The 115,343-nt window shown below is 71.0% G+C and carries 87 protein-coding genes, 1 tRNA gene, 1 rRNA gene, 1 other RNA gene and 1 pseudogene (1 of these 91 running past the window's edge); 57 read left to right on the top strand and 34 right to left on the bottom strand.

Annotated elements, in window-relative coordinates:
• Positions 1–93 (top strand): 5S ribosomal RNA (rrf, locus tag ABZ848_RS32590); the annotation flags it as partial.
• A 90-nt stretch (positions 94–183) separates the two neighbouring features.
• Here rrf and ABZ848_RS32595 read toward each other — a convergent pair.
• The 5 genes from ABZ848_RS32595 to ABZ848_RS32615 all read right to left on the bottom strand — a co-directional run bounded on the left by ABZ848_RS32595 (position 184) and on the right by ABZ848_RS32615 (position 5,809).
• Positions 184–1,494, bottom strand: coding sequence for a DUF58 domain-containing protein (locus ABZ848_RS32595; RefSeq protein WP_360837734.1), 1,311 nt, complete (start codon positions 1,492–1,494; stop codon positions 184–186).
• Positions 1,494–2,486 carry a MoxR family ATPase gene (locus tag ABZ848_RS32600; RefSeq protein WP_360837736.1) on the bottom strand — a complete coding sequence of 331 codons (993 nt, stop codon included), beginning with the start codon at positions 2,484–2,486 and terminating at the stop codon, positions 1,494–1,496. Before ABZ848_RS32600 ends, ABZ848_RS32595 begins: the two co-directional genes overlap by 1 nt.
• Positions 2,483–3,679, bottom strand: a complete 1,197-nt coding sequence (locus ABZ848_RS32605; protein ID WP_360837737.1) for a DUF4350 domain-containing protein — start codon at positions 3,677–3,679, stop codon at positions 2,483–2,485. Before ABZ848_RS32605 ends, ABZ848_RS32600 begins: the two co-directional genes overlap by 4 nt.
• The gene (locus tag ABZ848_RS32610) at positions 3,676–4,386 is read right to left on the bottom strand and encodes a DUF4129 domain-containing protein (RefSeq protein WP_360837969.1); all 711 of its coding nucleotides are present in this window, start codon (positions 4,384–4,386) and stop codon (positions 3,676–3,678) included. Before ABZ848_RS32610 ends, ABZ848_RS32605 begins: the two co-directional genes overlap by 4 nt.
• 70 nt (positions 4,387–4,456) lie before the next feature.
• Positions 4,457–5,809: a hypothetical protein gene (locus ABZ848_RS32615; protein WP_360837739.1), complete on the bottom strand. Its 1,353-nt coding sequence runs from the start codon at positions 5,807–5,809 to the stop codon at positions 4,457–4,459.
• Between the two features lie 140 nt (positions 5,810–5,949).
• Here ABZ848_RS32615 and mtnA point away from each other — a divergent pair, with 140 nt between their 5' ends.
• From mtnA to ABZ848_RS32650, 7 genes are all read left to right on the top strand, one after another.
• Positions 5,950–7,098 (top strand): S-methyl-5-thioribose-1-phosphate isomerase, encoded by a 1,149-nt coding sequence (gene mtnA / locus ABZ848_RS32620; protein ID WP_360837741.1) that lies wholly within the window; start codon positions 5,950–5,952, stop codon positions 7,096–7,098.
• Positions 7,099–7,275: 177 nt separating this feature from the next.
• Positions 7,276–7,965, top strand: a complete 690-nt coding sequence (mtrA, locus tag ABZ848_RS32625; RefSeq protein ID WP_187284748.1) for a two-component system response regulator MtrA — start codon at positions 7,276–7,278, stop codon at positions 7,963–7,965.
• A 1-nt stretch (position 7,966) separates the two neighbouring features.
• A complete protein-coding gene (mtrB, locus tag ABZ848_RS32630; protein WP_360837744.1) occupies positions 7,967–10,030 on the top strand; it encodes an MtrAB system histidine kinase MtrB in 2,064 nt (687 codons plus the stop codon).
• Positions 10,020–11,849, top strand: coding sequence for an LpqB family beta-propeller domain-containing protein (locus ABZ848_RS32635; protein ID WP_360837745.1), 1,830 nt, complete (start codon positions 10,020–10,022; stop codon positions 11,847–11,849). Before mtrB ends, ABZ848_RS32635 begins: the two co-directional genes overlap by 11 nt.
• A gap of 172 nt (positions 11,850–12,021) precedes the next feature.
• Positions 12,022–13,194, top strand: coding sequence for a ComF family protein (locus tag ABZ848_RS32640; protein ID WP_360837747.1), 1,173 nt, complete (start codon positions 12,022–12,024; stop codon positions 13,192–13,194).
• Between the two features lie 281 nt (positions 13,195–13,475).
• Entirely contained in the window at positions 13,476–14,201 is a 726-nt protein-coding gene (gene raiA / locus ABZ848_RS32645) for a ribosome-associated translation inhibitor RaiA (protein ID WP_308290057.1), read from the top strand.
• Positions 14,202–14,406: 205 nt separating this feature from the next.
• Complete coding sequence (locus ABZ848_RS32650; RefSeq protein ID WP_242772821.1) at positions 14,407–15,153, top strand: response regulator transcription factor; 747 nt, start codon at positions 14,407–14,409, stop codon at positions 15,151–15,153.
• 20 nt (positions 15,154–15,173) lie between these two features.
• Here the strand turns inward: ABZ848_RS32650 and ABZ848_RS32655 are convergent, their stop codons facing one another.
• The gene (locus ABZ848_RS32655) at positions 15,174–16,373 is read right to left on the bottom strand and encodes a crosslink repair DNA glycosylase YcaQ family protein (RefSeq protein ID WP_360837749.1); all 1,200 of its coding nucleotides are present in this window, start codon (positions 16,371–16,373) and stop codon (positions 15,174–15,176) included.
• A 55-nt stretch (positions 16,374–16,428) separates the two neighbouring features.
• The gene (locus tag ABZ848_RS32660) at positions 16,429–17,010 is read right to left on the bottom strand and encodes a GNAT family N-acetyltransferase (RefSeq protein WP_360837751.1); all 582 of its coding nucleotides are present in this window, start codon (positions 17,008–17,010) and stop codon (positions 16,429–16,431) included.
• Positions 17,011–17,291: 281 nt separating this feature from the next.
• Between ABZ848_RS32660 and secA the strand changes: the two genes are divergently transcribed.
• The gene (gene secA / locus ABZ848_RS32665; RefSeq protein ID WP_360837753.1) at positions 17,292–20,135 is read left to right on the top strand and encodes a preprotein translocase subunit SecA; all 2,844 of its coding nucleotides are present in this window, start codon (positions 17,292–17,294) and stop codon (positions 20,133–20,135) included.
• A gap of 113 nt (positions 20,136–20,248) precedes the next feature.
• Here the strand turns inward: secA and ABZ848_RS32670 are convergent, their stop codons facing one another.
• Positions 20,249–21,046, bottom strand: coding sequence for an Rv3235 family protein (locus ABZ848_RS32670; RefSeq protein WP_360837755.1), 798 nt, complete (start codon positions 21,044–21,046; stop codon positions 20,249–20,251).
• A gap of 329 nt (positions 21,047–21,375) precedes the next feature.
• Between ABZ848_RS32670 and ABZ848_RS32675 the strand changes: the two genes are divergently transcribed.
• Positions 21,376–21,891, top strand: coding sequence for a hypothetical protein (locus tag ABZ848_RS32675; protein ID WP_360837757.1), 516 nt, complete (start codon positions 21,376–21,378; stop codon positions 21,889–21,891).
• Positions 21,892–21,966: 75 nt separating this feature from the next.
• Positions 21,967–22,632 (top strand): HAD family hydrolase, encoded by a 666-nt coding sequence (locus tag ABZ848_RS32680; RefSeq protein ID WP_360837759.1) that lies wholly within the window; start codon positions 21,967–21,969, stop codon positions 22,630–22,632.
• A gap of 49 nt (positions 22,633–22,681) precedes the next feature.
• On the opposite strand, the gene ABZ848_RS32685 is transcribed toward ABZ848_RS32680, so the two are convergent.
• The gene (locus tag ABZ848_RS32685) at positions 22,682–23,248 is read right to left on the bottom strand and encodes a DJ-1/PfpI family protein (protein WP_360837760.1); all 567 of its coding nucleotides are present in this window, start codon (positions 23,246–23,248) and stop codon (positions 22,682–22,684) included.
• Positions 23,249–23,773: 525 nt separating this feature from the next.
• Here ABZ848_RS32685 and ABZ848_RS32690 point away from each other — a divergent pair.
• Positions 23,774–28,714, top strand: coding sequence for an NAD-glutamate dehydrogenase (locus ABZ848_RS32690; RefSeq protein WP_360837762.1), 4,941 nt, complete (start codon positions 23,774–23,776; stop codon positions 28,712–28,714).
• Between the two features lie 78 nt (positions 28,715–28,792).
• On the opposite strand, the gene ABZ848_RS32695 is transcribed toward ABZ848_RS32690, so the two are convergent.
• A complete protein-coding gene (locus tag ABZ848_RS32695; RefSeq protein ID WP_360837763.1) occupies positions 28,793–29,680 on the bottom strand; it encodes an ABC transporter ATP-binding protein in 888 nt (295 codons plus the stop codon).
• Positions 29,673–30,590: an ABC transporter permease gene (locus ABZ848_RS32700; RefSeq protein ID WP_360837765.1), complete on the bottom strand. Its 918-nt coding sequence runs from the start codon at positions 30,588–30,590 to the stop codon at positions 29,673–29,675. The genes ABZ848_RS32695 and ABZ848_RS32700 overlap by 8 nt, the downstream gene beginning before the upstream one ends.
• A gap of 309 nt (positions 30,591–30,899) precedes the next feature.
• On the opposite strand from ABZ848_RS32700, the gene ABZ848_RS32705 reads away from it, so the two are divergent.
• Both ABZ848_RS32705 and ABZ848_RS32710 read left to right on the top strand, forming a co-directional pair.
• Positions 30,900–31,538 carry a TetR/AcrR family transcriptional regulator gene (locus ABZ848_RS32705; RefSeq protein WP_360837766.1) on the top strand — a complete coding sequence of 213 codons (639 nt, stop codon included), beginning with the start codon at positions 30,900–30,902 and terminating at the stop codon, positions 31,536–31,538.
• A gap of 75 nt (positions 31,539–31,613) precedes the next feature.
• On the top strand, positions 31,614–32,258 hold the full coding sequence (locus ABZ848_RS32710) for a response regulator transcription factor (RefSeq protein ID WP_360837768.1): 645 nt from the start codon (positions 31,614–31,616) through the stop codon (positions 32,256–32,258).
• A 21-nt stretch (positions 32,259–32,279) separates the two neighbouring features.
• Here the strand turns inward: ABZ848_RS32710 and ABZ848_RS32715 are convergent, their stop codons facing one another.
• The 3 genes from ABZ848_RS32715 to ABZ848_RS32725 form a co-directional block, all read right to left on the bottom strand.
• Positions 32,280–33,269: an ADP-ribosylglycohydrolase family protein gene (locus ABZ848_RS32715; RefSeq protein WP_360837770.1), complete on the bottom strand. Its 990-nt coding sequence runs from the start codon at positions 33,267–33,269 to the stop codon at positions 32,280–32,282.
• 64 nt (positions 33,270–33,333) lie between these two features.
• Entirely contained in the window at positions 33,334–34,314 is a 981-nt protein-coding gene (gene galE / locus ABZ848_RS32720) for a UDP-glucose 4-epimerase GalE (protein ID WP_360837772.1), read from the bottom strand.
• 85 nt (positions 34,315–34,399) lie between these two features.
• Positions 34,400–35,653, bottom strand: coding sequence for a glycosyltransferase family 87 protein (locus tag ABZ848_RS32725; RefSeq protein WP_360837774.1), 1,254 nt, complete (start codon positions 35,651–35,653; stop codon positions 34,400–34,402).
• Positions 35,654–35,745: 92 nt separating this feature from the next.
• Here ABZ848_RS32725 and ABZ848_RS32730 point away from each other — a divergent pair, with 92 nt between their 5' ends.
• Entirely contained in the window at positions 35,746–37,326 is a 1,581-nt protein-coding gene (locus ABZ848_RS32730) for a glycosyltransferase family 39 protein (RefSeq protein ID WP_360837776.1), read from the top strand.
• 84 nt (positions 37,327–37,410) lie between these two features.
• Here the strand turns inward: ABZ848_RS32730 and ABZ848_RS32735 are convergent, their stop codons facing one another.
• Positions 37,411–37,890, bottom strand: a complete 480-nt coding sequence (locus tag ABZ848_RS32735) for a MarR family transcriptional regulator (protein ID WP_360837778.1) — start codon at positions 37,888–37,890, stop codon at positions 37,411–37,413.
• A 126-nt stretch (positions 37,891–38,016) separates the two neighbouring features.
• Here ABZ848_RS32735 and ABZ848_RS32740 point away from each other — a divergent pair, with 126 nt between their 5' ends.
• Complete coding sequence (locus tag ABZ848_RS32740; RefSeq protein WP_360837779.1) at positions 38,017–38,430, top strand: organic hydroperoxide resistance protein; 414 nt, start codon at positions 38,017–38,019, stop codon at positions 38,428–38,430.
• A gap of 16 nt (positions 38,431–38,446) precedes the next feature.
• Here ABZ848_RS32740 and ABZ848_RS32745 read toward each other — a convergent pair whose 3' ends face one another.
• The gene (locus tag ABZ848_RS32745; protein ID WP_360837780.1) at positions 38,447–40,006 is read right to left on the bottom strand and encodes a hypothetical protein; all 1,560 of its coding nucleotides are present in this window, start codon (positions 40,004–40,006) and stop codon (positions 38,447–38,449) included.
• A gap of 118 nt (positions 40,007–40,124) precedes the next feature.
• On the opposite strand from ABZ848_RS32745, the gene ABZ848_RS32750 reads away from it, so the two are divergent.
• On the top strand, positions 40,125–41,333 hold the full coding sequence (locus ABZ848_RS32750) for a hypothetical protein (RefSeq protein ID WP_360837782.1): 1,209 nt from the start codon (positions 40,125–40,127) through the stop codon (positions 41,331–41,333).
• Here the strand turns inward: ABZ848_RS32750 and ABZ848_RS32755 are convergent.
• From ABZ848_RS32755 to ABZ848_RS32785, 7 genes are all read right to left on the bottom strand, one after another.
• Positions 41,321–43,558, bottom strand: coding sequence for a bifunctional glycosyltransferase family 2 protein/CDP-glycerol:glycerophosphate glycerophosphotransferase (locus ABZ848_RS32755; RefSeq protein WP_360837784.1), 2,238 nt, complete (start codon positions 43,556–43,558; stop codon positions 41,321–41,323). The genes ABZ848_RS32750 and ABZ848_RS32755 overlap by 13 nt on opposite strands.
• A 1-nt stretch (position 43,559) precedes the next feature.
• Positions 43,560–45,761, bottom strand: a complete 2,202-nt coding sequence (locus ABZ848_RS32760; RefSeq protein WP_360837786.1) for a CDP-glycerol glycerophosphotransferase family protein — start codon at positions 45,759–45,761, stop codon at positions 43,560–43,562.
• A gap of 148 nt (positions 45,762–45,909) precedes the next feature.
• A complete protein-coding gene (locus ABZ848_RS32765) occupies positions 45,910–48,117 on the bottom strand; it encodes a bifunctional glycosyltransferase family 2 protein/CDP-glycerol:glycerophosphate glycerophosphotransferase (RefSeq protein WP_360837788.1) in 2,208 nt (735 codons plus the stop codon).
• A gap of 133 nt (positions 48,118–48,250) precedes the next feature.
• Positions 48,251–49,132: a carbohydrate ABC transporter permease gene (locus ABZ848_RS32770; RefSeq protein ID WP_360837790.1), complete on the bottom strand. Its 882-nt coding sequence runs from the start codon at positions 49,130–49,132 to the stop codon at positions 48,251–48,253.
• A complete protein-coding gene (locus tag ABZ848_RS32775) occupies positions 49,129–50,481 on the bottom strand; it encodes a sugar ABC transporter permease (protein ID WP_360837792.1) in 1,353 nt (450 codons plus the stop codon). Before ABZ848_RS32775 ends, ABZ848_RS32770 begins: the two co-directional genes overlap by 4 nt.
• 8 nt (positions 50,482–50,489) lie before the next feature.
• The gene (locus ABZ848_RS32780; RefSeq protein WP_360837794.1) at positions 50,490–51,863 is read right to left on the bottom strand and encodes an ABC transporter substrate-binding protein; all 1,374 of its coding nucleotides are present in this window, start codon (positions 51,861–51,863) and stop codon (positions 50,490–50,492) included.
• Between the two features lie 150 nt (positions 51,864–52,013).
• A complete protein-coding gene (locus ABZ848_RS32785; RefSeq protein WP_360837796.1) occupies positions 52,014–55,934 on the bottom strand; it encodes an FHA domain-containing protein in 3,921 nt (1,306 codons plus the stop codon).
• 366 nt (positions 55,935–56,300) lie between these two features.
• On the opposite strand from ABZ848_RS32785, the gene ABZ848_RS32790 reads away from it, so the two are divergent.
• The 4 genes from ABZ848_RS32790 (at position 56,301) to ABZ848_RS32805 (ending at position 61,829) form a co-directional block, all read left to right on the top strand.
• A complete protein-coding gene (locus tag ABZ848_RS32790) occupies positions 56,301–57,962 on the top strand; it encodes a serine/threonine-protein kinase (protein ID WP_360837797.1) in 1,662 nt (553 codons plus the stop codon).
• Positions 57,963–58,159: 197 nt separating this feature from the next.
• A complete protein-coding gene (locus tag ABZ848_RS32795; RefSeq protein ID WP_360837798.1) occupies positions 58,160–59,398 on the top strand; it encodes a serine/threonine-protein kinase in 1,239 nt (412 codons plus the stop codon).
• Between the two features lie 234 nt (positions 59,399–59,632).
• The gene (gene prfB / locus ABZ848_RS32800) at positions 59,633–60,739 is read left to right on the top strand and encodes a peptide chain release factor 2 (protein ID WP_360837800.1); all 1,107 of its coding nucleotides are present in this window, start codon (positions 59,633–59,635) and stop codon (positions 60,737–60,739) included.
• A 295-nt stretch (positions 60,740–61,034) separates the two neighbouring features.
• Entirely contained in the window at positions 61,035–61,829 is a 795-nt protein-coding gene (locus ABZ848_RS32805; RefSeq protein ID WP_360837801.1) for a hypothetical protein, read from the top strand.
• 104 nt (positions 61,830–61,933) lie between these two features.
• Here ABZ848_RS32805 and ABZ848_RS32810 read toward each other — a convergent pair whose 3' ends face one another.
• Positions 61,934–62,125 carry a hypothetical protein gene (locus ABZ848_RS32810; RefSeq protein ID WP_242772886.1) on the bottom strand — a complete coding sequence of 64 codons (192 nt, stop codon included), beginning with the start codon at positions 62,123–62,125 and terminating at the stop codon, positions 61,934–61,936.
• Positions 62,126–62,379: 254 nt separating this feature from the next.
• Between ABZ848_RS32810 and ftsE the strand changes: the two genes are divergently transcribed.
• The 5 genes from ftsE to ssrA all read left to right on the top strand — a co-directional run bounded on the left by ftsE (position 62,380) and on the right by ssrA (position 66,463).
• The gene (gene ftsE / locus ABZ848_RS32815; protein ID WP_133046264.1) at positions 62,380–63,069 is read left to right on the top strand and encodes a cell division ATP-binding protein FtsE; all 690 of its coding nucleotides are present in this window, start codon (positions 62,380–62,382) and stop codon (positions 63,067–63,069) included.
• A gap of 54 nt (positions 63,070–63,123) precedes the next feature.
• On the top strand, positions 63,124–64,041 hold the full coding sequence (ftsX, locus tag ABZ848_RS32820) for a permease-like cell division protein FtsX (RefSeq protein ID WP_360837803.1): 918 nt from the start codon (positions 63,124–63,126) through the stop codon (positions 64,039–64,041).
• A 67-nt stretch (positions 64,042–64,108) separates the two neighbouring features.
• On the top strand, positions 64,109–65,290 hold the full coding sequence (locus ABZ848_RS32825) for a S41 family peptidase (RefSeq protein ID WP_360837805.1): 1,182 nt from the start codon (positions 64,109–64,111) through the stop codon (positions 65,288–65,290).
• A gap of 142 nt (positions 65,291–65,432) precedes the next feature.
• Positions 65,433–65,975: an SsrA-binding protein SmpB gene (smpB, locus tag ABZ848_RS32830; RefSeq protein WP_360837971.1), complete on the top strand. Its 543-nt coding sequence runs from the start codon at positions 65,433–65,435 to the stop codon at positions 65,973–65,975.
• 93 nt (positions 65,976–66,068) lie between these two features.
• Positions 66,069–66,463, top strand: a transfer-messenger RNA (tmRNA) gene (ssrA, locus tag ABZ848_RS32835).
• 49 nt (positions 66,464–66,512) lie between these two features.
• On the opposite strand, the gene ABZ848_RS32840 is transcribed toward ssrA, so the two are convergent.
• The 7 genes from ABZ848_RS32840 to ABZ848_RS32870 form a co-directional block, all read right to left on the bottom strand.
• Positions 66,513–69,416 carry a glycoside hydrolase family 3 C-terminal domain-containing protein gene (locus tag ABZ848_RS32840; protein WP_360837807.1) on the bottom strand — a complete coding sequence of 968 codons (2,904 nt, stop codon included), beginning with the start codon at positions 69,414–69,416 and terminating at the stop codon, positions 66,513–66,515.
• A 41-nt stretch (positions 69,417–69,457) separates the two neighbouring features.
• A complete protein-coding gene (locus ABZ848_RS32845) occupies positions 69,458–70,465 on the bottom strand; it encodes a LacI family DNA-binding transcriptional regulator (RefSeq protein ID WP_360837809.1) in 1,008 nt (335 codons plus the stop codon).
• On the bottom strand, positions 70,465–72,717 hold the full coding sequence (gene yicI / locus ABZ848_RS32850) for an alpha-xylosidase (protein WP_360837811.1): 2,253 nt from the start codon (positions 72,715–72,717) through the stop codon (positions 70,465–70,467). The genes ABZ848_RS32845 and yicI overlap by 1 nt, the downstream gene beginning before the upstream one ends.
• 11 nt (positions 72,718–72,728) lie before the next feature.
• Positions 72,729–73,553 carry a carbohydrate ABC transporter permease gene (locus tag ABZ848_RS32855; RefSeq protein ID WP_360837813.1) on the bottom strand — a complete coding sequence of 275 codons (825 nt, stop codon included), beginning with the start codon at positions 73,551–73,553 and terminating at the stop codon, positions 72,729–72,731.
• On the bottom strand, positions 73,550–74,509 hold the full coding sequence (locus ABZ848_RS32860) for a sugar ABC transporter permease (protein ID WP_360837814.1): 960 nt from the start codon (positions 74,507–74,509) through the stop codon (positions 73,550–73,552). The genes ABZ848_RS32855 and ABZ848_RS32860 overlap by 4 nt, the downstream gene beginning before the upstream one ends.
• Positions 74,506–75,801 (bottom strand): extracellular solute-binding protein, encoded by a 1,296-nt coding sequence (locus tag ABZ848_RS32865; protein WP_360837816.1) that lies wholly within the window; start codon positions 75,799–75,801, stop codon positions 74,506–74,508. Before ABZ848_RS32865 ends, ABZ848_RS32860 begins: the two co-directional genes overlap by 4 nt.
• Before the next feature lie 126 nt (positions 75,802–75,927).
• Positions 75,928–77,229 (bottom strand): MFS transporter, encoded by a 1,302-nt coding sequence (locus ABZ848_RS32870; protein ID WP_360837818.1) that lies wholly within the window; start codon positions 77,227–77,229, stop codon positions 75,928–75,930.
• A gap of 97 nt (positions 77,230–77,326) precedes the next feature.
• Here ABZ848_RS32870 and ABZ848_RS32875 point away from each other — a divergent pair, with 97 nt between their 5' ends.
• From ABZ848_RS32875 to ABZ848_RS32900, 6 genes are all read left to right on the top strand, one after another.
• Positions 77,327–78,298 carry a LysR family transcriptional regulator gene (locus ABZ848_RS32875; RefSeq protein ID WP_360837820.1) on the top strand — a complete coding sequence of 324 codons (972 nt, stop codon included), beginning with the start codon at positions 77,327–77,329 and terminating at the stop codon, positions 78,296–78,298.
• A gap of 226 nt (positions 78,299–78,524) precedes the next feature.
• Complete coding sequence (locus ABZ848_RS32880; RefSeq protein ID WP_360837821.1) at positions 78,525–79,376, top strand: hypothetical protein; 852 nt, start codon at positions 78,525–78,527, stop codon at positions 79,374–79,376.
• Positions 79,376–81,577 carry a glycosyltransferase gene (locus tag ABZ848_RS32885; RefSeq protein ID WP_360837822.1) on the top strand — a complete coding sequence of 734 codons (2,202 nt, stop codon included), beginning with the start codon at positions 79,376–79,378 and terminating at the stop codon, positions 81,575–81,577. The genes ABZ848_RS32880 and ABZ848_RS32885 overlap by 1 nt, the downstream gene beginning before the upstream one ends.
• Positions 81,574–82,812: an acyltransferase gene (locus ABZ848_RS32890; protein ID WP_360837824.1), complete on the top strand. Its 1,239-nt coding sequence runs from the start codon at positions 81,574–81,576 to the stop codon at positions 82,810–82,812. The genes ABZ848_RS32885 and ABZ848_RS32890 overlap by 4 nt, the downstream gene beginning before the upstream one ends.
• A gap of 213 nt (positions 82,813–83,025) precedes the next feature.
• Positions 83,026–84,378, top strand: a complete 1,353-nt coding sequence (locus ABZ848_RS32895) for a nitrate/nitrite transporter (protein WP_360837826.1) — start codon at positions 83,026–83,028, stop codon at positions 84,376–84,378.
• A gap of 124 nt (positions 84,379–84,502) precedes the next feature.
• Positions 84,503–85,666: a uroporphyrinogen-III synthase gene (locus ABZ848_RS32900; protein ID WP_360837828.1), complete on the top strand. Its 1,164-nt coding sequence runs from the start codon at positions 84,503–84,505 to the stop codon at positions 85,664–85,666.
• A 55-nt stretch (positions 85,667–85,721) separates the two neighbouring features.
• On the opposite strand, the gene ABZ848_RS32905 is transcribed toward ABZ848_RS32900, so the two are convergent.
• Positions 85,722–86,276: an anthrone oxygenase family protein gene (locus ABZ848_RS32905; RefSeq protein WP_360837830.1), complete on the bottom strand. Its 555-nt coding sequence runs from the start codon at positions 86,274–86,276 to the stop codon at positions 85,722–85,724.
• 179 nt (positions 86,277–86,455) lie between these two features.
• Between ABZ848_RS32905 and ABZ848_RS32910 the strand changes: the two genes are divergently transcribed.
• The 6 genes from ABZ848_RS32910 (at position 86,456) to ABZ848_RS32935 (ending at position 93,464) form a co-directional block, all read left to right on the top strand.
• Positions 86,456–87,055, top strand: a complete 600-nt coding sequence (locus ABZ848_RS32910) for an ABATE domain-containing protein (protein WP_360837831.1) — start codon at positions 86,456–86,458, stop codon at positions 87,053–87,055.
• Positions 87,056–87,384: 329 nt separating this feature from the next.
• Positions 87,385–87,906, top strand: coding sequence for a sigma-70 family RNA polymerase sigma factor (locus ABZ848_RS32915; protein ID WP_010039908.1), 522 nt, complete (start codon positions 87,385–87,387; stop codon positions 87,904–87,906).
• A gap of 47 nt (positions 87,907–87,953) precedes the next feature.
• A complete protein-coding gene (locus ABZ848_RS32920; protein WP_360837833.1) occupies positions 87,954–88,724 on the top strand; it encodes a zf-HC2 domain-containing protein in 771 nt (256 codons plus the stop codon).
• Positions 88,725–88,793: 69 nt separating this feature from the next.
• Entirely contained in the window at positions 88,794–91,187 is a 2,394-nt protein-coding gene (locus tag ABZ848_RS32925; protein ID WP_360837834.1) for a UvrD-helicase domain-containing protein, read from the top strand.
• A 297-nt stretch (positions 91,188–91,484) separates the two neighbouring features.
• Entirely contained in the window at positions 91,485–92,897 is a 1,413-nt protein-coding gene (locus ABZ848_RS32930) for an NAD-dependent malic enzyme (RefSeq protein WP_360837835.1), read from the top strand.
• Between the two features lie 285 nt (positions 92,898–93,182).
• The gene (locus ABZ848_RS32935) at positions 93,183–93,464 is read left to right on the top strand and encodes an HU family DNA-binding protein (protein ID WP_007382399.1); all 282 of its coding nucleotides are present in this window, start codon (positions 93,183–93,185) and stop codon (positions 93,462–93,464) included.
• Positions 93,465–93,617: 153 nt separating this feature from the next.
• Here the strand turns inward: ABZ848_RS32935 and murA are convergent, their stop codons facing one another.
• Positions 93,618–94,964 carry a UDP-N-acetylglucosamine 1-carboxyvinyltransferase gene (murA, locus tag ABZ848_RS32940; RefSeq protein ID WP_360837837.1) on the bottom strand — a complete coding sequence of 449 codons (1,347 nt, stop codon included), beginning with the start codon at positions 94,962–94,964 and terminating at the stop codon, positions 93,618–93,620.
• Positions 94,965–95,217: 253 nt separating this feature from the next.
• On the opposite strand from murA, the gene ABZ848_RS32945 reads away from it, so the two are divergent.
• From ABZ848_RS32945 to ABZ848_RS33000, 12 genes are all read left to right on the top strand, one after another.
• The gene (locus tag ABZ848_RS32945) at positions 95,218–95,790 is read left to right on the top strand and encodes a YqgE/AlgH family protein (RefSeq protein ID WP_360837839.1); all 573 of its coding nucleotides are present in this window, start codon (positions 95,218–95,220) and stop codon (positions 95,788–95,790) included.
• Between the two features lie 29 nt (positions 95,791–95,819).
• Positions 95,820–96,104, top strand: a complete 285-nt coding sequence (locus ABZ848_RS32950; protein ID WP_360837840.1) for a DUF3039 domain-containing protein — start codon at positions 95,820–95,822, stop codon at positions 96,102–96,104.
• Positions 96,105–96,329: 225 nt separating this feature from the next.
• Positions 96,330–97,625 (top strand): extracellular solute-binding protein, encoded by a 1,296-nt coding sequence (locus ABZ848_RS32955; protein WP_360837842.1) that lies wholly within the window; start codon positions 96,330–96,332, stop codon positions 97,623–97,625.
• Positions 97,626–97,629: 4 nt separating this feature from the next.
• The gene (locus ABZ848_RS32960; protein WP_360837844.1) at positions 97,630–98,517 is read left to right on the top strand and encodes a sugar ABC transporter permease; all 888 of its coding nucleotides are present in this window, start codon (positions 97,630–97,632) and stop codon (positions 98,515–98,517) included.
• A complete protein-coding gene (locus ABZ848_RS32965; RefSeq protein WP_360837846.1) occupies positions 98,514–99,335 on the top strand; it encodes a carbohydrate ABC transporter permease in 822 nt (273 codons plus the stop codon). The genes ABZ848_RS32960 and ABZ848_RS32965 overlap by 4 nt, the downstream gene beginning before the upstream one ends.
• Positions 99,336–99,345: 10 nt before the next feature.
• On the top strand, positions 99,346–100,962 hold the full coding sequence (locus ABZ848_RS32970; protein ID WP_360837973.1) for a beta-N-acetylhexosaminidase: 1,617 nt from the start codon (positions 99,346–99,348) through the stop codon (positions 100,960–100,962).
• 260 nt (positions 100,963–101,222) lie between these two features.
• A complete protein-coding gene (locus ABZ848_RS32975; protein WP_360837848.1) occupies positions 101,223–102,116 on the top strand; it encodes an FAD binding domain-containing protein in 894 nt (297 codons plus the stop codon).
• Entirely contained in the window at positions 102,113–104,419 is a 2,307-nt protein-coding gene (locus ABZ848_RS32980) for a 2Fe-2S iron-sulfur cluster-binding protein (RefSeq protein WP_360837849.1), read from the top strand. Before ABZ848_RS32975 ends, ABZ848_RS32980 begins: the two co-directional genes overlap by 4 nt.
• Positions 104,416–106,725 (top strand): molybdopterin cofactor-binding domain-containing protein, encoded by a 2,310-nt coding sequence (locus tag ABZ848_RS32985; protein WP_360837851.1) that lies wholly within the window; start codon positions 104,416–104,418, stop codon positions 106,723–106,725. The genes ABZ848_RS32980 and ABZ848_RS32985 overlap by 4 nt, the downstream gene beginning before the upstream one ends.
• Positions 106,726–106,732: 7 nt before the next feature.
• Positions 106,733–107,260 carry an AAA family ATPase gene (locus ABZ848_RS32990; protein WP_360837853.1) on the top strand — a complete coding sequence of 176 codons (528 nt, stop codon included), beginning with the start codon at positions 106,733–106,735 and terminating at the stop codon, positions 107,258–107,260.
• A gap of 163 nt (positions 107,261–107,423) precedes the next feature.
• Entirely contained in the window at positions 107,424–108,584 is a 1,161-nt protein-coding gene (locus tag ABZ848_RS32995; protein ID WP_360837855.1) for an SUKH-4 family immunity protein, read from the top strand.
• Positions 108,581–109,078, top strand: coding sequence for a GNAT family N-acetyltransferase (locus tag ABZ848_RS33000; protein WP_360837857.1), 498 nt, complete (start codon positions 108,581–108,583; stop codon positions 109,076–109,078). The genes ABZ848_RS32995 and ABZ848_RS33000 overlap by 4 nt, the downstream gene beginning before the upstream one ends.
• A 21-nt stretch (positions 109,079–109,099) precedes the next feature.
• On the opposite strand, the gene ABZ848_RS33005 is transcribed toward ABZ848_RS33000, so the two are convergent.
• Positions 109,100–109,171 (bottom strand) — tRNA-Cys (locus ABZ848_RS33005).
• A gap of 294 nt (positions 109,172–109,465) precedes the next feature.
• On the opposite strand from ABZ848_RS33005, the pseudogene ABZ848_RS33010 reads away from it, so the two are divergent.
• The 7 genes and pseudogenes from ABZ848_RS33010 to dapE form a co-directional block, all read left to right on the top strand.
• A pseudogene (locus ABZ848_RS33010) lies at positions 109,466–110,096 on the top strand (MFS transporter); the annotation flags it as partial.
• Positions 110,087–110,287 (top strand): ribbon-helix-helix protein, CopG family, encoded by a 201-nt coding sequence (locus ABZ848_RS33015; protein WP_016826066.1) that lies wholly within the window; start codon positions 110,087–110,089, stop codon positions 110,285–110,287. The pseudogene ABZ848_RS33010 and the gene ABZ848_RS33015, both read left to right, overlap by 10 nt.
• On the top strand, positions 110,284–110,664 hold the full coding sequence (locus ABZ848_RS33020; protein WP_360837858.1) for a type II toxin-antitoxin system death-on-curing family toxin: 381 nt from the start codon (positions 110,284–110,286) through the stop codon (positions 110,662–110,664). Before ABZ848_RS33015 ends, ABZ848_RS33020 begins: the two co-directional genes overlap by 4 nt.
• A gap of 221 nt (positions 110,665–110,885) precedes the next feature.
• Complete coding sequence (locus tag ABZ848_RS33025; protein WP_360837859.1) at positions 110,886–112,688, top strand: DEAD/DEAH box helicase; 1,803 nt, start codon at positions 110,886–110,888, stop codon at positions 112,686–112,688.
• 325 nt (positions 112,689–113,013) lie between these two features.
• On the top strand, positions 113,014–113,655 hold the full coding sequence (locus ABZ848_RS33030) for a helix-turn-helix domain-containing protein (RefSeq protein WP_360837861.1): 642 nt from the start codon (positions 113,014–113,016) through the stop codon (positions 113,653–113,655).
• A gap of 142 nt (positions 113,656–113,797) precedes the next feature.
• Entirely contained in the window at positions 113,798–115,264 is a 1,467-nt protein-coding gene (locus tag ABZ848_RS33035) for an amino acid permease (protein WP_360837863.1), read from the top strand.
• Positions 115,261–115,343, top strand: the 5' portion of a protein-coding gene (gene dapE, locus ABZ848_RS33040; RefSeq protein WP_360837864.1) for a succinyl-diaminopimelate desuccinylase. It continues 970 nt past the right edge of the window; 83 of the gene's 1,053 nt are visible here — the first part of the coding sequence; it begins with the start codon at positions 115,261–115,263; its stop codon lies off the right edge, out of view. Before ABZ848_RS33035 ends, dapE begins: the two co-directional genes overlap by 4 nt.

A 115,343-nucleotide genomic window follows, 5' to 3' on the forward strand; every position in this document is an offset into this window, starting at 1 on the left:
ACGCCCGGTTACATTCCGAACCCGGAAGCTAAGCCTTACAGCGCCGATGGTACTGCAGGGGGGACCCTGTGGGAGAGTAGGACGCCGCCGAACAAATTGTGAGAAAACCCCCGGCCGGGGATACCGGTTCGGGGGTTTTCTGCGTTTCCAGGGCTATAAGGGGCGCCCCAATTGGCCGCCCGATTACAGGCGGCCCGCCGTCTTCAGCGCGAGATACGCGTCCGCCAGCGCCGGCGCCAGTTCATCGGGCGTCTCGTCGACGACCGTAACCCCATGGCGGCGGAGTTGTTCCGCGGTGCGGTGGCGTTCGCTCTGGGCCTGGGCTGCTGCCGCGGCTTCGTACACCGCGTCGGTGTTTCCGCGAGCCTTTGCCATGCGTGCGATGTACGGGTCTGCCACCGAGGCCACCAGGACCGTGTGGCGCTGGGTGAGTTGGGAGAGGACGGGGAGGAGGCCTTCCTCCACGGGGGCCGCGTCGAGGCTCGTGAGCAGGACGATCAGGGAGCGGCGTGGGGCCGTACGGAGGGCAGTGGCTGTGAGGCCTCGGGCGTCCAGTTCGACCAGTTCGGGTTCGATGGTTGCCATCGCGTTGACCAGGGACGGCAGTACGTCGCGTGCCGTGCGGCCCTGGACGAGGGCGCGTACGCGGCGGTCGTAGGCGAGGAGGTCGACCCGGTCGCCGGCGCGGGAGGCGAGGGCGGCCAGGAGCAGGGCCGCGTCCATGGAGGCGTCGAGGCGTGGGGCGTCGCCCACGCGGCCTGCGGCGGTGCGGCCGGTGTCGAGGACGACGAGGATGTGGCGGTCGCGTTCGGGGCGCCAGGTGCGTACGGCGACCGTGGACTGGCGGGCCGTTGCGCGCCAGTCGATGGAGCGGGTGTCGTCGCCGGGGACGTACTCGCGAAGGCTGTCGAATTCCGTTCCCTCGCCGCGGATGAGGACGCTGGTGCGGCCGTCGAGTTCGCGCAGACGGGCGAGTTTCGAGGGGAGGTGCTTGCGGCCGGTGAAGGGCGGTAGGACGCGGACCGTCCAGGGGACCTTGTGGGTGCCCTGGCGGGAGAAGAGGCCGAGGGGGCCGTACGAGCGGATCGTCACGCGGTCTGCTTGGCGGTCACCGCGGCGGGTCGGGCGTAGGCGGGTCGTGATGCGGCGGCGTTCGCCTGCGGGGACCGTGAGGCGGTGGCGGGATGCCTCGATCTCGGTGCCTGGTTGCCAGCTGCTCGGTGGCCAGGCGTCACGCACGCGCGCGCGTAGCGGGCGGTTGGACGGGTTGGTGATGGTCAGGGTCACGTCGGCGGATTCGCCCAGGCGTGCGGAGGTGTCGCCGGAGCGGGTCAGGCCGAGGCGTCGTACCGGAGCCGCGAGGGCGAAGTCGCAGGCGCAGGCCAGGGCGATCGGGGCGTTGACGGCCAGGATGCCCGTCCAGCCGGGGCCCCAGATGCCGACGGGGAGGGAGCCGAGGGCCGCGAGGAGCGCGGTGCGTCCGGTGAGGGCCATCAGCGGGGGACGGGGACGTGGGCGAGGATCGCGTTGATGACGGAGTCGGCCGTCACGCCCTCCATTTCGGCCTCCGGGCGCAGCTGCACGCGGTGTCGGAGGGTGGGGAGGGCCAGGGCTTTCACGTCGTCCGGGATGACGTAGTCGCGGCCGGTGAGCCACGCCCACGCGCGCGAGGTGGCCAGGAGGGCTGTCGCGCCGCGGGGGGAGACGCCCAGGGTGAGGGACGGGGACTCGCGGGTGGCGCGGCAGATGTCGACCACGTAGGCGGTGATCTCGGGGGAGACCGTCGTCTTGGCGACCGCGGCGCGGGCGGCCTCGAGGTCGGCGGGGCCGGCGACCGGGCGTACGCCGGCGGCGCGCAGGTCGCGCGGGTTGAAGCCCTCGGCGTGGCGGGTGAGGACGTCGATCTCGTCCTGGCGGGAGGGGAGGGGGATGGTGAGCTTGAGGAGGAAACGGTCCAGCTGCGCTTCGGGCAGGGGGTAGGTGCCCTCGTACTCGACCGGGTTCTGGGTCGCGGCGACCAGGAAGGGGTCGGGGAGCGGGCGGGACGTGCCGTCGACCGTGACCTGGCGCTCCTCCATGGCTTCCAGGAGGGAGGACTGGGTCTTGGGCGGGGTGCGGTTGATCTCGTCCGAGAGGAGGAGGTTGGTGAAGACCGGGCCGGGCTGGAAGGAGAACTCGGCGGTGCGGGCGTCGTAGACCAGCGAGCCCGTGATGTCGCTCGGCATCAGGTCCGGGGTGAACTGCACGCGCTTCGTGTCGAGTTCGAGTGCGGATGCGAGGGCGCGGACGAGCAACGTTTTGGCGACCCCAGGGACTCCTTCCAGGAGAACGTGTCCGCGGCAGAGGAGGGCGACGACGAGGCCGGTCACGGCGGGGTCCTGGCCGACCACGGCTTTGGCGATCTCGGCGCGCAGGGCCTCCAGGGAGGCTCGGGCGTGGCCCGGGTCCCCGGTGTTCCCGGCGTTGTCAGTGGTCGGGGCCATCATGGACGGCGTACCTCTCTTTCGAGGGCGTCGAGTTGGTCGGCGAGGGCGATCAGGGCCGCGTCGTCGCCGGGCGGCGGGCCGAAGAGGAGGGAGTGCTGGGCCTGGCCGTCGCCGTGGAGGTGGGCGGACAGGGCGGGGAGCAGGGTCTCGGGCGCGTGCGCCTGGGAGACGGGGACGCCTACGAGGGGGGCGAGGCGGGTGCGGGTGGTGGAGCGAAGAGCGGCGGCCGCGCGGTCGCGGGCGTTCGCCTTGCGGTAGAGGCGGGCGCGGCCTTCGACGGTCTCGGAGGCGCGGATCGCGACCGGGAGTTTTTCGGGCACGAGGGGGCCGAGTCGGCGTGCCCGCCAGAGGGCGGCGAGGGCTGCCGCGACGAAGAGCTGCACCGTGCCCCAGATCCAGGCGTCGGGGAGCAGGTCGAAGAAGCTCTTCTCGTCGCCGGAGCCGGCGGCCGAGGTGTCGGAGAGCGAGGGGAGGTACCAGACCAGATGGGGGCGGGAGCCGAGGAGTTGGAGAGCGAGCGAGGCGTTGCCCTGCTCGTCGAGGCGGTCGTTGAAGAGGATGTCCGGCGCGCCGAGGACGATGGTGTCGCCGTCCCCGGAGGTCTGGGGGATGCGCAGCAGGGTGGCCAGGCGCTCGCTCGGGTAGCACTTGTCGGCGTCGAGGTGGGTGGTGGTGTAGCGGATGCCGCCCGTGTTGGCGCTGCCCGCGCGCTGGGCGGCGGGGAGCCGGCAGTCGGGGGCGAGGGTCGAGTCGAAGCTGGTGGCGGGGTCGGCGGTGACGCCGGGTACGAGTTTCTCGACGGACGAGCTGCCGGGGGCGACGAGGACGGTGCGGCCGCCGGAGTCGGTGATCGCGGAGTGCAGGACGGACTGTTGACGGCTCGTCAACAGGTCGGGGACTGCCACGAGGAGGGTGGTGTCCTGGGCGGCCGCGGCGCGGGCCTCGTCCAGGGTGGTGACCACGCGCGTGGACACGCCGCGGTCGGCGAGGAGTTCGGCGACGGCGCGGCTGCCGTAGGGGTCGACGGAGCGCGGGTCGAGGTCGCCGTGCCGGGTGTCGGAGCGGACCACGGCGATGACGACGGCCCCGGCCAGCAGGAGGACGGCGGCGAGGACGATGCCTCGCGCGCGGGTCCACACCTGGCGGGCGGTGGGCGAGGCCGAGGTGACGGGGAGCGTGGCCTCCGCGGTCATTCGGGGGCTCCCTGGCGGGCGTTGTGGGCCGTGCTGGGAGTGCTGCTCGCGAGCTGGGGCTTGGTGCGTTCGAGGTCGCGGTCGAGTTCGGCGATGCCGTGGTACGACGTCTCGCTCGCCCTGCGGCCGCCGTACGTCACGTCGTCGAAGTCCCGGGCGGCGGCGCGCAGTCGGTCCAGCTGGGAGGGCAGCGCGCGGCCCGCTTCCGCTGCGGCCTCGTCGGCGGTGCGGCCGGGGCGGGCGTCCAGGAGGGCGCGCTCCTCCAGGGAGCGGACTATGGCACGCATGCGTTCCTGGACGGCCTGGTTCCAGTGGCCCTGGGCGGCGTGTGCCTCGGCGGCCGCGCGGTGTTCGGCGGCGCTGCGGGGACGGTCGTCGAACAGGGCGGCGGAGGAGGCGGGTTCGCGGCGCGGGGTGCCCAGGCGCCACCACAGTGCTCCGAGGACGGCGAGGACGGCCACGATGACGACGACCAGCCCGAGTGCTCCTCCGGGTGTCGCGGACGCGGCCGTGCCGAAGAGCTTGTCGACCCAGTCCCAGAAGGCGTTCAGGGCGCGCTGGAACAGGCTGGGGTCGTTCTCGTGGTACATCCGCTTGGACAGCTCGCGCCGGGCCGCCTCCCGCGCGGGATCGCGCGGGATCGTGACCGGCGGTTCGTCGCCGGAGCGGGCGAGCGACGCTGCGGCGGTGTCGCCGGCGCGCAGCAGGGCCCGTACGGTCGACTCGGCGGCGCGTGGAAAGGCCGCCGCGACAACTCCCCCCGTCGGACTCACCGCATCAGCCCCCCGAGCCGGTGTCGGTGCCGTAGCCCTGGAGACCGGCGGCGCGGGCCAGGTCGAGGTCGAGGGCCTCGCGGCGGATGCGCTGGTCGATGTAGAGGAGCACGGTGACTCCGGCCGTGATCGGGAACGTGACCATGGAGCCGATCACCGAGCCGATGCCGCTGATGACGAGGAAGGTCCAGCCGAGGCCGCTGCTCGCGCCGTTGAAGAGGCCGACGATGCCGTCCCCGCTGAAGGCGGCGGCGATGAGTGTGAACGGGATGACCACGATCGACGCGACGATGTTCGCGATGACCGCGGCGAGCAGCTGGATGCCGAAGACCCGCCACCAGGAGCCGCGGACGAGCTTCACGGAGCGGCTCATCGACTTCGTGATGCCCTGCTTCTCCAGCATCAGTGCGGGCGAGGCGAGGGAGAAGCGGATCATCAGCCACAGGGCGACGAGAGCGGCGCCGAGGCCGCCCAGGACGGCGAGCGCGCCGCCGAGGCCGCCGGAGCCGGAGAGGGCCACGAGGATGCCCGGCAGCGCGCCGCCGAGGATGATGCCGACGGCGATGAGCAGCAGCAGGAAGATCAGGCCGAACAGCCTGAGCACCTGCGGCCGGGCGTCGCGCCAGGCCTCGCCGGCGGTCACGGACTTGCCGAGGACGGCGCGGCTGGTGACGGTCGTGAGCATGGCGGTCGCCACGACCTGGCCGATGAGGGTGATGAGGGAGACGACGCCGAGTCCGACCATGGCGTCGGTGAGGGCGCGGGTGACTTCGCTGAGGCTGGCGCTCGGGTCGTTCAAAGTCTCGCTGCTGGCGCTGTCGTTGAGGACCAGGCCCTGCAGGAGGATGACGACGATCTCCGTGACGACCGCGACGGTCAGCGAGATGCCGAGGACCGTGCGCCAGTAGGTGCGCATGGTGGAGACCGCGCCGTCAAGGATCTCCCCGACACCGAGCGGACGGAGCGGGATCACGCCGGGCTTGGCCGCGGGCGGCGGACCGCCCCAGGCGCCGCTCCAACCGCCGCCCCAGCCGCCCTGGGGGCCGTAACCGCCGTAACCGCCGTAGCCCCCCGGGCCGTTGGGGCCGCCGGGAGGCCTGCCTCCCCAGCCGGGGCCGGGCGGTGGGGGTGGCGGGGTCTGGCCGGGGCTACCGGGGCCGGTGGGGGCGGACCACTGGCCGGGTGGCGGCTGCTCCTTGGACCAGTTCGGGCCTGGGTTCTGCGGGTCCGGGCCCGGCTGGTCGGCGGGTTCCGTGGTGCCGGGACGGTCGGCGGGCTCGGCGGGGCCGGACGCACCGGGCTCCTGTCCGTCGGACGGGGCGGATCCGGGCGAGGCCCAGCCCGGAGTGTCTTTCATCGTCGCTCCTTCACGGTGCCCGTCCGCGGTCGCGGCGGCAGGTTGGCAGCCATCGTGCCATGGGGTGATGGCGGAGGTACCAGGCGCGGTATGGGCTGCACACCTTCAATAGTCCGCCGTACAAGGGGCAGACTGACCGCATGGCTGATCAGTACGCGCAAAACGGCGAGGACAGCAGGCCGACCGAGATACCGGCGATCCGCTGGGAGGAGCCACCCGAAGGTCCCGTACTGGTCCTGCTGGACCAGACGAGGCTGCCGGCCGAGGAGGTCGAACTGGTCTGTACGGACGCGTCCGCGCTGGTGGAGGCGATCCGGTCGCTCGCCGTGCGCGGGGCGCCGTTGCTCGGCATCGCGGGGGCGTACGGGGTCGCGCTCGCCGCCGCGCGCGGGTTCGACGTGGACGAGGCGTCGACCGTGCTGGCGGGTGCCCGGCCCACCGCGGTGAATCTCGCCGTGGGGGTGCGCAGGGCGCAGGCAGCGCACCGGGCCGAGTTCGCCAAGAGCGGCGATACCGGGCGGGCCGCGGCGGCGGCGCTGGCGGCGGCGCGGCAGTTGCACCGGGAGGACGCCGAGGCGAGCGCGCGAATGGCCGAGCGAGGGCTGGCGCTGCTGGAGGAGCTGCTGCCGGGCGGCGGGCACCGGATTCTGACGCACTGCAACACCGGGTCGCTGGTGTCGGGCGGTGAGGGGACGGCGTTCGCGGTGGCGCTGGCGGCGCACCGGGCGGGGCAGTTGCGGCGGCTGTGGGTGGACGAGACGCGGCCGTTGCTGCAGGGCGCCCGGCTGACGGCGTACGAGGCGGCGCGCAGCGGGATGGCGTACACCCTGCTGACGGACAACGCGGCGGGTTCGCTGTTCGCGGCCGGTGAGGTGGACGCGGTGCTGATCGGGGCGGACCGGATCGCGGCCGACGGGTCGGTGGCGAACAAGGTGGGGAGTTATCCGCTGGCGGTGCTGGCGCGGTACCACCATGTGCCGTTCATCGTGGTGGCGCCGGTGACGACGATCGACCCGGACACCCCGGACGGGGCGTCCATCGAGGTCGAGCAGCGGGCCGGGCACGAGGTGACCGAGATCGCCGCGCCGCAGGTGCCGACGGCCGGTGCGGAGGCCGGGGGCGGGATACCGGTGGCGCCGCTGGGGACGCAGGCCTACAACCCCGCGTTCGACGTGACGCCGCCCGAGCTGGTGACCGCGATCGTCACCGAGGAGGGTGCTGTTTCGCCGGTGACGGCAGAGGCGCTCGCGGAGCTGTGTGCGAGGTCGCGGCAGGTGTCGATCGGCTGATCGGCCGGAAGCCGGTGACCGGGTCGCATGGTCACGGTGCGCCTACCCTGGGTAGCTGACATCAGTTGCCGGCACCGACGTCGCGGGACAGGGGCAGACAGTGACGGTCGAGTACGACTATCGTCACGGGCCAGTGACGCTGCTCACCTGCACCTTCGCCAATGTTACGAGAATGGGATGATGTCGTTTATGAAGGGACGAGTCCTTGTCGTCGACGACGACACGGCACTGGCCGAGATGCTCGGCATCGTGCTGCGTGGTGAAGGTTTTGAGCCGTCTTTCGTAGCCGACGGTGACAAGGCGCTGGCCGCATTCCGGGAGAGCAAGCCCGATCTGGTGCTGCTCGACCTGATGCTGCCCGGGCGGGACGGCATCGAGGTGTGCCGCCTGATCAGGGCCGAGTCGGGTGTGCCGATCGTGATGCTGACGGCCAAGAGCGACACCGTCGATGTGGTGGTGGGGCTGGAGAGCGGCGCCGACGACTACATCGTCAAGCCGTTCAAGCCGAAGGAGCTCGTGGCCCGGATCCGGGCGCGCCTGAGGCGCTCGGAGGAGCCGGCGCCGGAGCAGCTGGCCATAGGCGATCTGGTGATCGACGTGGCCGGGCACTCCGTGAAGCGGGACGGGCAGTCGATCGCGCTGACGCCGCTGGAGTTCGACCTGCTGGTGGCGCTCGCGCGCAAGCCGTGGCAGGTGTTCACCCGCGAGGTGCTGCTCGAACAGGTGTGGGGCTACCGGCACGCGGCCGACACCCGGCTTGTGAATGTTCACGTTCAGCGGCTGCGCTCCAAGGTGGAGAAGGACCCGGAGCGCCCGGAGATCGTGGTGACCGTCCGGGGCGTCGGATACAAGGCAGGACCGAGCTGACATGACCGGTGACAGTGCCGCTTCGGCGTCCGGGCCGGCAGGGGCCCGCGCGGGGCGGCCTGTCGGCCACAAGACGGCGGGCTCGCGTTGGCAGCGTCTGCTGGAGGGCGGACTGCTGCAGGGCGGGGTCCAGGGCAGCCCGGTGCTGCGGCTGTTCATGCGCTGGGTACGGCGGCCGCTGCTGCCCGTCATGCGGCTGTGGCGGCGCAACATCCAGCTCAAGGTCGTCGTGACGACCCTGCTGATGTCCCTCGGCGTGGTGCTGCTGCTCGGCTTCGTCGTCATCGGGCAGGTGCGCAACGGTCTGCTGGACGCCAAGGTCAAGGCCTCGCAGAGCCAGGCCACCGGCGGTTTCGCGGTGGCCAAGCAGAAGGCCGACGAGGCCGGGACCGGCAGCGCCGACACCGCCGATTCGACGGACGGGCGGCAGGCGCAGAACCTCACCCCGTGGATGAGCGACCTCGTCGAGTCCCTCTCCAGCGGCGGCCAGGGCGCCTTCGACGTGGTGACGCTGCCCGCGGGCGACAACAGCGGCGGCGGGCGCGGTCCGCGCGCGTCCGGCCAGGTCGACCCGACGTCCAGCGTCCCCGACGACCTGCGCACGCGCATCAACGAGAACACGACGGCCGCCCAGAGCTACACGCGGATCATCTACAAGGACAGCGACAAGGAGTCGCAGCCGGCGCTGGTCATCGGCAAGCAGGTCAACGACCCGAACGGCGACCCGTACCAGCTGTACTACCTCTTCCCGCTCACACAGGAGGAGAAGTCGCTGAGCCTGGTCAAGGGCACGTTGGCGACCGCCGGGCTCTTCGTCGTCGTACTGCTCGGGGCCATCGCCTGGCTCGTCGTGCGGCAGGTCGTGACGCCGGTACGGATGGCGGCCGGGATCGCCGAGCGGCTGTCCGCGGGCAAGCTCCAGGAGCGGATGAAGGTCACCGGTGAGGACGACATCGCGCGTCTGGGTGAGGCCTTCAACAAGATGGCGCAGAACCTGCAGCTGAAGATCCAGCAGCTGGAGGACCTGTCGCGGATGCAGCGGCGGTTCGTGTCGGACGTGTCGCACGAGCTGCGGACGCCGCTGACGACCGTACGGATGGCCGCCGACGTCATCCACGAGGCGCGCGAGGACTTCGATCCGGTGACCGCGCGGTCCGCGGAGCTGCTGGCCGACCAGCTGGACCGGTTCGAGTCGCTGCTCGCGGACCTGCTGGAGATCAGCCGGTTCGACGCGGGCGCGGCCGCGCTGGAGGCGGAGCCGATAGACCTGCGTGAGGTCGTACGGCGGGTCGTCAGCGGGGCCGAGCCGCTCGCCGAGCGCAAGGGCACGCGCATACGCGTGCTGGGCGACCAGCAGCCCGTCGTCGCCGAGGCGGACGCACGCCGCGTGGAGCGGGTGCTGCGCAACCTCGTCGTCAACGCCGTGGAGCACGGCGAGGGCAAGGACGTCGTCGTCAAGCTCGCCGCGGCGGGCGGGGCGGTCGCGGTCGCGGTGCGCGACTACGGCGTAGGGCTCAAGCCCGGCGAGGCCACGCGCGTGTTCAGCCGTTTCTGGCGGGCCGACCCGGCACGCGCGCGTACCACGGGCGGTACGGGCCTCGGGCTGTCGATCGCCCTGGAGGACGCGCGGCTGCACGGCGGCTGGCTGCAGGCGTGGGGCGAACCGGGCGGCGGCTCGCAGTTCCGGCTGACGCTGCCCAGGACGGCCGACGAGCCGCTGCGGGGCTCGCCGATACCGCTGGAACCCAAGGACTCGCGGCGCAACCGCGGCCTGAACGACGCCGGGCTGCCGCGTGGAGGCGCCGACAAGCCCGCCACGGTGCCCGCACAGCCCCTGGGAGACCAGATACCGCCCATTGCCCCGAGGCTGGCCGGAATGGCCCCCACGGCCGATCCCACGGCCTTGCCTGGCAACGGCGCGCGCGTGGTGCCCCGCCCCGCTTCGAGCGGGCGGCGACAGGACGAGACGCCCCCGGCGGAGGGCGCACGGAGTGAGACCGCGAGCCGTCCGGACGCCGGTGCGGGGGACTCGACGAAGCAAGGGGAGGCATTCCGTGGGCGCTGACCGCGAGGGGGGTGCCCGGCGCAGACGGGCGCGCGCGGTGGCATACGGCGCCTGTGGCGTCGTACTGCTGGCGGGGTGTGCCTCGATGCCCGACAGCGGGGATCTCAGGGGCGTCGACTCCACGCCGCAGCAGGACACACAGGTGCGGGTGTTCGCGATGCCGCCGCAGGAGAACGCGCAGCCCGTGGAGATCGTGTCGGGCTTCCTGGAGGCGCTGACCAGCGACGATCCGAACTACTCGACGGCACGGCAGTACCTGACCGCAGCGGCGTCCAAGGACTGGAAGCCGGGGCTGTCGACCATGGTCCTCACGGACGGGCCGGGTGCCGACGTCCAGCACACGAACGGTCGCGAGGAGACCGACGAGGTCTCCTACACGCTGACCGGCACCAAGGTCGCGAGGGTGGACTCGCAGCAGTCGTACGTGCCCGCGGGCGGGCACTACAGTGCGCCGCTGCATCTCGCGCTGGACAAGAAGACCAAGCAGTGGCGCATTGACTCGCTGCCCCAGGGCGTCGTCATGGGACAGTCGGACTTCCAGCGCAACTACATGTCCGTCAACAAGTACTACTTCGCCTCGAACACCGTCGCGCGCACGATCCCGCAGCCGGCCGCGGTCGCCGATCCCGTGTACGTGCGGCGGCGGGTCGATCCCATGACGCAGATGGTGCGTTCGCTGCTCAACGGGCCGACGAACTGGCTGAACCCGGTGGTGCGGACGAGTTTCCCGACCGGTACGGCGCTCAAGAAGGGCGTCAGCTCGCTGACCCCGGACGACCAGAACAAGCTGACCGTGCCGCTGAACGCGAACGCCGCCCGGGTCGGGACCACCAAGTGCAGAGAGATGGCGGCGCAGCTGCTGTTCACGCTGCAGGACCTCAGCCCCGCGGTGGACGAGGTCGAGCTGAGCTCCGGCAGCAAGCGGCTGTGTTCGCTCGCCGAGAACCGGGAGGACGCCGTCGCCGCGCGGGGTTCGGCGGACGAACCCGCCTACCTGTACTTCATCGACAGCAAGAACCGGCTGGTGCGGATCGCGGCCGGCAGCCCCAGCAACAAAGCGGATCCGGTGCCCGGGGCGCTGGGCGAGGGCGCCAAGGTGCTGCGGTCGGTGGCCGTCTCCCGGGACGAGCGCACCGCTGCCGGGGTCGCCACGGCCGGCAAGGAGCTGTACGTCGCCTCGCTGGTGTCCGGCGGTTCGCTGGGTGAGCCGGTGCTGGTCAGCGGCGGCAAGTCGGAGGCCGACCGGCTGACGGCGCCCAGCTGGGACGCGAACGGCGACCTGTGGGTGGCCGACCGCAACCCCGCCGACCCGCGGCTGCTCCTGCTGGAGCAGGGCAAGGGCGAGCCGCTGGTGGTCCGGACGCCGGATCTGGACGGGCGGATCGAGGATGTCCGGGTGGCGGCCGACGGGGTGCGGATCGCGCTCGTGGTGGCGAAGGGCGACAAGAAGTCGCTGCTCATCGGGCGGATCGAGCGCGGTGCGGACGGTGACCCGAAGTCCGTCTCGGTGCTCGAACTGCGCTCCGCGACGCCGGAGTTGGAGGACGTCACGGCCATGTCGTGGGCCGGTGAGAGCCAGCTCGTGGTGGTCGGGCGCGAGCATGACGGCGTACAGACCATGCGTTACGTCCAGGTCGACGGCTCCACACCGGAGGGGCCGGCGCCCGCGGCACTCACCGGCGTCAAGGAGATCACCGCGACCGAGTCCGACCAGATGCCGCTGGTGGCGTACTCGGAGGACGGCATCGTCCGGCTGGGGTCGGGCGGACAGTGGCAGAAGCTGGTCGCGTCGGGGATGGCGCCGGTCTATCCGGGGTGAGCCGGTAAGGGCTTCGAGGAGAGCGGTCGTTCCTGGTCGGGGGCGGCCGCTTTCGGCTGTCCGAGGCGGGGGCGGCCGCTTCGGGTTCGGGTTTTCGGGGCCGCGCGAGTTGTCCACAGGGAGTTATCCACAGGGGTGGTCGGGTGGCTCGGGCGTTGGCACAGTGGTGGGCATGCGGGGGTGGTGGCAGGACCTCACGGATCTGGTGCTGCCGGCCGAGTGCGGAGGCTGCGGGAGGCCTCGCACGGTGCTCTGCCCGGAGTGCCGTGCCGCCCTGAGCGGGGCCGCACCGAGCCGGGTGCGACCGGTGCCGGAGCCGCCCGGGCTGCCCGTGGTGCACGCGGCCGCCCGGTACGCCGACGAGGTGCGGGCAGCACTCTTGGCCCACAAGGAGCGCGGCGCGCTGGCCTTGGCGACACCGCTGGGAGCGGCGCTGGCGGGGGCTGTGCGGGCGGGGCTGGGGGAGATCGGGGGGTGTGGATGGGGTGAGGGCGACGGGGGTGTGAGGGCGGGGATCGGTGGCGTGGGCCCGGCTGCGGAGCTCGGCATGGCGGGTACGTCGGCAGAACCCCGTGGTTCGGGTGCGTCCGCAGGGTTCGGCGGCCCGGGTGGGGCGGCCGGGCCAGGCGTCCCCACCATGTCTGTGGGGCTCACGGGCGGGTCTGTCGGGTGCGGCTGCGGGCCAGGTGGCGTTGTCCCGGATGCTCGGCGGCCCGTGCTGCTCGTTCCCGTGCCGTCGGCTCGGGGTGCTGTGCGGGCTCGGGGGCATGATCCGGCGCGGCGGATCGCGCTTGCGGCTGCGGGGGAGCTGCGGAGGGGCGGGGTTCCGGCGCGGGTGCTTGCCGTGTTGCGGCAGCGGCGTGCCGTGGCCGACCAGTCGGGGCTCAACTCCCGGCAGCGGCTGGAGAATCTCGCGGGCGCGCTGGCCGTGGCGCCCGGTGGGGAACGGCTGCTGCGCGGCGGCCGGATCGTGCTGGTCGACGACCTGATGACGACCGGGGCGTCTCTGACGGAGGCGGCGCGGGCCGTGCGGGCGGCGATGGCGGACGCGAGCGAGGGGGAGGTGGAGCGAGAAGTGGGGGACGGGGGGCGCGGGATGTCGGGGGAGCGGGGGTCTGCGGGGTCGTGGGGTGTGGGGCCGGTTTCGTGCGGCGGGGGGACAACTGCTGTGTATCCGGCGGTTGCTCGGGAAGGCATGGGAGAACCGGTGGCCGGGCCGCCGGCGCAAGGGGCCGGCTGTCGGCGAGCCGGGTCGGGAAAGGCAGGGGCAGGAGGCGCCCGTGACGTGATCTGCGCGGCCGTGGTCGCGGCCTCGCCTGATTCCTTCGAAATAAACCGGAACTGACTGCAAACTTGCATCGTTGCAGGTAATGAGAGGGTCAATTCACCTGAACGGAGGTACGCCGCGGTAGAGGGTGACGACATCCGTCCGGGCGAGATATGTTCGGTTGTGAGAGAAAGGCGCAGGCCACACCTCTCATACGCGAATGCCGTGCTGCGGGTTTTCCTCAATCACCCGCGTCGGTGGAGTGGAGATCTTGCCCGCGGGGGAGGAGGTGGAAGTCACCGAGTCCGTAGGTTCCGGAGTTCGCCGGAGCCTGGTGCAAAAGGGAGATGCTCCGCCTACTGGAGCGGAGCGATCCGGGAACGGAGTTCTGCGTGGACATCGTCGTCAAGGGCCGCAAGACCGAGGTGCCCGAGCGGTTCCGCAAGCACGTGGCCGAGAAGCTGAAGCTGGAGAAGATCCAGAAGCTCGATGGCAAGGTGATCAGCCTCGACGTCGAGGTGTCCAAGGAGCCCAACCCCCGACAGGCCGACCGTTGCGACCGAGTGGAGATCACGCTCCGCTCCCGCGGTCCGGTGATCCGGGCGGAGGCAGCGGCCAGCGATCCGTACGCGGCACTCGACCTGGCGGCGGAGAAGCTGGACGCCCGGCTGCGCAAGCAGCACGACAAGCGGTTCTCGCGCCGTGGCGCGCGCCGGATCTCGGCCGCCGAGGTCCCCGACCACGTCCCTGGCGCGGCGACGCTGAACGGGAACGGCCACCCCGTCCACGAGGAAGAGACGGACGGCGTCCCCACGAAGAAGATCGGCTCGCTCGAGGTCAAGGGTGAAGGCCCCCTCATCGTCCGCGAGAAGACCCACGTCGCCTCCCCGATGACTCTCGACCAGGCCCTCTACGAGATGGAACTGGTCGGCCACGACTTCTACCTGTTCGTCGACTCCGAGACCAAGGAACCGAGTGTCGTCTACCGGCGGCACGCCTACGACTACGGCGTCATCCACCTCAGCACCGACCCGATGGTCGCCCAGGCGCAGTCTCCCGCGCCCGGCGGCACGCTGGGTGGCTGATCCGCACGGCCGGCAGTTGAGCCAGTGCCCCTGGAGCGCCTGTGCGCCCCCAGGGGCACCGGTGTGCGACCACTTCGCGCCCCGCTCTGTCACCGCGTTGTCGCCCGGGCATGGAATCATGGCCGCAATGGCCCAACCGGTGGGCCGTTGCCTTGGGTTGGCGTTGGCGCAGCACCACAGGCCACAGCCTTCAGGGGGAGGAACGATGGCGGACAGCTTCGGACCGATGCAGGACGGAGATGCCGACGGCGGCGTCGTCGGCATGGGCCCGGACGCGGGCTCTCCACGCAAGGAACCGATCAGAGTCCTTGTCGTGGACGACCACGCCCTCTTCCGCCGTGGCCTGGAGATCGTGCTCGCGGCCGAGGAGGACATCCAGGTCGTCGGTGAGGCCGGGGACGGCGCGGAGGCCGTCGACAAGGCCGCCGACCTGCTGCCCGACATCGTCCTGATGGACGTACGGATGCCCAAGCGCGGCGGGATCGAGGCGTGCACCTCCATCAAGGAGGTCGCCCCCAGCGCGAAGATCATCATGCTGACGATCAGCGACGAAGAGGCCGATCTCTACGACGCGATCAAGGCGGGCGCGACCGGTTATCTCCTCAAGGAGATCTCCACGGACGAGGTGGCCACCGCTATTCGCGCGGTGGCCGACGGGCAGTCGCAGATCAGCCCTTCGATGGCGTCGAAACTGCTCACCGAGTTCAAATCGATGATCCAGCGCACCGACGAGCGCCGACTGGTGCCGGCGCCGCGGCTCACCGACCGCGAACTCGAGGTCCTCAAGCTGGTCGCCACGGGAATGAACAACCGGGACATCGCCAAGGAGTTGTTCATCTCCGAGAACACCGTGAAGAACCACGTGCGCAACATCCTGGAGAAGCTGCAGCTGCACTCCAGGATGGAGGCCGTGGTGTACGCGATGCGGGAGAAGATCCTCGAAATCCGCTGACGCACATCCGCCGACGCCGCTCAGCGCAGCGCTGCGATCAGCGCCCGGGTCACCTCCTTGGTGAGCGGCTCGTGCAGCTCGGGGGCGTCCACACGCTCCACTCGTACGGAGGTGCAGTTCACCCAGCTCGCCGCCTCGACCAGCGCCTCGGCCACCGCCGGGACTGCCTTCGGGCCGTCCAGGGTGACCTGCTTGGCGACCAGCGTCTCGCCCGCGCGTGCCGGGTCCACGCGCCCCACCAGACGCCCGCCCGCCAGGACCGGCATCGCGAAGTAGCCGTGCACCCGCTTCGGCTTGGGGACGTACGCCTCCAGGCGGTGGGTGAAGCCGAAGATCCGCTCCGTGCGCGCCCGTTCCCAGATCAGGGAGTCGAACGGGGACAGCAGCGTGGTGCGGTGGCGGCCGCGCGGGGGCGTGGCGAGCGCCTCCGGGTCGGCCCAGGCCGGCTTGGACCAGCCCTCGACCGTGACCGGGACCAGGCCCGAGTCGGCGATCACCGCGTCGACCTGCTCGCCCTTGAGGCGGTGGTAGTCGGCGATGTCCGCACGCGTGCCGACGCCCAGGGACTGGCCCGCAAGTCGGACCAGGCGGCGCAGGCACTCCGTGTCGTCCAGCTCGTCGTGCAGCAGTGCCTCCGGAATGGCGCGCTCGGCGAGGTCGTACACCCGCTTCCAGCCGCGGCGCTGCACGCACACCACCTCGCCGTACATCAGCGCGCGCTCCACGGCGACCTTGGCGCCGGACCAGTCCCACCACTCGCTGGTGCGCTTGGCGCCGCCCAACTCCGTGGCGGTGAGCGGGCCTTCGGCGCGCAGCTGCTTGACGACCTGGTCGTAGGCGCCGTCGGGGAGATCGTGGTTCCAGTGCGGGCGGGCGCGGTAGGCGCGGCGGCGGAAGGCGAAGTGGGGCCATTCCTCGACGGGGAGGATGCACGCGGCGTGGGACCAGTACTCGAAGGCGTGGGGCTCGCCGGTCGCGGCCGTGTTCCAGTACGCGTCCTCCACCGTCTTGCGGCCCACTCTGCCGAGGCGGGCGTACGGGATGAGTTCGTGCGAGCGGGCGAGGACGGAGATGGTGTCCAGCTGGACCGCGCCGAGATGGCGGAGGACGCCGCGGACTCCGGCCTTGCGGTCGGGGGAGCCGAGGAAACCCTGGGCGCGCAGGGCGATTCGGCGGGCGTCGTCTGCCGAGAGCTCGGTGGTGGGGCGCGGGGTCGTCATGGTCCGCACGATAGAAGGTGGGTCTGACAATGCGGGGTGACCTGCGCGTTCGCGGTCAGTGGTGCGAGGGCGGCGCCGGCAGGTACGGGGCCGTCGACGGCAGGCCCAGGTCCGAGGGCAGGAGGGCGCCGACCCAGGCGTCTCGGCGGACGCCCTGGTGGATCATCGCGGAGCGCAGGGTGCCCTCGACGACGAAACCGGCGCGCTCGGCCACCGCGCGCGAGGGGGTGTTGCCGACTTCCGCGCGCCATTCCACGCGGTCGACGGACAGTTCGGCGAAGGCCCAGCGTGAAATTGTGGCCACGGCCTCGGTGACGTAACCCTTGCCGCGGTGTTCCTTGGTGCCCCAGAAACCGATCTCGGCCGTGCTCAGTGAACGCATGTAGAGGCCGATCATGCCGACCAGTTCCTCCCCTTCGGGGAGGAACAGTCCCCAGTCGAGCATCGTGCCGTTGGCCCAGCCGTCGGGCACCATCTGCTGCGTGAAAGCCTGGGCGTGCTCGGGCAGATAGGGCGAGGGAATCGTCGTCCAGCGCTGGATGTCGGGATCCTGTGCGGCCTTGTAGACGGCGTCGGTGTCCTGCGGGCCGGGCGGGCGCAGGAGAAGGCGGGCGGTCGTGAGCGTGACGGGGTCCATCGGCCGATTCTGCTCGGGGCCCGGACGGGCGCGCCAACTTTTTGCCGTGCGTGAGCGGGTGATCACAATTCGCGCAATTCGTCGGAGGGAGACGGCACCATCCGCGGGGCCCGTCCGTTGTCCCCTTTGAAGAAGATTTGAAGCGGTGTGCCGACCAGTCCACGGCCGTCGTCACAGCAGGCCTCCCGACCGGGCCGGGTCCTCGCATACGATGGCCGTTGCTCAGTAAGTCAAATGGAAACCGACCGTCCCAGGCCCGACCGGCAAGGAGACCAACCCCCGTGTCCGTCCTCTCGAAGATCATGCGTGCAGGCGAAGGCAAGATCCTGCGCAAGCTGCACCGCATCGCGGACCAGGTCAACTCCATCGAAGAGGACTTCGAAGGCCTCTCCGACGCCGAGCTGCGCGCCCTCACCGACGAGTACAAGCAACGTTACGAAGAGGGCGAGAGCCTGGACGACCTGCTCCCCGAGGCCTTCGCCACCGTGCGCGAGGCCGCCAAGCGCGTCCTCGGCCAGCGCCACTACGACGTGCAGATCATGGGCGGCGCGGCCCTCCACCTCGGCTACGTGGCCGAGATGAAGACCGGTGAGGGCAAGACCCTCGTCGGCACCCTGCCCGCGTATCTGAACGCGCTGTCGGGCAAGGGCGTCCACCTCATCACGGTCAACGACTACCTGGCCGAGCGCGACTCCGAGATGATGGGCCGCGTCCACCGCTTCCTCGGCCTCGAAGTCGGCTGCATCCTCGCCAACATGACGCCGGCGCAGCGCCGCGAGCAGTACGCGTGCGACATCACGTACGGCACGAACAACGAGTTCGGCTTCGACTACCTCCGCGACAACATGGCGTGGTCGAAGGACGAGCTGGTCCAGCGCGGGCACAACTTCGCGATCGTCGACGAGGTCGACTCCATCCTGGTCGACGAGGCCCGTACGCCGCTGATCATCTCCGGCCCCGCCGACCAGGCCACCAAGTGGTACGGCGACTTCGCCAAGCTGGTCCTGCGCCTGAAGAAGGGCGAGGCGGGCAACCCGCTCAAGGGCGTCGAGGAGACCGGCGACTACGACGTCGACGAGAAGAAGCGCACGGTCGCCATCCACGAGGCCGGCGTCTCCAAGGTCGAGGACTGGCTGGGCATCGACAACCTCTACGAGTCGGTGAACACGCCTCTGGTGGGCTACCTGAACAACGCCATCAAGGCGAAGGAGCTCTTCAAGAAGGACAAGGACTACGTCGTCCTCGACGGCGAGGTCATGATCGTCGACGAGCACACCGGCCGTATCCTCGCCGGCCGCCGCTACAACGAGGGCATGCACCAGGCGATCGAGGCGAAGGAAGGGGTGGACATCAAGGACGAGAACCAGACCCTCGCCACGATCACCCTCCAGAACTTCTTCCGCCTCTACAAGCGCCACGATCAGGACGGCAAGGAACAGCCCGGCCTGTCCGGCATGACGGGTACGGCGATGACCGAGGCCGCCGAGTTCCACCAGATCTACAAGCTCGGCGTCGTCCCGATCCCGACCAACCGGCCGATGATCCGCAAGGACCAGTCGGACCTGATCTACCGCACCGAGGTCGCGAAGTTCGAGGCGGTCGTCGACGACATCGTCGAGAAGCACGAGAAGGGCCAGCCGATCCTCGTCGGTACGACGTCGGTCGAGAAGTCCGAGTACCTCTCGCAGCAGCTGTCCAAGCGAGGCGTTCAGCACGAAGTGCTGAACGCGAAGCAGCACGACCGTGAGGCGATCATCGTCGCCCAGGCCGGCCGCAAGGGCGCCGTCACCGTGGCCACCAACATGGCCGGCCGTGGTACGGACATCAAGCTCGGCGGCAACCCCGACGACCTCGCCGAGGCGGAGCTGCGCCAGCGCGGCCTCGACCCCGAGGAGCACATCGAGGAGTGGGCGCAGGCGCTGCCGGCCGCCCTGGAGCGGGCCGAGAAGGCAGTGAAGGCGGAGTTCGAGGAGGTCAAGGAGCTCGGCGGGCTCTACGTCCTCGGCACCGAGCGGCACGAGTCGCGCCGTATCGACAACCAGCTGCGCGGCCGCTCCGGCCGTCAGGGCGACCCCGGCGAGTCCCGCTTCTACCTCTCCCTCGGCGACGACCTGATGCGCCTGTTCAAGGCCCAGATGGTCGAGCGCGTGATGTCGATGGCGAACGTCCCGGACGACGTGCCGATCGAGAACAAGATGGTCACGCGCGCGATCGCGTCCGCGCAGTCGCAGGTCGAGCAGCAGAACTTCGAGACCCGTAAGAACGTCCTGAAGTACGACGAGGTCCTCAACCGCCAGCGTGAGGTCATCTACGGCGAGCGCCGCCGCGTCCTGGAGGGCGAGGACCTGCAGGAGCAGGTCGGCCACTTCATGGACGACACGATCGACGCGTACGTCAACGCCGAGACCGCCGAGGGCTTCGCCGAGGACTGGGACCTCGACCGCCTCTGGGGCGCCTTCAAGCAGCTCTACCCGGTGAAGATCACCGTCGAGGAGCTGGAGGAGGCCGCGGGTGACCGGGCCGGTCTGACCGCCGAGTTCATCTCCGAGTCCATCAAGGACGACATCCACGAGCAGTACGAGGCGCGCGAGGCGCAGCTCGGCTCCGAGATCATGCGTGAGCTGGAGCGGCGGGTCGTGCTGTCGGTCCTGGACCGCAAGTGGCGCGAGCACCTCTACGAGATGGACTACCTCCAGGAGGGCATCGGCCTGCGCGCGATGGCGCAGAAGGACCCGCTGGTCGAGTACCAGCGCGAGGGCTTCGACATGTTCACCGCCATGATGGAGGGCATCAAGGAGGAGTCCGTCGGCTACCTGTTCAACCTGGAGGTCCAGGTCGAGCAGCAGGTCGAGGAGGTCCCGGTCGAGGACGCGGCGCCGGTCGACATGGAGAAGCAGGACGCGGTGCCGGCTCAGGCGGGTTCCCGGCCGGAGATCCGCGCCAAGGGGCTGGACGCCCCGCAGCGCCGCAACCTCCACTTCTCCGCGCCGACCGTGGACGGCGAAGGCGGCACCATCGAGGGTGACTTCGTCGGCGACGACGAGCCGGTCCGCTCGGAGGCGGACGGCCTCACGCGCGCGGAGCGGCGCAAGCAGTCGCGTGGCGGGCGTCGCCGTAAGAAGTAGGCAGACGGAGACAGTCGCGGGCCGGTACGTCCCGGTGTTCGCGGCGCCGTAGCGGTTTGAAGGGCCGGGTCACCCGAGGGTGCCCGGCCCTTCGGCGTGCGTGGTGGCGGAGGCTAGTCGTCGGCAGGGAGTGGCGGGCGGGCTCCGCCCAGCTCCACCGCCGTGCAGCGCCAGCGCAGGTCGGCGCCCTGTTCCAGGCGGAAGGCCATGGCGCGCAGCTGGTCGCCGGCGCCGATGCGGGCGAAGGCCTCGATGGCGCCGGGGCGCGGGACGCAGTAGCCGATGTCACGGACGACGGGGCGTGGGCCACGGGTGCGCAGGGGGCCGCGTTCGGCCAGCCAGGCGAGCTCGTCGTAGGCCCGGCCGATCGTGTGCCGGAGCATCCAGTGGACGGGCCGCTGGCCGCTCAGGACGGCGAGGAGGCGGTCGGCGAAGAGATCGGTGGGGCTGGGCTGCGGGACGGGGGCGCGGAGGGGCTGGGCGGGGCGGGTGGTGGTGGGGGAAGCGACAGCGAGGGCTGTCGACGCGGCGCTTCGAGGTGCCGGGTGAGAGGCCGGGCGGTCGGCGTTACGAGACGTCGATCGGGCGGCGCCGTGAGACGCGGGGCGGACGGAATTGTGCGGCGTCGCGCTGTGAGGCGCTCGGCTGGTGGCCGAGCCCGGGGGCGAGGCGTGGGCGAGGGACGTGGTGGTGGAGCTCCCTGGAGCCGACCCGGGGCGGCCGTCCGTGGGCCTGGTGTTGCCGTAAGGGCCCGTGCCGCGGGCTCCCGGCGGGCGGCCGCCTCCCGGGGCGGGGCGGGTCGTGGGTGCTCCCGGGTTGCGTGGTGGGGTGCCGCCCGGGCGGCGGGAGTCGCGGCGGCCCGGCGGGCGGGTGCCGGGCTGGAGCTGGGCCCTGGTCATGACCTTGTGCATCGGGGTCCCCGTTCAGTCGGCCCGGGTTGTACCGGGCGGTAACTTGGTGTTGGGGATCTTGTACGGGGCGATGAGGCGCCGCTGCAAGGAAGGGCGGGGCCGTGCCGGGGCGGCCGGGATCTTCACCTATCAGGGTGATCCGAGGGATCCGAAGCCCGTGTTCGCAAGGGGGTTCAGGGTGAATTCCGGGAGCGATGTCGACGGCTCCCAGGCCCTCCGCGGGGACTCGAAAGGGGACACCGCACGTATCCTGAAGGCCCTCCGGGAGACGCGGGACCGCCGCACTTGCCCGGGGCCCAGCGGAGCCTCCGACCACGAAAGCGGCCACCATGCGCGTCTACGTCCCCCTGACCCTCCCCGGGCTCGCCGAGGCGTACAAGACGGGAGAGCTGGGGGTCGGGCCGTTCGTCGCCTACGCCGTCACACCCGCACTGCGCGAGTGGTACCTCTCCGACGACATCGAGGAGCTGGAGTACGCCGCCCTCAACCGCGCCGCGCTCGCCTCGCTGAGGTTGCTCGCCGCCGACCCCGAGGCGGTACGGCGCCGGGTCGTCGTCGCCGTCGACGTGCCCGACGGCGCGGCTCTCGCCGACCCCGACCGGGGGCTCGACCCGGCGGCGCTGGGCGAGGTGCGGGTGACCGGGACCGTGTCGCTGGCCAAGGCGGCCGCCGTGCACGTCGACCTCGACGACGCGGAGTCGGACGTCGCCGCCGCGGCCGAGGCGCTGCCCGCGGCGGACGCCGGGGACGACGACGCGCAGTTCGTGGTCGACGGCGCCGAGGACCACGAACTGCTGTGGTACGCCACGCAGGAGATCCCCAACCTGGTGGGGCTCGGGGACTGAGCCGGCCAAACCCCTCCACACCCTCGTTGACCTGCCGTTCTCTTGATTGTCAGTGGCGGCGGGTACGTTTTTGGCATGGGGATGCACACTGGGGCGCACATCGTGTGGGACTGGAACGGGACGCTGTTCCACGACAACGACGCGATCATCGGCGCGACGAACGCGGCTTTCGGGGAGCTGGGCCTGGAGCCGATCACGATGGAGCGGTACCGGGCGCTGTACTGCGTGCCGGTGCCGAAGTTCTACGAGCGGTTGCTGGGGCGGCTGCCGACGGACGCCGAGTGGGAGGTCATGGACGAGACCTTCCACCGGTACTACGCCGAGCACCGGGGCAGGTGCGCGCTGACCGAGGGTGCGGCGGAGCTGCTCGCCGGGTGGCGGTCGGCGGGGCGCAGCCAGTCGATCCTGAGCATGTACGGGCATGACGAACTCGTGCCGCTGGTACGGGGGTTCGGGATAGCGGACCACTTCATACGCGTCGACGGGCGCACCGGCCCGTCCGGCGGGAGCAAGGCGGAGCACATGGTGCGGCACCTCGCCTCGCTCGCCATGGTCGAACCGGCTCGTACGGTGGTGATAGGCGACGCCGCCGACGACGCGGTGGCCGCGTTGCACGTGGGGGCGCGGGCCGTGCTCTACACCGGCGGGTCGCACAGTCGGGCCAGTCTGGAAGAGGTCGGGGTGCCTGTCGTGGACACGTTGGCGGAGGCCGTCGTGGAAGCGGAGCGACTGGCGGCCTGAGCGGGCACTGCGACCGCCCCCGGTCCGCGTCGGCCGGCCAGGTGACCGCCTAGGTGACCGGCGCCTTCGCCCGCAGCACCGTCAGGAACTCCCGCATCCACGCCGAATGGTCCGGCCACGCCCGTGACGAGACCAGCGTGCCGTCGACCACCGCCTCCGCGTCCTGGAAGGTGGCGCCGGCGGACTGCATGTCGGGTTCGAGGGCCGGGTACGCCGTGACCCGGCGGCCGCGCAGGCCGTCGACCGCGGCGGTGAGGAGGGGGCCGTGGCAGATCTGGGCGACCGGCTTGTCGGCGTCGAAGAAGGACTTGAGGATCTTGCGGAGTTCGGGGTCGTTGCGCAGGTACTCGGGGGCCCGGCCGCCGGGGATGACGATCGCGGCGTACTCGCCGGGATCGACCTCCGCGAAGGCCAGGACGGCGGGCCAGGTGTAGCCGGGCTTCTCGGTGTACGTGTCGAAGCCGGGTTCGAAGTCGTGGACGACGAACCGCAGCTTCTTGCGGGCGGGGGCCGCGATGTGGACCTCGTAGCCCTCCTCGCGCAGGCGCTGGTAGGGGTACAGGACCTCCAGCGACTCCGCCGCGTCTCCGGTGACGATCAGGATTTTGGCTGCCATGTCGGCAACGTGCCTCCGGCGGACGGTCTTGCCAAGAGGGCGCGCGACGCCGGATGCGTACCGCTCACGCCCTCGGCGTACCGCTCACACCCTCGCCCCTGTGCAGAACGTCAAAGTTCCACCCCCGGTTTTGTACACATACGGCTCATGACGGGCCCCCTGTAGGTGGCTATAGCCTTAGTGGCGTGATCAGCGCGATAGTTCGCGGGGGCACTGTTGCCCCTGCCCTGCGCCCGGTGAGCACGGATCATCTCCGTGACCGGGCGGCGGTCGCTGGTCCTCGCGGGCGAGAGGGGGCCCGCACGGCCCCCGGGATGCCGGACAGCAGCTGGGCGAAGGCGCCGCAGAGATCAGCGTCACACTCCCCGGCGGGCTCAAAAATGGCTCATATCTTCCCGCTCATCTCACCTTGCGGCATAGCGTCTGAGCAGACCGGAGAACCCGGGCCGTGGCGACGAGCCGCAGGGGAAGAGACCGTACTTCCTTCTACGTCACGCAACGGCGCGCGACAGGAGCCAGAGGACAATGCAGACCAAGCTGGACGAAGCCAAGGCCGAGCTGCTGGAGAGGGCCGCTCGGGTAGCTGAGAACAGCCCGGTCGGGGGGCACCTACCGACCGGGACGACGGACGAGGGCACGCCGGACACCCCGGACCGTGAGACCGTGCTCGCGTTCCTCCAGCGCTACTACCTGCACACCGCCCCGGAGGACCTCGGCGACCGGGACCCGGTCGACATCTTCGGAGCCGCCTTCTCCCACTACCGGCTGGCCGAGAACCGCCCGCAGGGTACGGCCAACGTGCGGGTGCACACGCCCACCGTGGAGGAGAACGGGTGGACGTGCAGCCACTCGGTCGTCGAGGTCGTCACCGACGACATGCCCTTCCTCGTCGACTCGGTCACCAATGAGCTGACCCGGCAGGGACGCGGCATCCACGTCGTCATCCACCCGCAGATCGTCGTGCGCCGGGACGTCACCGGCAAGCTGATCGAGGTGCTCACCGCGCAGCCGGGCGGCAAGCTGCCGCACGACGCGCACACCGAGTCCTGGATCCACGTCGAGATCGACCGCGAGACCGACCGCGGCGACCTCAAGCAGATCACCGCCGAGCTGCTGCGGGTCCTGTCCGACGTCCGTGAGGCCGTCGAGGACTGGGACAAGATGCGCGACGCGGCGCTGCGCATGGCCGACGAGCTGCCCACCGAGCCCGTCGCCTCCGACCTGCGCGAGCAGGAGATCGAGGAGGCCCGCGAGCTGCTGCGCTGGCTGGCCGCCGACCACTTCACCTTCCTCGGCTACCGCGAGTACCAGCTGCGCGAGGACGACTCGCTGGCCGCCGTCCCCGGCACCGGCCTCGGCATCCTGCGCTCCGACCCGCAGCACTCCGAGGAGGAGGGCCACCCGGTCAGCCCGTCCTTCGAGCGGCTGCCCGCCGACGCCCGCGCCAAGGCCCGCGAGCACAAGCTCCTGGTCCTGACCAAGGCCAACAGCCGGGCCACCGTGCACCGGCCGTCGTATCTGGACTACATCGGCGTCAAGAAGTTCGACGCGGACGGCAATGTCGTCGGCGAGCGCCGCTTCCTCGGTCTGTTCTCCTCCGCCGCCTACACCGAGTCGGTGCGCCGGGTTCCCGTCATCCGCCGCAAGGTCGACGAGGTCCTGGAGCGCGCCGGTTTCTCGCCCAACAGCCACGACGGGCGCGACCTGCTGCAGATCCTGGAGACGTACCCGCGCGACGAGCTCTTCCAGACGCCGGCCGCGGAGCTGGAGTCCATCGCCACCTCGGTCCTGTACCTGCAGGAGCGGCGGAGGCTCAGGCTCTACCTGCGCCAGGACGAGTACGGCCGCTACTACTCCGCCCTCGTCTACCTCCCGCGCGACCGCTACACCACCGGCGTCCGCCTCAGGATCATCGACATCCTCAAGGAGGAACTCGACGGCATCAGCGTCGACTTCACGGCCTGGAACACCGAGTCGATCCTCTCCCGGCTGCACTTCGTGGTCCGGGTCCCGCAGGGCACCGAGCTGCCGCAGCTGTCCGACGCCGACAAGGACCGCATCGAGGCCCGACTGGTCGAGGCCGCCCGCTCCTGGGCCGACGGCTTCGCGGAGGCGCTGAACGCCGAGTGCGGCGAGGAGCACGCCGCCGAGCTGCTGCGCCGCTACAACAACAGCTTCCCCGAGGGCTACAAGGCCGACCACACCCCGCGCGCCGCGGTCGCCGACCTCGTCCACCTGGAGGCGCTCACCGAGGAGCGGAACTTCGCCCTCAGCCTGTACGAGCCGGTGGGCGCCGCCCCCGAGGAGCGCCGCTTCAAGATCTACCGCAAGGGCGAGGCCGTCTCCCTGTCGGCCGTGCTGCCGGCCCTGAGCCGGCTCGGCGTCGAGGTGACGGACGAGCGGCCGTACGAACTGCGCTGCTCGGACCGTACGACGGCCTGGATCTACGACTTCGGCCTGCGCCTGCCCAAGTCGCAGAACGGCAGCGGGGACTACCTCGGCGACGACGCCCGCGAGCGCTTCCAGGAGGCCTTCGCCGCGACCTGGACCGGCAAGGCGGAGAACGACGGCTTCAACGCCCTCGTGCTCAGCGCCGGGCTGACCTGGCGCCAGGCGATGATGCTGCGGGCGTACGCGAAGTACCTGCGGCAGGCGGGCTCCACCTTCTCGCAGGACTACATGGAGGACACCCTCCGCAACAACGTCCACACCACCCGGCTGCTCGTCTCCCTGTTCGAGGCGCGGCAGTCGCCGGACCGCCAGCGCGCCGGGCGCGAGATCGTCGACGCCCTCCTCGAAGAGGTCGACGCGGCACTCGACCAGGTGGCGAGCCTCGACGAGGACCGGATCCTGCGGTCCTTCCTGACCGTCATCAAGGCGACGCTCCGTACGAACTTCTTCCAGGAGGCGGCGGGCGGCAAGCCGCACGAGTACGTCTCCATGAAGTTCGACCCGCAGGCCATCCCGGACCTGCCGGCGCCGCGTCCGGCGTACGAGATCTGGGTGTACTCGCCGCGCGTCGAGGGCGTGCACCTGCGCTTCGGCAAGGTCGCGCGCGGAGGCCTGCGCTGGTCCGACCGGCGTGAGGACTTCCGGACCGAGATCCTCGGCCTGGTCAAGGCGCAGATGGTGAAGAACACCGTCATCGTGCCGGTCGGCGCGAAGGGCGGCTTCGTCGCCAAGCAGCTGCCCGATCCGAGCGTGGACCGGGACGCGTGGCTGGCCGAGGGCATCGCCTGCTACAAGACCTTCATCTCGGCGCTGCTCGACATCACCGACAACATGGTGGCCGGCGAGGTCGTGCCCCCGGCCGACGTCGTACGGCACGACGAGGACGACACCTACCTCGTGGTCGCCGCCGACAAGGGCACCGCGACCTTCTCCGACATCGCCAACGGAGTGGCGGAGACGTACAACTTCTGGCTCGGCGACGCCTTCGCCTCCGGCGGCTCCGCGGGCTACGACCACAAGGGCATGGGCATCACCGCCCGCGGCGCCTGGGAGTCCGTCAAGCGGCACTTCCGCGAGCTCGGCGTCGACACGCAGTCCGAGGACTTCACGGTCGTCGGCATCGGCGACATGTCCGGTGACGTGTTCGGCAACGGCATGCTGCTGAGCGAGCACATCCGCCTGGTCGCCGCCTTCGACCACCGGCACATCTTCATCGACCCGAACCCGGACGCGGCCACCTCCTACGCCGAGCGCCGCCGCGTCTTCGACCTCCCGCGCTCCAGCTGGGCCGACTACGACACCCAGCTGATCTCGGCCGGCGGCGGCGTGTTCCCCCGTACCGCCAAGGCCATCCAGCTCACCGCGCAGATCCGCGAGGCCCTCGGGATCGAGGGCAAGGTCGCCAAGATGACCCCGGCCGACCTGATGAAGGCGATCCTGCAGGCGCCGGTGGACCTGCTGTGGAACGGCGGCATCGGTACGTACGTCAAGGCCTCCACCGAGTCCCACGCGGACGTCGGCGACAAGGCCAACGACCCGATCCGCGTCGACGGCGCCGACCTGCGCGTGCGGGTCGTCGGCGAGGGCGGCAACCTCGGCCTGACCCAGCTCGGCCGGATCGAGTTCGCGCTGCACGGTGGCAAGATCAACACGGATGCCATCGACAACAGCGCGGGCGTGGACACCTCCGACCACGAGGTGAACATCAAGATCCTGCTCAACGGCCTGGTCGCGGACGGCGATCTGACCGTCAAGCAGCGCAACAAGGTCCTCGCCGAGATGACCGACGAGGTCGGCCACCTGGTGCTGCGCAACAACTACGCGCAGAACACGGCCATCGCCAACGCGCTCACCCAGTCCAAGGACATGCTCCACGCCCAGCAGCGCTTCATGCGTCACCTGGTGCGCGAGGGCCACCTCGACCGGGCGCTCGAGTTCCTGCCGACCGACCGCCAGATCCGCGAGCGCCTCGCGCAGGGCCAGGGCCTGACCGGCCCGGAGACGGCCGTGCTGATGGCGTACACGAAGATCACGGTCGCCGACGAGCTGCTGCACACCTCGCTCCCGGACGACCCCTACCTGCGCGGACTGCTGCACGCCTACTTCCCGACGGCGCTGCGCGAGCAGTTCCCGCAGTACATGGACAACCACCCGCTGCGTCGCGAGATCGTGACGACCGTGCTGGTCAACGACACGGTCAACACGGGCGGTACGACGTATCTGCACCGCCTCCGCGAGGAGACGGGCGCGTCGCTGGAGGAGATCGTGCGGGCGCAGACCGCGGCCCGCGCGATCTTCAGCTCGGCGCCGGTGTGGGACGCGGTGGAGGCCCTCGACAACCAGGTCGAGGCCGCCGTACAGACCCGGATCCGGCTGCACTCGCGCCGGCTCGTCGAGCGCGGCACGCGCTGGCTGCTCAACAACCGGCCGCAGCCGCTCCAGCTCGCCGAGACCGTCGACTTCTTCGCCGAGCGCGTCGAGCAGGTCTGGTCGCAGCTGACCAAGCTGCTGCGCGGCGCGGACCTGGAGTGGTGGCAGCGGATCTACGACGAGCTGACCGGTGCCGGCGTGCCGGACGAACTCGCCACGCGCGTGGCCGGGTTCTCCTCCGCCTTCCCGGCGCTCGACATCGTCTCGGTGGCCGACCGCATGGGCAAGGAGCCGCTGGACGTCGCCGAGGTCTACTACGACCTCGCCGACCGGCTGCACATCACCCAGCTCATGGACCGCATCATCGAACTGCCCCGCGCGGACCGCTGGCAGTCCATGGCCCGCGCCTCCATCCGCGAGGACCTCTACGCCGCCCACGCGGCGCTGACCTCGGACGTCCTGGCCGTCGGCAACGGCACCTCGACGCCCGAGCAGCGCTTCAAGGCGTGGAACGAGAAGAACGCGGCGATCCTGGGCCGGGCGCGCACGACCCTGGACGAGATCCAGGGCTCGGAGACCTTCGACCTCGCCAACCTGTCGGTGGCGATGCGCACGATGCGCACGCTGCTGCGCCAGCACTCGTAGGCGGTACGAGCGTCTCGTAGGCGATACGACGAAGAGGGCGCCCCCCGAGCAGGGGGCGCCCTCTTCGTGTGCGGGAGCTCAGGCCGGCACAGTCGTCGTCGGCTTGGGCTTCGGCTTTGCCTTGGGCTTCGGCTTGTTGCCCTTGTCCCCGGTGAAGGCCTCGTACTGCTCCATGACCTCCTCGGTCGGCCCGTCCATGCGCAGCTCGCCGCGCTCCAGCCACAGCACGCGGTCGCAGGTGTCGCGGATGGACTTGGCGCTGTGGCTGACCAGGAAGACCGTGCCCGCCTGCTCGCGCAGCGCACGGATCCGCTCCTCGGACCGGATGCGGAAGGCCGCGTCACCGGTGGCCAGCGCCTCGTCGATGAGCAGGACGTCGTGGTCCTTGGCGGCGGCGATGGAGAAGCGCAGCCGGGCGGACATGCCGGAGGAGTACGTCCGCATCGGGAGGGTGATGAAGTCGCCCTTCTCGTTGATGCCGGAGAAGTCGACGATGTCCTGGTAGCGGTCCTTGATCTGCTCCCGGGACATGCCCATGGCGAGACCGCCGAGGTAGACGTTGCGCTCGCCGGTCAGGTCGCTCATCAGGGCCGCGTTGACGCCCAGCAGGGAGGGCTGGCCGTCGGTGAAGATACGGCCGTTCTCCACCGGGAGCAGGCCGGCGATCGCCTTGAGCAGCGTCGACTTGCCGGAACCGTTGGTGCCGATCAGGCCGACCGCCTCGCCCTTGTACGCGACGAAGGAGACGTTCTTGACAGCGTGCACCGTGCGCACGCCGGCCGCCTTCTCGGTCTGCTTCCGCCGCAGCATGCGGTTGAGCGCGGCGGTCGCGGAGCCCTTGCCGGCGCCGGTGCCGTTGACCCGGTAGACGATGTCGACGCCGTCGACGACGACGGTGGGGATCCGCTCGTCGGGCGTGCGGCCGGCGGGGACTCGGTCGTTGATCTCGAAGGTGTTCTCAGCCACGGCCGTACGTCTCCTCAGCCTTCCAGAAGTAGATGAAGCCGACGACTCCGGCGAGCAGCGCCCAGCCCGACGCGAGCGCCCACACGTGGGGCGGCAGCTGGCTGGCGTGGAAGCTGTCGATCAGGGAGTAGCGCATCAGGTCGATGTAGACGGCCGGCGGGTTGGCCTTGAGGACGGGGGCCACCCAGCTCGGCAGGCCCTTGTGCTGGCCGGTCAGCCGCTCGATGCTCCACATGACGCCGGAGATGTACATCCAGGTGCGCAGCACGAACGGCATCAGCTGCGCGATGTCCGGGGTCTTGGCGCCGAGCCGGGCCATGATCATCGCCACGCCGGCGTTGAAGGTGAACTGCAGGATCAGCGCCGGGACCGCCAGCACCCAGGAGGCCGCGACCGGCACACCGAAGCAGAGCAGGATGACGACCAGCGCGCACATCGAGAACAGCAGCTGCTGGAGCTGCTGCAGGGCGAACGAGATCGGCAGCGCGGCCCGCGGGAAGTGCAGGGCGCGGACCAGGCCGAGGTTGCCGGAGATGGCGCGGGTGCCCGACATGATGGAGCTCTGGGTGAACGTCCAGATGAAAACGCCCGTAACAAGGAACGGGATGTAGTCCGGCACGTTCCGCTTGGTGTCCAGCAGGACGCCGAAGATGAAGTAGTACACCGCGGCGTTCAGCAGCGGCGTCATGACCTGCCAGACCTGGCCGAGCTTCGCCTGGCTGTACTGGGAGGTGAGCTTGGCGGTGGCGAAGGCGCTGATGAAGTGGCGGCGGGCCCACAGCTGACGGACGTACTCCGGCAGGGAGGGGCGGGCGCCGCTGACCGAGAGGCCGTGCCGGGCGGCCAGCGCCGCGAGATCGTCGTCGGCCTGGGCCGGCGTCGGGGGCGGTGTGTGGAGGACCTGGCTCACATCCGCTGCTTTCGCTCGGGGGGAGGGGGGTGCGGGCGTCCGGCCCGTCGGCCGGCCGGTCCGTTGCCCCACGTTTCCTTACGCTTCTCTTCACGTTCTCTTACGTCGGGACGGGACCGTATCGTCGCAACGTGAGCGTAGGCCCAGTCGGCGTCGGAACGCAACCGTTTCGTCGTAACGTGTTTGTCCCCGGAGGGTCCCCGGAGGGTCCCCGGTGGATCCACGGCGAGTCCGTAGCGGCGTGAGGACGACACCGTTTCGTCGCAACGCCTGCCGCGTCAGGACGCAACCGTTTCGTCGCAACGCCCTATGCTGGACCGCATGACGACGAACGCCGAGGAGTCCCAGACGCGTCCGCGCCGCCGTGCTCCCGCCGGAGCGGCCGTTCTCCGCGAGGATGTGACCGAAGCCATTCGCGCGGCCGTCTTCGAGGAACTCGCGGCCGTCGGCTACGCGCGGATGTCCATCGAGGGGATCGCGCGCCGGGCGGGCGTCGGCAAGACCGCGGTCTACCGGCGCTGGAAGTCCAAGCTGCACCTCGTCCTCGACGTCGTCTCGGCGATCGCGGTGATGGGCCTGCCGACGCCCGACACGGGCTCCCTGGAGGGCGACCTGCGACTGCTGTACGAGGTGACCTCCCGGGCGCTGCGGCACCCGGTGGCCTCGCAGATCATCCCGGACCTGCAGGCCGAGGCGGCCCGCAATCCCGAGATCGCCGAGGCCATGCAGAAGACGCTGCGGGAGGGGCAGGAGGGGGTGGCCCTGAAGATCCTCGTGGCGGCCGAGCAGCGGCGCGAGATCCGTGTGGGGTTCGACGAGGAGCTGGCCCTCGACCTGATCTCGGGCCCGCTGTACTGGCGTTCCGTGGTGATCCGCGGTCCGAAGCTGCCCAAGGGGTACCTGGACGCGCTGACCCGGGCCACCGCGGAGGCCCTGAAGGCGCTTTGAGTATGCTGCGGTCCCCGGCCGCCGGTGGCCGTAGGAAAGTCGCCGTTCGGTGACCGGAGTTGAGGCGGAACAGCCGTGAGAGTCGTGATCGCCGAGGACAACGCCCTGCTGCGGGAGGGGCTGGTCCTGTTGCTGACGTCCGCCGGGCACGAGGTCGTGGCCGTCGCCGGGACCGGGCCCGAGACCCTGCCCGCGCTGCTGGAACACCGGCCCGACGCCGCCGTGCTCGATGTGCGCATGCCGCCCGGGTTCCGCGACGAGGGGCTGCGGGCGGCGCTGGAGGCGCGCAAGGAGATCCCCGGGCTGCCGGTGCTGGTGCTCTCGCAGTACGTCGAGGAGTCGTACGCCGCGGAGCTGCTGACCGGCGGGGCGAACGGGCTGGGCTACCTCCTCAAGGACCGTGTGGGCCGTGTGGACGAGTTCCTGGACGCCCTGGAGCGGGTCGCCTCCGGCGGTACGGCGCTCGACCCCGAGGTCGTCACGGAGCTCCTCACCCGCCGCAAGAACTCCCCGCTCGACTCCCTCACGCCGCGCGAGCGCGAGGTGCTGAAGCTGATGGCCGAGGGCCACGACAACGCGACGATCGCGAAGACGCTGGTCGTCACGGAACGCGCGGTGCACAAGCACATCGGCAACGTGTTCCTGAAGCTGGGCCTGCCGCCAAGCGACAGCGGACACCGCCGGGTGCTGGCGGTGCTGACGTATCTGAACAACCAGTAGCCCGGCCCAGGGGCTGGGGCTTCAGGCCCCCTGAGCGTCCAGCCGCCCGGCGAGCTCCGCCAACTCGCCCACGCGCAGCACCCGTTCACCGAACCCCGGCAGAGGCACGTGCAGCACGGTGCTCCAGCGCTCGGGAACGGCCCCGACCCCGTACACGGCACCCGCGAGCCCGCCGGTCACGGCCGCGACCGTGTCGGTGTCCCCGCCGAGGTCGACGGCGGCGCGCACGGCGGTCTCGTACGAGGAGGTCGTGCGCAGCGCCCAGACGGCGGAGGCGAGGCACGGCCACACCGCTCCGTTGAACTCCGTGGCCAGGTCGGGATGCCAGTCCGGCGCGAGCACGCGCGCGTACCGCTCACGGTGATCGGGGTGCACCGCCGCGAGCGTGTCCGTTACGGCGGTGAGTGGATCGCCGCCGTTCAGGGCGACGCGTATCAACTCGTGGAAGACCGCGGTCCCTTCCCAGGCCGCCCGGTCCCCGTGGGTGAGGGCGGCGATACGGCGGGCCGCGTCCATCGTGGCCTCCCGGCCCGCGCGCGCGAAGTACACGGCGGAGGTGGCCGCCCGCATCAACGCGCCGTTCCCGGCGGCCCGTTGGCTCGTCTGGAAGTGCACGGCCGCCGCCAGGTCCCAGGGATCGCCGCTCGTCAGTACCGCCTCGGTCTGCAGGCCGATGTCCTTCGGGTCGGCCGCGGCCCAGCGCCGGAACCGGGCGAAGACGTCGGCGGGTTCGAGGCCGCCGTGCTCCAGCAGGGACTCGCCGACCAGCACCGCCATCTGCGTGTCGTCGGTCGCCTCACCGGGATCCCACCCACCGCCACCGCACATCTCGCCGCCCGCACCAGGCACCGGAAACCGCGCGGAGAACGCCCCCTCGGGCCCGAACTCGAAGGGCGCGCCGAGAGCGTCCCCGACGGCCGACCCGATGACCGTGCCGAGGGCGCGGTCGGTGCGGGACGGGGTCGGGGAAGGGGCCGTAGAAGGGCCTGAGGAGGCGGTCCGGTCGTTCATCCGCGCAGGTTACGCCAGGCCGGTCGGCACTCACTCCGCGCAGGCTACGCCAGCCCGGTCCGCACTAACTCCGCGCCGCCTCCGGATGCGACCGCACCCACCCCTCCCAAGCCGACGCGATCATGTCCTGGACGTCGTGCTTGGCCTTCCACGCCAGTTCCGTGGCCGCCCGGTCCGCGGAGGCGACGACCCGGGCCGGGTCGCCGGGGCGGCGCGGGGTGACCGTCGGGGGACGGTCGTAACCGGTGATCGCGTTGATGCGGTCGATCATCTCGCGGACCGAGACGCCCTCGCCGCGGCCGATGTTGAGGGTCAGATCACGGCCGGGGGCGGACCGCAGGGCGCGGGCCGCGGCCACATGGGCCTCGGCCAGGTCGACCACGTGGATGTAGTCGCGCACGCACGTGCCGTCCGGGGTCGCGTAGTCGTCGCCGAAGATGCGCGGCGGGGCGTTCTCCGTGAGCTTCTCGAAGACCATGGGGATGAGGTTGAAGACGCCGACGTCGGCCAGTTCGGGGCTCGCGGCGCCCGCCACGTTGAAGTAGCGCAGGGAGGCCGTCGACAGGCCCGTGGCCCGGCCGGTCGCGCGGACCAGCCACTCGCCGGCCAGCTTCGTCTCGCCGTACGGCGACATGGGGACGCACGGGGTCTCCTCCGTCACCAGGTCCACGTCCGGCATGCCGTACACCGCCGCGGAGGAGGAGAAGACGAAGGAGGGCACGGAGGCGGCCGTCACCGCCTCCAGGAGGACCCGCAGGCCCTCCACGTTCTCGCGGTAGTAGTGCAGGGGGAGGTCCACCGACTCGCCGACCTGCTTCTTCGCCGCCAGATGGACGACCCCGGTGACCTCGTGCTCGGCCAGCGCGCGTGCGACCCGCTCGCCGTCCAGCGTCGAGCCCGTCACCAGCGGCACACCGTCCGGCACGCGCGCGGCGATGCCCGTCGACAGGTCGTCGTAGACCACGGTCCGCTCGCCCGCCTCGGTCATCGCCCGCACCACGTGCGCACCGATGTAGCCGGCGCCGCCGGTGATCAGCCAGGTCATGTGCGACCGTCCCCTCGTCAGTGGGCCCGTCTCCCGTGCCATGGTCGGGGCCGTCTTCCGGGTAACAGTGAAGCAGGCGGGACTGTCAGACGGGGACGGCCGGGGTGACTCCCTGTGCGTCCGGGGACACACGGGGTGTCCGGACGGCGGGCGCGGTCGCGGTCGAGCGCCACAGCCGGGTGAAGGACAGTACGGCGGCCGTGGCCAGGAGCCCGTTGCGTACGAGCATCAGGGCGCAGCCCGTCCACGTGCAGGCCATGACCTGGCCGTACAGGACCGGATACGCGACCGCGCTGACCGCGGTCGCCGCCAGGACGAGGACCGCGACCGGGCGCTGCGCGGTGTGCCGCGAGGTCAGGCACACGGCCGCCAGGCCCAGCAGCCAGATCATGTACTGGGGGCTGATCACGCGGCTGGTGACGGTGAACAGCAGCACCGCGCCGAGCGCCGCGTCGTACGGGGTCGCCGGCGTCCAGTGCCGGGCCCGAAGCCGCCACGCGAGCAGCAGCGCGAAGGCGAGCGCGGTGAGCGCGAGGGACGCGTGCGCGACGGTACGCACGTGTGGTCCCGTGAACTCGAAGGCGCCGTACTGGTAGTGGACCCGCCCCGGCCAGCCCGCGTGCGTCGCGAAGGCGAGCACCGTGCCGCCCAGGGACTCGATCTGCACGCCTCGCCCGCCCTGTTGGCGCAGGAAGTCGAAGGGGTGGGTGAACAGGGCCGCCAGGACGGCGAGCGTGCCGGTGCCCATGACGGCGGCCCGGCCCCACGCCGAGCGCGTCGCGCGCCCCCTCGGGATGCCGAGGAGCACCAGTACCGGCCAGACCTTCACCAGGGCGCCGAGCGCCGCGAACACCCCGCACGCGCGCGTGGAGCGCGACAACGTCAACAGGGAGATGACGGCCAGGGCCGTGACCTGGACGTCGTAGCGGGCGAGCGGGACGTTCAGGAGGAGGGGAAGGCCGCCGACCCAGAGGGCGGCGCCGAGGCGGGAGCGGCCGGGATGCCGGCCCGCGCGGGTCAGCGCGACGGTGATCGCCGCGTCGCAGACGAGGGTGAGGGCGACGAACGCCCGGAAGTACGTCAGGCCCGGCAGCAGCGCGGGCGACAGCAGGACCGCGCCGGCGCCCGGCGGGTACTGCCACAGGGGGTCGTGCGCCGGGAAGCTCCCGTGGGCGAGGACGACGTACCAGTGGTCGTACAGCCGCCACACCTCCCGGGCGACCGCGCCGTCGCCGAGCCGGGGCAGCGCGTCCTGCGCGAGCAGCCAGAGCATCAGGGCGCGGGTGGCGAGCCAGGCGGCGGTGAGGGCGAGGCGCGGATGGTTGCGGAGGGCGTTCATCGCGGTGGATCGTAAGCCGGGCGAATGGCGTGTGCGTGCTAATACACCGTCAATCGTCGGTAAGAGCTTGCTAACAGCACAAAATCGGCCGTGTGGAGACCGAGGACGCGGGGCGGCCTGGCCGCAGGTGGGTACGTGCCGAGGCGGTGGCCGTGGCGGTGCCGGCGGCCGTCATGTTCGCGCTCGGGCTGTGGGGGCTCGACCGGGGCGGCATGTGGGGCGACGAGAGCGTCACGTATCTGGTCGGGCGGCGTACGGTGCCGCAGATCTGGCGGCTGCTGCACACCGTGGACGCGGTGCACGGCCTGTACTACCTGCTCATGCACGCCGTCCTGGCCGCACACCCCGGCGAGGTGGTCCTGCGCCTGCCGTCCGTGTTCGGTGCCGCGGCGGCCACGGCCCTGGTGGCGGCCCTCGGCACCCGCCTGTCCCGCCCGCGCGTCGGACTGTGGGCCGGTCTGCTGTACGCGATCACACCGATGACCGGCCACTACGCCCAGGAGGGCCGGTCGTACGCGCTCGTCGCGGCGGGCGTGGCGGGGGCGACCCTGCTGCTGCTCCGGGCCGTCGACGGCCGCCCGGCGCCCCGCCGTTGGTGGCTGTACGGCGGTGTCCTCGCGGCGACCTGTCTGCTGCACGAGCTGGCCGTCCTGGTGCTGTGCGCACACGCGGCGACGCTGGCGTCGGCGCGGGTGCCGCGGGCGGTGTGGGCCGGGTGGGCGCGGGCGTCCGGGGCGGCGGCGCTGGTCCTGCTCCCGCTGGCGTGGGTCTCCCAGGCCCAATCAGGCCAGGTGGCGTGGCTGCGGACACCGGGCTGGGCGAACGTCGAGGGCCTGGCCCGGTGCTTCGCGGTCGGCCGGACGGGGGTGGTGTTCTGGGGGTACGTCGCCCTCGTGGTCGTCGGCATCGGGGCCGGCCGCCTGGCGTCGGTGGCCCTGCCGCTGCTGGTGCTGCCCCCGGCCATCCTGATGCTCGCGTCCCAGGTGCAGCCGCTGTACGACGACCGGTACGTGCTGTACGCCCTCGCGGGGGCGCCGTTGCTGGCGGCGGCGGGGGCGGATCGGGTGGTGACGGTGGCGGGGCGCTTGTGGCGGAGGGCGCCGAGGCGTCCGTATCCCCGTCGGCCCTACCCCCACCCCGTCACCCTCACCGGCGTCCTGGTCATCGCGGTCGTCTTCGTCGCCTGCCTCCCCCTGCAGCTCAAGAACCGTTCCGCCGACCATCGGCCCGAGAACCTCGCCGCCGTCTCCGCCGTGGTGGCCCGGCAGGCACGGCCCGGTGACGCCGTGCTGTACCTGCCGTCGGTCTGGAGGGTGGGGGCGTTGGCGTATCCGCGGGGTTTTCGGGGGGCCCGTGATGTGGCGCTCGCGGAGTCCGGGGCGCGTTCCGGGACGCTGAGCGGGCTGGAGGCGCCGCCGGGGGAGGTACGGCGCAGGCTCGCGTCCGTGCGCAGGGTCTGGGTCGTCGCCCCGGCTTATGTCCTGAACTCCCGCCGCTCTCCGGCCAACCCCACCGAACGCCTCAAACTCGCGCTCGTGGAACGGCACTTCAAGCCGGTCGAGGACTTCGAGACCGGCCGCATCACCCTCGGGCTCTACGTCCGCCGCGAGGCGCCGAGCACCGGCGCCCCCAACCACCTCCCACCACCCTCGACCACACCACGCCACCGCTAGGCGCGCCGCGCTCCGGGCTCCTGGGCCTCACCGCGCCGCCGCTGGGCGCCGCGCTCCGCGCCCCCGGCCACCTCCGTCGCCCCCCTAGGCCCCGGCCTCCGCCTCCGCCGCCGCGTCCAGCGCCACCGTCAGCTCGTCCAAGCGTTCCCGCAGTGCGCGGATCTCGTCCACGTCGAAGCTCGTCGCCGTCACGATGCGTCGTGGTACCTCCAGGGCGCGGTCCCGCAGGGCCGTGCCCTCGGCCGTGAGGTGGACCTCCACCGAGCGTTCGTCGCGGGTGCTGCGCTCGCGGCGGACCAGGCCGGCCGCCTCCAGCCGCTTCAGCAGCGGCGAGAGCGTGCCGGAGTCCAGGCGCAGGTGTTCGCCCAGTTTCTTGACCGGCAGCCCGCCGTGCTCCCACAGCACGAGCATCACCAGGTACTGCGGATACGTGAGCCCCAGGTCCTTGAGGATCACCCGGTAGAGGCCGCCGAAGGCGCGCGAGGCGGCGTTCAGGGAGAAGCAGATCTGCTGGTCCAGGCGGAGCCAGTCGGTCGCGGGCGTCGGGGTCGGCGTCGTACTCATGCCCCCAGGATAGCTCTTGCGAGCCATTTAGTTGTGTGCAATTGAGTTGTGTGCTCTACTTGTCGTCGTGAGGCGGCCGCAAGAAGAGCCGCCGGAGCATGACTGACTCGAGAGGGATGGATTTCCATGGACGCGCTCTACACCGCAGTCGCCACCGCCACCCACGGCCGCGACGGTCGCGCCTTCACCAGCGACGGCAAGGTCGACGTCAAGCTGGCCCCGCCGGTGGAGCTGGGCGGCAACGGCGAGGGCACGAACCCGGAGCAGCTCTTCGCCGCCGGTTACGCCGCCTGCTTCGGCGGCGCCCTCGGCCTCGTCGGCCGCCAGGCCAAGGTCGACGTCAGTGACGCCGCCGTCACCGCCGAGGTCGGCATAGGCAAGCAGGGCGAGGGCTTCGGCCTCAAGGTGACGCTGCGCGTCGAGCTGCCCGACACCGTGGACCAGGAGACCGGCCGCAAGCTGGTCGAGACCGCCCACCAGGTCTGCCCCTACTCCAACGCCACCCGCGGCAACATCGAGGTCGACCTCGTCATCGAGTAATACCGGGTACCGATAGTCACCCGACCCGCGCCAGCACCTCCCCCGTCCGTCGGCTCCACGCCACCACCACCGCCTCCTCGGGCACCTGGTGCCACCGCGTCAGCAGCAGCCAGCGGACGTGGTACCGGCGGACGACGGCATCCCGCTCGGCGCGGGTCGCGTCCGGGGCGAGGTAGGCGCGGACGTCGGCGGACATCCGGTGGCGCCGGGCCTCGTCCAGGGCCGGGTCGGGCCAGATCGGCGCGGCGAGGTTCGGCCCGTACCCGGGGAACGTGTGGGCGGCGCTGTAGCCGTCGGTGAGCACGACCTCGCCGGGCCGGACGTACCGCGCCGCCCAGTCGTACGTCGGCCAGCGCGGCGGCTGTTCGAGCCCCACCGGGTCCAGCGCCCGCGGCACCACGGCCCCGCCCTGCACCGTGCAGAACCCGACGCACGCCCACACCGCCGCCACCGCGCCCACCGCCTTGCGGAAGGCCCCCCAGGGCCGCGGCGCCGCCAGCTCCACCGCGAGCGCGAACTGCAGCGGCACCAGCACCGCCCACAGCACGCGCGCGTACGTGTAGTGCCCGCTCACCCAGCCGTACGCCAGCACCAGGCCCTCCAGCGCGAACATCAGCAGCAGCGGATCGCGTCCGGCCGAGCCCCGGGCCCGCCACCACAGCGCGGGCAGCCCGACGAGCGCCAGCCAGGAGTTCCCGGCCAGGTGCTCGTACAGCCGCCGGTGCATCCAGTCCATGGCGGTGTCGCCGCCGAGCGAGAAGACGTCGTAGTACGGCCATACCGCCGCCGTCAGCAGCGCGGCCGCCCCCGTCACCGTCCACCGGACCACGACCGGCCGGCGCCACCCCCGTTGCCGTGCGGCCACGATCGCCACCGCGCCGACCGCCGCCGACACGGCCGTCACCGGATGGACCAGCAGGATCAGGCCGTACAGGGCGCCGATCCCGGCGTACCCCCACCAGCCCTCCAGCCCGCTCGGGCCGACGAACCGCACGGCCCGTTCGCGCTCGCACGCGCGCGTGACCGTCAGCGCCCATGCCCAGAAGGTCAGCCCGATCGCGAACGACGACGGATAGCTGATGTTCGTCGTCATCGACATCAGCCCGAGGTAGCCGCTCCACAGGATCCGCTCGTCGCCCCACAGCAGCGTCATGAAGGGCAGTGCCAGCACCGGCGCCCACGGGCGGTCCGTCAGCGTCCTCACGAACCGGCCGACCCCCGTCAGCAGCACCATCAGGTGCAGCGGGCCCGCGAGCCGCAGCACCGCCCACCCCGACAGCCCGGTCAGCCGCGCGAAGACGCCCTGCGCGACGGCGTACGGGCCGTAGTAGGGGCTGCCCGCGCCCGGCAGATCGGCCATCGAGTGGGCGGGGTGGAGGAGATTCGCCTTGAGGCGTTCGATCACCGCCGCGTGCTGGCCGGCGTCGCAGCACAGCGGGATCCGCCAGAAGGCCAGCGTCATCACCAGCCAGAACAGAAAGCCGAAGAACTGATACGGCGTCGGCCGCCAGGTGCCGCCGCCGCGCAACGCCGTAGCACCGTGCACGATACGGCGGACGAGGACGTCGGCGCTCACATTCTCTCCCTTTGTCGTGATATGTCATTTCACCATGTGGAGGCTCCCTTTCTGGTTCTCTGTCATCGCCCTGGTGTTCGTCGGCGCTCAATCGGCGGAAATCCAGGGGCGCGCCCGTATGGACACCCGCCAATACATCGCGCACGCCTACATGTTGCAGGGCGTCGGCCGCGAAGAGGCCTCCCGGCGGGCGCTCGACTATTACTGCGACAGCGCGCGTGTCGCGACCGCGCGACGGGAGAGCGCGGACCTCGGTACCTATCGCAGCGGCGACGGCGGAAAGCCCGCGTACCGAAACTGCGTTGCGGCGATGGAACACACCGTCGAGGTCAATTCCCAACGCGCCGATGTCACCGGCTACATGGCCCTGTTCAGCGATCCGCGCATCGCCGAGATCTTCGCGACCAGACCCGCCTATCCCGCCTTCACGGTCCCGTTCATCCGCGCGTTCGGCCTGGTCCGGGGCCTGTGGGCGGCGGGGATCGCGGTGACCGTCATGGCCAGTGGGTTCGTGGTGCTGATCCTGCGCAGGCTCGGCGTGTCCGTCCCGCTCGCACTGCTCGGACAGGTCCTCTACTACGCGCTGCCGACCGGAACGGACTCGATGCAGCCGATGTGCGAGGGGCTGCTGTTGTGCGTTCTGCTCGGCGGTGTCCTCGGATGCGTCGGGATCCTTCAGGGGCGAATTCGGTCCGGGGCGGCGATTTCCCTGACCGCATTCACGGCCGCCGCCTGCGTGAAATACGCCCAGACCCTGCTGGCCGTAGCCGGAATCGCGGGCATGACCGCGCTGTTCGTCGGCCTTCGGTGGCTACGGCGACGGGAATTCCCCCGGCCCGAACGGGCGCTCCTCGCCACGACCGCGGCCTTCGTCCTGGCCCTGCAGCTCACCATCGTCGCCCTCGGACTGCCGAGTACCCGGGCCAGCGTCCAGGAGTTGATGTCCGTCCATTACAACAAGCCGGTGCCCCCGCATCTCCTGCACGAATTCCTGCGCCTGAACCTCGCGTTCTGGCGGGAATGGCTGCGCGACGCGGTCGTCCACCCGATGGAACTGCTCCTGCTCGCCGCCGGCGCCTGGGGAGCCCTGCGGTATCACCGCTCGTTCGGGTTCCTGATCGTCGGGATCGCGGTGGCGGGGTTCGTGAACCAGGCCGGGCACCCCGAAGTGGCCATGGGACCACGGCTGTTGGTGATGGCGAGTCTGCTCCCGGTGTGCGGTGTCCCGCTGCTGGTCGAGAGCCTGCGGGAGAGGGGGCGGGACCCGATGGTCCGGCCCCCTCGTGTCGGACGCCAGTTGTCGGCGCCCGAGGGTCAGTTGTACTGAGGCAGCCGCGCCGAGCCGTCGGCGGCCCGCGGGATGCTCACCACCGCCCCCTCGCCGCCCGGCGCCTCGCCGAGCAGCAGCTGCCGTACGACCCGTTCGGCGGCGTGCCCGTCGTCGAACTCGCAGAAGCGCTCGCGGAACGCCGTCCGCAGCCCCGCCGCCTCCTCGTCCCGCCAGGTCCCGGAGGCGAACAGCCACGCCAACTCCCGGTAGGAGCGCGACACATGGCCCGGCGCCTCGGCCGTGATGTCGAAGTAGGCGCCCCGGCTCGCCGCGTACGCGCCCCAGTCGTCGGCGTGGACCACCATCGGCCGGTCGAGGTTGGCGTAGTCGAACATCAGGGACGAGTAGTCGGTGACCAGCACGTCCGAGGCGAGCATCAGGTCCTCGACGTGCGGTTCGTCCGTGGCATCGACCAGGACGCCCCGCGCGTGCAGGTCGGCGAGGCCGAGGCCGCGCGCTGGGCCGGTGGCGAGCGTCGGGTGCAGGCGTACGACGAGGGTGTGGCCCGCGCCGAGGTCGGCGGCGAACCGGGCCAGGTCGATCCGGTCGACGTGTCCGCCGCGCCGGTACTCGCGGCGGGTCGGCGCGTACAGCACCACCGTGTGGTCGGCGGGGATGCCGAGCCGCTCACGGACCGAAGTGCCGTGCCCGGCGGGTGCGTTGACGAGGACGTCGTTGCGCGGGCTGCCCGTGCGCACCGACTCGAAGTGGCAGGGGTACGCCCGCTCCCACACCAGCTCCGAGTGCCGGTTGGCGACCAGGCTCAGGTCCCAGCGGTCGGCGCGGTGCAGCAGCTTCGGCACGCTGTAGCCGTGCCGCGCACCGGGCTTACCCAGCAGGTCGGCGCCCATGTACTTGAGCGGCGTGCCCTCGTGGGTGTGCACCTGGATCTGACCGGGGCGTTTGACCGCCGTGCCGGGCCAGTTGACGTTGTTCACCCAGTACGTGGCCCGCGCCATGACCGAGTGGTAGCGCCGCGAGCCGGGTGTCACGTACTCGACGCCGGGCGGCAGCGCGTCCACCGCGTCCTCCCGCACCACCCACACCCCACGCAACTGCGGCGCGATCTCCCGGGCCTTGGCGTGGATCGCGGCCGGGTCACCGGACACGCCGGAGTGGTGGGAGGCGGAGTAGACGACGAGATGCGGGTCGAGGGGCAGCTTCAACTGGGCCGCGTACCAGGCGCTTTGGGCCGTCTTCGACACCTTGGCGGTCGTACGGCGCTTGCCCGCACCCGCGATCCGGCGCAGGCCGCGCACCCCGCGCAGGGCCGCGTACGCGGGGTACGGCGCCGAGGCCAGCAGCCGCATCTCGGTGCCGCGGGCGTCGTCCGGCGGGGTGAAGCCCTCGGGGCAGTGGCGGCGGTGGAAGGCGCGGATCTCGCGGTGGAAGTCGGCGCGGTCGGCCGGGGTGACCCGGTCCTCGCGGGCGATCACGTACAGCATGTGGTCCATGGCCCGCTCGAACAGCAGCGGCCGCGCCCACGCGAGGTCGTCCCGCTCCGCCAGGAACGCGAACAGGCCCTCGTACTGCTGAAAGATGTCGAAGTGCCTGCGCCCGGGCGTCTTGGTGATCGCCCCCTGCCGCCGCTGCCGGTACTCGACGCCGATGCGGTTCAGACAGGCGATGCGGTCGGCGAGGACCATCGAGCGGTAGGTGACGGGCGCGTCCTCGTAGAGGCCGGGCGCGTACTGGAGGCCGTGCTCCTGGAAGAAGTCCCTGCGGTACGCCTTGTTCCAGGCGACCAGGAACAGGTGGATGTACTCGGGGTGCTCGCGGAGGCTGAAGACGTCCTGGCCGGCGCGGGCCAGCAGGGCTGAGGCGTCACTCGGGCCGCCGCGGCCCCACCAGTGGGTGCGGATGTGGTCGAAGACCAGGATGTCCGGGTCCTCGGCCGACTTCAGCCGGTCGGCGACGGCGGCCAGCAGGCCCGGCGTGTAGAAGTCGTCGCTGTCGAGGAAGAGGACGTAGTCGCCGCGCGCCTGCTCCAGACCGGCGTTGCGGGCGCGGCCGAGGCCGACGTTCTCGGGCAGGTGCAGCACCCGCACCCGCTCGTCGCGCGCCGCGTACTCGTCGAGGATCGCGCCGCAGCCGTCGGGCGAGCGGTCGTCGACGGCGATGACTTCGAGATCCGGGTACGACTGTCCGAGCACCGAGTCGAGGCATTCGTGCAGATAGCCCTGCACCTTGAAGACGGGGACGACGATGCTGAAGCGGGGCACGTCAGCGGCTCCTTACGAGAGTGGCGGCGGGGGCCGGGACGCGCTCGGCGAGGGGGATCACGGGCGGGATCGACTCGGGCGGCTCACCGAGCAGCACCCGGCGTACGACGCGCTCGGCGGCGCGACCGTCGTCGAACCCGCAGAAGCGCTCACGGAACGCGGCCCGCGCGGCGGTGGACTCCGGCCCCGCCCAGGAGCCGTCGCGGAAGATCCGGGCCAGCTCACCGGGGGTGCGGGCGACGGGCCCCGGCGGGTGCTCCATCAGGTCGAAGTAGACGCCCCGGGTCTCCCGGTAGACGTCCCAGTCGTCGGCGTACACGACAACGGGCCGGTCCAGGTTGGCGTAGTCGAACATGATGGACGAGTAGTCGGTGATCAGCGCGTCGGCGGCCAGGCACACGTCCTCGGAGGAGCGGTGCGCGGTGACGTCGATGATCCGGCCGGTGGTCCGGGCGGCACCCTTGTCGTAGAAGTAGTGGGCGCGCAGCAGGACCACCACGTCCTCGCCGGCCTCCTCGCAGAAGGCCTCCAGGTCGAGGCCGGTCTCGAAGCCGGTGTGGTAGTCGCGGTGGGTGGGGGCGTACAGGACGGCGGTCTTGCCCTCCGGGATCCCCAACTCCTGCCGGATACGGGCCACATCGTGCGCGGTCGCCGTGTAGTAGACGTCGTTGCGCGGATAGCCGTACTCGAGGGTCTCGTGCGCGGCCGGGAAGGCGCGCTCCCACATCTGGGTCGAGTGCGCGTTGGAGGTGAGGTTGTAGTCCCAGCGGTCGACGCGGGCCAGCAGCTTGGTGAAGCTGCCGGTCGCGGCGGCGACCACGGGGTACGTCGCCTGGTCGACGCCCATCTTCTTCAGCGGGGTGCCGTGCTGCGTCGACAGGTGCACGCTGCCCTCGCGCTTGACGACGGCGTCCGCGAAGTTGGCGTTGTTGATCAGGTACTTGGCGCGGGCGAGGACGTCCCAGTACTTCGCGGTGCCGATGACCGCGTACTCGATGTCCTTCGGCACGGTGTGCGCCTGGTCGGGCTCGACGAGGAACACCGAGCGGATGTGCGGGGCGAGTTCGCGCGCCTTCGCGTGGATCGCGGCCGGGTTGCAGGCGTAGCCGCGGCCCCAATAGGCGCAGTACACGGCGAGGTTGGGGTCGAGCGGACGGCGCAGCGCACGCCGGTACTGGAGGCGGGTGCGCAGACCCCGCGGGCGCGGCAGGAGTTCGAGGGCCCGCACCGCCGACTGGTTGGCGCCGCGCAGGGCCCGGAAGGCCGCGTACGAACCGCTCGCGAGCAGCCGGTGCTGTACGCCGAGGCTGCCGGCCGGGGTGCGGAAGCCGGCCGGGCGGTGGCCACGGTAGAGCGCGCTCGCCCGGCGGAAGAAGGCGCGGCGGCCGGTGCGCAGGCGGCGGGGATGGGCGGCCGTTTTGAGGACGGTCGCGAAGAGGTGGTCGAAGAGCGGGACCAACCGCTCCTCGTGCAGGCCCAGTTCGGCGGCCCGGGTCAGCACCAGCTCGGTCTGGTCGAGGAGTTCGAGGTGGTGTGCGCCCGGCAGGCTCAGCCGGTTGCCCTGCCGGCGCGCGAGATGCCGTACGACGACCTGGCGCAGCACCGCCGCCTTCTCGGCCCGCAGCACGACCAGGCCGCCGAAGCCGACGTCCGTGAAGTGGCCGTCGGGGAAGGTGAGTTGGTGGCCGACGAGGAAGGCCCGGCGGTAGACCGCGCTCCACGCCGGGAGCTGGACGCCGGTCAGCTGCGGGACCTGGTCGAGGGCGAAGGGGCCGGCCGGGGTCTTCGGCAGGAGCAGCTCGGCCGGGTTGGTGGGCTCGCCGTCCCACCAGGGGACGCGCTCGTGCTCGGCGTACAGGACGTCCACGTCGCCGGTCTCCGTGAGCCGGGTGTCCAGGGCGGTCAGCGCGCCCGGGGCCAGGGTGTCGTCGCCGTCGAGGAACAGCAGATACGCGCCGGTCGCCGCCCGCATCCCGGCGTTGCGCGCCCCGGCCAGACCGGCCGACGGCGGCGAGTGCACCGGGCTCACCCGGGAGTCCCGCTCGGCGTACCCGGCGGTGACGTCCGCCGCGGGCGCGTCCGGGGCGTCGCAGACCGGGATCAGCTCGAAGTCGCCGAAGGACTGCGCGAGGACCGAGTCCAGCGCCTGGGACAGCCGGCCGGCCACCCCATGGGACGGGACGATGATGCTGAAGCGGGGCATTCTGCTCTTTCTCTCAGGGTCGTTCGGGCGGGAGGTACGGGTGCCGTCAGCGCCCCGGCCGCCCCGCGGGACGCCAGGTGGACGGCCGGCTCGGTGTGGGTCGCGAGGGGCTGGAGGACATGTGAACTCCCCGGAGTGGGAACGGCGTTCAGAGGCTGTCGGTGACGGTCAGCGGACCGCCGGGTTGGGGCACTGTGGCTTGCGGGGAGCGCGCGAGGCCCGCAGCCGCGGAGGGCACGGGATGCCGCTCGGCGAGCGGGACGACCGGCGGCCGGCCGGTCTCCCCGAGGACGACATGCCGTACGACCCGCTCGGCGGCGCGGCCGTCGTCGTACGGGCAGAAGCGCTCGCGGAAGGCCGAGCGCAGCTGGACGGAGCGGGAGCCGCGCCAGTGGCCGGTGGCGAAGATGTCGATCAGCTCGTCCTCGCTGCGGGCGACCGCGCCCGGCGGGAAGGCGCGCAGGTCGAAGTAGGTGCCGCGGGCCGCACGGTACGCCGCCCAGTCGTCGTCGGGGGCGTGGATCACGATCGGCCGGTCCAGGCCCGCGTAGTCGAACATCAGGGGCGCGTAGTCGGTGACCAACACGTCCGAGGCGAGGGCGAGTTGCTCGACGCTCGGGTGACCGGTGACGTCGATGATCCGGGTGCTGTGCGGGACGGGGCCGGGGGTGCGGGCCAGGACGACGTAGCGGGGGCCGAGGCGGCTCAGGACGCGTTCCAGGTCGAGGGGGCAGCGCTGGGTGCGGCGGTGGTCGCGGTGGACGGGGGCGTAGAGGATCGCGACGGTGTCGGCCGCGATGCCGAGGGAGTCGCGGATGCGGGTGACGTCGGCCGAAGTGGCCTTCTGGAACACGTCGTTGCGGGGGAGGCCGTATTCGAGGGTGGTGTACGTGCCCGGGTGGACCCGCTCCCAGACGAGGGTCGAGTGGCGGTTGGCGGACAGGACGTAGTCCCACTTGTCGACGCCGTCGAGCAGCCGCTCGAAGTCCAGGTCCCGTGCTGCCGCCGGGCGTTCCTGGAGGTCGAGGCCCATGTGGCCGAGCGGGGTGCCCTGGTGGGTCTGGACCAGGACCTGGCCGGGTCGCTTGACCAGGCGGGGCTCGAACTCGCCGTTGGAGACCAGGTACTTGGAGCGGGCCAGGGCGGTCCAGTGGGCGGCCGTGTCGGGGCGGGGGAGCCAGGACGTGCGGATGCGCGGTGCGTGGGTGCGGAAGGCCTCCTCCAGGGCGCCGGGGTTGCAGGTGTGGGCGCGGCCGTCGTGCGTGGTGAAGACGGCGCGGTCGGCGCGCAGGGGGAGGCGGAGCTGGACGCGGTAGTGGACGCGGAGGGCCAGCCCCCTTGTCGCACGCAGGAGTTTGACCGTGAGCTTGGCCGTGCGGCGGCGGCCGGCGGCGGCCGACTGGAGGGTGCGGTAGGTGCGGTGCAGGCCCCAGCGGATCAGAGTGTGGTGGAGACGCGAGCTCAACGGGACGGGGGCTCCGGGGACGCGGTGACGGCGGTAGTGGGCGCGGGCCCTGCGCAGGAACTCGGCGCGCGAGCCGCGCGGGAGACGGTCGCGGCGGGCCAGGACCTTCGCCAGGTGGTCGACCATGCGGCGGAACAACACCGGCCGCCAGCGCGCGAGTTCGGGGCGCGCGTCGAGGAACGCGAAGACACGGTCGTACTGCTCGAAGATGTCGAAGTGGCTGCGGCTGGTGGTGGAGAGGATGTTGCCCCGGCGGCGCTGGCGGTAGTACACGCAGACCCGGTCGAGGGTCGCGATCGACTCCGCCGACAGCAGGACCGGGAAGGTCCACGGGGTGTCCTCGTAGTAGCCGGGCGGGAAGGCGAAGCCCTCGCGCTCGACGAACTCCCGCCGGTACGCCTTGTTCCAGGCCACCATCAGCAGATGCAGCAGGCCCGGGCGGTCCTCCAGGCGGAAGGGGGCCGGGCCCTGTTCGGTGAGCTGGACGGAGACGATGTTGCGGACCGTCTCGCCGGTCCAGAAGGTGCGCGCGTAGTCGTAGACCAGGACGTCCGGCTCGCCGGTCTCCTTCAGCCGGTCGGCGATCGAGCGCAGCGCGTGCGGGGTGAGGGTGTCGTCGCCGTCGAGGAAGACCAGGTAGTCGCCGGTGGCCTTCTCCAGACCGGCGTTGCGGGCGCCGCCCAGGCCCCGGTTCTCGGCCAGGTGCAGGGGGCGCACGCGCGGGTCGCGCGCCGCGAACTCGTCGATGACCGCGCCGGATCCGTCCGGCGAGCAGTCGTCGACCGCGATCAGCTCCAGATCGGGATACGACTGCGACAGCACCGATTCCAGGCATTCGTGGAGATACGCCTGAACCTTGTACGCGGGGACGATGACACTGAACCTGGGCAAGGCACATCCATGGGGTCGGCGCGGACGACGGGGCCTTGCCCGGGAACGGCCGATGGAGTGACTTGGTTACGGTTTCGTACGGCATAAGGGGGACACCAGGTGAACGGCGTCCCCCTTTCGCCTTGCTTTCCGGCTACTTGACCGCGCCCGCCATGACGCCGGACACGAACTGCCGCTGGAACGCGAAGAACACGACCAGCGGGACCACCATCGAGATGAACGCGCCGGGCGCCAGCACGTCGATGTTGTTGCCGAACTGCCGTACCTGCTGCTGGAGTGCGACCGTCAGCGGCTGCGACTCGGCGTTGGAGAACACCAGCGCGACCAGCATGTCGTTCCACACCCACAGGAACTGGAAGATCCCCAGCGAGGCGATCGCCGGAGCACCCAGCGGCAGTACGACGGTGAGGAACAGCCGGGTCTCGCCGGCGCCGTCCAGCCGCGCCGCCTCCAGGAGTTCCCGCGGGATCTCCGCGAAGAAGTTGCGCAACAGGAAGATGGCGAACGGCAGTCCGAAGCCGACGTGGAACAGCACCACGCCGATGATGTCGCCGAAGATCCCGATCTTGCCGAAGAGATCGGCCAGCGGGATCAGCGCCACCTGCACCGGTACGACCAGCAGCGCCACCACGACCAGGAACCACCAGTCGCGGCCCTTGAAGTCCATCCAGGCGAAGGCGTATCCGGCCATCGCGCCCAGCAGCACCACCAGCAGGGTGGCCGGGACCGTGATCCAGATGGTGTTGAAGAACGCGTGCGTGATCGCGTCCTTCTCCAGCAGCGACTGGTAGCTCTTGGCGGTGAGCTGGCTGGGTGCCGTGAACACCTTCCACCAGCCCGAGGTGGCGATGTCCGTCGGGTCGCGGAACGAGGAGACCAGCAGCCCGAAGGTGGGCACCAGCCAGAACACGGCGACCAGGATCAGGAAGATCCGCATCACCCCGCCCGCCGTACCGCTCGCCACCCGGGAGGCGAAGGAACGCTTGCCGCGCACGGCCGTGTCGAGAGTGGTCATCGTTGACGCTCCCTCCTCAGCCGGCGGATGTTCACGAACATCACCGGCAGCACGAGCAGCAGCAGGATCACGCCGATCGCGCTGCCGACGCCCTCGTTGCCGCCGCCCCCGAAGGACGACAGGAACAGCTGCAGGGCAAGGACGTTGGCGTCGTCCTGACTGGGCTGCGGCGCGATGATGTAGACCAGGTCGAAGATCTTCATCACGTTGATCATCAGCGTGATGAGGACGACGACCAGGACGGGCGAGAGCAGGGGGACCGTGACCCTTCTGAAGACCTGCCACTCGTTGGCACCGTCCACCCGGGCCGCTTCGAGGAGATTTCGGTCCACTCCGGCCAGCCCGGCCGCGATCAGCACCATCGCGAAGCCCGCCCACATCCACACGTACGCCCCGATGATCGCGGGCGTCACCAGCGTCGGGCCGAGCCAGTCGATCCCGTTGTACGGCGCCGAGAAGTTCGAGGCCGGCAACCGCAGTTGGGCCCCGTCGGCGGAGGCGGGCAGCGTGAAGGTGCCGTCCGCGCCGCTCTTGGCGGAGGCGACCACCTTGCCGCCCTTCACCGCCTCGACCTTGACGCCCTTGAGCGCCTTCTCACCCGGGTCGACCTTGCCCTTCGTACCGCCGCCGCCCAGCTTGAAGTCCAGCCAGACGGTGCCGGTGATGCCGGAGCCGCTCGCCGTCTTCGCGTTCTCGGGGCTGCCCGGCAGCTTGTTGGGCGCGATGCCGACCAGCGGGAGCATGGCCGGGGTGCCGGCCCGCACGGTGCCGGTCGTGGTGAACGAGCCGCCCCCGGACGGCTTGAGATCGCTGACCGCCGCGTTCGGCCGGGCGTTGGGGTAGACGGACGACGAGACGAACGTGTCGTGGATGGACTTCGCCACCGCGTTCGCGGCCCCCAGGTTGGGGTCCTGCTCGTAGACCAGCCGGAAGATGATGCCGGCCGCGAGCATCGAGATCGCCATCGGCATGAAGACGATCAGCTTGAACGCCGTACCCCAGCGCACCCGTTCGGTCAGCACCGCGAAGATCAGCCCCAGCGCGGTGACGATCGCGGGCGCCACCGCGACCCAGATCGCCGTGTTGCGTACGGCGGTCAGCGTGGCGTCGTTGGAGAAGATGTCGCCGTAGTTCTTCAGCCCCACGAAGCCGGAGCCGTCGGCGTCGTAGAGACTGCGCCAGATCGAGTACCCGATCGGGTAGACCACGAGCGCCCCGAGGAGGACGAGCGCGGGCAGCAGGAACAGCACCGCCACCCACAGCCGCGTCCCCGTGACGCTCTTGCCCGGTTCGGCGGCGGGCGCCGGCAGTGCGCCGGCGCCCCCCGTCGAGTTCGCCACCGAAGTCATGTCGGCCGTCAGCCGGAGCCGTAGGCCTTGGCCGCGTCGGCCTCCAGCTTCTGCTGGGTGCCCGCGACGTCCTTCGGGTTGCGCAGGAAGTCCTGCAGGTCCTTCCACTCGCCGACACCGGCCGTGCCGCCGAAGGCCGCGGGGGCCTGGTCGGACATGTCGAAGCGGAAGTTGTCACCGGCCGCGATCAGCTGCTGGGCGATCTGCTTGGTGATCGCGTCCTTGTACTTCGACTGGTCCATCTCCTTGTTCGGGGAGAGGATGCCGCCCTGCGCCGCCCAGACCTCGGCCGCGTCCGTCGAGGCCAGGAAGGTCAGTAGCGCCTGGGCGCCCTTGCTGTCCTTCAGCGCCACCGCCACGTCACCGCCGCTGACCACCGGCGACTCGCTGCCGACCGCCGGGAACGGGAACACCTTCGCGTCCGTGCCCAGCTTCGCCTTGGTGTCGCCGTTGATGTTCGCGGCCACGAAGTCGCCCTCGAAGACCATGCCCGCCGGGGTGTCACCGGAGAAGGTCTGGGTGACCGACTTCGGGAACTCCGTGTTCAGCGCGCCCTTGTTGCCGCCCGCGATCAGGTCGTTCTTGCCCCACAGCTGGGCGAGCGTGGTCAGGGCCTCCTTGACGGACGGATCCGTCCACTTGATCTTGTGGGCGGCCAGCTGGTCGTACTTGTCCGGGCCCGCCTGCGAGAGATAGACGTTCTCGAACCAGTCGGTGAGCGTCCAGCCGTCCGCGCCGCCGATCGACACGGCCGGGGAGCCCGCGTCCGACAGCGTCTGCGCCGTGCTCAGGAAGTCCTTCCACGTCTTCGGTACGGCGGAGATGCCGGCCGCGTCGAAGGCGTTGGTGTTGTACCAGACCAGCGACTTGTTGGCGGCCTTCGCGTAGACGCCGTACTGGGTGCCCTTCCAGGCGCCGAGGTCGACCCAGCCCTTCGAGAAGTTCTTGGTGAGCTGGGCCTTGGCGTCCGCGCCGAGCGGCTTGAGCCAGCCCTTGTCCGCGAACTGGTGCAGCACACCGACCTGGGGCAGGAACGCGACGTCCGGCGGCTTGCCGCCCTGGATCTTGGTACCGAGGAAGGTGGACGTGTTGTTGCCGGTCGGCACGAAGTTGACCTTCGCCCCGGTGCGCTTCTTGAACTCGTCCATCACCTTCATGAAGTTGTCCTGCTCGGCGCCGGTCCAGACGGCGGCGACCTCCAGGGTCTGGCCGCTGAGACTGGGGAGCTTGAGCCCGCTGCTGCTTTCGGAGCTGCCTCCGCCGTCGCTCTTGTTGTCGTCGCCACCGCATCCCGACAGTGCCAGGGCGAGCGCTCCCGCGAGGAGAGCGGCGGCCGTCCTGGTTGCCCTGCGTGTCCCGTTCTTGCTGCTCGTGGTGCGCATCACTGCCCCGTTCTTCGTTCGTCGTCGAACGTCGAGCGCTGTCCCGTGCGATCTGGTCTACGCCGACGGGTGTAGGGCGGCAAGAGTGCGTTCCGTGTCAACCCGGGGATCGTGATCCGCTCGTGACCAGGTGCGGGGGTGGGCAGGGTCTTACAGCAGCGACGGCACCTCCGACGCCGAGACTTCCCGCGCCGCCCGCTCCAGGGCGCTTGCCAGGAGGGCCAGATCCGTGGGCCCGTTGCCCAGTTCGCGGACCGGCCGGCGAGTCGGCGGGTCCCCCATGCGCTGCCAGTCCAGGGGCACCACCGTGGGGCGCAGGGTCGCGGTGCGGGGGATACGGCCGGTGACTCGCCCGCCCTGGAACGGCGTGGTTCGGCCGTCCGGGGTCGTGAGCCGGCCGCGGCCCGGGGCCGGGGCCTCGGGGGAGGCCTCCGGGGCGTCCAGGGCCACGCGGAGGGTGGCCCGGCGTGCCGGTTCGGTCTCCGCGGTACGGCCGTCGGGGCCCGTCGCCGCCACCAGGTGGACGCCCAGCCGCGCGCCCTCCCTCGCCACCGCCTCCAGCGCCCGCATCACCGAGCCCGCGGCCGGGCGGCCGGGGGAGCCGAGGGCGGGGGAGACCAGGGCGTCCAGGTCGTCCACGACCACGACCAGGCGGGGCAGCGGCGGCGCCGCCTCCGTCTGCCGGCGGGCCGCGCCCGGGCGGAGCCGGATCGTCGAGCTGGGCGGGGAGTCCAGGTCGCCCGCCCCCGCCGACACGGGGCGCTGGGCGACCATACGGCCCGACAGCTCGCGGCCCGTGTGCCACTCGGCGAAGTCGGAACGGCCGAGCAGCTCGGCCCGGCGCTTCAGCTCGGCGCTCAGGGACTGGGCGAACTCCCGCATCCGGACGGGGTCGTTGGCGGTCAGATGGGTCGTCACATGCGGGACGTCCGTGCACACACGCAGTCCGTCGCCGTGTCCCGCGCCCGCGCCCACGCTGTCCCGGCCGTCCATCAGGACGATGCCGAGGCGGTCGGGGCGCTCGGCGGCGGCCAGCGAGGCGACCACGGCACGCAGCAGCTCCGTACGGCCGCTGCCCGCCGGGCCCTCGATCAGGAGGTGCGGTCCGTCGGCGGCGAGGTCCGCGCAGACCGGGCCGCGCGGACCGGCGCCGAGCACGGCCCAGGCACGTCCGCCGAGCGACTCGGTGTCGTCCGCCGCGTCGGCCCAGCGCGCCATCAGCGACGCCGGGGTGGCGCGGGCCAGCCCCAACTCGTCCAGCAATCGGGCCGCTTGGGGCAACGGCACGGAGACCCGCGCGAGCCGCTCGGCGGACGCGCCGTCGAGCCGCAGCGGCGCGAGCGCCCGCGCGAAACGCTCGGCCCAGGGGAGGGAGACGGCGTCCACTCGGGCGACTGTGCCGGGGGGTATGGGGGCGGGGTGCGGGGTGGAGTTCGCCGGGACCGGGATCTGGTCTGTGGTGTCGCCCGGGTGGGAGGGGTGGTGAGCGGGGCGGGTCTGGTCCGCCGAGGCGAGGAGGTCGGTGGGGCCGGTGACCGCGGTGGTTGTCGTAGCTGTGCCGGCCGTGGTGGAGCCCGTGGATCCCGGCACTCCGGGCGTGCCCGGCGTACCCGCCGCGCCCGCGTCGAGTGCGCCGCTTCCTGCCACTCGCATCAGCCGCAGTGCCGTCGCCACGTCGCCGCTCAGCAGCGCGACCGCGCCGCACTCCCGGAACGCCGGAGCCACCGCGCAGGCCGCCTCGTACGTCTCCGCCACCGGGGACGCGGGCGATGCGGACGCCGTCTCGGCGAGACAGACGACGTGTATGCCGACGGACGGGCCCTCCGACGCCAGCCGTGCCACCGCCTGGCGGACATCGGCGCCGCCGGGGTCGCCGTCGACGACGACCACGGTGTACGGCCCGGCGAAGCCGTCGTCCGGCTCGTCGTCCCGGGCCCAGGAGGGACGCCGGGCGGCACCGCGGGGTGGGGTGCGGGTACCGTCGGGGGTGCCGGGTTCGGCGAGTGCACCGGGAGCGCTCGGGACCCTGGCCGCCGCAGCCGTCCCTGCCGTCGAGCGGGCCGCTCCCGTCGCCCGCCCGCCCGTCCGGCGCTCCGCCTGCTGGTCCTCCAGGCGTCGTAGGAGCTCCTCCGTGCGGGCCGTCGCCTGTTCGCGGTCGTAGGCCAGCAGGAGGCGGCAGTCCTGGCCGTGGCCGGGGCGCAGATGCGGGAGCCAGCCCAGCCAGGACCACTCCGCCGTGCGCTCCTCCAAGGGGCGCGAACGGTCCGCGCTGATCAGGACGAGTTCCAGGTTCTCCGGTGAGTGCAGCGCGGTGAGCTGGGCCAGCACCGCGCGGGCCAGCCCGGAGAGCCGGGCGCGGGGGCCGGCCAGGCCCAGCGCACCGGCCTCGCGCAGATCCGCGGTCACGGGAACGGCGGGCAGCAGACCGGAACCGTCGGGTGCGGGCCGGTCCGCCGTGCCGAGCCGCACGGTGAGGGCCTCCGGGTGTCCGGGCCCGCGCTCCCACAGCCGAGGCCCCGGTCCGAGCGCGGTGAGCAGCAGGGCCGCGGGGTCCGGCCAGGTTTCCGGGAGTTGAGGGCCGGCGGCGGGGGTGGGGCCGGCCGTGGTGTCGGGGCCGTCTCCGTCGTCGTACACCTCACGCTCGTCCGAGCCGTGCTCCCCGCGGCTCCCGGCCAACCGTCGGGCCCACGCCGAGAGCCCGCCACGCTTGCGCACGCCGACGGGTACGTCGGTGCCACGGAGGGGCGTGCCCTTGCGGCGGCCGGTTCCGTGGGGTTCGGAGTCCGGCGAGCTCACGGGGTCCGAGCCCTCTGCTCCACGCGCGCGTGCACCTGACGATCCCTCATGGGCCGCAGTGCCGTGCGCCGGTGTGTGCGGGTCGGACATGCCGTCACCGCCCGGCGTCCCCCACGCCAGCGCACCGAACCGACCGGCGTGCGTGTCCCCGCCGTCGGCCGGGATGCCACCGGAACGCCCGGCCCCCCGGCTCTCGATCCGTGGCGCCCCGCCCTGCCCCGGCACCACCGGCGGCTCGGCGGACGTGTGCGCCTGGGCGGCCTGGGCGGCCTGGGCGCTCCGCGTCTCCCGCGAGGCCGTGGCTGTCGTATCACCGCCGTCGGCCACACGCGCGTGCGGCACCGGCGCCGAACCGCCCCCGCCGCCGGGCTGCTCGCGCCTGCCCGTGCGGGCGGAGTGTCCGCCAGGCCTCTGGTCCCCGGCACCTGCTCCGGCCGGCAGGCCCTCCGCGCGGCCCGAGCCCGCGCTGGTGAAACCGCCTCCGGGTCCATCCGCCCGCGCCGCGCCCCCGGAGCCGCCCTCCGCCCCGCCAGCCCTCGCGTAACCGCTCGCAGCCCCCGCAGTCCCGGCCGCACCCGCGGACCCGCCGGAGGCCACCCGCACATGCCCCTCCCCATCCGGCGTAGTAGCCACCCGCGCTCCCGGCCCCCCGGCCGCCGCCACCCGCAGGGCCGACTCGCCGATCCTCAGCAGCGCGCCCGGTGTGACCCGGACCGGGCGGGTGTGTACGCGCGTGCCGTCCAGGGTCGTGCCGTTGGTGGAGCCCAGGTCGGTGACCGCGACCCGGTCGTCCGCCGTGACCGTTATGGCGCAGTGGAAGCGGGAGACGTCCGGGTCGTCGAGGGGGACGTCGGCGTCGGCCGAGCGGCCGATGCGGATCTCGCCGCCGTGCAGGAGGTGGACGCCGCCCGCGTCCGGGCCCGCGACCACGTGCAGCTGGGTCGGGGCGTCGTCCAGCTCGGGGTGGGGCTCGGGCTCGGCCGGTGCACCGAGGGACAGCACCGCGCCGTCGATCAGCGGGGGCTCGCCGAGGGTGCAGCGGCGGTCGTCGAGCCGCTCCGCACCCGCGTACAGCACCACCGGTCCGCCGCTCTCGCGGGCGCGCTCCGCCTGGCCCGCGCCCCCGTCGCCGGAGACCGCCGAGGCGAGGGCCGAGGCCACCGCGGCCAGGGCCGTGCCGGCGGGTGCCGTGACCAGTACGTCGCAGCTCGCGGTGCGGCCCCGAGCCCGCTCGGGCGGGCCCAGCGGGTCTACGACGGTCAGCCGGATCTGCATCGCCGTCAGCGGTCCCTTCTGCGCGAGTCTGCGCGGGCGCGGACTACCCCCCACCCCACACGAGCACGTCGGCCAAGTACTGCACGCATCCTCGCACCTGCCACTGACAATGCGCCCACGCTCCCGGCACAAGTGATCTTGATTGGTCGGCTCTGCCCTCAAAAGTGCCTGATCAGTACTTCACTCGTGACCGCTTGAGATCGGTCACGTCCGGGTCGGGCAACCGGCTGGACCGAGTCGAGCGTCTTTCCTTCGAACATGTACGACAACCGGTACGTAAGACGCACAGAAAGATGAGAACCCGGTCCGGCGACCCTCGGCACTACAGTGGGTCGGAACGCAAGCAATCAGCAGGGAGCGCATGACGTGCGGCCGGTAGGCAGCAAGTACCTGCTCGAGGAGCCGCTCGGGCGCGGCGCCACGGGCACCGTCTGGCGAGCCCGCCAGCGGGAGACCGCCGGGGCCGAGGCCGCCGTGCCCGGTCAGCCCGGCGAGATGGTCGCGATCAAGGTCCTCAAGGAAGAGCTCGCGAGCGACCCCGACATCGTGATGCGGTTCCTGCGCGAGCGCTCCGTCCTGCTCCGGCTGACGCACCCGAACATCGTGCGGGTGCGCGACCTGGTCGTCGAGGGCGATCTGCTGGCGCTGGTCATGGACCTCGTCGAGGGCCCCGACCTGCACCGCTACCTGCGCGAGAGCGGCCCCTTCAGCCCGGTCGGCGCCGCCCTGCTCACCGCCCAGATCGCGGACGCGCTCGCCGCCAGCCACGCCGACGGCGTAGTCCACCGCGACCTGAAGCCGGCCAACGTGCTGCTCGCCCAGCAGGGCGGCCAGATGCACCCGATGCTCACCGACTTCGGCATCGCCCGCCTCGCCGACTCCCCGGGCCTGACCCGCACCCACGAGTTCGTCGGCACGCCCGCGTACGTCGCGCCGGAGTCCGCCGAGGGCCGCCCGCAGACCTCCGCCGTCGACATCTACGGCGCCGGAATCCTGCTGTACGAGCTGGTCACCGGCCGTCCGCCGTTCTCCGGCGGCAGCGCGCTCGAAGTCCTCCACCAGCACCTCAGCGCCGAGCCGCGCCGCCCGTCCACGGTCCCGGACCCCCTGTGGACGGTCATCGAGCGCTGCCTGCGCAAGAACCCGGACGAGCGGCCGAGCGCCGAGAACCTCGCCCGCGGGCTGCGCGTCGTCGCCGAGGGCGTCGGCGTGCACGCGAACAGCGGGCAGATCGCCGCCGCGGAGGCGGTCGGCGCGCTGCTCGGCCCCGACCTCGCCCCGGCCACGGTCCCCGGCTCCGCCGACCCGACCCAGGTCCTGCCGCACAGCGGCGCCGGTGCCTACGACCCGAACGCCGCGACCAACGTCATGCCGCACACCGGCAGGCCCGGCCCGGTCGGCGCCGCCGACCCCACCGCCGTACTCCCGAACACCGGAGCGGCCGACCCGACGGCGGTCATGCCGCCCATGCCGCAGGGGCAGCCGGGACAGGCGGGGCAGCAGCCCGAGCAGCCGCATCCCTGGCAGAACCAGCTGCGCGCGGCCCGCGACCGCAACGAACAGACGCAGGTCCAGTACCTCGACCCGAACGAGGACCCGCTGCGCCGCCGCCCGCAGCGCCAGGTCGCCCGGCCGCAGCAGCCGCCGCAGCGCCCCCAGCAGCAGCGCCGGCCCCAGGGACCGCCGCAGGGTTACGGCTATCCGCAGCAGCAACAGCCGCAGCAGTACGCCCCGCCGCAGCACCGGCAGCCGCAGCGTTACGCGCCGCCGCCCGAGCAGGAGCGGCCCGTCCGGGAGCCGCGGCAGCCGCGGCAGCCCAGCCCCAACCGGATGAAGATCCCCGGGCTCGGCTGCCTCAAGGGGTGCCTGTTCACGATCGTCATCCTGTTCGTGGCCGGGTGGCTGGTCTGGGAGTTCAGTCCGCTGCAGGACTGGATCGGCACGACCAAGAGCTACTGGCAGCAGCTGACCGACATGTTCAACACCGTCACCGGGTGGATCGGGGACCTCGGAAACGCCACGAAATAGCGTTCCGCCGCCCTGAAATAGCGCTTGGTTTGGGGATTTGTCGACATCCAGCGGGTGATTTCCGTCTCCGCGGTGAACGTTGGCTCGTCCGACGCGTAGTTTTATCGGCTGGGGGTTCTGGTCTCTGTCGGCTGGGGGTCCGGGGGTTATCCCCCGGAATGGCGCAGCAGCGACAACACGCGTCGGTAGGAGCAGTCTTGGGACGGAAGATCGGCAGCCGGTACACCGCGAACCAGATCCTGGGGCGGGGCAGCGCCGGCACGGTGTGGCTGGGCGAGGGGCCGGACGGGCCCGTCGCCGTGAAGCTGCTGCGCGAGGATCTCGCCTCCGACCAGGAACTCGTCGGACGCTTCGTCCAGGAGCGCACGGCGCTGCTCGGCCTGGAGCACCCGAACGTCGTGTCGGTACGGGACCTCGTCGTGGACGGCAACGACCTGGCCCTCGTCATGGACCTGGTCCGCGGCACCGATCTGCGCACCCGCCTCGACCGCGACCGGCGGCTGGCCCCCGCGGCCGCGGTCGCGATAGTCGCCGACATCGCGGACGGGCTCGCGGCCGCGCATGCCGCCGGGGTCGTGCACCGGGACGTGAAGCCGGAGAACGTGCTCCTCGACATGCAGGGCCCGCTCGGGCCCGGCGGCTCCCACCCGGCCCTGCTGACCGACTTCGGGGTCGCCAAGCTCATCGACTCCCCGCGCCGCACCCGTGCCACGAAGATCATCGGCACGCCGGACTACCTGGCCCCGGAGATCGTCGAGGGCCTCCCGCCGAGGGCCGCGGTCGACATCTACGCCCTCGCGACCGTCCTCTACGAGCTCCTGGCCGGCTTCACCCCCTTCGGCGGCGGGCACCCGGGGGCCGTCCTGCGCCGCCACGTCACGGAGACGGTCGCCCCGCTCCCCGGCATCCCGGACGAGCTGTGGCAGCTGATCGTCCAGTGCCTGGCCAAGGCCCCGGCCTCCCGGTTGCGCGCCTCCGAGCTGGGCGCACGGCTCAGGGAACTGCTGCCGCTGGTCGCGGGCATGCCGCCGCTGGACGTGGACGAGCCGGACGCGGAGCCGGAGGAGGCCGAGGAGGCGTACGGCGAGGCGGCGGTACCGGCGGGGGAGCCGGTACGGCGGCGGGGCGCGGTCCCTCTCGTGCCGGGCGCGAAGCCGGCCGACTCCAACCGTGACACGCATACGTCCATGAGGGTGCCCGGGCCGGACGAGCTGGCGGGCGGGGCGCGGGGTACGGCGCGGGTGCCGAGGCCGACGGGGGCTCGGCGGCCGGGGTCGGCGCGGAACCGTGCGGTGACGCGGCGCCGGCGGATCACGCTGGGGGCGGCCGCGGTGGCCCTGGTGGCGGCGGTGGGGGTCGGCACGTGGTGGGCGACGTCGGGCGACGACGCGGGCGCGACCCCGGGCCCCTCAAGCACGGCACCGGCGTCCCCGTGAACGCCCCAGGGGGCTCCGCCCCCTGGACCCCCAAGACCTATGCCCACCCACCACCCGTTTCCGGTTGGCCGAGAGGTGAACGAGCGGCTCCGCTTCTTGGCCGACTGGAAACGGGTGGTGGGTGGGCGAGGGATCCGGGGGGGCTGGGGGCGGGCCCCCAGGGCAAAGGCGCCGGTCACAGGGCAGGGCTGCCGCACGGCAAGGTTCGGTTGCCACAGCCGTTAGGCTGGAGGCGTGGCAGTCGTCGACGTATCCGAAGAGCTCAAGTCCCTCTCCTCGACCATGGAGTCGATCGAGGCCGTTCTGGACCTCGACAAGCTGAGGGCAGACATCGCCGTGCTCGAGGAGCAGGCGGCCGCGCCGTCCCTGTGGGACAACCCGGACGAGGCGCAGAAGATCACCAGCAAGCTGTCCCACCTCCAGGCGGAGGTGCGGAAGGCCGAGGCCCTCCGCGGTCGCATCGACGACCTCGGCGTTCTCTTCGAGATGGCCGAGGAGGAGGACGACCCGGACACCCGCGCCGAGGCCGAGTCCGAGCTCGCCGCCGTCAAGAAGGCGCTGGACGAGATGGAGGTCCGGACGCTGCTGAGCGGTGAGTACGACTCCCGGGAGGCGCTCGTCAACATCCGCGCGGAGGCCGGCGGCGTCGACGCCGCCGACTTCGCGGAGAAGCTGCAGCGCATGTACCTGCGCTGGGCGGAGCAGCACGGCTACAAGACCGAGCTCATCGAGACCTCGTACGCGGAAGAGGCGGGCATCAAGTCCACCACCTTCTCCGTGCAGGTGCCGTACGCCTACGGCACGCTCTCGGTCGAGCAGGGCACGCACCGGCTCGTGCGGATCTCGCCCTTCGACAACCAGGGGCGCCGGCAGACCTCGTTCGCCGGTGTCGAGGTGCTGCCCGTGGTCGAGCAGACCGACCACATCGAGATCGACGAGTCCGAGCTGCGCGTGGACGTGTACCGGTCCTCCGGGCCCGGCGGCCAGGGCGTCAACACCACCGACTCCGCGGTGCGGCTCACCCACATCCCCACCGGCATCGTCGTCTCCTGTCAGAACGAGCGGTCGCAGATCCAGAACAAGGCCACCGCGATGAACGTCCTCCAGGCCAAGCTGCTGGAGCGGCGCCGCCAGGAGGAGCAGGCCAAGATGGACGCCCTCAAGGGCGACGGCGGCAACTCCTGGGGCAACCAGATGCGGTCGTACGTGCTGCACCCGTACCAGATGGTCAAGGACCTGCGCACCGACTTCGAGGTCGGCAACCCGGAGGCCGTGTTCAACGGCGAGATCGACGGGTTCCTGGAGGCCGGTATTCGCTGGCGCAAGCAGCAGGAGAAGTAGCCGTAACGAGTTGCTTTGTCGACTTGGTAACTGCCGCCCCCGGGGCGGCAGTTGTCGTTTGTCTGGGTTTTACATCACACTCACAGGTTCCAACTCCCAGTAAACGAGTCGCAAGTGGACATTGCGCACGCAACGGCCTTGACGTTGCTTTGAAAAATGGGAAGGGTTAAGCGCGGCATGCGTATCTCTGGGGCGCATGTGAACCGGGGGAAGGTCCAGCGCAGCCTCCTGCCTCCGTCGATCACGGCCCCCGAGCGCCGCCTACTGACGATGAGCTACTGGGGGTAGCAACCAGATGACCAAGAAGACGCGCGTCCGTATCGCGCGGATAGCGGCCGGTGTCGTGATCGCGGCCGGCGCCTCGCTGACCGCCGCCGGTGCCGCTTCCGCCCTCGACGCCAATGTCGGTGTCACCCTCGACGCCGGTGACACGGACGGTGGCACGAGCGACGGCGGCACCGACGGTGGCGCCATCGCCGGCGTGATCGGCGGTGACACCACGGGCGGCGACACGACCGGCGGTGACACCACCACCGGCGGTGACACCACCACGGGTGGCGACACGACGACCGGCGGTGACACCACGACCGGCGGCGACACCAGCATCGGTGGCCTGATCGGCGGTGACACCACGACCGGTGGCGACACGACGACCGGCGGTGACACCACCACGGGTGGCGACACCACCACCGGCGGCGACACCACCACGGGCGGTGACACGACGACCGGCGGTGACACCACGACCGGCGGTGACACCACCACGGGCGGCAGCACGAGCGGCGGCAGCACCTCCGGTGGTGACAGCAGCACCGGCGGCAGCAGCACCTCGGGCGGCTCCAGCTCCACCGGTGGCAACGACACCGACCCCAACGGCGGCAGCAACGACAACTCCGCCCAGGAGGAGGGCTCCTCGGCCCTCACCGACACCGGTTCGGACACCTCGGCCCAGGGCAGCGGCGACCAGCTCGCCGAGACCGGTGCCGGCCAGACCGCGTTCCTGCTCGTCGGTGCGGCCACGATGATCGCCGGCGGCATCGGCTTCCGGGTGCTCCCGCGCCTGGTGAGCGGCCGTGGCGGTGCGGCTGCCTGACGGTAGCCGACAGTAGGCGTGCGCCTACGGAGCGTACGGATGTCGTACGACGAAGGGCCCGGAGCGTGTCACACGCTCCGGGCCCTTCTCCGTCTGCGGATGCCCTATGCGGTCTGGTGCGCCAGCAGCGCCACGGCTGCGATCAGCACCGCCAGGAGGGCGATGAGTGCCATGGGGTTGAGCCCCGCCATGAAGTTCTCCTGCTGCAGCCGCTCGCGGTTCGCGCGGCACACGGGGCACCGGCCCTCGCTCACGGGCGCCGCGCAGTTCGCGCACACCAGCCGGTCGTACGTCATGCGCCTCGCCCTCCTTGACCAACGGTTCCGTCATGAGAACGTCCGTGGGTCGGCGAACGTTCCCTCCCCCTACTGTGCCAGGTTCCTCCGGAGGCTGCGCGGGGGTCGCCTGCGGGGGGTGCGTGCTCTTCGTCTCGCGGCTGCGACGTGCACATAACGCCCATCACGTACGCAACCTATGCCCGTGCCTGCGGTTGCGTGCCTGACTCGCGTATGGTCACGCTCATCTACCCCCGGCGACCCGTGGTGCACCCGTGATCCGATTCGACAACGTCTCCAAGGTCTACCCCAAGCAGACCCGTCCTGCACTCAGGGATGTGTCCCTGGAAGTGGAGAAGGGCGAGTTCGTCTTCCTCGTGGGCTCCTCCGGCTCCGGAAAGTCCACCTTTCTGCGGCTGATCCTCCGCGAGGAGCGGTGCAGTCACGGTCAGGTGCACGTCCTGGGCAAGGACCTCGCGCGCCTGTCCAACTGGAAGGTGCCGCAGATGCGCCGCCAGCTGGGGACCGTCTTCCAGGACTTCCGGCTGCTGCCGAACAAGACGGTCGCCGAGAACGTCGCCTTCGCGCAGGAGGTGATCGGCAAGTCCAAGGGCGAGATCCGCAAGTCCGTCCCCCAGGTGCTCGACCTCGTCGGCCTCGGCGGCAAGGAGGAGCGGATGCCCGGGGAGCTGTCCGGTGGTGAGCAGCAGCGCGTGGCGATCGCGCGCGCCTTCGTGAACCGGCCCAAGCTGCTGATCGCCGACGAGCCCACCGGCAACCTCGACCCGCAGACCTCCGTCGGCATCATGAAGCTGCTCGACCGGATCAACCGGACGGGCACGACCGTCGTGATGGCCACGCACGACCAGAACATCGTGGACCAGATGCGCAAGCGCGTCATCGAGCTGGAGAAGGGCCGCCTCGTCCGCGACCAGGCCCGCGGCGTCTACGGCTACCAGCACTGACCGCCGACTCGAGCCGTCTGCAGACGATCCACGGAAAGGCCTGAAGAAGACGCCATGCGCGCCCAGTTCGTACTGTCCGAGATCGGTGTCGGTCTCCGCCGCAACCTGACGATGACCTTCGCCGTCATCGTCTCCGTCGCCCTGTCGCTCGCCCTGTTCGGCGGGTCGCTCCTGATGAGCGACCAGGTCAGCACCATGAAGGGCTACTGGTACGACAAGGTCAACGTCTCGATCTTCCTCTGCAACAAGAGCGACGCCGAGTCCGACCCGAACTGCGCCAAGGGCGCGGTCACCGACGACCAGAAGAAGCAGATCAAGTCCGACCTGGACAAGATGGACGTCGTCCAGAAGGTGACCTACGAGTCGCAGGACGAGGCGTACAAGCACTACAAGGAGCAGTTCGGCGACTCCCCGCTGGCCAGCTCCCTCACCCCGGACCAGATGCAGGAGTCGTACCGCATCAAGCTCAAGGACCCGGAGAAGTACCAGGTCATCGCGACCGCCTTCGACGGGCGGGACGGCGTGCAGTCGGTGCAGGACCAGAAGGGGATCCTGGACAACCTCTTCGGGCTGCTCAACGGCATGAACTGGGCCGCGCGGGCGGTGATGGCGCTGATGCTGGTCGTCGCGCTGATGCTGATCGTCAACACCGTGCGCGTCTCCGCGTTCAGCCGCCGGCGTGAGACCGGGATCATGCGGCTGGTGGGTGCCTCCGGCTTCTACATCCAGGCGCCGTTCATCATGGAGGCCGCGGTCGCCGGGCTGATCGGCGGGACGGTCGCCTGCGGATTCCTGGTGATCGCGCGGTACTTCATCATCGATCACGGACTCGACCTGTCCCACAAGCTGAATCTGATCAATTTCATCGGCTGGGACGCCGTGCTCACGAAACTCCCGCTCATCCTGGCCACGAGTCTGCTGATGCCCGCGCTGGCCGCGTTCTTCGCGCTGCGCAAGTACCTGAAGGTGTGACACATGCCAAGAGGGCCGTACGGTCAAGAAGCCGTACGGCCCTTCGCGTTGTCCTAGACTCACCGGCATGTCAGGCCGAGACCTGTTCTGTCAGCCCCGCCGCATCCGCCGCGGGGCGGCCCTGACATTGCTCTTCGCGAGCGTGGTCGTCGCGGCCGCCGCGACCGGCTCCTTTCCCGAGACCGACCGGAAATCCGCGGCCGGCGAGGCCCGTTCGGCCGTCCCGGCCGGGCATCACGAGGACGTCGCCAAGGCCGCCGAGGAGGCCCTCGCCGACGGCAAGTCCCCGATGGAGGCCGCCGAGCGCGCCGTGAGCCGCAGCGGGGACCGCTGGGGGGCCGTCTACTCCGAGGGCGAGTACGAGGAGTTCGAGGAGGCCCTCGACGGCCAGTACACCGGCGTCGGGCTGTGGGCCCGGCGCGAGCGGGACGGACGTATCGAGGTGACGAAGGTGGCCTCCGGGTCGCCCGCGGCCGCGGCCGGCATCCGCGGCGGCGACCGGCTGCGCAGCATCGACGGGGCGCCGGTGGACGGCCGCCCGGTCACCGAGGTCGTCTCCTTACTGCGCGGCGACGCGACGGACGCGGCGGCGGGTACGGCGGTGCAGCTGGGTCTGCAGCGGGGCGCGCACGCGTGGACCGAGACGCTGCGGCGGGCGCGGCTGTCCACGGACTCGGTCACCGTTCGGAAGCTCGCCGGCGGGGTCACCGTCATCAAGATCGCCGCGTTCACCAAGGGCGTCGGGGACCTTGTCCGTACCGCCGTCCGGAACGCTCCGGTCGGCACCGGCTTCATCCTCGACCTGCGCGGGAACTCCGGGGGGCTGGTCACCGAGGCCGTGACCACGGCGTCCGCCTTCCTGGACGGGGGGCTGGTCGCGACGTACGACGTGAACGGGGAGCAGCAGGCGCTGCACGCCGATGCCGGGGGCGACACCACCAGACCTCTGGTCGCGCTCGTCGACGGGGGGACGATGAGTGCGGCCGAGTTGTTGACCGGGGCACTGCAGGACCGTGGGCGTGCGGTGGTCGTGGGGTCCCGGACCTTCGGCAAGGGGTCGGTGCAGATGCCGAGCCGGTTGCCGGGCGGGTCCGTCGCCGAGCTGACCGTGGGGCACTATCGGACGCCGTCGGGGCGGAGCGTGGACGGGCAGGGGATCACACCGGATCTGCCGGTGGCTCGGGCGGATTCGCAGGCGGCTGTGCAGAGGGCGGAGACCGTGCTCAGTGGGCTGGGCGACGCGGACTGAGGGGTTGTCGGTCGGCTGCGGGTGCGTCGTGGCTGGTCGCGCAGTTCCCCGCGCCCCTGACGGGGCGCTGTCCTCGCGCTGATAAGGACTGGCCGCGGCACCCCTTCCTAGTGCGAAAATGGACGGCACTATGAGCAAGGGAATGTACGTACCGAAGGAGTCCCAGCCCAAGCAGGGTGGGAGTGCTGCCAAGGCTCGCGACGGCGAGAAGGGTGGCAAGCGGAAGATCGTCGCCCAGAACAAGAAGGCCCGGCACGACTACGCGATCGTCGACACCTACGAGGCCGGCCTCGTGCTGACCGGCACCGAGGTCAAGTCGCTGCGCGAAGGACGGACCTCGCTGACCGACGGCTTCGTCCAGATCGACCGGGGCGAGGCGTGGCTGCACAACGCGCACATCCCGGAGTACCACCAGGGCAGCTGGACCAACCACTCCGCACGCCGCAAGCGCAAGCTGCTGCTGCACCGCGAGGAGATCGACAAGCTGGAGTCCAAGGCGCAGGAGACGGGTCACACGATCGTGCCCCTCGCCCTGTACTTCAAGGACGGCCGGGCGAAGGCCGAGATCGCGCTCGCGCGAGGCAAGAAGGAGTACGACAAGCGGCAGACGCTGCGGGAGAAGCAGGACCGGCGGGAGTCGGACCGGGCGATCGCGGCGGCGAAGCGGAAGCAGCGGGGCGCCTGACCGGCGGGGAATACGGTGGCATCGGCGTGCGTTGGTCACGTACGATGGCACCAACACCGGGGGAACCCGGTGTGAGCATTGAAAACACAACATGGGGATGATCGGTTTCGACAGCGGCTGTCGAAGCAGGGGAAGCGTGTCGAGGAAGCGGCAATGATCTCGTAAACCATATGTCGCAAAAAATAATCGCCAATTCCAAGAGCGATTCTCCCGAGCTCTTCGCTCTCGCTGCCTGATCAGGTAGTGATCGAATAGCTCCTTAATGGGAGTGTCAGCCCGGGGGTGTTCCCGACCCGGATCCTGGCATCAGCTAGGGGACTAAACCTTGATCCTGGTCACGGGGTGAAGAGGGAAATCAAACAGTGACTGGGCCCGTCGGCGACTTGTTCGCGTGATCGCCGGGGCCGAGAAAATCGCAGCGAACTGCACACGGAGAAGCCCTGATTCCGCACCGTTGGACGCGGGTTCGATTCCCGCCATCTCCACAATCTCCATGTTGAGGGCCCGGTGGTCACAGACCACCGGGCCCTCGTCCTGTCATTCGACGTTGAATGTCGACAGGCGCACGCCCTTCGACAGGACCAGGTAAACGTCCCCCAGCCCCTTGGCCCGCGCGAGCGCCGCGTTCGCCGTCGCATAGGTGTACGGCGACGACGTCCCGTCGGTGTGGGCCGTGCCCAGCAGGGTGCCCGTGGGGGAGCCCCGGCGTACCTCGATCGTGCCGGCGGCACCGGCGACGCGGGCCGAGAAGGCCGACGTACCGTCGAGGCGGCTGTCCGCGAACTTCAGCCAGGCGCCGTCCGCCGCGGCCGACACCGCCGTACCGCTCGCCTTGGACTCGTCGACCAGGTCGACGGCCGAGTAGTCGTCGAAGTTCTCGGCCCGCGTGACCTTGGACAGGTCGCGCGGCGGGATCGTCTCGCCCTTCACCTGCCAGGTCGTACGGGCCCGGACGTCGGTGGAGGACGAGCCGACCAGGACGTCGTAAGTGCCGCTCTCCACCGTCCACTTGGAGCGGGTGACGTCCCAGTGCGCCAGGTCGGACTGGCGCACCTTCAGCCGGACCGTCCTCGTCTCGCCCGGCTTCAGTGACACCCGCTGGAAGGACTTCAGCTGCTTCAGCGGCTGCTTGTCGCGGGACGTGCGCTGGTGGGTGTAGAGCTGGACGACCTCGGCGCCGGTGCGGCTGCCGGTGTTGGTGACCGGGATCTCGTAGCCGTCGCCCGTGCGCTTCAACTCGCCGTAGCGGAACGAGGTGTACGACAGGCCGTAGCCGAACGGGTAGAGCGCCTGGCCCTTGAAGTACTGGTACGTGCGGTCCGACTTGATGATGTCGTAGTCGAGGATCGAGGGGAGGTCGGACTCGGACTGGTACCAGGTCTGGGTGAGGCGGCCCGAGGGGTTCGCGTCGCCGTAGAGGAGGTCGGCGAGGGCGTTGCCGGTCTCCTGGCCCGCGTGGGTGGTCCACAGCAGGGCCGGGACCTCCTTCTGGAGCGAGCCGAGGGTGGTCGGGTAGCTGTTCTCGACGATCACCACTGTGCTTGGGTTGGCCTTGCGCACCGCCCTGACCAGGGATTCCTGGGCGGGGGCCAGGGCCATGTCCGTGCGGTCGTGGGCCTCGCGGCCGTTGATCGACGGGTCGGAGCCGATCACGACCACCGCCGTGTCCTTGCCCTTCACCGCGGCCACCGCCTCGTCGACACCGCTGCGGACGACGTCCTTCGTGTAGTGGGCGGCCTGGTCCTTCGACACCAGACCGAGCGTGCCGTCCGTGCCGGTCGGGCCGAGGTAGACCGGGTTCGACCACCAGGACTCGGCAGTCTCGTAACCGGCGTACCGGAGGAGGTACGTGCCGTCGGTCTGCTCCTCCAGCTTGAACTGCTGCTGCACGAACCAACCGTTCGGCTGGGCCTGGTCGTTGACGAAGTTCGACCAGTTGTAGCCGACGTACTTGCCGTTGGCCGCCGAGCGCAGGGTGACGATGCCGGAGCCCCAGTCGAACACGTCGAACTGGGTCGTCGTGCCCGTGTCCGCCGACTCCTTCAGCGCGGCGCCCGCGTCCCCCGTGCCCGCCGTCACGTACTTGCCGGTCGCCGCGTCCTTCAGCGCGATCCGGTCCACGCCCTCGCTGCTCGCGACCGACGTGCCGAGCTTCGCCGAGATGCCCTGCGCGGGCGTCACCGCGTACGGCAGGCTCCCCGAGTACCAGTCGGTGTACAGCGTGTCGGCGAGCGGGCCGACCACGGCCACGTCCTTCGCGGACTTCTTGAGCGGCAGCGCGCCCGACTGGTTCTTCAGCAGCACGGCCGCCTCGGTGGCCGACTTGCGGGCCAGCGCGCGGTGCGCCGGGCTGTCGATGACGGAGGCGTCGATGGAGCCGTACTTGCCGCCGCCCGGATCGAACTCGCCCAGCCGGACCCGGATGTCCAGGACGTCACCGGCCGCCTTGTCGACGTCCGACTCCTTCAACAGGCCGGACGACAGCGCCGACTTGATCGCGGTCGTCGTCGGGGCGGAGTCCGTGTCGTTGTCGGTGAAGCTGTCGATGCCCGCCTTCAGCGCCGCCGCGTCGGCCTCCGCCTGGGTGCCGTAGTACTTCTGGCTGCCGACCAGGTTGCCGGGCGCGAAGGCGTCCGTCACGTTGAGCAGCCGCTGCGAGGTCCAGGTGCGGACGGTGTCGTCGAGGGCCGGATTCACCGTGTTCGGGCGGCCGTTGACGAGGTTGTACGACGACATCACGCCGGTCGCCGCGTCCGCCTCGATCGCCGGCTTGAAGGCCTGCTCGTCGTACTCCTTCAGGACGCGCGGGCGCAGTTCGGAGGAGGTGGTGTCCCTGTTGACCTCGTTGTTGTTGGCGAGGAAGTGCTTGATGGTGGGGGCGGTCTTGAGGTGGTCGGGGTCGCCGCCCGTCAGGCCCGTGCCGTACGCCGTGGAGATCGAGCCCGTGAGGTACGGGTCCTCGGAGTAGCCCTCCTCGTTGCGGCCCCAGCGCGGGTCGCGCAGCAGGTTGACCACGGGCGCCCAGAGGTTCAGGCCCCAGCCGGCCGGGCGGGTCTGCTGGAAGCCCCGGGCCTCGTCGCCGACCGCCGAGCCGACCTGCTCGATCAGGGACGGGTCCCAGGTGGAGGCCAGCCCGACGGCCTGCGGGAAGACCGTCGCCTTGCCGAGCCAGGCCACGCCGTGCAGGGCCTCGGTGCCGGTGCGGAAGGACTGGATGCCGAGGCGGGGGATGGCCGGCTCGTACTGGTGGAGGAGGGAGATCTTCTCGTCGAGGGTGAGGCGGGACAGGAGGTCGGAGACGCGGGCGTCCACGGAGAGGCTCGGGTCACGGAAGGGATAGGCCGGGTCGTCGGCGTGGGCGGGGACGGCGGCGCCGAGTCCGGCGACGAGGGCCAGCGCCACCAGCAGCACGGTTCTCGGTCTTCTTCGCTTGCCTTTCATGTCACGGCTCCTTCAAGTAGGGCCTTGCACATACGAGTTGTTCAGGCGTTGCGCGGTGCCGTGCTCGCCCGCTCCGTCATCCGGGGCGGCAGCAGCGTCGCCTCCGGTACGGCGGTGCCGCCCAGCTTCTTCATCAGCAGCTGTACGGCCCGTTCGCCCACCTCGGCCGAGGGCAGGGCGACCGAGGTGACGGGGACACGGACGGTCTCGGCGAGTTCGTCGGGGCAGATGGCGGTGACCGAGAGGTCGCCGGGGACCCGCAGCCCGAGCTGCTCGAAGGCGTCGATCAGCGGCTCCAGGATCGCCTCGTTGTGGACGACGACCCCGGTCAACGCGGGCTGCTCGCGCAGCAGTTGCTCGGCGACCAGCCGGGCGGCCCCCGGCGAGGCCTCGCAGGGGTGGACGGAGGAGGACAGCCCGCTGCGGTCGGCGGCGGCCGTGAAGCCCTGCACCACCCGCTGGGCGAACGCCGTCCCGCGCACATAGACCTCCGGCGGGGACCCCACCAGCGCCACCACCCGGTGTCCAAGCCGCGCCAGATGCTCCACGCACGCCTCGCCGGCCGCCTTGAAGTCCAGGTCGATGCAGGTCAGCCCGGACGGCTCGGCCGGGAACCCGATCATCACCGACGGCCGGTCCAGCGAGCGCAGCAACGGCAGCCGGGGATCGTGCAGTTGGACGTCCATCACGATCAGCGCGTCCACAAGCGCGGTGTCGGCGACCCGGCGCAGTCCGTCCTCGCCCTCCTCCTGGGTGAGGAGCAGCACGTCATGGTCGTACCGGCGCGCGGTCGTCACGACGGACACCGCGAACTGCATGACCACCGGGACGTGGATGCCGGTCCGTAAGGGGATCACCAGCGCCAGGACGTTCGACCTACTGCTGGCCAGGGCGCGGGCGCCGGCGTGCGGGCGGTAGCCGAGCTCCAGGATGGCGGCCTCGACCCGCTGCCGGGTCTCCTCGGAGATCGGGCGCTTGCCGCTGAGCGCGTAGGACACGGTGCTGGGGGAGACCCCGGCGTGCCGCGCCACATCCGTGATCTTCACCATCAGCCCAGCTCCAGCGAGAGGAACCCGGTCCCGGCCTGCGCCCGCACGGTCCGCTCCCCGGCCGCCAGGCCCCACCCGGCCACCGGATCACTGCACGAGGCCCGCAGGGTGTCCCCTTCGCGTACGACGGTGAAGCTCACGTCCCCGACCGGCACCGTCACCTGCGCGCCGCGCTCCAGGCCGTACGCCCGCAGGGTCACCCCGTCGGCATGGTCGTAGTCGGGCCGGTCGTGCACGGCACCCACCGGGATCACCGCGCCCGGCCGCACCAGCAGCGGCACGCTCAGGAAGCCGTGGCGCTCGCGCACCCAGCGCGGCCCGGTCACGGTCCGCCCGCTCAGGAAGTGGGTCCAGGTCCCCTCGGGCACGTAGTAGTCGACGTCCCCCTCGTCGGAGAACACCGGCGCCACCAGCAGATCCGGGCCCAGCATGTACTGCCGCTCCAGATGCGCGCACCCGGGGTCGTCCGGGAACTCCAGCACCATCGCCCGCATCATCGGCACACCCTCGGCGTGGGCGGTGCGCGCGGCCTCGTACAGGTACGGCATGAGGCTGAGCTTGATCCGGGTGAACTGCCGGAGCACGTCCACGGATTCCTCGTCGAAGAGCCACGGCACGCGGTACGAGGAGCTGCCGTGCAGCCGGCTGTGGGAGGACAGCAGGCCGAAGGCGATCCACCGTTTGAACAGCTCCGGTGTCGGGGTGCCCTCGAAGCCGCCGATGTCGTGGCTCCAGTAGCCGAAGCCGGACAGCCCGAGGGACAGCCCGCCGCGCAGCGACTCCGCCATCGACTCGTAGGTGGCCTCGCAGTCCCCGCCCCAGTGCACCGGGAACTTCTGGCTGCCCGCCGTCGCCGACCGCCCGAACACCACGGCCTCGCCCTCGCCGCGGTGCTTGCGCAGCACGTCGAAGACGGTGCGGTTGTAGAGGTACGTGTAGTAGTTGTGCATCCGCTCCGGGTCGGAGCCGTCGGACCAGGCCACGTCGGTCGGGACCCGCTCGCCGAAGTCGGTCTTGAAGCAGTCGACGCCCTGCCCGAGCAGCGCCTCCAGCTTGGCCGCGTACCAGTCGCGGGCGGCCGGGCTGGTGAAGTCGACCAGGGCCATGCCGGGTTGCCACATGTCCCACTGCCAGACGCTCCCGTCGGGCCGCTTCAGCAGATGCCCGAGCGCCTTGCCCTCCGCGAACAGCGGGGAGCGCTGGGCGATGTACGGGTTGATCCACACGCACACGTGCAGGCCGCGCGCCTTCAGCCGGGAGAGCATGCCCTCCGGGTCGGGGAACACCCGCGGGTCCCACTGGAAGTCGCACCAGTTGAACTCGCGCATCCAGAAGCAGTCGAAGTGGAAGACGGAAAGAGGGAGTTGCCGCTCCCGCATGCCCTCGATGAACGAGGTCACCGTCTCCTCGTCGTACGAGGTGGTGAAGGAGGTCGACAGCCACAGGCCGAAGGACCAGGCGGGCGGCAGGGCAGGGCGGCCGGTGAGGGCCGTGTACTTGCGGAGGATGTCCTTGGGGGTGGGGCCGTAGATGACGTAGTACGTCAACTCCTGGGTCTCCGCGCTGAACTGGACCCGCGAGACCGCCTCCGAGGCGACCTCGAAGCTCACCTTGCCCGGGTGGTCGACGAAGACGCCGTAGCCCGCGTCCGTCAGATAGAACGGGACGTTCTTGTAGGCCTGTTCGGTGGCCGTGCCGCCGTCGGCGTTCCAGATGTCGACGACCTGGCCGTTCTTGACCAGCGGGCCGAAGCGCTCGCCGAGGCCGTAGACCGAGGTGCCGACGCCGAGGTTCAGCTGCTCGCGCAGGTAGTGGGCGCCGTTCGTGGCGTCCCGCATGATGCCCATGCCCTTGGGGCCGCTGGAGGTCAGGGTGCGGCCGTGGGCGAGGAAGTCGACGTGCCAGGTGCCGGTGCGGGCGACCTTGACCGACAGCGCGCCGGAGGTGAGGGTGGCGTGCTCCTCGTCGTACTCCGTGTGAGCCGCGAACTCCTCCTGCGCGACCTCGAATTCGGGCCCGCGCGGCTGCTCGCCCTCGAAGTGGGTGAAGGTGAGGCCGATGACGTCCGGCATCGGGGTGTGCGCGCTGATCGTCACGACCGGTCCCTTCAGCAGGTCGCCGCGGTGCCGGATGGGCTGCGTCGGCGCGTGGATCTCCAGCGCGCCTTCCGCGGCGGTGACGTCGAGCACCTCGACGGGGTGGGCCGCGGTGACGCCCTCGCGCAGCAGCCAGTAACCATCGGTGAACTTCATGTGGGGGGTCCTTACTTCACGGCTCCCACGGCGATGCCGCGGGTGAGCGTCCGCTGGAAGACGAGGAAGAACACGATCGCCGGGAGCACGCCCAGCAGGGCCGCCGCGTTGGTCATCGTGGCGTCCATCAGGCGCTGGCCCTGGAGGACGCCGAGGGCCACCGACACCGTCTGGTTGTCGTTGGAGATCAGCATGACCAGGGGGAGCAGGAACTCGTTCCAGGTCCAGATGAAGAAGAAGACCAGGAGCACGCCGATGGTCGGGCGGCTGACCGGGACGACGATCCGCCACAGCACCTGCCACTTGTTGGCGCCGTCGATTTTCGCCGCCTCGATGATCTCGCGCGGGAACTGGCCGAGCACCGACGAGAGCAGATACGTGCCGAAGGCCGCCTGGATCACCGTGAAGACGATGATCACGCTCAACCTCGTGTCGTACAGGCCCACTTGCTTGCTCAGGTAGTAGATCGGGTAGACCAGCGCCTCCTGCGGCAGCATGTTGGCGAGGACGAAGAAGGCGAGCACCCAGGTGCGGCCCTTGATCCGGCCGATGCCGATCGCGTACGCGTTGAGGACGGACAGGACCACGGCGAGCAGCGCCACCGAGCCGCTGATCAGCGCCGAGTTGAAGAGCTTCTGGCCGTAGTCGACCCGGTCCCAGAAGTCCTTGAGACCGTCCAGGTAGAGGCCCTGGGGGAGGCTCAGCGGGCCGTGCTCGGAGTACTCCGCCGGGGACTTGACCGCGTTCACGGCCACGATCAGGAACGGGACGACCATGAAGAGGGCCGCGATGCACAGGGCGATCAGCACCGGGTAGCGGCGCAGGGCGGTGGTCATGCGCGGGCCCCTTCCTCGTCGCGGGTCTGGAGTTTCAGCAGGACGAGGGAGAGCGCCAGGATGATCACGGTGAGGACGGTGGAGATCGCGGCGCCGTACCCGACCTGCGTCTTCTCGAAGAACGTGGAGAAGGAGAAGTAGGAGGGCACGTCCGTCGCGCCGCCCGGGCCGCCCTTGGTCAGCACGTACACCGCGCCGAACACCTTGAGCGCGGCGATCGTGCACCAGGTCAGCACGACGTAGATCTCCGGGCGGATCTGCGGCAGCGTGATGTGCCAGAAGCGCCGCCACCAGCCGGCCCCGTCCAGCTCCGCCGCCTCGTACAACTGCGGGTCCACGCGCTGGAGTCCGGCCATGAAGACGACCAACGGGAAGCCGATCTGCACCCAGACCATGACCCCCATGACGCTGTACAACGCGATGTCCGGGTCGCCGAGCCAGTCCTGCTGCCAGGAGCCCAACCCGACCGCTTTCAGCAGCTCGTTGAGCGAGCCGTTGTCCGGCGCCAGGATCCAGCTCCAGACGATGCCGGCCACCGCGATCGGCAGCACCTGCGGGAGGTAGAAGCAGGCGCGGAGCACCGCGGCCCACTTAGAACCGAAGTGCTTGCCGATGTAGTCGAACAGGGCGGCGGCCAGCACCAGACCGATCACCGTCGGTACGGCGGCCATGGCGACGACCATGAACAGGCTGTGCCGGAAGGACGCCCAGAACTCCGCATCGTCCAGCAGCTCACGGTAGTTGGCGAGACCGGTCCACTTCGGGCTGCCGATGCCCTGCCACTCGGTGAAGCTCACGCCCGTGTTCATCAGGAACGGGACGATGATGATCGCCGTGAAGGCGAGGACGCCGGGGAGCAGGAACAGGGCGTACGAGTCGCGGTTACGGGGGCGGCGCGGGCCGGCGTGCGGGTGCTTGCCGACGGCCCGCGCACCCCGTTCGACGGTGACCGTCATTGCTTCGGAGCGCCCTTGTCGTACGCCTGCTGGAGGTTGGACAGATAGGCGTCCGGTTTCTCACTGCCCGTGATCAGCTTCTGGGTCTCGGAGACGAGGGTGTCGTAGAAGCCGTTGACCGGCCAGTCCGGGTAGAAGGCGAGGCCGTCGCGCTGGCTGACGGTGTTGAAGTTGGCGATCAGCTCCTTGGACTTCGGGTCCGTGATCGCGCTGGTGTCGGCGGCGACCGGGATGCCGCCCTTGTTGCCGAGCAGGTTCTGGATCTTCTTCGACATGGTGATGTCGATGAAGTCGTACGCCAGGTCCTTGTTCTTGGCGTTCTTCGGGACCACCCAGATGTTGCCGCCGGAGCCGAGGGTGAGGTTCGAGTCGGGCCACAGCGTGGTGTCCCAGTCGAACTTGGCCTCGGACTGGAAGCGGCCGTACCACCAGCTGCCGGAGAACAGGATCGGCGCCTTGCCCTGGATCCAGGAGACGCCCGCGTCCTCGGCCTTGGTGCTGGTCGACTTCTTGCTGATGTAGCCCTTCTTCACCCAGTCGGCGAAGGTGGTCGCGCCGTACGTCCAGGCCGCGTCGTGGAAGTCCGTCTTGCCCTTGTACAGCTCGTACTTGTCGACCCAGGAGCGGTCGGCCTTGGAGAGCGCGAGCTGGTAGAGGTACTGCTGGGCCATGTACTCGGCGCCGGAGTTGGCGAGCGGGGTGACGCCCTTGGCGACGAACTTGTCCATGGCGGCGGTGAGTTCGTCGAAGGTCTTCGGCTCGGCGATCCCGTACTTCTTGAAGAGGTCCTTGTTGTAGTAGACCATCGTGTACTCGGCGTAGTTGGGCACGCCGTACCACTTGCCGGAGCCCATCACGCCGCCCGCGTCGTACATGCTGGTCGTGGCCACGCCCGCGCTGAGCTTCTTGTCCCAGCCGCGCTTGGTCGCCTCGGCGGTCAGATCGGTCAGCAGGCCCTGTTTGGAGAGGGTGCCCGCGGTCGCGTTGCCCTTGTTGTACTCCATGATGTCGGGCGCGTCCGAGGAGTTGAGGATCATGGGCGCGGTCTTCTGGATCTGCTCGAAGCCCTTCTCCTCGAACTTCACCTTCACGCCCGGATGCTTGGCCTCGAACTCCTTGATCGCCTCGTTCCAGGCCACGCCCATCGCGCTGTCGGGGCCCTCGTAGTGCCAGAGCTTGAGCGTCTTGGCGTCGGAGGACCCGCTGTCCGAGCCGCCGCAGGCGGTCAGCAGCAGCGCTCCGCCCAGGAGCGCCGCCGTGACCGTCGTCACACGCCTTCGTGCCGTCAACATCCCTGCCTCCAGGAGAGCCGGGTGGGTATCGGAGCGTCACGCGCCGGTGATCGATTCATCGAATCGATTCGATGCGTGGCGTCGAAGCGCTTCGACGGAGGAAGGTATGTGCGGGCTGTGGGCCCGTCAATGCATCGGACGGGAATTGCTGTCCTGATCCGTTGCCGCCTGCTGGACCAGGGCGGTCATCAGCGCCACGGCCGCGGCCGTCACCGGTACTCCGAAACCGGCGGCCGGTGAGAGGCGGTCCACCAGCGCGCCGCCGGTCGCCGAGCCCGCCGCGATGCCGCCGAGCAGGCCGGTCACCGCCAGGGTCATGCCCTCGTTGAGGCGGGCCTCCGGGGTGCGCTGCTGGACCAGCGTCATCGTGGTGACCATCGTCGGGGCGGTGGCCATGCCGGCCACGAGCAGGGTGAGCGCGAGGAGCGCGAGCGAGCCGGTGCGGGCGGCGGCGAGCAGGGGCAGGGTCAGCAGGGCCGTCATCGCCGCGATGCACCAGGGCAGCCGGGCCGCGGCGGAACCAGAGGGCCGCAGCGCGCCGAACAGCAGCCCCGCAGCGCACGAACCGCCCGCCTGCAGCGCCAGCACGACCCCCGCCGCCGAGCGGTGCCCCTGCGTGTCCGCGAACGCGATCGTCACGACCTCCATCGACCCGAACACCGCGCCCATGGCCAGGCAGACGGCGAGCAGCGACGGGATCCCCGGCGCCCGGAAAGGGGATCCGGCGGCGGTACGGGCGTGCGGCGGCGGCTCGGTCGAGCGCTGCGCGGCGAACAGCAGCATGCCGGTCAGCAGCAGCACCGCCCCGACCAGCGTGCCCGCCTCCGGGAAGAACGTCCCGCACAGGAAGGCCGCGAGCACCGGGCCCAGCATGAAGCACAGCTCGTCGGCGGCCTGTTCGAAGGAGTTCGCGGTGTGCAGCGCGCGGTCGTCGCCCTTGAGGAGATGGTTCCAGCGGGCGCGGGACATGCCGCCGGTGTTGGGGGTGGTCGCGGTGGCGGCGTACGAGGCGAACAGGGTCCAGGCCGGGGCGTCGTAGTGCACGCAGAGCAGAAGGGCGAGCGAGCCGAGCGCGGCGATCACCGTCGCCGGTACGGCGATCCGCGCCTGCCCGTGCCGGTCGACGAGCCGCGCGGTCCAGGGCGCGACCAGCGCGGTCGCCGCGAGGCCGGTCGCGGTGACGGCACCGGCCAGCGCGTACGAGCCGCGCGCCCCGGCGATCATCACGACCGCGCTCACGCCGAACATGCCCATGGGGAGGCGGGCGAGGAGGTTCCCGAGGGTGAAGGCGCGGGCGCCGGGGGTGGTGAAGAGGCGGCGGTAGGGGCCGGGAGGGCGGTTGCCGGTACGGGCGTTGAAGTCGACGGCGACGACGGCGTCGGCGGTCACCGTGAACAACAGGGGCTTTCTGGGCGTCGGTTGCGGCATGGACACCACCGTCGCCCGCGGACGATCAAGCGGTCCAACACCTTCTCCGTACCGATTCACGCATCTCGGTTGTCAATGCGCGGTGTAGGTTCTCCGGATGCCCGCACCCCGTGACCTCGACCCCCGCCTCCTGCGCGCCTTCGTCACCGTCGCCGAGGAGCTGCACTTCACGCGTGCCGCGGCCCGGCTCTATGTCGCCCAGCAGGCCCTCAGCCGGGATGTGCGGCGGCTGGAGCGGGAGTTGGGGGCCGAGCTGTTCGTGCGGTCGACCCGGCAGGTGACCCTCACGGCCGACGGCGAGCGGCTGCTGCCTTACGCGCGGCGGGTGCTCGCGGCGCAGGACGAGCTGCTCGGCGCCTTCGGGCAGGCCCGACCGCTGCTGGTCGACCTCAACTACCGGGGCGCGGTCACCGCCCGCCGCGTCCTGCTCCGGGCCCGTGAACTCGCCCCCGAACACGAGCTGATGGCCCGCTACGAGAGCGGCCTGACCGGCGCGGCGGAGGAGCTGGTGGCCGGGCGCCTCGACGCGTCGTTCGGCCGGTTCGCGGGCCTGGACCCGGCGCTGCGCGGCCGCCTCGACCACCAGCCCGTCCGCTACGAACCGATGGCCGTCGTCCTGCCCGAGGACCACCGGCTGGCGCCCCTGACCGCGGTGCCGCTCGCCGCGCTGGCCGGCGAGACGGTGTACGCCGGCGCCGGAAACCCCCGTACACCGGAGTGGACGGACCTCGCCCGCAGTCTGTTCGACGGGCGGGGCATCGAGATCGCACCGCCCGCGCCGCTGGCCGTCGGCGACGAGGAGTTCGAGCGGATCATGGCCAAGCTGCGGACCCCGATCCTCGCCGTGGTGGACTTTCCGGCCATGCCCCGGGCGGTGCTGCGGCCCTTGATCGACCCTGTGCCTTTGTCGCCGGTGTCACTTGTGTGGCGGAAGGGGCTGGTCCACCCCGGATTCGACGCGCTTCGAAGGGCCGCACGCGAACTCTCGGCGGCGGAGGGATGGCTGCGGCGGCCGGCCGGTGGATGGATTCCGGCCATCGATCGAGAGCTCGTTCGACCGCACAACTGACACATCTCAAACACAGAACCTCCCTGTGCGCTACATTCGTGGCCCGAGCACGCTGTGCCGAAGGGGGCGCTGGAGCCTGGTGGGGGCCAGGTTCGGCGACGAGTGCTCGGAGTCGTGTGCGCACCCGGATCTGTCCCGTGGGGGGATGTACGTGCGCATGGAAAAGTGGCGGGAAGACGCCCAACCGGAATGGCCCGATCTCGCATCGGACACCCAGGTCGTTCCGGTGACGGAGGATACGAAGAGGAAGGCCGCCCAGGCGGGCGCCGACCGGTCGGATCCGGACACCGGGTGGGACGCGTTCCGGGCGAACGGAACGTTCCGCGAGGCTCCTCGCGACCCCTGGGCGGCGTCCGCCGACCCGGAGCACACCCATGACCCGCACGAGGTGACCGTCCAGCTCGACGCGGTCGGCCTCCAGGAGGATCTGCGGCTGCGCAAGGCCGAGGGCGGCGCGGCCGACGGCGGCGACGGGCCGGTGTTCGTCGACGCGTCCGGCCGCCGCAGCCGCCGCTTCCGCCGCCTGGGCATCGCCATCGCCATGGCGTGTGCGGTCTACGCCGTCGTCATCGTCGTAACCCTGCTGTCCGGGAGCTCGGACGCGCCCTGGCTGCCCGTGCCGGGGCAGAAGGACGAGCAGCCGGCCGGGCAGGTCGAGCCCTCCACACCGCCCACGGATTCCGCCCTGCCCTCGGACAGCGCCGGAGTCTCGCCCGGGGCGACGCCGAGCGCCGGCGCCGGTACGACGACCTCGCCGGGCGCCAGTGGCACCGCGCCGGGCGCGACGGCCGGCTCGCGCGGCACCGGCGCGTCCACCGCCCCCGAGCCGACGGCGACGAAGACCTCGACCCAGCCCGGCACCGGCGCGGTCGACCCCGGCCCGTCGACGTCGGCCGACCCGACGACGCCCACGCCCGACCCCAGCCCCAGCGAGAGCCCGGTCACCCCGACCGAGTCCGCGGCCGGGCCCGGCACCGGCACGGTCGCCGACGGCCCGCGCCACCCCAGTCCGCTCGCCGAGGCCCCGGTCGTGACCGGCGCCTCGCGCGCCTCCCCGTCCCCGGAGAAGCTCCTCTGATGGCATCCCGCACCCGCCGTCATGGACCCGCGCCCCGAGCCCGTGACGGCTCGCCGCGCCGCCGCGTGCCCATGCGTCTGCTGCTGCCCAGCCTCGTTCTCGTCGCCCTGATGGCGATGCTGATGCTGCGCGGCTACGTGCACAGCGAGATCCTCGCCGACCACCGCGTCCGACCCGAGGCCGCCACCGACAAGGTGCCGCAGAAGATCCTCGACGGCGGCCCGGTCATCGACACCCGCAGCGGGAAGACCACCAGCATCAGGGTGCCGGACCACCGCCTGGTCCTCACCTTCGACGACGGCCCGGACCCGACCTGGACCCCGAAGGTCCTGGACGTGCTGAAGAAGCACCACGCCCACGCCGTGTTCTTCGTCACCGGCACGATGACCTCCCGCCACCCCGAGCTGGTCCGGCGGATGGTGGCCGAGGGGCACGAGGTGGGCCTGCACACCTTCAACCACCCCGACCTCTCCTACCAGTCCAAGAAGCGCATCGACTGGGAGCTGTCCCAGAACCAGCTGGCGCTCGCGGGCGCGGCCGGCATCCGCAGCTCGATCTTCCGGCCGCCGTACTCGTCCTTCGCCGACGCCATGGACGACAAGTCCTGGCCGGTGACGCGGTACATCGGCACCAAGGGCTATCTGACCGTCGTCAACAACACCGACAGCGAGGACTGGCGCAAGCCGGGCGTGCACGAGATCATCCGCCGGGCCACCCCGCACGGCGGCAAGGGCGCGATCGTCCTGATGCACGACTCCGGCGGCGACCGCCACCAGACCGTGCAGGCGCTGGACAGGTTCCTGCCGATGCTGCAGAAGCAGGGATACGAGTTCGACAACCTCACCGAGGCCCTGGACGCGCCCAGCGCGCTGACCAAGGTCTCCGGCGTCGAGCTGTGGAAGGGCAAGGCCTGGATCTTCCTGGTCGGGGCCTCCGACGGCGTCACGAGCGTGATGGTGGTCGGCCTCTCGGTGGTCGGCGCGCTGGTGATCGCCCGCTTCGTGCTGATGTTCCTGCTCTCCGGCGTCCACGCCCGCCGCGTGCGGCGCCGCGGCTTCCGCTGGGGCCCGCCGGTGACCGAACCGGTGTCGGTGCTCGTCCCGGCGTACAACGAGGCCAAATGCATCGAGAACACGGTCCGTTCCCTCATGGCCAGCGAGCACCCGGTCGAGGTGATCGTCGTCGACGACGGTTCGAGCGACGGCACGGCGCGGATCGTCGAGGCGATGGGGCTGCCGAACGTCCGGGTGGTCCGCCAGCTCAACGCGGGCAAGCCCGCCGCCCTCAACCGCGGTCTGGCGAACGCCCGTTACGACATCATCGTGATGATGGACGGCGACACCGTCTTCGAACCGGCCACGGTCCGCGAACTCGTCCAGCCCTTCGGCGACCCGAGCGTGGGCGCCGTCGCCGGCAACGCGAAGGTCGGCAACCGCGACTCGCTCATCGGCGCCTGGCAGCACATCGAGTACGTGATGGGCTTCAACCTCGACCGCCGTATGTACGACATCCTGCGCTGCATGCCGACGATCCCCGGCGCGGTAGGAGCTTTCCGCCGGTCGGCGCTGGAGCGGGTCGGCGGCATGAGCGACGACACCCTCGCCGAGGACACCGACATCACGATGGCGATGCACCGGGACGGCTGGCGGGTGGTGTACGCCGAGAAGGCCCGCGCCTGGACCGAGGCCCCCGAGTCGGTCCAGCAGCTGTGGTCCCAGCGCTACCGCTGGTCGTACGGCACGATGCAGGCGATCTGGAAGCACCGCCGCGCCCTGGTGGAGGGGGGCCCGTCGGGCCGCTTCGGCCGGGTGGGCCTCCCGCTGGTCTCGCTCTTCATGGTGGTGGCCCCGCTCCTGGCCCCCCTGATCGACGTGTTCCTTCTCTACGGGGTGGTCTTCGGCCCGACGCAGAAGACGATCGTGGCCTGGCTGGGCGTACTGGCGATCCAGGCGACCTGCGCGGCGTACGCGTTCCGCCTCGACCGCGAGCGCATGACCCACCTCATATCCCTCCCGCTCCAGCAGATCCTCTACCGCCAGCTCATGTACGTCGTGCTGCTCCAGTCCTGGATCACGGCACTCACCGGCGGCCGCCTGCGCTGGCAGAAGCTGCGCCGCACGGGGGTCGTGGAGGCGCCGGGCGGTGCGGTGCCGCGCCAGCGGGCGCGCAACAGCAGCAGTGATCGGAGGCCCGTGGCATGACGCACGGCTACACGACCGGAGCACCGGAGTCGACGCCGGCATACGGCATCCCGCGGCAACGCGTCCCCGAACCGGCCGCCGGCGTGAGGAAGCCGGGCGGCCGGGACCGCTACCTGGACCTCCTCCGCTCGATCGCCCTGGTCCGCGTGGTCGTCTACCACCTCTTCGGCTGGGCGTGGCTGACGGTCCTCTTCCCTTCCATGGGCGTGATGTTCGCGCTGGCGGGCTCGCTGATGGCACGCTCGCTGAACCGCCCGGCCCTGGGTGTGATCAGAGGGAGAGTGAGGAGGCTGCTGCCTCCCCTCTGGGCGTTCAGCGCGGTGGCGCTGGCGCTGATGTTCGCGGGTGGCTGGAACCCGGTGAAGGACCCCGACCACGGCGGCACGTGGGGCGTGGTCGACCTGATCAACTACGTGATCCCGATCGGCGCCCCGCCCTTCCCCTGGCACATCGGCTCCAAGTCGGGCCTCCTTGAGGACACTTGGGCGGTCCAGGCGTGCGGGCCGCTGTGGTACCTGCGTGCCTATCTGTGGTTCGTGGTGGCGTCCCCGCTGCTGCTGTGGGCGTTCCGCCGGATGCCATGGGCAACGCTGCTGGCTCCGCTGGGGCTTACGGCGATCGTCGGCACGGGCCTGGTCTCCATCCCCGGCGAGACCGGAAACGCGGTCACCGACTTCGCGGTGTACGGCGGCTGCTGGGTCCTGGGCTTCGCCCATCACGAGGGCGTACTGCAACGCATCCCGCGCTATGTCGCCGTCTCGTGCTCGGCGCTGCTGATGGCGTTCGGCCTGTGGTGGGCGTCGGGCCATCTGGGCCCCGACGGCTGGGACCTGAACGACATCCCGCTGGCCCAGGCGACATGGAGCTTCGGCTTCGTGGTGATCCTGCTCCAGTACTCCCCGTCCTGGCAGGAACTCCCTGGCCGTCTGGCGAAGTGGGACAGGCTGGTGACCCTCTCCAACAACCGCGCGGTCACGATCTACCTCTGGCACAACATGCTGATCATGGCCACGGTCCCGATCATCGACCGTGCCTACGACCTCCCGTTCATGCAGAGCGACCGCGCGGTGGGCGCGCTGGACTCCACGTACATGCTGTGGATGTTCTTCCTGGTGTGGCCGCTGATCGGTCTGGTGATCCTGGCGTTCGGCTGGATCGAGGACATCGCGGCGCAACGGAGCCCACGGCTGTGGCCGGACGGGGCTCGGCGGGGTGGGGGGCGGCGGAAGGGCTGATCCGCAGGATCACAGCCGGCTGCTCCCGCCGGGGAGATGTTCGTAACGTACCGACGCACTACCTCTCATCCCGCCCCCGGCCGGGGTGAGAGCAACGTTCCCTTCCGGTCACCCGGTGCCACAGGGCGGAAACGACGCCTCCCTACCTTCGGGACTCATCACCGCTCATCTGTCCCCGAGCACGACCGAGCCCCGGAGCACCGTGGAGGCGTCATGACAGCCGCTGGCAAGTGGATCCAGCAGTGGGATCCCGAGGACGAGACCTTCTGGAAAGAGGGTGGGGAGAAGATCGCCCGGCGCAATCTGTTCTTCTCCGTCCTCTCCGAGCACATCGGGTTCTCGATCTGGACCCTCTGGTCCGTGCTGGTGCTCTTCATGGGTCCCGAGTACGGGCTCACCCCGGCCGACAAGTTCATGCTGACGTCCATGGTGACGCTGGTCGGCGCCGTGGTCCGCGTCCCCTACACCTTCGCCGTCGCCATCTTCGGCGGGCGCAACTGGACGATCATCTCGGCCGGCCTGCTTCTCATCCCGACCATCGCCGCCTTCGCCGTGATGAAGCCCGGGACCTCCTTCGACACCTTCCTCTGGGTCGGCCTGCTGGCCGGCGTCGGCGGCGGCAACTTCGCCTCCTCCATGACCAACATCAACGCCTTCTTCCCGCTCAGGAAGAAGGGGTGGGCGCTCGGCCTCAACGCCGGCGGCGGAAACATCGGCGTGCCGGTCATCCAGCTCGTCGCCCTGGCCGTCATCGGTGCCAGCGGCGGACCGCGCGTGCTGCTCGGGATCTACATCCCGCTGATCGTCGTCGCCGCCGTCCTCGCCGCGCTCTACATGGACAACCTCGCGACCGTGAAGAACGACACCGGTGCCGCCAAGGACGCCGCGAGGGACGCGCACACCTGGATCATGTCGTTCCTCTACATCGGGACGTTCGGCTCGTTCATCGGGTACGCCTTCGCCTTCGGGCAGGTGCTCCAGGTCCAGTTCGGCCGTACGCCGCTGCAGGCCGCGTACCTCACCTTCATCGGCCCGCTGCTCGGCTCGCTGATCCGGCCGCTCGGCGGCTGGCTCGCCGACAAGTACGGCGGCGCGAAGATCTCCCTCTACAACTACGTCGCCATGGCCGCGGCGACCGGCGGGCTGGTCTACGCCAGCGAGCAGAAGTCGCTGCCGCTGTTCGTCACCGTCTTCGTGGCGCTGTTCGTGCTCAGCGGGCTCGGCAACGGCTCCACCTTCAAGATGATCCCCGGCATCTTCCAGACCAAGGCCCTCGCCAAGGGGCTGGAAGGCGAAGAGGCCGCGGCCTACGGGCGCCGGCTCTCCGGAGCCTCCATGGGGCTCATCGGCGCGGTCGGCGCGCTCGGCGGTGTCGGTATCAACCTCGCCTTCCGCCAGTCCTTCCTCTCCAACGGCTCCGGCACCGGCGCCTTCGTGGTCTTCCTCGCCTTCTACGCGCTGTGCTTCGCGGTGACCTGGGCCGTATACCTTCGGCGCCCGGCAGCCACGGCCGAGGCCGAAGCCGCCGCAGAGACGAAGCCGCAGCTCAGCTACGCCGAGGTGTGACGTAACACCGGCGACATCGAGCCGAACCGAGCCTGTCACGGAGCGTTGACAGGCTCGATCGGCATGCAGGCAGTACCGCCGTACTGCAGGTACCAGGTACGACGACTCTTCCGGGACGAGAGCCATGTACGACGAACAGCAGCAGCAACCGGACCCCGGCCGGCACGGGCCCCTCGCCGGATTCACGGTCGGGGTGACCGCCGCCCGCCGGGCCGACGAACTGGGCGCACTGCTGCAGCGACGGGGAGCCGCCGTCCTGCACGCACCCGCCCTGCGGATCGTGCCGCTCGCCGACGACAGCGAGCTGCTGGCGGCGACGAAGGACCTGATCGACCAGGCGCCGGACGTGGTGGTGGCCACCACCGCCATCGGTTTCCGCGGATGGGTCGAGGCCGCCGAGGGCTGGGGGCTCGGCGAGGCGCTGCTGGACCGGCTGCGGGGGGTCGAGCTGCTCGCCCGCGGTCCCAAGGTCAAGGGCGCGATACGGGCCGCCGGGCTGACCGAGGAGTGGTCGCCGTCCAGCGAGTCCATGGCCGAGGTGCTGGACCGGCTCCTGGAGGAGGGCGTTGACGGTCGCCGGGTCGCCGTACAGCTGCACGGTGAACCGCTGCCGGGGTTCGTGGAGTCGCTGCGGGCCGCCGGGGCCGAGGTGGTCGGCGTACCGGTGTACCGGTGGATGCCGCCGGAGGACATCGGGCCGGTGGACCGGCTGCTGGACGCCGCGGTGTCGCGGGGGCTGGACGCGCTGACCTTCACCAGCGCGCCGGCCGCGGCGTCGCTGCTCAACCGCGCCGAGGAGCGCGGGCTGCTGCCCGAGCTGCTCGCCGCGCTCCACCACGACGTGCTGCCCGCGTGTGTCGGGCCGGTGACCGCGCTGCCCCTGCAGGCGCACGGGGTCGACACGGTGCAGCCGGAGCGGTTCCGGCTCGGGCCGCTGGTGCAGCTGCTGTGCCAGGAGCTGCCGGGGCGGGCCCGCGCGCTGCCCATCGCCGGGCACCGGGTGGAGATCCGCGGCCATGCGGTCCTCGTCGACGGCGACCTCAAACCCGTACCGCCCGCCGGAATGTCGCTGCTGCGCGCGCTGTCGCGGCGGCCGGGCTGGGTGGTGGCCCGGGCCGAGCTGCTGCGGGCCCTGCCGGGGGCCGGGCGCGACGAGCACGCGGTGGAGACCGCGATGGCCCGGCTGCGTACGGCACTGGGTGCGCCGAAGCTGATCCAGACGGTGGTCAAGCGGGGTTACCGGCTGGCGCTCGACCCTGCCGCCGATGCGAAGTACGCGGACGTGTAGGGGGCTGGGGGCTGCCGCCCCCAGCCCCCCGCTTTCGGCCTGAACGGCCTCGTCCTCAGACGCCGGACCGGCTGAAAGACACGGCCCGGCGCTGAAACGCACCGTAAAGAACCAGCGCCCGCGCCAAACACCCCAGCGCCACCGTCGACGTCACCGCCCGCACCCCGTTCCAAGCCACCCACGCATCCTCGAAGTGCTCCCGCGCCGCCGTTGGATCGGTCGCGTTCGCCAGGTCGTCGTTGAGCGGGATGTTGAAGGCGACCGTCGCCAGGAAGCCCAGCCCGTACGCCGCCACGGCCGCCCACACCCACCACCGGTACGGCTGCCCCCGCAGCTGCCACGCCGAGACGGCCGTCAGCAGCAGCGCGCCCATGAAGCTCAGGAAGAACACCGGGTTCTGGATCACGTCGTTGATGTTCCGCATCACCTCGACGTAGACCCGGTCGTCGCTGCGGGCCAGCGCGGGCATGATCGCGCAGGCGAAGATGTAGAAGACCCCGGCTATCAGGCCCATGGCGACCGTGGCCGCGCCCAGTACGAGTCCCGTGCCCCGGTCGGCGAGTCCCCTGCCGCTGCCGGTGATTCCCGTGCTCCTGCTGTTGGTTGTCATGCCTTCAAGTCAACGGACCACACCCCGCCCCGGACATCGCCGAGAAGCGCGCCCGCATAAGCCGTCGTCCAGCAGCCGCCGCCGGTCCGAGGGGTTCCGGCCGCGCGCACGGGCGGGCACTGTAAGAGGAACGGTTTTCCAGCCCCCAGGCGTTTCCAGCCCCAGGCGGTGACAGGCACATGGCACTGGGTACGGCCACGGTCGCGTACGAGCTGCGGTTCGACGCGGGACGGATCTGTCTCGACCTCCTCGCGACCACTCATCCCGAGGAACGGTTCGACTCCGTCGAGGTGCTGGGCGCGTGGATCGTGGGCGCGGGACTGGTCCCGTCCGGCACCCCGCTCACCCACGTCGATCCGTCCTGGCTGGTCTCCTTCCGCGAACTGCGCGGATATATCGGCCAGTTGGTACGGAGCGGGTTGGTGCCGACCCCGCCCCGGCCGTCGTACGACATCGCGCTCGCGCGGGTGAACGAGCTCGCCCGGGTCGCCCCGCCGGCCCCGCGTGCCGTGCGTGGCGAGGACGGGGCGCTGGTGCGGGAGTTGGTCGGTCCGCCGGGGTGCGAGGAGCTGCTCGGGGCCATCGCGCGGGACGCCGTGGAACTGCTCACCGACCCCGTCGCGAGAGCGGGTCTGCGGCAGTGCGAGGGCGACAACTGCCCGATCGTTTATGTGGATTCGTCCCGGGGACGCAGGAGGCGCTGGTGCTCCAGTGAGGTCTGTGGGAACCGCGAAAGGGTGGCCCGGCACCGTCGTCGGGCGGCACTCGCCCGCGTCTGACTGTCCGGTATGTCGCTTCTGTGGGGTCAGGGGTTGCCTGTTGTCGGAGTGATTTCGGCAACATCCAGTTTGCCGTTGTCGCGCCCCGGTCAGCTGGCGCGATCTTGCCGATGTGGCGGAAATGTAAAGATCGCGCGGTGGGAATGTGCTCTCATGTCCCTCTCATCACGTCACTCCGAAGAAAACTGTCGTCGCACTTTGAACATGACGGGCGCCACATCCGTACCTGTCCACGAGCGACCGACTGGGGGAACCCCCGGACATCGGAGGTGGGCGTGCGCAAGGATTCCGTCGTGGCCAATGAACGTGGATCGAGGGCCCGACATCGCATGTCCCAGCCCTCGGAACCTGATGAGGAGCTGATGCGTGCTCTGTATCGAGAGCACGCCGGACCGCTCCTTGCGTACGTACTCCGGCTGGTCGCCGGAGACCGACAGCGTGCCGAGGACGTGGTCCAGGAAACGCTCATCCGTGCCTGGAAGAACGCCGGTCAGCTCAATCGAGCGACCGGATCGGTACGCCCCTGGCTGGTGACGGTCGCTCGGCGCATCGTCATCGACGGCCACCGCAGCCGGCAGGCCCGGCCGCAGGAGGTCGATCCGTCGCCGCTGGAGGTCATCCCCGCGGAGGACGAGATCGACAAGGCGCTGTGGTTGATGACGCTGTCGGACGCGCTGGACGACCTGACCCCGGCCCACCGGGAGGTGCTCGTCGAGACGTATTTCAAGGGGCGTACCGTCAATGAGGCGGCCGAGACGCTGGGCATTCCCAGTGGCACGGTGCGGTCTCGGGTGTTCTATGCCCTGCGGTCGATGAAGCTGGCACTGGAGGAGCGGGGGGTGACGGCGTGATGAGTGTTTACGGGGGAAACCAGGGATTCGGCACAGGTGGGTCGGGTATGTCTGGACCCATGATGGGATCACCGGGGCCGAGCGAGCACGAGACGGTCGGTGCCTACGCCCTCGGCATCCTGGACGACGCCGAGGCGACCGCCTTCGAAGCACACCTCGCCACCTGCGAGTGGTGCGCCCAGCAGCTGGACGAGCTGGCGGGCATGGAGCCGATGCTGGCCGCCCTCGCGGACCTGCCGGGCTCCGGTACACCCGCGATCGGCGAGTCGCTGTCCGCCAAGCCCAGCCCACGGCTGGCGGAGAAGCTGGTCGACGAGGTCGCCGAGAAGCGGAAGGTCCGCAGCCGGCGCAACTTCTTCGCCCTCGCCGCCTCCGTCGCGCTCATCGCCGGCGGCCCGCTCGCCGTCTGGGCGGCGACCAGCGGTGACGACAGCGGCGGCAGCACCATGGCGATGGGGCCCGCCCAGCAGGCCTTCAACGTCATGACCGACAAGACGTCGGCGACCGACCCGTCGACCCATGTCAGCGCGACCGTCGCCATCGAGAAGAAGGACTGGGGCACGCACGCCGTACTCCAGCTGAAGAACGTCAAGGGCCCGCTCAAGTGCTCCCTCATCGCCGTCGGCAAGAACGGCGAGCGCGAGACGGTGACCTCTTGGTCCGTCCCGAACTGGGGTTACGGCATCCCGAGCGGCAAGACGGAAGAGGCCAGGGAACCTCTCTACGTGCACGGCGGCGCGGCCTTCACCCCGAACGAGATCGACCACTTCGAGGTCATGACGTTCAACGGGAAGAAGCTCGTACAGGTCGACGCGTAGCTTTCGTAGCTATACCGGGTCCCCTTCGCGTACGGTTGACGGCTGCCCAGCACGTCAGAAGGGGGCCCGGTGGCCGCTCAGGCTCAACAGGAAACCGCGGTCGGCTCGGATCACGACTCAGTGCGCGACCGAGAGATCAGCGTCGAGCAGGAACATCTGGACCGGGTCTACCGGCGCCTCGAGGAGAAGATCCACGAGGCGGAGTTCCTGATGAACGACGCGGCCAAGCGCGGCCAGGTCGGCACACCCGGCGCCCTCGCCGAGCGGGACGCCCAGGTCTTCCGGGCCGGCATCCATCTCAACCGGCTCAACAACGAGTTCGAGGACTTCCTCTTCGGCCGTATCGACCTGCTCCTCGGCAAGGACGGCAAGAAGGGCCCCGACGGCGCCTACACCGCCGTTGAACCCGCCGAAGGGGCCGTCCGGGAGGACGGCACGGCGGACATCGCCGAGACCCTCCACATCGGCCGCATCGGCGTCCTGGACAGCGAGTACGCCCCCCTGGTCATCGACTGGCGGGCCCCCGCCGCGGCCCCCTTCTACAGGTCCACTCCGGTGGATCCCGGGCGTGTCGTACGACGCCGGGTGATCCGCTCCAAGGGGCGCCGGGTCCTCGGCGTCGAGGACGACCTGATGCGCCCCGAGCTCAAGGCCTTCCTCGACGGCGACGAGCTGGCCGTCATCGGCGACGGCGCCCTGATGGCCGCGCTCGGCCAGGCCCGCAGCCACACCATGCGGGACATCGTCGCCTCCATCCAGGCCGAGCAGGACCTGGTCATCCGGGCCCCCGCCGCCTCCGTGACGTACGTCGAGGGCGGCCCCGGCACCGGCAAGACGGCCGTCGCCCTGCACCGCGCCGCCTACCTCCTGTACCAGGACCGCCGCCGCTACTCCGGCGGCATCCTGATCGTCTCCCCGACCCCCCTCCTCGTCGCCTACACCGAGGGCGTGCTCCCCTCCCTCGGCGAGGAGGGCCAGGTCGCCATCCGCGCGATCGGCTCGCTGGTCGACGGCGCGGAGGCCACGCTGTACGACTCCCCGTCGACGGCCCGCGCGAAGGGCTCGTACCGGATGCTGCGCGTCCTGCGGAAGGCGGCGCGGGGAGCCCTTGAGCTGGGACCGTCCGGCGGCACGGGCCCGAGCGCGTCGGGCCGTGTCAACGGCTCGGGCCAGCTCGCCTTCGGCGACGACGACGAGTCCGTTACGACCCCTGCCGCCCCGCCCACCCGCCTCCGCGTCGTCGCCTTCGGGCGCCGCCTGGAGCTGGAGTCGGCCGAGCTGGCGCGCATCCGGCAGGGCGCCCTCGGCGGCACCGCGCCCGTCAACCTGCTGCGCCCCCGTGCCCGCAAGCTGCTCCTGGACGCCCTGTGGGCGCAGTCCGGGGCCGCCACCCGGCACACCGACCCGGAGCTGGCCGCCGAGCTGCGCTCCTCCTTCGACGAGGACATCACCTCCGAGGACTCCTTCATCGCGTTCCTCGACGCCTGGTGGCCCGAGCTGACGCCGAGGGCCGTGCTCGCCGCGATGGCCGACGAGCGGCGCCTGGGCCGCTGGGCCCGCCGGATCCTGAATCCCGGCGAGGTCCGCCGGGTCGCCCGCTCGCTCAAGCGGGACGGCCTCTCCGTGCACGACATCGCCATGCTCGACGAGCTCCAGTCGATCCTCGGCACCCCGGCCCGCCCGCGGAAGAGGCGCGAGCTGGACCCGCTCGACCAGCTCACCGGCCTGGAGGAGCTGATGCCGGTGCGCGAGGAGTCGCAGCGCGAGCGCGCCGAGCGGCTCGCCCAGGAGCGCACCGAGTACGCCCACGTCATCGTCGACGAGGCCCAGGACCTCACGCCGATGCAGTGGCGCATGGTCGGCCGCCGCGGCCGGCACGCCACCTGGACGGTCGTCGGCGACCCGGCCCAGTCCTCCTGGTCCGACCCCGACGAGGCGGCCGAGGCCCGCGACGAGGCCCTCGGCACCCGCCCCCGCCGCCGCTTCGAACTCACCGTCAACTACCGCAACCCGGCCGAGATCGCCGAACTCGCCGCCAAGGTCCTGGCCCTCGCCATGCCCGGCTCCAAGGCCCCGTCGGCCGTACGGTCGACGGGCGTCGAGCCGCGCTTCTCCGTCGTACAGAAGTCGCTGGGAGAGACCGTCCGCGCCGAGGCCGCCCGGCTGCTCGACCTCGTCGACGGCACCGTCGGCGTCGTCGTCGCCATGCAGCGGCGCGAGGAGGCCGCGCGGTGGCTCGCCGGGCTCGGCGACCGGGTGGTGGCGCTCGGCAGCCTGGAGGCGAAGGGCCTGGAGTACGACGCCACGGTCGTCGTCTCGCCCGCGGAGATCGCGGACGAGTCCCCGGCCGGCCTGCGCGTGCTGTACGTCGCCCTGACCCGGGCCACGCAGCAGCTGACGGTCGTGTCGGCGGACCGGGACCAGCCGGACGGCAGCGGCGTACCGGATCTGCTGCGGGATTAGAAGCGGATGTCCGATGAAGTAGCGGTACGGGAATGGCCTTACGGGATCTGTTTGTTAGCCTTGACGTGACACCGGCCCGATCCAAGCCCCCGGGCCCAACCTTCGTCGCTACGAGCGACCACTTGCCGCGAGGCGAGCATGGCGGGCCGGTGTCACCTTCTCCTCTCCACCGCGAACTCCGCTGTCGACCCCGCCGTGAACAAAACGTTCGCAATCCTGCGCGACTAACGCCTACTCGTCGGTAGGTGCGACCATCGGACGGCATACCAGCGTCAAAGGTGAAAGAGGAAGTCGGCCATGGCAACGGCGCCCAGCGTCTCCTACTCGATGACGGTCCGGCTGGAGGTGCCCACGAGCGGAACCGCCGTCTCGCAGCTCACCACCGCCGTGGAGTCCTCCGGAGGCTCGGTGACCGGCCTCGACGTCACCGCTTCCGGTCACGAGAAGCTCCGGATCGACGTCACCATCGCGGCCACCTCCACCGGGCACGCGGACGAGATCGTCGAGAAGCTGCGCGGCATCGAGGGCGTCACCCTCGGCAAGGTCTCCGACCGTACGTTCCTGATGCACCTCGGCGGCAAGATCGAGATGCAGTCCAAGCACCCCATCCGCAACCGTGACGACCTGTCCATGGTCTACACGCCGGGTGTGGCCCGCGTCTGCATGGCGATCGCCGAGAACCCCGAGGACGCCCGCCGCCTCACCATCAAGCGCAACTCCGTTGCGGTCGTGACGGACGGCTCCGCCGTGCTGGGCCTCGGCAACATCGGCCCCAAGGCCGCGCTGCCCGTGATGGAGGGCAAGGCGGCCCTCTTCAAGCGGTTCGCCGGCATCGACGCCTGGCCGCTGTGCCTGGACACCCAGGACACCGACGCGATCGTCGAGATCGTCAAGGCGATCGCCCCGGGCTTCGCCGGCATCAACCTGGAAGACATCTCCGCCCCGCGCTGCTTCGAGATCGAGGCCCGCCTGCGCGAGGCCCTCGACATCCCCGTCTTCCACGACGACCAACACGGCACCGCGATCGTCGTCCTCGCCGCCCTGAAGAACGCACTTCGCGTCACCGGCAAGGCAATTGAGAACATCCGGGTCGTCATGTCAGGCGCCGGCGCGGCCGGTACGGCCATCCTCAAGCTGCTGCTCGCCGCCGGCGTGAAGAACGCCGTCGTCGCCGACATCCACGGCGTCGTGCACGCCGGCCGCGAGGACCTGGTGGGCGCCGCGGCCGACTCGCCGCTGCGCTGGATCGCCGACAACACCAACCCCGAGGGCCTCACCGGCACGCTCAAGGAAGCCGTTCGCGGAGCGGACGTCTTCATCGGCGTCTCCGCCCCGAACGTCCTGGACGGCACCGACGTGGCGGCCATGGCGGACGGTGCGATCGTGTTCGCGCTCGCGAACCCGGACCCCGAGGTGGACCCGGCGATCGCCCGCCAGACGGCCGCCGTCGTGGCGACGGGCCGCTCCGACTTCCCGAACCAGATCAACAACGTGCTGGTCTTCCCGGGCGTCTTCCGCGGCCTGCTGGACGCCCAGTCCCGCACCGTCAACACGGACATGATGCTGGCCGCCGCGAGCGCCCTCGCGGAGGTCGTCACCGAGGACGAGCTGAACCCGAACTACATCATCCCGAGCGTCTTCAACGACAAGGTCGCGGGCGCGGTGGCGGGTGCGGTGCGGGATGCCGCGAAGGCGGTTGCCGCGTCCTAGGGTGATGTGCGTAGGCTGTGAGGATCACCACGGCAAGGCCTTGCATCGGCGCGTCGTGGAACCCGGCTCTCCTGGTCGGCGTTTATCGTGTCGGCCAGGCTCGGGACCTCTCTTCGTGTGACACCCAAGGGTGTTCTCACGACTCCAGCGGGTGCCGGATTGGCTTTCCCGCAGCAGGTAGGGGCAGGATGCGTCCCTGGGCGCGAGCGCATCGGCTTCGCTGTGCCTCGCGCGACTCCGCCGCGTGGCACACCCCAACGGCAAGAAGAACACGGGAGTAACGACATGAACCGCAGTGAGCTGGTGGCCGCGCTGGCCGACCGCGCCGAGGTGACCCGCAAGGACGCCGACGCCGTTCTGGCCGCGTTCGCCGAGACCGTCGGCGAGATCGTCGCCAAGGGCGACGAGAAGGTCACCATCCCCGGCTTCCTGACCTTCGAGCGCACCCACCGTGCCGCTCGCACCGCGCGCAACCCGCAGACCGGCGACCCGATCCAGATCCCGGCCGGCTACAGCGTCAAGGTTTCGGCGGGCTCCAAGCTCAAGGAAGCGGCCAAGGGCAAGTAAGCCGCCTGTTCGCCGTGATGGCTCGGCGCCGTGGGCGACTGCGGGCCCGCCGTGGCTGGTCGCGCAGTTCCCCGCGCCCCTTCAGGGCGCTGCAGTAACGCCGATGGGGCGGTCACCCGAGTCCGGGTGACCGCCCCATCGGCGTGCTGACTCCTAGCCGAGTGCCTTGCCCGGCAACTCCACCTTGGCCCCGAGCTCCACCAGCTTCTCCATGAAGTTCTCGTAGCCGCGGTTGATGAGGTCGATGCCGTGGACGCGGGACGTGCCCTGGGCCGCCAGGGCGGCGATCAGGTACGAGAAGCCGCCTCGGAGGTCGGGGATGACCAGGTCGGCGCCCTGGAGCTTGGTGGGGCCCGAGACGACCGCCGAGTGCAGGAAGTTGCGCTGGCCGAAGCGGCAGTCGGAGCCGCCCAGGCACTCGCGGTACAGCTGGATGTGAGCACCCATCTGGTTCAGCGCGGAGGTGAAGCCGAGCCGGGACTCGTACACCGTCTCGTGGATGATCGAGAGGCCGGTCGCCTGGGTCAGGGCGACGACGAGCGGCTGCTGCCAGTCCGTCTGGAAGCCCGGGTGCACGTCCGTTTCGAGCGCGATCGACTTCAACTGCCCGCCGGGGTGCCAGAACCGGATGCCCTGGTCGTCGATCTCGAACGCCCCGCCCACCTTCCGGTAGGTGTTCAGGAACGTCATCATCGACCGCTGCTGCGCCCCACGGACGTAGATGTTGCCCTCGGTCGCCAGCGCGGCGGACGCCCAGGAGGCGGCCTCCAGGCGGTCCGGCAGGGCACGGTGGTTGTAGCCGCCGAGCTTGTCCACACCGGTGACGCGGATGGTGCGGTCGGTGTCCATCGCGATGATGGCGCCCATCTTCTGCAGGACGCAGATCAGGTCCTCGATCTCCGGCTCCACGGCCGCGTTCGAGAGTTCCGTGACGCCCTCGGCGAGCACCGCCGTCAGCAGCACCTGCTCGGTCGCGCCCACGGACGGGTACGGCAGCCGGATCTTCGTACCGCGCAGCCGCTGCGGGGCCTCCAGGTACTGGCCGTCCGCCCGCTTCTCGATCCGCGCGCCGAACTGCCGCAGCACCTCGAAGTGGAAGTCGATCGGCCGGCCGCCGATGTCGCAGCCGCCGAGACCGGGGATGAAGGCGTGCCCGAGCCGGTGCAGCAGCGGACCGCAGAAGAGGATCGGGATGCGGCTCGAACCCGCGTGGGCATCGATGTCGGCGACGTTCGCGCTCTCGACGTGCGACGGGTCCATCACCAGCTCGCCCGGCTCCTCGCCCGGACGGACCGTCACCCCGTGCAGCTGCAGCAGGCCGCGTACGACGCGCACGTCACGGATGTCCGGAACGTTACGCAGTCGACTCGGCGAGCTGCCCAGCAGGGCGGCGACCATGGCCTTCGGTACGAGGTTCTTCGCACCGCGGACACGGATCTCGCCCTCGAGCGGGGTTCCGCCGTGGACAAGCAGTACATCGTCAGAGCCGTTGACGGTCATGTATCTCGCGTTCCGATGAGTGGGGCAGGGCCAGAAGGGAAAGGGTAATCGCCGCCCACCCCCCTTCTGTAAGCCCAGGGACGGCCCAGCTACGTCATAGCTGTGTCACAACACGAACCGTTCCCTATCGGGCACATGGGGTCACCGGCGTCCCCCGTGCGCCCGGCATGCTTCTTTCCGCCCTGAGCTGCAATCACCCCCCTTACCCCGATTGCCTCCCCGCGCCCGGGGAAGATGCGGGATCATGTCTGGCATGACCGAGGTGTCCTCGCTCACAGGGCGGTTGCTCGTGGCAACGCCCGCCCTGGCGGACCCGAACTTCGACCGCGCGGTGGTGCTCCTTCTCGACCACGACGAGGAGGGCTCGCTCGGTGTGGTCCTCAACCGGCCCACGCCGGTGGACGTCGGCGACATCCTGGAGGGCTGGGCCGACCTGACCGGCGAGCCCGGCGTCGTCTTCCAGGGCGGCCCGGTCTCGCTGGACTCGGCCCTCGGCGTCGCCGTCATCCCGGGCGGGTCCACCGTGGACGGCGCCCCGCTGGGCTGGCGCCGGGTGCACGGCGCGATCGGGCTGGTCGACCTGGAGGCCCCGCCGGAGCTGCTCGCCTCGGCCCTCGGCTCCTTGAGAATCTTCGCCGGGTACGCGGGCTGGGGCCCCGGTCAGCTGGAGGACGAACTGACCGAGGGCGCCTGGTACGTCGTGGAGTCCGAGCCCGGCGACGTCTCGTCCCCAGCCCCGGAACGCCTGTGGCGCGAGGTGCTGCGCCGCCAGCGCAACGAGCTCGCGATGGTGGCCACGTACCCGGACGACCCTTCGCTCAACTGATGCGTGTGAGCTTCAGTACCCTTGGCGTCATGAGCACTCTCGAGCCCGAGCGCGGGACTGGTACGGGGACCCTCGTAGAGCCGACGCCACAGGTGTCCCACGGTGACGGCGACCACGAGCGCTTCGCCCACTACGTCCAGAAGGACAAGATCATGGCGAGCGCCCTCGACGGCACCCCCGTCGTGGCGCTCTGCGGCAAGGTGTGGGTGCCCGGCCGCGATCCGAAGAAGTACCCGGTGTGCCCCATGTGCAAGGAGATCTACGACTCCATGGGCGCCGGCGGCGACAACGGCAAGGGCGGCGACAAGAAGTAGCCCGCCCGCTTCTTCACACCTGAGGTCCGCGAGGCCCCCGGGCGCGCGATTTGGCGCGCCTCGGGGGCCTTTGTGCTGTCTGTCGTTGCACGGAGTGCGTCACTCGGTCACGAATTGGTCGAGACCTCTTGTCGGCATGTTCATGTAGTCCCTAGCCTCCGTTGTGTTGTGCAGAGCGAAACCGTCATTGCATATGTTGCAACGAACGCTCGGAGGCCCCCCGCCATGAAGTTCACCTCCCGACTGGCCGCGCTGCTCGCCGCGGCCGCGGTCGTCACTGCCTGCGCCCCCCAGACCTCCTCCAACTCCTCCTCCGAGAAGGACGACAAGAGCGGCACCCTGCGCGTCTGGCTCTTCCAGGAGGTCGGCAACGACCCCAAGGCCAAGGTCGTCGACTCGGTAGTCGCCGCATTTGAGAAGGTTCACAAAGACACCCGGGTCGACCTCGAGTACATCCCGATCGACACCCGCGCCCAGCGCGTCAAGGCCGCCTTCAACGACCCCAAGTCCGCGCCCGACGTCATGGAGTTCGGCAACACCGACACGGCCGGCTATGTGAAGGACGGCGGACTCCTCGACGTCACCAAGGAGTTCGGCGCCTGGAACGAGTCCAAGGACACCGACCCGACGGCGAAGACGTCCGTCACGGTCGACGGCAAGCTGTACGGCTCCCCGTTCTACGTCGGTGTCCGCGCCCTGTACTACCGCACCGACGTCTTCAAGGACCTCGGCCTCCAGCCCCCGAAGACCATGGACGAGTTGGCGACCACGGCCCGCAAGATCCGCGCAGCCAGGCCCGACCTGTACGGCCTGGTCGTCGGCGGCGCCTACACGTACGGCGCGATGCCCTTCGTCTGGGCCAACGGCGGGGAACTCGCCACCGGCAAGGGCGGCGACTACGCCTCCGCGATCGACAGCGCGGCCGCCCAGAAGGGCATCAAGGCCTACACCTCCCTCTTCACCGACGACAACTGTCCCGCCGCCAAGTGCGCGGGCATGGGCGGCAACGACACGATCACCGCGTTCGCCGCGGGCAAGGCCGGGATGGCGATCGGCGGCGACTTCAGCCACACCGCCGTCGAGGCCGGGAAGGTGAAGGGCGAGTACGCCGTCGTACCGCTGCCGGGTGTGACCTCGGGCTCGATCGCGCCGGCCTTCGCGGGCGGCAACAACATCGGTGTCCTCAAGAGCACTTCGCACCGCACGCTCGCCGTGGACCTGATGGAGCAGCTGACGTCGAAGAAGACGCAGACGGAGATGTTCGACGCGATGGGCTTCCTGCCGACGTTCGCGGACGTACGGCAGCAGGTGGCCGCGAAGAGCCCGTACGTGAAGCCCTTCGCGCAGACCCTGGCGGCCGGCACCAAGTTCGTACCGGCGTCCCCGGCCTGGTCCCAGATCGACTCCCAGCTGGTGCTGCCGACGATGCTGCAGGAGATCATCGCCGGGAAGAAGAGCGTGGCGGCGGCTTCGGAAGAGGCGGCGAAGAAGATGAACTCGGCCTTCAGCTCCGTGGGTTGAGCCGGTGAACCTCCGTACCGACCTCCGCTGGACCCCCTGGCTCTACCTCGCCCCCGCCCTGGTCATCCTCGGCGGCCTGCTCGTCTACCCGATCTACCAGCTCGGCCTCATCTCCCTCTTCCACTACACCCAGGCCCAGGTCAGCGGCGGCGAACCCACCCGCTTCGAGGGATTCGGGAACTACTCGGCGCTCTTCTCCGACGGCGAGTTCTGGTCGGTGCTGCTGGCCACCGTGCTGTTCGCGGCGGCCTGCGTCGCCTCCACCCTCGCCGTCGGCTGCGCGCTCGCCGTGCTGCTCACGCGTGTGCGTGCCGTACCGCGGCTGGCGCTGATGCTGGCCGCGCTCGGCGCCTGGGCCACCCCGGCCGTCACCGGCTCGACCGTCTGGCTCTTCCTCTTCGACCCCGACTTCGGCCCGGTCAACCGCATCCTCGGCCTCGGCGACCACTCATGGACGTACGGCCGCTTCAGCGCGTTCTTCCTCGTCCTGCTCGAAGTGGTCTGGTGCTCCTTCCCGTTCGTGATGGTCACGGTGTACGCCGGGATCCGCGCCGTACCGGCCGAGGTGCTGGAGGCCGCCGCGCTCGACGGCGCCTCGCAGTGGCGGATCTGGCGCTCCGTGCTCGCGCCGATGCTGCGGCCGATCCTGACCGTCGTCACCATCCAGTCGGTGATCTGGGACTTCAAGGTCTTCACGCAGATCTACGTCATGACGGGCGGCGGCGGCATCGCCAACCAGAACCTCGTCCTGAACGTCTACGCCTACCAGCAGGCGTTCGCGTCCTCGGAGTACAGCCTCGGCGCGGCGATCGGCATCGTGATGCTGCTGATCCTGCTCGCCGTGACGCTCGTGTATCTGCGGCTGCTGCGCAGGCAGGGGGAGGAGCTGTGAGCCGTTCCAGGTGGCTGCCCGACGCGGCGGCACTCCTCGTCGCCGTGGTCGTCGCCTTCCCCCTCTACTGGATGGTGCTGAGCGCCTTCAGACCGGCCGGGGAGATCGAGTCGAGCGAACCGCGGCCGTGGACGACCGCGCCTTCTCTGGATTCCTTCCGGCGCGTGTTCGGGCAGCAGGATTTTGGTCGGTATTTCGTCAACAGCGTTGTGGTGGCGGGCAGTGTCGTGATCGTCTCGGCGCTCGTCGCGTTTCTCGCCGCGACCGCCGTGACGCGATTCCGCTTCCGCTTCCGGACCACCCTGCTGATCATGTTTCTGGTGGCCCAGATGGTGCCCGTGGAGGCGCTCACGATCCCCTTGTTCTTCCAGATGCGGGACTTCGGTCTGCTGAACACGCTGGGGTCGCTGATCCTGCCGCACATCGCCTTCTCGCTGCCGTTCGCGATCTGGATGCTTCGGGGGTTCGTGAAAGCGGTTCCGGAGGCGCTGGAGGAGGCCGCGTACATCGACGGGGCGAGCCGGGCGCGCTTTCTGTGGCAGATCCTTTTCCCGCTCGTCCTCCCCGGGCTGGTGGCCACGAGCGTGTTTTCCTTCATCTCGGCGTGGAACGACTTCCTGTTCGCCAAGTCCTTCATCATCAGCGACACCTCGCAGTCCACGCTGCCGATGGCGCTGCTGGTCTTCTTCAAGCCGGACGACCCGGACTGGGGCGGCGTGATGGCGGCGTCCACGGTGATGACGATTCCGGTACTGGTGTTCTTCGTACTCGTACAGCGACGGCTGGTCTCCGGGCTGGGCGGAGCGGTAAAGGACTGACGTGACTGAGATGGTGGATGTGATTCCCACGCCGGCGCACTGCACCTGGAACAGTGCCGGGTACACGAGCCTGGACGCCGGGACCGCGCTGGAGGCGGGGCCGGGCACCGAGGGCGTCGCGCGCTGGCTGCGGGCCACGCTCGGTGCGGCGACGGGGCTGCCCTTCCCGGAGACCGGTGACGCCCACAACCGCATCGTGCTGGACATCGACCCCGACCTGCCCCCGGAGGGCTACCGGGTCGTCAACGACGGCGGCCCGTACCGCATTCGGGGCGGTGACGCGGCCGGTGTCTTCTGGGGCGCCCAGACCTTCCGCCAGCTGCTCGGCCCCGACGCGTTCCGCCGGGCCCCGGTGCGGCCGGAGCAGGACTGGGACGTCCCCATGGTCACCGTCGAGGACGCCCCCCGATTCCGCTGGCGCGGCCTCATGCTCGACGTCGCCCGGCACTTCATGCCGAAGGAAGGCGTCCTGCGCTACCTCGACCTGATGGCCTCGCACAAACTCAACGTCTTCCACTTCCACTTGACGGACGACCAGGGCTGGCGCATCGAGATCGAGCGGTACCCCCGGCTCACCGAGGCCGGCTCATGGCGGGCCCGCACCAAATTCGGCCACCGGGCCTCGCCGCTGTGGGAGGAGAAGCCGCACGGTGGCTTCTACACCCAGGACGACATCCGGGAGATCGTCGCCTACGCCGCCGAGCGGCATATCACCGTCGTCCCCGAAATCGACGTACCCGGCCACTCGCAGGCCGCCATCACCGCGTACCCGGAACTCGGCAACACCGACGTCATCGACACGACCTCCCTCACGGTCTGGGACAGCTGGGGCATCTCCGCAAACGTACTCGCCCCCACTGACAACACCCTGCGCTTCTACGAGGGGGTCTTCGAGGAACTCCTCGGCCTGTTCCCGTCGGAGTTCATTCACGTGGGCGGTGACGAATGCCTCAAGGACCAGTGGCGGCAGTCGCCCACCGCACAGGCCCGCATCAAGGAACTCGGGCTCGCGGACGAGGACGAGTTGCAGTCCTGGTTCATCGGCCACTTCGACAAGTGGCTGAGCGCGCGCGGGCGTCGGCTCATCGGCTGGGACGAAATCCTGGAGGGCGGTCTCGCGGAGGGCGCCGCGGTCTCCTCGTGGCGGGGTTACGGCGGCGGAGTAGCCGCCGCCCGGGCCGGCCACGACGTCGTCATGTGCCCCGAGCAGTACGTGTACTTGGACCACCGCCAGGACGCGGGCGCGGACGAGCCGGTCCCCATCGGCTACGTCCGCACCCTGGAGGACGTCTACCGCTTCGAGCCCGTTCCACCGGAGTTGACCGGACAGGAGGCGCGGCACGTGCTCGGGACGCAGGCCAACGTGTGGACCGAGGTGATGGAGGATCACGCGCGCGTGGACTACCAGACCTTCCCGCGGCTCGCGGCCTTCGCCGAGGTGGCGTGGAGTGCCCTGCCGGCCCCGGGGGAACGGGATTTCGCCGACTTCGAGCGGCGCATGGCCGAGCACTACGAGCGACTCGACGCCCTGGGCGTCGGCTACCGCCCGCCCGCCGGACCCCTGCCCTGGCAGCGGCGCCCCGGTGTCCTGGGCCGCCCCATCGAGGGCACGCCCCCGAACAGGTAGCCCACGAACGCGTAACCGGACCCCCGAACAGGGAGCGGAAAAACCTCGCAAGCATCACCGAAGAGTGCCAATTCGCATGCTTCGGTGATGCCGTGCGAAAACGGACCATCTCCCAGGTGACGGGGGCGAATGCCTCCTAGCGGACCCCTGTCTTCGGGTGTTGCGAAGATGTGCCAGAGTTGCCACGTCCGCCCTGTCAGCACGTACCGTACGGCAGCAACAGGCAGGACCAGGTGGGGCAGCGGGAAGGGGCAGCCGGTTTGACCACGCACGCACCGCAGGCGGCGCAGGCCGTCACGCTGCCCACGACGCTGGACGAGGCCGTGGCGGCGCTCGCCGCCGTGCCCACCGCCGTGCCCGTCGCGGGCGGCACCGACCTCATGGCCGCCGTCAACTCCGGACAGCTCAGGCCCGCCGCACTGGTGGGCCTCGGCCGGATCAGCGAGATCCGCGGCTGGCAGTACCAGGACGGACACGCGCTGCTCGGCGCCGGACTCACGCACGCGCGCATGGGCCGCCCGGACTTCGCCGCGCTCATCCCGGCGCTCGCCGCAGCGGCGCGCGCCGCGGGCCCGCCGCAGATCCGCAACGCGGGCACCCTGGGCGGCAACATCGCATCGGCGGCCCCCACGGGCGACGCGCTCCCCGTGCTGGCCGCCCTGGAGGCGACACTGATCATCGCGGGCCCGGGCGGAGCCCGCCGGGAGATCCCCGTGTCGCACCTGCTGGCCGGCGTGGAGATGCTGCGCGGCGGCGAACTCATCGGGTACGTGCGCGTGCCGCTGCTGCACGCGCCGCAGGTCTTCCTGAAGGCGACCGGCCGGACCGGCCCCGGGCGCGCCGTCGCGTCCGTCGCCGTCGTCCTCGACCCCGCCCGGCGCGGAGTGCGGTGCGCCGTCGGTGCCATAGCGCCGATGCCGCTGCGCCCCCTGGACGCCGAGCAGTGGGTGGCCCGGCTCATCGACTGGGACAACAACCGCACGATCGTGCCGGAGGCACTCGCCGCCTTCGGGGAGTACGTCGCCGCGGCCTGTATCCCCGACCCCGTCCCCGAGGCGGACGGCACCGTCCAACCGCTTCCGCCCGCCGTACTGCACCTGCGGCGCACCGTCGCCGCGCTGGCCCGACGAGCACTGGGGAGGGCGCTGTCGTGACCGACGACCAGCACGGAGAGGGCACGCCCCGCAGCGGGGGCCGCTGGGATCCGCTGCCCCAGGGCGACTACGACGACGGCGCGACCGCCTTCGTGAAGCTCCCCGAGGGCGGCATCGACGCGCTCCTGGCCTCCGCCGACAGCCCCCTCGCCGCGCCGGGGCACGGGTACGTGCCGCCGCAGATAGCGGCCGCACCGGGCGGCGACCCGTCCGCCACCGGCAACTGGGCCGTGCCCGCCGACGGCGCGCAGTGGCCCGACCCCAACGCCGTGCCGCAGGAGACCGGCGGCGACCGGTTCGCGTACAACCCCGGCGCGACCCAGCAGTGGAACTTCGAGGAGCCGCCGGCGGAGTCCGCCCCCGCGCCGGGCCACGACGTGACCGGCCAGTGGTCGATCCCGGTGGCCGGCGGCGACCTCCCGGACGAATCGGGCGAGTTCACGACGTCGTCCCTGGTCCAGCAGTGGGGCGGCACCCCGCCGGCCACCCTCCCGGGCGGCGCCCCCGCCCCCTGGGCGACGGACGGGACGGGCCAGCCGTGGGGGCAGCAGCCCGGAGCGGGCGACGAGGACGCCGCCCGCATCCACGAGTCGTCGGCGGGAACGGGTATCGCCCCCGGCCCGGCCCAGGACGCCTCGACGGGGCACGCGCGCGAGGGCGCCGATTCGGGACACACGCGCGGGCTGTTCGACCAGGGCCGCGCGCACGGCACGTCCGCCGAACGGCACCCCGGACCCACGGTCCCGAACCCGGCCGCACAGAACCCGGACACGGCACGCACGCGTGGCACGGATCCGACGGGACCGTACGCCGGCGGTCCGGAGGGGCTGCACTCGGCCGGTCCGACGGGACCGCGGGCCGGTGGTCCGGAGGGGCCGCACCCGGCTGGTCCGACGGGACCGCACGCCACCGGCTCGGAAGGGCTGCACTCGGCCGAGCCCAGGGGCCCGCACGCCGCTGGTCCGGAGGGGCTGCACCCGCCCGGTCCCACAGGCCCGCACGCCGCCGACTACGGCCAGACGTACGCCGGTGACCGGGACGCCACCCGGGACGGGGCCGATCCGCGCGCGGACGGGCGTTACGCGGACTCGGCCGCCATGGACTCCTCGCAGCCCATCCCTGTCGTCGACGGCCCGACCGCCCCCGCAGACGCCGCCCGGCGCCCCCTCGGCACCGGCGGCTCCGCCGCCCACGCCCCTGTGGACGCCGACCGGGCCGACTACGACCCCGAGACCCCGCGAGGACACGTCGGCGGGCAGCAGCCGTCCGTCTCCGCCTCGGACGCCGCACAGGCCGCTCAGGAGGCCGGTGAGGCCGCTGGGGCGGTCCAACGTGCCCGCAGGGCCGCTACGGCCGCTCAGGGGGCCGTACAGCCTTCTGCGGCGCCCTCCGCGGCCGGACCGGACGACGCCGAAGGGCCCGCGCACCCGTCGGACGGGCCGAACACCTCCAACACCGCCGACTCCCCGGGCACTTCGGCCCACCCCGATTCCCGCGCCCCCGGCCACCCGGCGACCGGCGACGCCCGCCCCGGCTCGGACGGCCACGCCGGTCCCGGGGCCGAGGGCCACTCCGACCAGCCCGGTCACCCGGACCCCTCCGGTCACCCCGACTCCCCGGCCGCCTCCGACCCAGCCGCGGCCCAGGAAGAGTCCGCCCCCCAACCGCCCGCCGAAGAACACCCCCTCGCCTCCTACGTCCTGCGCGTCAACGGCGTCGAGCGCCCCGTCTCCGACGCCTGGATCGGTGAGTCGCTGCTCTACGTGCTGCGCGAGCGGCTCGGGCTCGCCGGTGCCAAGGACGGCTGCTCGCAGGGCGAGTGCGGGGCCTGCAACGTGCAGGTCGACGGACGGCTCGTCGCGTCCTGCCTGGTGCCCGCCGTGACCGCGGCCGGCAGCGAGGTGCGGACCGTCGAGGGCCTCGCCGAGGACGGCCAGCCCTCCGACGTCCAGCGCGCGCTCGCGCGTTGCGGAGCCGTCCAGTGCGGCTTCTGCGTGCCCGGTATGGCGATGACCGTGCACGACCTCCTGGAGGGCAACCCGGCCCCCAGCGAGCTGGAGACCCGCCAGGCCCTGTGCGGCAACCTGTGCCGCTGCTCCGGTTACCGGGGCGTCGTCGACGCGGTCAAGGAGGTCGTCGCCGAACGCGAGGCGCACTCCGCCGCCGACAGCGCCGAACAGGACGGCGACGAGGCACGTATTCCCCACCAGGCGGGCCCGGGGGCCGGCGGCGTCAACCCGTCGGCGTTCGACTCACCCGCCCCGCAGGACCAGGCGTACGGACCGGACGGAGGCCAGGCGTGAGCAACGAAGCCGCCACCGCGACCACCACCGCGGAGGCAGCCCCCGCCCCCGAGCCGCTGCCGCACGGCCTCGGCGCCTCCCTGCCGGCCGCCGACGCCCGCGCCAAGACCGAGGGCACGTTCCCGTACGCGGCCGACCTGTGGGCCGAGGGCCTGCTGTGGGCGGCCGTACTGCGCTCCCCGCACCCGCACGCGCGCATTGTGGACATCGACACGTCACACGCGCGTGAGATGCCCGGCGTACGGGCCGTCGTCACGCACGAGGACGTGCCGGGTGCCGCGCACCACGGCCGCGGCAAGGCCGACCGCCCGGTCTTCGCCTCCGAGGTGGTGCGCCACCACGGCGAGCCCATCGCCGCCGTCGCCGCCGACCACCCCGACACCGCCCGCATGGCCGCCGCGGCGATCATGGTCGAGTACGAGGTCCTGGAGCCCGTCACCGACCCCGAGCAGGCCTTCGAGGCCGAGCCGCTGCACCCCGACGGCAACCTGATCCGGCACATCCCGCTGCGCCACGGCGACCCGGACGCGGCCGGCGAGATCGTCGTCGAGGGCCTGTACCGCATCGGCCGCCAGGACCCGGCCCCGATCGGCGCCGAGGCCGGCCTGGCCGTGCCCCGCCCCGACGGCGGCGTCGAGCTGTACCTGGCCTCCACCGACCCGCACACCGACCGCGACACGGCCGCCGCCTGCTACGGCCTGGAGCCCGAGCGCGTCAAGATCGTCGTCACGGGCGTCCCCGGCGCCACCGCCGACCGCGAGGACCAGGGCTTCCAACTCCCGCTCGGCCTGCTGGCGTTGAAGACCCAGTGCCCGGTCAAACTCACCGCAACCCGCGAGGAGTCGTTCCTGGGCCACGCGCACCGGCATCCGACCCTGCTGCGCTACCGCCATCACGCCGACGCCGAGGGCAAGCTGGTGAAGGTGGAGGCGCAGATCCTGCTGGACGCGGGCGCGTACGCCGACACCTCATCCGAGGCCCTGGCCGCCGCCGTCGGCTTCGCCTGCGGCCCGTACGTCGTCCCGAACGCCTTCATCGAGGGCTGGGCCGTACGCACCAACAACCCGCCCTCCGGCCATGTGCGCGGCGAGGGCGCCATGCAGGTCTGCGCCGCCTACGAGGCGCAGATGGACAAGCTCGCCAAGAAGCTCGGCGTCGACCCGGCCGAACTGCGCCTGCGCAACGCGATGGCCACCGGTGACGTACTCCCGACCGGCCAGACCGTGACGTGCCCCGCACCGGTGGCGGAGCTGCTCCAGGCCGTCCGGGACTTCCCGCTCCCCGCGCTGCCCAAGGACACCCCCGAGGACGAGTGGCTGCTGCCCGGCGGTCCCGAGGGCGCGGGCGAACCGGGCGCGGTGCGCCGGGGCGTGGGCTACGGCCTGGGCATGGTGCACATGCTCGGCGCGGAGGGCGCGGACGAGGTCTCCACGGCGACGGTGAAGGTCCAGGACGGCGTGGCGACCGTGCTCTGCGCGGCCGTCGAGACCGGCCAGGGCTTCACCACTCTCGCCCGCCAGATCGTCCAGGAGACCCTCGGCATCGACGAGGTGCACGTCGCGCCCGTCGACACCGACCAGCCCCCCGCCGGCGCGGGCAACCGCAGCCGCCACACCTGGGTGTCCGGCGGCGCGGTGGAACGGGCCGCCAAGATGGTCCGCACGCAGCTTCTGCAGCCCCTGGCGCACAAGTTCGGCATGTCCACCGAGCTGCTCCAGATCACCGACGGCAAGATCACCTCGTACGACGGCGTCCTGTCCACCACCGTCACGGAAGCGATGGACGGCAAGGAACTCTGGGCCACCGCCCAGTGCCGCCCGCACCCCACCGAGCCGCTCGGCGAGCACGGCCAGGGCGACGCCTTCGTGGGCATGGCCTTCTGCGCGATCCGCGCGGTCGTCGACGTCGACATCGAACTCGGTTCGGTACGGGTGGTGGAGCTCGCCCTCGCCCAGGACGTCGGCCGCGTCCTCAACCCGGCACAGCTGGCCGCCCGCATCGAAGCGGGCGCGACCCAGGGCGTCGGCATAGCGCTCACCGAGAACCTGCGCACCGCGCGCGGGTTGATCCGCCACCCCGACCTGACGGGCTACGCCCTGCCCACCGCCCTGGACGCCCCGGACATCCGGATCGTCAAACTCGTCGAGGAGCGCGACGTGGTCGCCCCCTTCGGCGCGAAGGCGGTCAGCGCGGTACCGGTGGTGACGACCCCGGCGGCCATCGCCTCCGCCGTACGGGCCGCGACGGGCCGCCCGGTGAACCGCCTGCCGATCCGCCCCCAGGCGGCGGTGGTGACGGACCGCTGAGCCCGCCGTGAAGGGCGTCGTGGTCATCACCGGCGTCATGGCGGCCGGGAAGTCGACGGTGGCACAGGCCCTGGCGGAACGGCTTCCGCGCTCGGCACACGTGCGTGGAGACGTCTTCCGACGGATGATCGTCTCCGGGCGGGAGGACTACGTCCGCGGGGCCGGCGGCGAGGGGGAGGCCCAACTCCGGCTGCGGTACCGGCTGTCGGCGGCGACGGCGGACGCGTACGCGGAGGCCGGGTTCACGGCGGTGGTGCAGGACGTGGTGCTGGGGGAGGGCCTCGGCGCGTACGTCGACCTGATCCGCACCCGGCCGGTGCACGTGGTGGTCCTCGCCCCTGGCCCCGAGACCGTCGCCGCGCGGGAGGCCGGGCGGGCGAAGACGGGGTACGGCGCCTGGACGGTCGCGGAGTTGGACGACGAGCTGCGGGCGCGCACTCCGCGGCTCGGGCTGTGGCTGGACACGTCCGAACTGAGCGTGGGGGAGACGGTGGAGGCGATTCTCGCGGGGAGGGAACGCGCGAGGGTGCGTTGAGCGTCAAGTGTGTAGAGCGGTAGGTGTGCAGAGAGTCACGTGAACCGGGCGGCATGTGCTGTGGGGCCGTTGTCAGTGGCGAGGCGTAGTGTTCTTGGCAGTGGGGACGGCGGCCCGGTCCGTACGGCAGACGGCCGCGTGCGCAGGAACATCCGGGGGAGCAATGAGCACGACCGACACCACCTTCGCGGCGATCAGATTCACCGAGGACCAGCTCGATCCGTACGTCACGCACGAGCCGACGCGGCACTGGCTGACCGGCACCGGACTGCCGGACGCGGAAGGGCTGTTGACGTTCGCGGCACTGCACACGCGCGGCCTGCGCAGGCTCGCGGAGTGCACGGACGCGGGCGAGGACCTGGCCGACGAGCTGCGCGACCGCCTGGTGCTGGGCGAGCTGCTCGCCCCGGCGGGCATGGCGGCGGAGTCGATACTCCTCGACGGCGGCACGGGCGAGATCAGCACCGCGTACCTGTTCGAGCTCCTGGAGGACCGCCCGCTCGCACCCTCGCTGGAGGCGCTGGTGCGTTTCGCGGCGGTCACCGAGGAACTGGCGGACGTACGGGGCCAGTTCGCGTCCTTCGCCGGCCGGTACGGCACGAAGGCGGCAGCCGAGGCGTCCAGCCGGCTGCTGGCCCTCTTCGAGGAGGGCACGGACGGCGAGGTCCCGGCGTACTGGAAGGCGGCGGCCCTGATCCGCCCGCTGTCCCTGGCCACGGGTCCCGGCACGGCCGGCGGCCTCACCCTGGACGTGCCGGCCCGCCTCCTGGACGAGGAGTTCGGCCTCGGCCGCGTGGTCCGCTTCGAGGACGTCGACTTCCCGGCGACGCTCACGCACGAGCCGACGCGCCGCTTCCTCCGCGAGACGGGCCTGCCGGAGGACACGGTCCTGTTCCAGGTCGACACGGAGGTCCCCCTCCAGACCCTCTCGGAATACGCGGCGGACGACCGCCCGGGCACCGCGTCCCCCTTCGAACTCCCGGCCAGGGCAGACCACTTGATCCGCCTCGGCCACCTGGTGGAGGACAACAGCCTGGTGGTGGACGGCGCGACGGGCGAGGTCCTGAACTGGAGCGAGCCGGAGGCAAAGCTCTTCCCTCTCAACACCGACGTCTCCACCCTCGCGTTCACGCTCTGGCTGCACCACCGCGAGCGCACGATCGACGAGGCCCTCTCCCACGAACTCACCACCCGCGCCTACGACCAACTGGCCGCGACCATGCTCCACGTCCTCGCCTCGGTCGACCCGACCGCCACGACGACGGACGCGGACTGGCACTACTGGACACAGGCGTTCCAGGACGAGGCGGGTGGTGTGCTGTGACGGAGGGGCCGCTGCCGGAGAACGTCACGGTCCGCCCGGCCGACCCCGGCGACCTGCCGGTCGTGGCCGAACTGCGCTATCGCTGGGTGCAGGAAAACGGCGACGTGCCCCTCACCGTCGAGCGTGCCGATTTCATTAGCCACTTCACCACCTGGGCGCAGCAGAACAGCTCCTCGCACCGCTGCCTGGTCCTCGTCCGCGACACCACGGTCATCGGCATGGCCTGGCTCGCGATCCTCCCCCGAGTCCCGTCACCCCGCGCCCTCCACCGAGCCTCCGGCGACGTGCAATGCGTCTACGTGATCCCCGAGGCACGCAACACCGGCCTGGGCGGCCACCTCATGGACGAGATCCTCTCCTCGGCCCATTCCCTCGGCCTGGAACGCGTAACGGTCCACTCCTCCCCACGAGCCATCCCCGCCTACGCCCGCCACGGCTTCAAACCGTCCCCGCGCCTCCTCCAAAGCCACATGGCCGACCACCTCAGAGGATGACCGGCCACGCAACATTCCCAGAGGCCGTGGCGGGAATTGAACCCACGTACCTCGCTTTGCAGGCGAGTCCCTAAGCCACTCGGGCACACGGCCGTGTTGTTGAGACGACCGTAGGGCGGGGTGGGAGGCGGGCTCAAGGGGATCGTGGGGGCTGCAATGGGACTGCCATACGCCGTTCATGAAAGGGGGACGGGCGGCGGGCGTACGACCAAGGCCGGAGGGGTGGGGGGACTTTGGGCAGGGGCAACGTGGCTGGTGGGACCTACGCCGGCGGGCACGACCGTCCTTGAGTCTGGGCGGTCGTGTCGGGCGCTCGGCGTCGGGATCGTGTCCGTTGTGGGCCACTCAGGGCGTTGACCGCCGGGATCGGGTGTTTCGGGGCCGGGGCTGCCCCGGGGCACCTATCGTGCCGCGCGCGGTGTGCGCTCCGTCGTGTTGTCGCGTGAGGCGGCGCGGGCTGTCGCCGACCTTGGCCGGGTTCTCGCTCGCGGCCGGGGGTGGGACGTGGGCGTTGGCGTCGTGGTTGCAGTCCCGGGCGCGGTTGGCGCCGTATCGGGAACGGCTCATGACCGTCGGGATACTGCTCGTGACAGCCGCCATCGCCACCGCGCCGAGTGTGCTGATCGAGTCCGTGCCGGCCTGGACCGTGGCCGTCGCCTGGGCGTTCGGATGTTTCGGGATGGGGCTGGTGATCTCCTCTACCAGCGTGCTCCTGCTCGAGCTCTCCGCCCCCGAGGAGGCCGCCGCCAACTCCGCCGCCCTCCAGATCTCCGACGGTCTGTCCAACGTGATCCTGCCGGCAGCCGGCGGGGCCGCCTTCGCGGCGTTGGGTAGCGGCGCGGTGGCATACACGGCGACCGGCACCAACGGCTCCCACCCCGGCCGCCTTCGCCGCGGTGTTCCTGCCGATGGCGGGGTGGCGTTGGTGGGGGCTCGGGTAAGCACGCGGCTACGGGCCCCGCAACGTGACTGGTACCAGTTTGGCCCCATCGGCGGTACCATTTTGGTATGGCTATGAACCTGCGTCTTCGTGATGACCAAACCGAGGCACTGAAGCTGCGCGCCGAGGAGGAGGGCGTCAGTATGCACGCCATATTGCTGAGGGCTGTGGACGATTACCTGGCCAGGACGGCGCACGAGGCGCTGGTGCGTAAGGCCGCCAAGGAGCAGACCGCCAAGTGGGCCGAACTGCTGGAGCGGCTCAAGTGACGTACGTCTATCTGTCCGCCGAGGACGTCCTGGCCATCGCCGAGCACGCGGTCGATGACCAGGACGTCGTCGTGCGTGACGCGGGTCTGCTGGAGTCGGCCGTGCATCGCCCCTCTGCCTCCATGTTCGGACAGGAGGCGTATACCGATCTGTTCGACAAGGCGGCTGCCCTCCTGCAGTCGCTGGCGATCAACCACCCCTTTCTTGACGGGAACAAGCCCACGGCCTGGGTGTCCTGCGTTGTCTTCCTGGCGATGAATGAGGTGCAGCTGCGTCCGGACATCGACGCGGCCGAGCATCTGGTAATCGCCGTGTCGACCGGCAGCCTGGACGAAGTCAAGGCGATCTCCGAGGCGTTGCGCGGCTTGGCCGAGTAGACGATGTGACCTCGGTCCCACCCACGGGCGACCCGGCCTCGTCCGCGCGTTGACAGCGGGGGGCCGCCGGTAGGGTGGCCCGGTTGTCATACGTAGCCGAGCCGTCCCGAATCAGCCCGCCGAGCCACTCCCGACCTACTTACTCACCTGCCTGCCGAGCCGCCGCCGACCAAGCAACCGACCAGCCCGCCGAGCCGCCCGACCCCATGACCACGGAGACCGTGACTACCACCGCCGCCAGCTCTGCCTCGCACTCCCACAACCTCTCTCCCGCCTTCCCCGGCCGTGCCCCCTGGGGCACCGCCAGCAAGCTGCGCGCCTGGCAGCAGGGGGCGATGGAGAAGTACGTCCAGGAGCAGCCGCGTGACTTTCTCGCGGTCGCCACGCCCGGCGCCGGCAAGACGACCTTCGCGCTGACGCTCGCCTCCTGGCTGCTGCACCACCACGTCGTGCAGCAGGTCACCGTGGTCGCGCCGACCGAGCATCTGAAGAAGCAGTGGGCGGAGGCCGCGGCGCGGATAGGGATCAAGCTGGACCCCGAGTACAGCGCGGGGCCGCTCGGGAAGGACTACCACGGGGTCGCCGTCACCTACGCCGGCGTCGGCGTGCGGCCCATGCTCCACCGCAACCGGGTCGAGCAGCGCAAGACCCTCGTCATCCTCGACGAGATCCATCACGCCGGTGACAGCAAGTCCTGGGGCGAGGCCTGCCTGGAAGCCTTCGAGCCCGCCACGCGCCGGCTCGCGCTCACCGGTACGCCCTTCCGGTCCGACACCAATCCCATCCCCTTCGTGACGTACGAGGAGGGGAACGACGGCATCCGGCGGTCCGCCGCCGACTACACCTACGGGTACGGCAATGCCCTCGCCGACCACGTCGTGCGGCCCGTCATCTTCCTCTCCTACAGCGGCAACATGCGCTGGCGCACCAAGGCGGGCGACGAGATCGCCGCCCGGCTCGGTGAGCCCATGACCAAGGACGCCATCTCGCAGGCCTGGCGCACCGCCCTCGATCCGCGCGGTGAGTGGATGCCCAGCGTGCTGCGCGCCGCCGACCAGCGGCTCACGGAAGTGCGCAAGGCCATTCCGGACGCCGGTGCCCTCGTCATCGCCTCCGACCAGGATTCCGCCCGCGCCTACGCCAAGCTCATCCGGGAGATCACCGGCAGCAAGGCCACCCTCGTCCTGTCCGACGACGCCGGCGCCTCCAAGCGGATCGACGACTTCAGCGAGAGCAACGACCGGTGGATGGTCGCCGTCCGGATGGTGTCCGAGGGGGTCGACGTGCCCCGGCTCGCCGTCGGGGTGTACGCCACCACCATCTCCACGCCCCTCTTCTTCGCCCAGGCCGTCGGGCGTTTCGTGCGGTCCCGGCGGCGCGGTGAGACCGCGTCCGTCTTCCTCCCCACCGTCCCCGACCTCCTCACCTTCGCCAACGAGATGGAGGTCGAGCGCGACCACGCCCTCGACAAGCCGAAGAAGGAGGGCGAGGAGGACCCGTACGCCGAATCCGAGAAGGAGATGGAGGAGGCGAACAAGGAGCAGGACGAGGACACCGGCGAGCAGGAGCAGTTCGCCTTCGAGGCGCTGGAGTCCGAGGCCGTCTTCGACCGGGTGCTGTACGACGGCGCCGAGTTCGGCATGCAGGCGCACCCGGGTAGCGAGGAGGAGCAGGACTACCTCGGCATCCCGGGGCTCCTTGAGCCCGACCAGGTGCAGCTGCTGCTCCAGAAGCGGCAGGCCCGGCAGATCGCGCACAGCCGCAAGAAGCCGGACAGCGAGGCCGACCTGCTGGAACTGCCCGCCGAGCGGCGGCCCGTCGTCTCGCACAAGGAGATGATGGAGCTCCGGAAGCAGCTCAACACGATGGTGAGTGCCTACGTCCATCAGAGCGGCAAGCCGCACGGGGTCATCCACACCGAACTGCGGCGCGTGTGCGGCGGCCCGCCGAGCGCCGAGGCCACGGCCGGGCAGCTGAGGCAGCGCATCGCCAAGGTGCAGGAGTGGGCCACGCGGATGCGGTGACCACCGGGACGCGGTGACCGCCTCGCTCAGCGAACACACAGGGAGCCCGTACCGGGACAAACGCAGGCACTCCCGCCCTGACTCCGCCCCGTATGTGCCCGGATTCTGGACGGAGGCTTCCGCTCAGCGAACCCCCTTCGCTAATGTCCCGCTACGCACACGCCCCGTGGCAGCGCCGCCGCGGAGCGCAGCCGTGAAGCGACGCGGCCCGGTATCGGCCGGGCCGCCGGCCGATCGGCGGCCTCTGTTGCGCGTCACTGACGGGACTCGGTGACGCATCGCCGCGCGGAGGTCGTCGACCTCACCACTTGGAGGAGTGGGCGTCGTGACCGCGGAGACCTCTCAGACGCTCGACCGAGGACTGCGGGTCCTCAAGCTTCTGGCCGACACGGACCATGGGCTGACCGTCACCGAGCTATCCAACCGACTGGGCGTGAACCGGACCGTGGTGTACCGGTTGCTCGCCACACTTGAACAACACGCGCTCGTACGCCGGGACTTGGGCGGTCGTGCCCGGGTCGGGCTCGGCGTGCTGCGCCTCGGGCGGCAGGTGCATCCGCTCGTACGCGAGGCCGCGCTGCCGGCCCTGCGGTCGCTGGCCGAGGACATAGGGGCGACCGCGCACCTGACGCTGGTGGACGGGGCCGATGCCCTGGCCGTCGCCGTCGTCGAGCCCACCTGGACGGACTATCACGTGGCCTACCGGGCCGGCTTCCGGCATCCGCTGGACCGCGGAGCGGCCGGCAAGGCGATTCTCGCCGCGCGCGCCAAGCCGGTGCAGGAGCCCGGATACACCCTGACCCACGGGGAGCTGGAGGCCGGGGCCAGCGGCGCCGCGGCTCCCTTGATCGGGGTTACGGGCGTCGAGGGCAGCGTCGGAGTCGTGATGCTGGCCGACGCGGTGCCCGAGCGGGTCGGACTGCGGGTGGTGGACGCGGCCCGGGAGGTCGCGGAAGCCCTGCGCTGAGCGTTCGTTTCCGGCCACCGGTTGGCTTTGGCCAAGTCGCCAAAGCCAACCCTCCACCTCTGTCCGATCGGCACACCGACTTCAGCCGTCCCCTCCGCATCATCAAGGGCCATAACCAGCCCGACGGCGGAGGGAACGGCACATGGACACGGTCCGTACACGGCCCCACGATCAGCAACCCCCAAGACCCGCAAGCCGTTTCACCCGGCGGCAGGCGCTGGGCGCGCTCGTCGGGGAAGCGTCCGGCAGCCCGCTCAAGCGGACCATGGGGGTCACCCAGCTCACCCTGCTCAGCGTCGGCGCCACGCTCGGTACCGGAATCTTCGTCGTGCTCGGCCAGGCCGTGCCCGAAGCCGGGCCCGCGATCGTCGTGTCCTTCGTGCTCGCCGGCGTGACCGCGCTGTTCTCCGCACTCTCCTACGCCGAGCTGGCCGGCATGATCCCCGGCTCCGGATCCTCGTACAGCTACGCCTACGCCACCCTCGGCGAGCTCGTCGCCTGGGTCTGCGGGTGGTGTCTGATTCTCGAGTACGGGGTGTCCGTCGCCGCCGTCGCGGTCGGCTGGGGGCAGTACGTCAACGAGCTGCTCGATCTCACCCTCGGGGTGACCCTCCCCGAGTCACTCAGCGCGCCGCCCGGCCTCGGCGGCACCCTCAACATCCCGGCCGCCCTCATCGTCGTACTCGCGATGGTCGTACTGCTCCGCGGCGCACGCGAAAGCGCCGTAGCGAATGTCGTCATGGTCGGTGTGAAGATCGCCGCGCTCGTTCTCTTCTGCGCCGTCGCCTTCACCGCCTTCCACGCCGGGAACTTCCAGCCGCTGTTCCCGCTCGGCGCCGCCGGCATGAGCGCCGGCGCGGCCTCGCTGTTCTTCTCGTACATCGGGTTCGACGCGGCCTCGACCGCGGGCGAGGAGGCCAGGAACCCGCAGCGCGACCTGCCCCGCGCGATCATCCTCTCCCTCGTCCTCGTCACCGCCCTCTACGTCCTCGTCGCGGTCGCCGCGCTCGGCGCCATGCCGTGGACGAAGTTCGAGGGCACCGAGGCCACGCTCAGCCAGGTCCTCGTGCAGAGCGTGGGCGGCGGGAACCTGTGGCCGATCCTGCTCTCCATCGGCGCCGTCGTCGCCACCACGAGTGTCGTGCTCACCGTGCAGTACGGGCAGATCCGCATCCTCTTCGCGATGGCCCGGGACGGACTCGTGCCGCCGCTGTTCGCCAAGGTCAGCCCGCGTACCGGGGTGCCGCGCGCCAACACCGTCATCGTGTCGTCGTTCATCGCCGTACTGGCCGCCCTCGTCCCGCTCGGCAGCCTCGCCGACGCCACCAGCATCGGCACCCTCTTCGCGTTCATGCTGGTCAACCTGGCCGTGGTGCTGCTGCGCCGGCGCAGCCCCGAGGCGCCCCGCACCTTCCGCGTCCCGTTCTCGCCGATCACGCCGGTCCTCGGCGTCGGCTTCTGCGCGTACATGCTGTTCAGCCTCGGCACCGACACATGGATCGCGTTCGGCGCGTGGATGGCGGCCGGGCTCGTGATCTACGGCTGTTACGGCGTCCGGCACTCCAAGCTCAACAGGCCGCAGGAGCAGGAACAGGAGACGGCCGCGTGACCGGCCTCGACCTCACCTCCGACGTCGTCACCCTCACCCGAGCCCTCGTCGACCTCCCTTCCGAGAGCGGGCAGGAGGG

Origin of the sequence: Streptomyces sp. NPDC047081 (assembly GCF_040643775.1) — a bacterium.
Taxonomy (GTDB): Bacteria; Actinomycetota; Actinomycetes; order Streptomycetales; family Streptomycetaceae; genus Streptomyces.

Coding starts and splice junctions, on each gene's coding strand:
- ABZ848_RS32670 (WP_360837755.1), bottom strand. CDS start 21,046: ATGCACAAGGTCATGACCAGGGCCCAGCTCCAGCCCGGCACCCGCCCG.
- ABZ848_RS32860 (WP_360837814.1), bottom strand. CDS start 74,509: ATGACGGTCACCGTCGAACGGGGTGCGCGGGCCGTCGGCAAGCACCCG.
- ABZ848_RS32945 (WP_360837839.1), top strand. CDS start 95,218: ATGACCGAGGTGTCCTCGCTCACAGGGCGGTTGCTCGTGGCAACGCCC.
- ABZ848_RS32705 (WP_360837766.1), top strand. CDS start 30,900: ATGCTGGACCGCATGACGACGAACGCCGAGGAGTCCCAGACGCGTCCG.
- smpB (WP_360837971.1), top strand. CDS start 65,433: ATGTACGTACCGAAGGAGTCCCAGCCCAAGCAGGGTGGGAGTGCTGCC.
- ABZ848_RS33015 (WP_016826066.1), top strand. CDS start 110,087: ATGGCTATGAACCTGCGTCTTCGTGATGACCAAACCGAGGCACTGAAG.
- ABZ848_RS32905 (WP_360837830.1), bottom strand. CDS start 86,276: ATGACAACCAACAGCAGGAGCACGGGAATCACCGGCAGCGGCAGGGGA.
- ABZ848_RS32715 (WP_360837770.1), bottom strand. CDS start 33,269: ATGAACGACCGGACCGCCTCCTCAGGCCCTTCTACGGCCCCTTCCCCG.
- ABZ848_RS32955 (WP_360837842.1), top strand. CDS start 96,330: ATGAAGTTCACCTCCCGACTGGCCGCGCTGCTCGCCGCGGCCGCGGTC.
- ABZ848_RS32660 (WP_360837751.1), bottom strand. CDS start 17,010: ATGGACCCCGTCACGCTCACGACCGCCCGCCTTCTCCTGCGCCCGCCC.
- ABZ848_RS32650 (WP_242772821.1), top strand. CDS start 14,407: ATGGCGGACAGCTTCGGACCGATGCAGGACGGAGATGCCGACGGCGGC.
- ABZ848_RS32920 (WP_360837833.1), top strand. CDS start 87,954: ATGTCTGGACCCATGATGGGATCACCGGGGCCGAGCGAGCACGAGACG.
- ABZ848_RS32685 (WP_360837760.1), bottom strand. CDS start 23,248: ATGGCAGCCAAAATCCTGATCGTCACCGGAGACGCGGCGGAGTCGCTG.
- ABZ848_RS32910 (WP_360837831.1), top strand. CDS start 86,456: ATGGCACTGGGTACGGCCACGGTCGCGTACGAGCTGCGGTTCGACGCG.
- ABZ848_RS32865 (WP_360837816.1), bottom strand. CDS start 75,801: ATGTTGACGGCACGAAGGCGTGTGACGACGGTCACGGCGGCGCTCCTG.
- ABZ848_RS32995 (WP_360837855.1), top strand. CDS start 107,424: ATGAGCACGACCGACACCACCTTCGCGGCGATCAGATTCACCGAGGAC.
- ABZ848_RS32785 (WP_360837796.1), bottom strand. CDS start 55,934: ATGCAGATCCGGCTGACCGTCGTAGACCCGCTGGGCCCGCCCGAGCGG.
- mtnA (WP_360837741.1), top strand. CDS start 5,950: ATGGCTGATCAGTACGCGCAAAACGGCGAGGACAGCAGGCCGACCGAG.
- mtrA (WP_187284748.1), top strand. CDS start 7,276: ATGATGTCGTTTATGAAGGGACGAGTCCTTGTCGTCGACGACGACACG.
- ABZ848_RS32640 (WP_360837747.1), top strand. CDS start 12,022: ATGCGGGGGTGGTGGCAGGACCTCACGGATCTGGTGCTGCCGGCCGAG.
- ABZ848_RS32760 (WP_360837786.1), bottom strand. CDS start 45,761: ATGCCCCGCTTCAGCATCATCGTCCCGTCCCATGGGGTGGCCGGCCGG.
- ABZ848_RS32740 (WP_360837779.1), top strand. CDS start 38,017: ATGGACGCGCTCTACACCGCAGTCGCCACCGCCACCCACGGCCGCGAC.
- ABZ848_RS32680 (WP_360837759.1), top strand. CDS start 21,967: ATGGGGATGCACACTGGGGCGCACATCGTGTGGGACTGGAACGGGACG.
- ABZ848_RS32750 (WP_360837782.1), top strand. CDS start 40,125: ATGGACACCCGCCAATACATCGCGCACGCCTACATGTTGCAGGGCGTC.
- ABZ848_RS32775 (WP_360837792.1), bottom strand. CDS start 50,481: ATGACTTCGGTGGCGAACTCGACGGGGGGCGCCGGCGCACTGCCGGCG.
- ABZ848_RS32780 (WP_360837794.1), bottom strand. CDS start 51,863: ATGCGCACCACGAGCAGCAAGAACGGGACACGCAGGGCAACCAGGACG.
- ABZ848_RS32840 (WP_360837807.1), bottom strand. CDS start 69,416: ATGAAAGGCAAGCGAAGAAGACCGAGAACCGTGCTGCTGGTGGCGCTG.
- ABZ848_RS32890 (WP_360837824.1), top strand. CDS start 81,574: ATGACGCACGGCTACACGACCGGAGCACCGGAGTCGACGCCGGCATAC.
- ABZ848_RS32690 (WP_360837762.1), top strand. CDS start 23,774: ATGCAGACCAAGCTGGACGAAGCCAAGGCCGAGCTGCTGGAGAGGGCC.
- murA (WP_360837837.1), bottom strand. CDS start 94,964: ATGACCGTCAACGGCTCTGACGATGTACTGCTTGTCCACGGCGGAACC.
- ABZ848_RS32615 (WP_360837739.1), bottom strand. CDS start 5,809: ATGAAAGACACTCCGGGCTGGGCCTCGCCCGGATCCGCCCCGTCCGAC.
- ABZ848_RS32895 (WP_360837826.1), top strand. CDS start 83,026: ATGACAGCCGCTGGCAAGTGGATCCAGCAGTGGGATCCCGAGGACGAG.
- ABZ848_RS32900 (WP_360837828.1), top strand. CDS start 84,503: ATGTACGACGAACAGCAGCAGCAACCGGACCCCGGCCGGCACGGGCCC.
- ABZ848_RS32935 (WP_007382399.1), top strand. CDS start 93,183: ATGAACCGCAGTGAGCTGGTGGCCGCGCTGGCCGACCGCGCCGAGGTG.
- ABZ848_RS32875 (WP_360837820.1), top strand. CDS start 77,327: ATGCCCGCACCCCGTGACCTCGACCCCCGCCTCCTGCGCGCCTTCGTC.
- ABZ848_RS32655 (WP_360837749.1), bottom strand. CDS start 16,373: ATGACGACCCCGCGCCCCACCACCGAGCTCTCGGCAGACGACGCCCGC.
- ABZ848_RS32805 (WP_360837801.1), top strand. CDS start 61,035: ATGACCAAGAAGACGCGCGTCCGTATCGCGCGGATAGCGGCCGGTGTC.
- ABZ848_RS32770 (WP_360837790.1), bottom strand. CDS start 49,132: ATGACCACTCTCGACACGGCCGTGCGCGGCAAGCGTTCCTTCGCCTCC.
- galE (WP_360837772.1), bottom strand. CDS start 34,314: ATGACCTGGCTGATCACCGGCGGCGCCGGCTACATCGGTGCGCACGTG.
- ABZ848_RS32600 (WP_360837736.1), bottom strand. CDS start 2,486: ATGATGGCCCCGACCACTGACAACGCCGGGAACACCGGGGACCCGGGC.
- ABZ848_RS32825 (WP_360837805.1), top strand. CDS start 64,109: ATGTCAGGCCGAGACCTGTTCTGTCAGCCCCGCCGCATCCGCCGCGGG.
- ABZ848_RS32845 (WP_360837809.1), bottom strand. CDS start 70,465: ATGGTGAAGATCACGGATGTGGCGCGGCACGCCGGGGTCTCCCCCAGC.
- ABZ848_RS32810 (WP_242772886.1), bottom strand. CDS start 62,125: ATGACGTACGACCGGCTGGTGTGCGCGAACTGCGCGGCGCCCGTGAGC.
- ABZ848_RS32595 (WP_360837734.1), bottom strand. CDS start 1,494: ATGGCCCTCACCGGACGCACCGCGCTCCTCGCGGCCCTCGGCTCCCTC.
- ABZ848_RS32930 (WP_360837835.1), top strand. CDS start 91,485: ATGGCAACGGCGCCCAGCGTCTCCTACTCGATGACGGTCCGGCTGGAG.
- ABZ848_RS32735 (WP_360837778.1), bottom strand. CDS start 37,890: ATGAGTACGACGCCGACCCCGACGCCCGCGACCGACTGGCTCCGCCTG.
- ABZ848_RS33035 (WP_360837863.1), top strand. CDS start 113,798: ATGGACACGGTCCGTACACGGCCCCACGATCAGCAACCCCCAAGACCC.
- ABZ848_RS32870 (WP_360837818.1), bottom strand. CDS start 77,229: ATGCCGCAACCGACGCCCAGAAAGCCCCTGTTGTTCACGGTGACCGCC.
- ABZ848_RS32885 (WP_360837822.1), top strand. CDS start 79,376: ATGGCATCCCGCACCCGCCGTCATGGACCCGCGCCCCGAGCCCGTGAC.
- ftsX (WP_360837803.1), top strand. CDS start 63,124: ATGCGCGCCCAGTTCGTACTGTCCGAGATCGGTGTCGGTCTCCGCCGC.
- ABZ848_RS32725 (WP_360837774.1), bottom strand. CDS start 35,653: ATGAACGCCCTCCGCAACCATCCGCGCCTCGCCCTCACCGCCGCCTGG.
- ABZ848_RS32855 (WP_360837813.1), bottom strand. CDS start 73,553: ATGACCACCGCCCTGCGCCGCTACCCGGTGCTGATCGCCCTGTGCATC.
- ABZ848_RS32915 (WP_010039908.1), top strand. CDS start 87,385: ATGTCCCAGCCCTCGGAACCTGATGAGGAGCTGATGCGTGCTCTGTAT.
- mtrB (WP_360837744.1), top strand. CDS start 7,967: ATGACCGGTGACAGTGCCGCTTCGGCGTCCGGGCCGGCAGGGGCCCGC.
- ABZ848_RS32970 (WP_360837973.1), top strand. CDS start 99,346: ATGGTGGATGTGATTCCCACGCCGGCGCACTGCACCTGGAACAGTGCC.
- ABZ848_RS32605 (WP_360837737.1), bottom strand. CDS start 3,679: ATGACCGCGGAGGCCACGCTCCCCGTCACCTCGGCCTCGCCCACCGCC.
- ABZ848_RS32675 (WP_360837757.1), top strand. CDS start 21,376: ATGCGCGTCTACGTCCCCCTGACCCTCCCCGGGCTCGCCGAGGCGTAC.
- yicI (WP_360837811.1), bottom strand. CDS start 72,717: ATGAAGTTCACCGATGGTTACTGGCTGCTGCGCGAGGGCGTCACCGCG.
- ABZ848_RS32950 (WP_360837840.1), top strand. CDS start 95,820: ATGAGCACTCTCGAGCCCGAGCGCGGGACTGGTACGGGGACCCTCGTA.